At 68.0% G+C, this 108,941-nt stretch carries 118 protein-coding genes and 1 tRNA gene (2 of these 119 running past the window's edge); 64 read left to right on the top strand and 55 right to left on the bottom strand.

Translation table 11 applies throughout. The annotated features are described in order from the left end of the window. The 4 genes from xseA to ACWJI3_RS14885 form a co-directional block, all read right to left on the bottom strand. On the bottom strand, positions 1-1,133 hold the 5' portion of the coding sequence (gene xseA / locus ACWJI3_RS14900; RefSeq protein ID WP_480204059.1) for an exodeoxyribonuclease VII large subunit. Its footprint begins 67 nt before the window's first position; the window shows 1,133 of its 1,200 coding nt (coding positions 1-1,133); the start codon lies at positions 1,131-1,133; the stop codon falls past the left edge of the window. Then, entirely contained in the window at positions 1,123-1,254 is a 132-nt protein-coding gene (locus ACWJI3_RS14895) for a hypothetical protein (RefSeq protein WP_255140774.1), read from the bottom strand. Before ACWJI3_RS14895 ends, xseA begins: the two co-directional genes overlap by 11 nt. Positions 1,255-1,448: 194 nt before the next feature. Further along, a complete protein-coding gene (locus tag ACWJI3_RS14890) occupies positions 1,449-1,595 on the bottom strand; it encodes a chlorophyll a/b-binding protein (protein ID WP_094512408.1) in 147 nt (48 codons plus the stop codon). Then, the gene (locus tag ACWJI3_RS14885; RefSeq protein WP_480204058.1) at positions 1,588-2,079 is read right to left on the bottom strand and encodes a hypothetical protein; all 492 of its coding nucleotides are present in this window, start codon (positions 2,077-2,079) and stop codon (positions 1,588-1,590) included. Before ACWJI3_RS14885 ends, ACWJI3_RS14890 begins: the two co-directional genes overlap by 8 nt. 18 nt (positions 2,080-2,097) lie before the next feature. Between ACWJI3_RS14885 and ACWJI3_RS14880 the strand changes: the two genes are divergently transcribed. Further along, positions 2,098-2,856, top strand: coding sequence for an HAD family hydrolase (locus tag ACWJI3_RS14880; protein WP_233132922.1), 759 nt, complete (start codon positions 2,098-2,100; stop codon positions 2,854-2,856). A gap of 65 nt (positions 2,857-2,921) precedes the next feature. Here ACWJI3_RS14880 and ACWJI3_RS14875 read toward each other — a convergent pair whose 3' ends face one another. From ACWJI3_RS14875 to ACWJI3_RS14860, 4 genes are all read right to left on the bottom strand, one after another. After that, on the bottom strand, positions 2,922-3,950 hold the full coding sequence (locus ACWJI3_RS14875; RefSeq protein WP_480204057.1) for an ATP-dependent helicase C-terminal domain-containing protein: 1,029 nt from the start codon (positions 3,948-3,950) through the stop codon (positions 2,922-2,924). After that, complete coding sequence (locus ACWJI3_RS14870) at positions 3,875-5,509, bottom strand: helicase-related protein (RefSeq protein ID WP_480204056.1); 1,635 nt, start codon at positions 5,507-5,509, stop codon at positions 3,875-3,877. The genes ACWJI3_RS14875 and ACWJI3_RS14870 overlap by 76 nt, the downstream gene beginning before the upstream one ends. Positions 5,510-5,840: 331 nt before the next feature. After that, on the bottom strand, positions 5,841-6,224 hold the full coding sequence (locus tag ACWJI3_RS14865; protein WP_094512782.1) for a hypothetical protein: 384 nt from the start codon (positions 6,222-6,224) through the stop codon (positions 5,841-5,843). 138 nt (positions 6,225-6,362) lie between these two features. Further along, positions 6,363-6,665: a DUF2973 domain-containing protein gene (locus ACWJI3_RS14860; protein ID WP_094512419.1), complete on the bottom strand. Its 303-nt coding sequence runs from the start codon at positions 6,663-6,665 to the stop codon at positions 6,363-6,365. 320 nt (positions 6,666-6,985) lie between these two features. Here ACWJI3_RS14860 and ACWJI3_RS14855 point away from each other — a divergent pair, with 320 nt between their 5' ends. Continuing rightward, on the top strand, positions 6,986-8,125 hold the full coding sequence (locus tag ACWJI3_RS14855; protein WP_233132923.1) for a trypsin-like peptidase domain-containing protein: 1,140 nt from the start codon (positions 6,986-6,988) through the stop codon (positions 8,123-8,125). A 331-nt stretch (positions 8,126-8,456) separates the two neighbouring features. Here the strand turns inward: ACWJI3_RS14855 and ACWJI3_RS14850 are convergent, their stop codons facing one another. The 3 genes from ACWJI3_RS14850 to ACWJI3_RS14840 all read right to left on the bottom strand — a co-directional run bounded on the left by ACWJI3_RS14850 (position 8,457) and on the right by ACWJI3_RS14840 (position 11,190). Further along, the gene (locus tag ACWJI3_RS14850; protein WP_094512427.1) at positions 8,457-8,729 is read right to left on the bottom strand and encodes a hypothetical protein; all 273 of its coding nucleotides are present in this window, start codon (positions 8,727-8,729) and stop codon (positions 8,457-8,459) included. Between the two features lie 129 nt (positions 8,730-8,858). Next, positions 8,859-9,059 (bottom strand): hypothetical protein, encoded by a 201-nt coding sequence (locus ACWJI3_RS14845; RefSeq protein ID WP_094512430.1) that lies wholly within the window; start codon positions 9,057-9,059, stop codon positions 8,859-8,861. Positions 9,060-9,462: 403 nt separating this feature from the next. Next, positions 9,463-11,190: an ABC-F family ATP-binding cassette domain-containing protein gene (locus ACWJI3_RS14840; protein ID WP_480204055.1), complete on the bottom strand. Its 1,728-nt coding sequence runs from the start codon at positions 11,188-11,190 to the stop codon at positions 9,463-9,465. A 116-nt stretch (positions 11,191-11,306) separates the two neighbouring features. On the opposite strand from ACWJI3_RS14840, the gene ACWJI3_RS14835 reads away from it, so the two are divergent. Continuing rightward, positions 11,307-11,540 carry a hypothetical protein gene (locus ACWJI3_RS14835; RefSeq protein WP_094512438.1) on the top strand — a complete coding sequence of 78 codons (234 nt, stop codon included), beginning with the start codon at positions 11,307-11,309 and terminating at the stop codon, positions 11,538-11,540. Positions 11,541-11,654: 114 nt separating this feature from the next. On the opposite strand, the gene ACWJI3_RS14830 is transcribed toward ACWJI3_RS14835, so the two are convergent. The 3 genes from ACWJI3_RS14830 to ACWJI3_RS14820 all read right to left on the bottom strand — a co-directional run bounded on the left by ACWJI3_RS14830 (position 11,655) and on the right by ACWJI3_RS14820 (position 14,425). Next, complete coding sequence (locus ACWJI3_RS14830; RefSeq protein ID WP_094512441.1) at positions 11,655-11,900, bottom strand: hypothetical protein; 246 nt, start codon at positions 11,898-11,900, stop codon at positions 11,655-11,657. 34 nt (positions 11,901-11,934) lie between these two features. Next, positions 11,935-13,998 carry a glycosyltransferase family 2 protein gene (locus ACWJI3_RS14825; RefSeq protein WP_480204054.1) on the bottom strand — a complete coding sequence of 688 codons (2,064 nt, stop codon included), beginning with the start codon at positions 13,996-13,998 and terminating at the stop codon, positions 11,935-11,937. Positions 13,999-14,131: 133 nt separating this feature from the next. Next, positions 14,132-14,425 carry a hypothetical protein gene (locus ACWJI3_RS14820; RefSeq protein ID WP_261346545.1) on the bottom strand — a complete coding sequence of 98 codons (294 nt, stop codon included), beginning with the start codon at positions 14,423-14,425 and terminating at the stop codon, positions 14,132-14,134. A 220-nt stretch (positions 14,426-14,645) separates the two neighbouring features. Here ACWJI3_RS14820 and ACWJI3_RS14815 point away from each other — a divergent pair, with 220 nt between their 5' ends. Continuing rightward, positions 14,646-14,978, top strand: a complete 333-nt coding sequence (locus ACWJI3_RS14815; protein WP_094512444.1) for a ribbon-helix-helix domain-containing protein — start codon at positions 14,646-14,648, stop codon at positions 14,976-14,978. A 72-nt stretch (positions 14,979-15,050) separates the two neighbouring features. Here the strand turns inward: ACWJI3_RS14815 and ACWJI3_RS14810 are convergent, their stop codons facing one another. From ACWJI3_RS14810 to ACWJI3_RS14800, 3 genes are read right to left on the bottom strand one after another with little or no spacing between them, the layout of a single operon-like run. After that, on the bottom strand, positions 15,051-16,208 hold the full coding sequence (locus tag ACWJI3_RS14810) for an anhydro-N-acetylmuramic acid kinase (protein ID WP_480204053.1): 1,158 nt from the start codon (positions 16,206-16,208) through the stop codon (positions 15,051-15,053). Between the two features lie 4 nt (positions 16,209-16,212). Beyond that, positions 16,213-16,917 (bottom strand): potassium channel family protein, encoded by a 705-nt coding sequence (locus ACWJI3_RS14805; protein ID WP_480204074.1) that lies wholly within the window; start codon positions 16,915-16,917, stop codon positions 16,213-16,215. A gap of 43 nt (positions 16,918-16,960) precedes the next feature. Next, positions 16,961-17,143: a hypothetical protein gene (locus ACWJI3_RS14800; RefSeq protein WP_480204052.1), complete on the bottom strand. Its 183-nt coding sequence runs from the start codon at positions 17,141-17,143 to the stop codon at positions 16,961-16,963. Positions 17,144-17,226: 83 nt separating this feature from the next. Between ACWJI3_RS14800 and ACWJI3_RS14795 the strand changes: the two genes are divergently transcribed. After that, positions 17,227-17,394, top strand: a complete 168-nt coding sequence (locus ACWJI3_RS14795) for a hypothetical protein (RefSeq protein ID WP_480204051.1) — start codon at positions 17,227-17,229, stop codon at positions 17,392-17,394. Here the strand turns inward: ACWJI3_RS14795 and ACWJI3_RS14790 are convergent, their stop codons facing one another. Genes ACWJI3_RS14790 through ACWJI3_RS14775 form a run of 4 tightly spaced genes read right to left on the bottom strand, consistent with a single transcriptional unit; the run spans position 17,395 to position 21,691 of the window. Beyond that, a complete protein-coding gene (locus tag ACWJI3_RS14790) occupies positions 17,395-18,030 on the bottom strand; it encodes a peroxiredoxin (protein ID WP_094512461.1) in 636 nt (211 codons plus the stop codon). 44 nt (positions 18,031-18,074) lie between these two features. After that, the gene (hflX, locus tag ACWJI3_RS14785) at positions 18,075-19,712 is read right to left on the bottom strand and encodes a GTPase HflX (protein ID WP_480204050.1); all 1,638 of its coding nucleotides are present in this window, start codon (positions 19,710-19,712) and stop codon (positions 18,075-18,077) included. An 18-nt stretch (positions 19,713-19,730) separates the two neighbouring features. Then, entirely contained in the window at positions 19,731-20,345 is a 615-nt protein-coding gene (locus ACWJI3_RS14780) for an HAD-IA family hydrolase (RefSeq protein ID WP_480204073.1), read from the bottom strand. A 44-nt stretch (positions 20,346-20,389) separates the two neighbouring features. Then, entirely contained in the window at positions 20,390-21,691 is a 1,302-nt protein-coding gene (locus tag ACWJI3_RS14775; RefSeq protein WP_480204049.1) for an NAD(P)/FAD-dependent oxidoreductase, read from the bottom strand. 77 nt (positions 21,692-21,768) lie between these two features. Here ACWJI3_RS14775 and ACWJI3_RS14770 point away from each other — a divergent pair, with 77 nt between their 5' ends. Then, a complete protein-coding gene (locus ACWJI3_RS14770; RefSeq protein WP_233132926.1) occupies positions 21,769-22,518 on the top strand; it encodes a phosphoadenylyl-sulfate reductase in 750 nt (249 codons plus the stop codon). Further along, a complete protein-coding gene (locus ACWJI3_RS14765) occupies positions 22,519-23,349 on the top strand; it encodes a type III pantothenate kinase (protein WP_480204048.1) in 831 nt (276 codons plus the stop codon). On the opposite strand, the gene bcp is transcribed toward ACWJI3_RS14765, so the two are convergent. After that, positions 23,315-23,794 carry a thioredoxin-dependent thiol peroxidase gene (bcp, locus tag ACWJI3_RS14760; protein ID WP_094512786.1) on the bottom strand — a complete coding sequence of 160 codons (480 nt, stop codon included), beginning with the start codon at positions 23,792-23,794 and terminating at the stop codon, positions 23,315-23,317. The two genes, ACWJI3_RS14765 and bcp, sit on opposite strands and share 35 nt — an antisense overlap. 68 nt (positions 23,795-23,862) lie before the next feature. Between bcp and ACWJI3_RS14755 the strand changes: the two genes are divergently transcribed. Both ACWJI3_RS14755 and ACWJI3_RS14750 read left to right on the top strand, forming a co-directional pair. Then, positions 23,863-24,387, top strand: a complete 525-nt coding sequence (locus ACWJI3_RS14755) for a hypothetical protein (protein WP_255140703.1) — start codon at positions 23,863-23,865, stop codon at positions 24,385-24,387. 170 nt (positions 24,388-24,557) lie between these two features. Continuing rightward, a complete protein-coding gene (locus ACWJI3_RS14750) occupies positions 24,558-25,241 on the top strand; it encodes an alpha/beta hydrolase (RefSeq protein WP_233132928.1) in 684 nt (227 codons plus the stop codon). A gap of 17 nt (positions 25,242-25,258) precedes the next feature. On the opposite strand, the gene ACWJI3_RS14745 is transcribed toward ACWJI3_RS14750, so the two are convergent. Continuing rightward, on the bottom strand, positions 25,259-27,526 hold the full coding sequence (locus ACWJI3_RS14745; protein ID WP_480204047.1) for an AAA family ATPase: 2,268 nt from the start codon (positions 27,524-27,526) through the stop codon (positions 25,259-25,261). 113 nt (positions 27,527-27,639) lie between these two features. Here ACWJI3_RS14745 and ACWJI3_RS14740 point away from each other — a divergent pair, with 113 nt between their 5' ends. From ACWJI3_RS14740 to ACWJI3_RS14710, 7 genes are all read left to right on the top strand, one after another. After that, complete coding sequence (locus ACWJI3_RS14740; RefSeq protein WP_094512488.1) at positions 27,640-28,725, top strand: efflux RND transporter periplasmic adaptor subunit; 1,086 nt, start codon at positions 27,640-27,642, stop codon at positions 28,723-28,725. Positions 28,726-28,735: 10 nt separating this feature from the next. Continuing rightward, a complete protein-coding gene (locus tag ACWJI3_RS14735) occupies positions 28,736-32,143 on the top strand; it encodes an efflux RND transporter permease subunit (RefSeq protein WP_480204046.1) in 3,408 nt (1,135 codons plus the stop codon). Next, positions 32,143-32,427 (top strand): hypothetical protein, encoded by a 285-nt coding sequence (locus ACWJI3_RS14730; RefSeq protein WP_094512495.1) that lies wholly within the window; start codon positions 32,143-32,145, stop codon positions 32,425-32,427. Before ACWJI3_RS14735 ends, ACWJI3_RS14730 begins: the two co-directional genes overlap by 1 nt. A 285-nt stretch (positions 32,428-32,712) precedes the next feature. After that, on the top strand, positions 32,713-33,726 hold the full coding sequence (locus ACWJI3_RS14725; protein ID WP_255101005.1) for an efflux RND transporter periplasmic adaptor subunit: 1,014 nt from the start codon (positions 32,713-32,715) through the stop codon (positions 33,724-33,726). Further along, entirely contained in the window at positions 33,723-36,998 is a 3,276-nt protein-coding gene (locus ACWJI3_RS14720; RefSeq protein ID WP_094512504.1) for an efflux RND transporter permease subunit, read from the top strand. Before ACWJI3_RS14725 ends, ACWJI3_RS14720 begins: the two co-directional genes overlap by 4 nt. Before the next feature lies 1 nt (position 36,999). Then, a complete protein-coding gene (locus ACWJI3_RS14715; RefSeq protein WP_094512510.1) occupies positions 37,000-37,296 on the top strand; it encodes a hypothetical protein in 297 nt (98 codons plus the stop codon). Between the two features lie 62 nt (positions 37,297-37,358). Next, positions 37,359-39,089 (top strand): SulP family inorganic anion transporter, encoded by a 1,731-nt coding sequence (locus ACWJI3_RS14710; protein ID WP_480204045.1) that lies wholly within the window; start codon positions 37,359-37,361, stop codon positions 39,087-39,089. A 160-nt stretch (positions 39,090-39,249) separates the two neighbouring features. Here ACWJI3_RS14710 and ACWJI3_RS14705 read toward each other — a convergent pair whose 3' ends face one another. Then, positions 39,250-40,911: an alpha-D-glucose phosphate-specific phosphoglucomutase gene (locus ACWJI3_RS14705; RefSeq protein WP_480204044.1), complete on the bottom strand. Its 1,662-nt coding sequence runs from the start codon at positions 40,909-40,911 to the stop codon at positions 39,250-39,252. Positions 40,912-41,015: 104 nt separating this feature from the next. Here ACWJI3_RS14705 and ACWJI3_RS14700 point away from each other — a divergent pair, with 104 nt between their 5' ends. After that, on the top strand, positions 41,016-41,417 hold the full coding sequence (locus tag ACWJI3_RS14700; protein ID WP_094512516.1) for a hypothetical protein: 402 nt from the start codon (positions 41,016-41,018) through the stop codon (positions 41,415-41,417). Between the two features lie 6 nt (positions 41,418-41,423). Further along, the gene (locus ACWJI3_RS14695; RefSeq protein ID WP_094512518.1) at positions 41,424-41,663 is read left to right on the top strand and encodes a hypothetical protein; all 240 of its coding nucleotides are present in this window, start codon (positions 41,424-41,426) and stop codon (positions 41,661-41,663) included. A gap of 6 nt (positions 41,664-41,669) precedes the next feature. On the opposite strand, the gene ACWJI3_RS14690 is transcribed toward ACWJI3_RS14695, so the two are convergent. The 7 genes from ACWJI3_RS14690 to ACWJI3_RS14660 form a co-directional block, all read right to left on the bottom strand. After that, entirely contained in the window at positions 41,670-42,122 is a 453-nt protein-coding gene (locus tag ACWJI3_RS14690; protein WP_480204043.1) for a hypothetical protein, read from the bottom strand. A gap of 134 nt (positions 42,123-42,256) precedes the next feature. Next, on the bottom strand, positions 42,257-43,492 hold the full coding sequence (locus ACWJI3_RS14685; protein ID WP_480204042.1) for an FAD-dependent oxidoreductase: 1,236 nt from the start codon (positions 43,490-43,492) through the stop codon (positions 42,257-42,259). Between the two features lie 439 nt (positions 43,493-43,931). Beyond that, positions 43,932-45,299, bottom strand: a complete 1,368-nt coding sequence (locus tag ACWJI3_RS14680; protein WP_480204072.1) for a phospholipase D-like domain-containing protein — start codon at positions 45,297-45,299, stop codon at positions 43,932-43,934. Positions 45,300-45,885: 586 nt separating this feature from the next. Further along, positions 45,886-46,047, bottom strand: coding sequence for a hypothetical protein (locus ACWJI3_RS14675; RefSeq protein ID WP_198948281.1), 162 nt, complete (start codon positions 46,045-46,047; stop codon positions 45,886-45,888). A 71-nt stretch (positions 46,048-46,118) separates the two neighbouring features. After that, complete coding sequence (locus ACWJI3_RS14670) at positions 46,119-47,231, bottom strand: DUF4912 domain-containing protein (RefSeq protein WP_094512531.1); 1,113 nt, start codon at positions 47,229-47,231, stop codon at positions 46,119-46,121. Positions 47,232-47,453: 222 nt separating this feature from the next. Beyond that, entirely contained in the window at positions 47,454-48,215 is a 762-nt protein-coding gene (locus ACWJI3_RS14665) for a phycobilisome rod-core linker polypeptide (protein WP_480204041.1), read from the bottom strand. Positions 48,216-48,320: 105 nt separating this feature from the next. Beyond that, the gene (locus ACWJI3_RS14660; protein WP_094512540.1) at positions 48,321-48,950 is read right to left on the bottom strand and encodes a phycobiliprotein lyase; all 630 of its coding nucleotides are present in this window, start codon (positions 48,948-48,950) and stop codon (positions 48,321-48,323) included. Between the two features lie 21 nt (positions 48,951-48,971). Here ACWJI3_RS14660 and ACWJI3_RS14655 point away from each other — a divergent pair, with 21 nt between their 5' ends. Next, entirely contained in the window at positions 48,972-49,904 is a 933-nt protein-coding gene (locus ACWJI3_RS14655) for a DMT family transporter (RefSeq protein ID WP_094512544.1), read from the top strand. Here the strand turns inward: ACWJI3_RS14655 and ACWJI3_RS14650 are convergent. Together ACWJI3_RS14650 and sufR are read right to left on the bottom strand one after the other, a co-directional pair. Then, complete coding sequence (locus ACWJI3_RS14650) at positions 49,852-50,253, bottom strand: hypothetical protein (protein WP_094512548.1); 402 nt, start codon at positions 50,251-50,253, stop codon at positions 49,852-49,854. The genes ACWJI3_RS14655 and ACWJI3_RS14650 overlap by 53 nt on opposite strands. Beyond that, the gene (gene sufR, locus ACWJI3_RS14645; RefSeq protein ID WP_255140716.1) at positions 50,246-50,926 is read right to left on the bottom strand and encodes an iron-sulfur cluster biosynthesis transcriptional regulator SufR; all 681 of its coding nucleotides are present in this window, start codon (positions 50,924-50,926) and stop codon (positions 50,246-50,248) included. Before sufR ends, ACWJI3_RS14650 begins: the two co-directional genes overlap by 8 nt. A 316-nt stretch (positions 50,927-51,242) precedes the next feature. Here sufR and ACWJI3_RS14640 point away from each other — a divergent pair, with 316 nt between their 5' ends. The 5 genes from ACWJI3_RS14640 to ACWJI3_RS14620 all read left to right on the top strand — a co-directional run bounded on the left by ACWJI3_RS14640 (position 51,243) and on the right by ACWJI3_RS14620 (position 56,656). Continuing rightward, the gene (locus ACWJI3_RS14640) at positions 51,243-51,605 is read left to right on the top strand and encodes a ferredoxin-thioredoxin reductase catalytic domain-containing protein (RefSeq protein ID WP_094512789.1); all 363 of its coding nucleotides are present in this window, start codon (positions 51,243-51,245) and stop codon (positions 51,603-51,605) included. Between the two features lie 13 nt (positions 51,606-51,618). Then, entirely contained in the window at positions 51,619-53,061 is a 1,443-nt protein-coding gene (gene sufB / locus ACWJI3_RS14635; RefSeq protein WP_480204040.1) for a Fe-S cluster assembly protein SufB, read from the top strand. Between the two features lie 78 nt (positions 53,062-53,139). Next, positions 53,140-53,946, top strand: coding sequence for a Fe-S cluster assembly ATPase SufC (gene sufC / locus ACWJI3_RS14630; RefSeq protein ID WP_094512561.1), 807 nt, complete (start codon positions 53,140-53,142; stop codon positions 53,944-53,946). Next, positions 53,943-55,277 (top strand): SufB/SufD family protein, encoded by a 1,335-nt coding sequence (locus tag ACWJI3_RS14625; protein ID WP_480204039.1) that lies wholly within the window; start codon positions 53,943-53,945, stop codon positions 55,275-55,277. Before sufC ends, ACWJI3_RS14625 begins: the two co-directional genes overlap by 4 nt. Positions 55,278-55,369: 92 nt before the next feature. Continuing rightward, positions 55,370-56,656: a SufS family cysteine desulfurase gene (locus ACWJI3_RS14620; RefSeq protein ID WP_255140718.1), complete on the top strand. Its 1,287-nt coding sequence runs from the start codon at positions 55,370-55,372 to the stop codon at positions 56,654-56,656. Between the two features lie 14 nt (positions 56,657-56,670). Here the strand turns inward: ACWJI3_RS14620 and ACWJI3_RS14615 are convergent, their stop codons facing one another. After that, on the bottom strand, positions 56,671-57,399 hold the full coding sequence (locus ACWJI3_RS14615) for a class I SAM-dependent methyltransferase (RefSeq protein ID WP_094512567.1): 729 nt from the start codon (positions 57,397-57,399) through the stop codon (positions 56,671-56,673). 189 nt (positions 57,400-57,588) lie between these two features. After that, positions 57,589-57,987, bottom strand: coding sequence for a winged helix-turn-helix transcriptional regulator (locus tag ACWJI3_RS14610; protein ID WP_094512572.1), 399 nt, complete (start codon positions 57,985-57,987; stop codon positions 57,589-57,591). Here ACWJI3_RS14610 and ACWJI3_RS14605 point away from each other — a divergent pair. From ACWJI3_RS14605 to ACWJI3_RS14575, 7 genes are all read left to right on the top strand, one after another. After that, positions 57,986-58,927: an SDR family oxidoreductase gene (locus ACWJI3_RS14605; protein WP_480204038.1), complete on the top strand. Its 942-nt coding sequence runs from the start codon at positions 57,986-57,988 to the stop codon at positions 58,925-58,927. The two genes, ACWJI3_RS14610 and ACWJI3_RS14605, sit on opposite strands and share 2 nt — an antisense overlap. A gap of 238 nt (positions 58,928-59,165) precedes the next feature. Further along, entirely contained in the window at positions 59,166-59,666 is a 501-nt protein-coding gene (locus ACWJI3_RS14600) for a hypothetical protein (protein WP_255101019.1), read from the top strand. 330 nt (positions 59,667-59,996) lie between these two features. Beyond that, positions 59,997-60,446 carry a hypothetical protein gene (locus tag ACWJI3_RS14595; RefSeq protein ID WP_480204037.1) on the top strand — a complete coding sequence of 150 codons (450 nt, stop codon included), beginning with the start codon at positions 59,997-59,999 and terminating at the stop codon, positions 60,444-60,446. A 172-nt stretch (positions 60,447-60,618) separates the two neighbouring features. Next, a complete protein-coding gene (locus ACWJI3_RS14590; protein ID WP_480204036.1) occupies positions 60,619-60,978 on the top strand; it encodes a hypothetical protein in 360 nt (119 codons plus the stop codon). After that, entirely contained in the window at positions 60,930-61,559 is a 630-nt protein-coding gene (locus tag ACWJI3_RS14585) for a DJ-1/PfpI family protein (RefSeq protein WP_255140723.1), read from the top strand. Before ACWJI3_RS14590 ends, ACWJI3_RS14585 begins: the two co-directional genes overlap by 49 nt. Before the next feature lie 500 nt (positions 61,560-62,059). Next, on the top strand, positions 62,060-62,935 hold the full coding sequence (locus ACWJI3_RS14580) for a bile acid:sodium symporter family protein (RefSeq protein WP_480204035.1): 876 nt from the start codon (positions 62,060-62,062) through the stop codon (positions 62,933-62,935). A gap of 283 nt (positions 62,936-63,218) precedes the next feature. Further along, positions 63,219-63,488: an HD-GYP domain-containing protein gene (locus ACWJI3_RS14575; protein ID WP_480204034.1), complete on the top strand. Its 270-nt coding sequence runs from the start codon at positions 63,219-63,221 to the stop codon at positions 63,486-63,488. Positions 63,489-63,561: 73 nt separating this feature from the next. Here ACWJI3_RS14575 and ACWJI3_RS14570 read toward each other — a convergent pair whose 3' ends face one another. Beyond that, positions 63,562-63,933, bottom strand: a complete 372-nt coding sequence (locus tag ACWJI3_RS14570; protein ID WP_094512593.1) for a VOC family protein — start codon at positions 63,931-63,933, stop codon at positions 63,562-63,564. 142 nt (positions 63,934-64,075) lie between these two features. On the opposite strand from ACWJI3_RS14570, the gene mtnA reads away from it, so the two are divergent. Next, a complete protein-coding gene (gene mtnA, locus ACWJI3_RS14565) occupies positions 64,076-65,194 on the top strand; it encodes an S-methyl-5-thioribose-1-phosphate isomerase (RefSeq protein ID WP_480204033.1) in 1,119 nt (372 codons plus the stop codon). 20 nt (positions 65,195-65,214) lie between these two features. Here mtnA and ACWJI3_RS14560 read toward each other — a convergent pair whose 3' ends face one another. Both ACWJI3_RS14560 and ACWJI3_RS14555 read right to left on the bottom strand, forming a co-directional pair. Continuing rightward, entirely contained in the window at positions 65,215-65,634 is a 420-nt protein-coding gene (locus ACWJI3_RS14560) for a cytochrome c oxidase assembly factor Coa1 family protein (RefSeq protein WP_094512598.1), read from the bottom strand. A 24-nt stretch (positions 65,635-65,658) separates the two neighbouring features. After that, on the bottom strand, positions 65,659-66,087 hold the full coding sequence (locus ACWJI3_RS14555; RefSeq protein WP_480204032.1) for a hypothetical protein: 429 nt from the start codon (positions 66,085-66,087) through the stop codon (positions 65,659-65,661). A gap of 126 nt (positions 66,088-66,213) precedes the next feature. Between ACWJI3_RS14555 and ACWJI3_RS14550 the strand changes: the two genes are divergently transcribed. Genes ACWJI3_RS14550 through ACWJI3_RS14530 form a run of 5 tightly spaced genes read left to right on the top strand, consistent with a single transcriptional unit; the run spans position 66,214 to position 69,554 of the window. Then, the gene (locus ACWJI3_RS14550; RefSeq protein ID WP_480204031.1) at positions 66,214-66,822 is read left to right on the top strand and encodes a sulfurtransferase; all 609 of its coding nucleotides are present in this window, start codon (positions 66,214-66,216) and stop codon (positions 66,820-66,822) included. A 3-nt stretch (positions 66,823-66,825) separates the two neighbouring features. After that, positions 66,826-67,269: a rhodanese-like domain-containing protein gene (locus ACWJI3_RS14545; RefSeq protein WP_480204071.1), complete on the top strand. Its 444-nt coding sequence runs from the start codon at positions 66,826-66,828 to the stop codon at positions 67,267-67,269. Between the two features lie 25 nt (positions 67,270-67,294). Continuing rightward, a complete protein-coding gene (locus ACWJI3_RS14540; protein WP_480204030.1) occupies positions 67,295-67,426 on the top strand; it encodes a hypothetical protein in 132 nt (43 codons plus the stop codon). Between the two features lie 26 nt (positions 67,427-67,452). Beyond that, positions 67,453-68,556 carry a YeeE/YedE thiosulfate transporter family protein gene (locus ACWJI3_RS14535; RefSeq protein WP_480204029.1) on the top strand — a complete coding sequence of 368 codons (1,104 nt, stop codon included), beginning with the start codon at positions 67,453-67,455 and terminating at the stop codon, positions 68,554-68,556. A gap of 20 nt (positions 68,557-68,576) precedes the next feature. Continuing rightward, the gene (locus tag ACWJI3_RS14530) at positions 68,577-69,554 is read left to right on the top strand and encodes a class I SAM-dependent methyltransferase (protein ID WP_480204028.1); all 978 of its coding nucleotides are present in this window, start codon (positions 68,577-68,579) and stop codon (positions 69,552-69,554) included. 33 nt (positions 69,555-69,587) lie between these two features. On the opposite strand, the gene ACWJI3_RS14525 is transcribed toward ACWJI3_RS14530, so the two are convergent. After that, positions 69,588-70,592, bottom strand: coding sequence for a zinc-binding alcohol dehydrogenase family protein (locus tag ACWJI3_RS14525; RefSeq protein ID WP_480204027.1), 1,005 nt, complete (start codon positions 70,590-70,592; stop codon positions 69,588-69,590). Between the two features lie 10 nt (positions 70,593-70,602). Continuing rightward, positions 70,603-71,067, bottom strand: coding sequence for a hypothetical protein (locus ACWJI3_RS14520; protein ID WP_480204026.1), 465 nt, complete (start codon positions 71,065-71,067; stop codon positions 70,603-70,605). Between the two features lie 55 nt (positions 71,068-71,122). Between ACWJI3_RS14520 and ACWJI3_RS14515 the strand changes: the two genes are divergently transcribed. After that, positions 71,123-73,267, top strand: coding sequence for a bifunctional aldolase/short-chain dehydrogenase (locus tag ACWJI3_RS14515; RefSeq protein WP_480204025.1), 2,145 nt, complete (start codon positions 71,123-71,125; stop codon positions 73,265-73,267). Positions 73,268-73,324: 57 nt separating this feature from the next. Here ACWJI3_RS14515 and ACWJI3_RS14510 read toward each other — a convergent pair whose 3' ends face one another. Next, a complete protein-coding gene (locus tag ACWJI3_RS14510) occupies positions 73,325-73,888 on the bottom strand; it encodes a hypothetical protein (RefSeq protein WP_255101029.1) in 564 nt (187 codons plus the stop codon). A gap of 31 nt (positions 73,889-73,919) precedes the next feature. On the opposite strand from ACWJI3_RS14510, the gene era reads away from it, so the two are divergent. From era to larB, 6 genes are all read left to right on the top strand, one after another. Beyond that, entirely contained in the window at positions 73,920-74,933 is a 1,014-nt protein-coding gene (era, locus tag ACWJI3_RS14505; protein WP_255101030.1) for a GTPase Era, read from the top strand. A 102-nt stretch (positions 74,934-75,035) separates the two neighbouring features. Continuing rightward, on the top strand, positions 75,036-75,509 hold the full coding sequence (locus ACWJI3_RS14500; RefSeq protein WP_094512613.1) for a phycobiliprotein lyase: 474 nt from the start codon (positions 75,036-75,038) through the stop codon (positions 75,507-75,509). Between the two features lie 14 nt (positions 75,510-75,523). Further along, the gene (gene trmD, locus ACWJI3_RS14495; RefSeq protein WP_480204070.1) at positions 75,524-76,252 is read left to right on the top strand and encodes a tRNA (guanosine(37)-N1)-methyltransferase TrmD; all 729 of its coding nucleotides are present in this window, start codon (positions 75,524-75,526) and stop codon (positions 76,250-76,252) included. Between the two features lie 28 nt (positions 76,253-76,280). Continuing rightward, positions 76,281-76,760 (top strand): 2-C-methyl-D-erythritol 2,4-cyclodiphosphate synthase, encoded by a 480-nt coding sequence (gene ispF / locus ACWJI3_RS14490; protein WP_094512614.1) that lies wholly within the window; start codon positions 76,281-76,283, stop codon positions 76,758-76,760. Then, the gene (locus ACWJI3_RS14485; RefSeq protein ID WP_233132932.1) at positions 76,757-77,236 is read left to right on the top strand and encodes a TIGR03792 family protein; all 480 of its coding nucleotides are present in this window, start codon (positions 76,757-76,759) and stop codon (positions 77,234-77,236) included. Before ispF ends, ACWJI3_RS14485 begins: the two co-directional genes overlap by 4 nt. After that, positions 77,233-78,024, top strand: a complete 792-nt coding sequence (gene larB, locus ACWJI3_RS14480; RefSeq protein WP_480204024.1) for a nickel pincer cofactor biosynthesis protein LarB — start codon at positions 77,233-77,235, stop codon at positions 78,022-78,024. The genes ACWJI3_RS14485 and larB overlap by 4 nt, the downstream gene beginning before the upstream one ends. Positions 78,025-78,166: 142 nt before the next feature. Here the strand turns inward: larB and ACWJI3_RS14475 are convergent, their stop codons facing one another. From ACWJI3_RS14475 to ribF, 4 genes are all read right to left on the bottom strand, one after another. Then, positions 78,167-79,150: a DUF1517 domain-containing protein gene (locus tag ACWJI3_RS14475; RefSeq protein WP_480204023.1), complete on the bottom strand. Its 984-nt coding sequence runs from the start codon at positions 79,148-79,150 to the stop codon at positions 78,167-78,169. Positions 79,151-79,178: 28 nt separating this feature from the next. Continuing rightward, on the bottom strand, positions 79,179-79,388 hold the full coding sequence (thiS, locus tag ACWJI3_RS14470; protein WP_094512617.1) for a sulfur carrier protein ThiS: 210 nt from the start codon (positions 79,386-79,388) through the stop codon (positions 79,179-79,181). 39 nt (positions 79,389-79,427) lie between these two features. Continuing rightward, positions 79,428-80,534: a thiamine phosphate synthase gene (locus ACWJI3_RS14465; protein WP_480204022.1), complete on the bottom strand. Its 1,107-nt coding sequence runs from the start codon at positions 80,532-80,534 to the stop codon at positions 79,428-79,430. A gap of 229 nt (positions 80,535-80,763) precedes the next feature. After that, the gene (gene ribF, locus ACWJI3_RS14460; protein WP_094512619.1) at positions 80,764-81,780 is read right to left on the bottom strand and encodes a riboflavin biosynthesis protein RibF; all 1,017 of its coding nucleotides are present in this window, start codon (positions 81,778-81,780) and stop codon (positions 80,764-80,766) included. Between the two features lie 139 nt (positions 81,781-81,919). Between ribF and ACWJI3_RS14455 the strand changes: the two genes are divergently transcribed. Next, positions 81,920-82,519, top strand: coding sequence for a DUF3611 family protein (locus ACWJI3_RS14455; RefSeq protein ID WP_094512620.1), 600 nt, complete (start codon positions 81,920-81,922; stop codon positions 82,517-82,519). On the opposite strand, the gene surE is transcribed toward ACWJI3_RS14455, so the two are convergent. Further along, entirely contained in the window at positions 82,502-83,329 is an 828-nt protein-coding gene (gene surE, locus ACWJI3_RS14450) for a 5'/3'-nucleotidase SurE (protein WP_094512621.1), read from the bottom strand. The two genes, ACWJI3_RS14455 and surE, sit on opposite strands and share 18 nt — an antisense overlap. A gap of 97 nt (positions 83,330-83,426) precedes the next feature. Between surE and pheS the strand changes: the two genes are divergently transcribed. The 4 genes from pheS to ACWJI3_RS14430 all read left to right on the top strand — a co-directional run bounded on the left by pheS (position 83,427) and on the right by ACWJI3_RS14430 (position 86,753). Beyond that, positions 83,427-84,434 (top strand): phenylalanine--tRNA ligase subunit alpha, encoded by a 1,008-nt coding sequence (gene pheS, locus ACWJI3_RS14445; RefSeq protein ID WP_480204021.1) that lies wholly within the window; start codon positions 83,427-83,429, stop codon positions 84,432-84,434. Between the two features lie 92 nt (positions 84,435-84,526). Beyond that, entirely contained in the window at positions 84,527-85,483 is a 957-nt protein-coding gene (locus ACWJI3_RS14440) for an NAD(+) kinase (protein ID WP_255140732.1), read from the top strand. Next, a complete protein-coding gene (locus ACWJI3_RS14435) occupies positions 85,480-86,148 on the top strand; it encodes a response regulator transcription factor (RefSeq protein ID WP_094512624.1) in 669 nt (222 codons plus the stop codon). Before ACWJI3_RS14440 ends, ACWJI3_RS14435 begins: the two co-directional genes overlap by 4 nt. Further along, positions 86,145-86,753 carry a DUF192 domain-containing protein gene (locus ACWJI3_RS14430; RefSeq protein ID WP_480204020.1) on the top strand — a complete coding sequence of 203 codons (609 nt, stop codon included), beginning with the start codon at positions 86,145-86,147 and terminating at the stop codon, positions 86,751-86,753. Before ACWJI3_RS14435 ends, ACWJI3_RS14430 begins: the two co-directional genes overlap by 4 nt. A gap of 267 nt (positions 86,754-87,020) precedes the next feature. On the opposite strand, the gene cbiE is transcribed toward ACWJI3_RS14430, so the two are convergent. Next, complete coding sequence (gene cbiE, locus ACWJI3_RS14425; RefSeq protein WP_480204069.1) at positions 87,021-88,430, bottom strand: precorrin-6y C5,15-methyltransferase (decarboxylating) subunit CbiE; 1,410 nt, start codon at positions 88,428-88,430, stop codon at positions 87,021-87,023. 53 nt (positions 88,431-88,483) lie between these two features. On the opposite strand from cbiE, the gene ACWJI3_RS14420 reads away from it, so the two are divergent. The 7 genes from ACWJI3_RS14420 (at position 88,484) to ACWJI3_RS14390 (ending at position 95,879) form a co-directional block, all read left to right on the top strand. After that, the gene (locus ACWJI3_RS14420; RefSeq protein WP_094512626.1) at positions 88,484-88,735 is read left to right on the top strand and encodes a hypothetical protein; all 252 of its coding nucleotides are present in this window, start codon (positions 88,484-88,486) and stop codon (positions 88,733-88,735) included. Positions 88,736-88,762: 27 nt separating this feature from the next. Further along, a complete protein-coding gene (locus ACWJI3_RS14415) occupies positions 88,763-91,270 on the top strand; it encodes a GH116 family glycosyl hydrolase (RefSeq protein WP_480204019.1) in 2,508 nt (835 codons plus the stop codon). Further along, positions 91,267-91,785, top strand: coding sequence for a DUF3122 domain-containing protein (locus ACWJI3_RS14410; RefSeq protein ID WP_094512628.1), 519 nt, complete (start codon positions 91,267-91,269; stop codon positions 91,783-91,785). The genes ACWJI3_RS14415 and ACWJI3_RS14410 overlap by 4 nt, the downstream gene beginning before the upstream one ends. A 44-nt stretch (positions 91,786-91,829) precedes the next feature. Continuing rightward, positions 91,830-92,903 carry a bifunctional diaminohydroxyphosphoribosylaminopyrimidine deaminase/5-amino-6-(5-phosphoribosylamino)uracil reductase RibD gene (gene ribD, locus ACWJI3_RS14405; RefSeq protein WP_094512796.1) on the top strand — a complete coding sequence of 358 codons (1,074 nt, stop codon included), beginning with the start codon at positions 91,830-91,832 and terminating at the stop codon, positions 92,901-92,903. 26 nt (positions 92,904-92,929) lie between these two features. Further along, positions 92,930-93,970: a mechanosensitive ion channel family protein gene (locus tag ACWJI3_RS14400; RefSeq protein ID WP_480204018.1), complete on the top strand. Its 1,041-nt coding sequence runs from the start codon at positions 92,930-92,932 to the stop codon at positions 93,968-93,970. Between the two features lie 17 nt (positions 93,971-93,987). Continuing rightward, positions 93,988-95,517 (top strand): peptide ligase PGM1-related protein, encoded by a 1,530-nt coding sequence (locus ACWJI3_RS14395; protein ID WP_480204068.1) that lies wholly within the window; start codon positions 93,988-93,990, stop codon positions 95,515-95,517. Positions 95,518-95,600: 83 nt separating this feature from the next. Continuing rightward, positions 95,601-95,879: a DUF427 domain-containing protein gene (locus ACWJI3_RS14390; RefSeq protein ID WP_094512630.1), complete on the top strand. Its 279-nt coding sequence runs from the start codon at positions 95,601-95,603 to the stop codon at positions 95,877-95,879. Between the two features lie 4 nt (positions 95,880-95,883). Here the strand turns inward: ACWJI3_RS14390 and ACWJI3_RS14385 are convergent, their stop codons facing one another. Beyond that, the gene (locus ACWJI3_RS14385; protein WP_480204017.1) at positions 95,884-96,501 is read right to left on the bottom strand and encodes a DUF3598 family protein; all 618 of its coding nucleotides are present in this window, start codon (positions 96,499-96,501) and stop codon (positions 95,884-95,886) included. A 435-nt stretch (positions 96,502-96,936) separates the two neighbouring features. Between ACWJI3_RS14385 and ACWJI3_RS14380 the strand changes: the two genes are divergently transcribed. Then, positions 96,937-98,064, top strand: a complete 1,128-nt coding sequence (locus ACWJI3_RS14380; RefSeq protein WP_480204016.1) for a fatty acid desaturase — start codon at positions 96,937-96,939, stop codon at positions 98,062-98,064. 222 nt (positions 98,065-98,286) lie between these two features. Here the strand turns inward: ACWJI3_RS14380 and ACWJI3_RS14375 are convergent, their stop codons facing one another. The 3 genes from ACWJI3_RS14375 to ACWJI3_RS14365 all read right to left on the bottom strand — a co-directional run bounded on the left by ACWJI3_RS14375 (position 98,287) and on the right by ACWJI3_RS14365 (position 99,831). Then, entirely contained in the window at positions 98,287-98,526 is a 240-nt protein-coding gene (locus ACWJI3_RS14375; protein ID WP_480204015.1) for a hypothetical protein, read from the bottom strand. A 508-nt stretch (positions 98,527-99,034) separates the two neighbouring features. Then, the gene (locus tag ACWJI3_RS14370) at positions 99,035-99,499 is read right to left on the bottom strand and encodes a DUF427 domain-containing protein (RefSeq protein ID WP_480204014.1); all 465 of its coding nucleotides are present in this window, start codon (positions 99,497-99,499) and stop codon (positions 99,035-99,037) included. Between the two features lie 32 nt (positions 99,500-99,531). Next, positions 99,532-99,831 (bottom strand): hypothetical protein, encoded by a 300-nt coding sequence (locus ACWJI3_RS14365; RefSeq protein ID WP_480204013.1) that lies wholly within the window; start codon positions 99,829-99,831, stop codon positions 99,532-99,534. 261 nt (positions 99,832-100,092) lie between these two features. Between ACWJI3_RS14365 and ACWJI3_RS14360 the strand changes: the two genes are divergently transcribed. Both ACWJI3_RS14360 and ACWJI3_RS14355 read left to right on the top strand, forming a co-directional pair. Further along, complete coding sequence (locus ACWJI3_RS14360) at positions 100,093-100,671, top strand: rhomboid family intramembrane serine protease (protein WP_255101043.1); 579 nt, start codon at positions 100,093-100,095, stop codon at positions 100,669-100,671. 49 nt (positions 100,672-100,720) lie between these two features. Beyond that, entirely contained in the window at positions 100,721-100,990 is a 270-nt protein-coding gene (locus tag ACWJI3_RS14355; RefSeq protein WP_144036995.1) for a hypothetical protein, read from the top strand. Between the two features lie 92 nt (positions 100,991-101,082). Here ACWJI3_RS14355 and ACWJI3_RS14350 read toward each other — a convergent pair whose 3' ends face one another. From ACWJI3_RS14350 to ACWJI3_RS14340, 3 genes are all read right to left on the bottom strand, one after another. Further along, entirely contained in the window at positions 101,083-101,328 is a 246-nt protein-coding gene (locus ACWJI3_RS14350; protein ID WP_255101045.1) for a Nif11-like leader peptide family natural product precursor, read from the bottom strand. A gap of 192 nt (positions 101,329-101,520) precedes the next feature. Then, a complete protein-coding gene (locus tag ACWJI3_RS14345; RefSeq protein ID WP_233132934.1) occupies positions 101,521-102,327 on the bottom strand; it encodes a potassium channel family protein in 807 nt (268 codons plus the stop codon). 74 nt (positions 102,328-102,401) lie between these two features. Then, positions 102,402-103,088 (bottom strand): SOS response-associated peptidase, encoded by a 687-nt coding sequence (locus tag ACWJI3_RS14340; protein WP_480204012.1) that lies wholly within the window; start codon positions 103,086-103,088, stop codon positions 102,402-102,404. A 108-nt stretch (positions 103,089-103,196) separates the two neighbouring features. Here ACWJI3_RS14340 and ftsH point away from each other — a divergent pair, with 108 nt between their 5' ends. From ftsH to ACWJI3_RS14320, 4 genes are all read left to right on the top strand, one after another. Beyond that, positions 103,197-105,095, top strand: coding sequence for an ATP-dependent zinc metalloprotease FtsH (gene ftsH / locus ACWJI3_RS14335; RefSeq protein ID WP_094512639.1), 1,899 nt, complete (start codon positions 103,197-103,199; stop codon positions 105,093-105,095). 106 nt (positions 105,096-105,201) lie between these two features. After that, complete coding sequence (gene argF, locus ACWJI3_RS14330) at positions 105,202-106,185, top strand: ornithine carbamoyltransferase (protein WP_094512640.1); 984 nt, start codon at positions 105,202-105,204, stop codon at positions 106,183-106,185. A gap of 187 nt (positions 106,186-106,372) precedes the next feature. Next, positions 106,373-107,017, top strand: a complete 645-nt coding sequence (lexA, locus tag ACWJI3_RS14325) for a transcriptional repressor LexA (protein ID WP_255101148.1) — start codon at positions 106,373-106,375, stop codon at positions 107,015-107,017. A gap of 85 nt (positions 107,018-107,102) precedes the next feature. Beyond that, a tRNA-Ala gene (locus ACWJI3_RS14320) sits at positions 107,103-107,175 on the top strand. A 64-nt stretch (positions 107,176-107,239) separates the two neighbouring features. Here the strand turns inward: ACWJI3_RS14320 and ACWJI3_RS14315 are convergent. After that, entirely contained in the window at positions 107,240-107,584 is a 345-nt protein-coding gene (locus tag ACWJI3_RS14315) for a hypothetical protein (RefSeq protein ID WP_480204011.1), read from the bottom strand. A 332-nt stretch (positions 107,585-107,916) separates the two neighbouring features. On the opposite strand from ACWJI3_RS14315, the gene ACWJI3_RS14310 reads away from it, so the two are divergent. Continuing rightward, positions 107,917-108,941: the 5' portion of a potassium/proton antiporter gene (locus ACWJI3_RS14310; RefSeq protein ID WP_480204010.1), read on the top strand. 676 nt of this gene lie beyond the right edge of the window; 1,025 of the gene's 1,701 nt are visible here — the first part of the coding sequence; its start codon is at positions 107,917-107,919; its stop codon lies off the right edge, out of view.

Raw genomic sequence — 108,941 nt, 5'->3', positions numbered from 1 at the left:
TGAACGTCCGCAAGCCCATCAGTCCATTCCAGCTGAAGGTTCTGGCCGATGCCCACCTGTCTGAGCGAACGCACGAGCTGACCGTTCTCGCCACGGGCCAGACAGAAGCCCCGACGCAGCAGGCGTTGAGGCGAAAGGGCTTCGCGCAGATTCTCCAATTTCTGAAGCCGCTGGCGACGGTCCTGCAGAACCCGGGCGGGATGGCAACGGTCGCGCTGGGCCGCTAGGGCGAGCAGGTTCTGGCGCTGGCTCTGCAAGCGCCAGCGCAATTCGCCGCCCAGCTGGGACCTGAGCGAGCGCAGGCGCTGGAGGGCACTGGCGCGGTCCGGCAACAGGGCCACCAGCGCAGCGGTGGGTGTGGCGGCCCGATAGTCCGCCACCAGGTCAGCGATGGTGGTGTCGCTTTCATGGCCGAGCCCGGTGATGACGGGGAGCGGGCACGTTGCCAGAGCCTGGGCCAGTCGTTCACCATCGAAGACGGAGAGATCTTCACGGCTCCCCCCACCACGGGCCAGCACCAGCGCCTCAAGGCCGAGGGCGCCGGCGTGCCGGCCCGCAGCGGCAATGGCACGGCAGATCTCGTCCTCCACGCCCCCCTGCACAGGGATCGGCAGGATCACGATCCGTGTGGCCGGCCATCGTTCCCGTGCGGTGCGAAGCATGTCCGCGAGCGCTGCGCTCGGCACGCTGGTGAGTAAGGCAATCGCCTCGGGGAGAGCGGGGAGGGGACGTTTGCGGGCGGCACTGAAGATCCCGGACGGTTCCAGCAGGTCGCGGACCCGCTCAAAACGACGCAGCACACTGCTGAGGCTTGGCCGAACGTCGAGAACCTGTACACAGAGAGTGGCCCGCGCCGGCCAGAAATTCAGCTTCCCCACCACCGTGACGCCGTCCCCATCGCCGGGGCGAAAGCTGAGACGCGGCAACTGGGAAGCCCACACCACACCGGCAATGGAGGCCTCTTCGTCCATCAGCGTGAGCCAGAGGTGACCCTTCTTGAGCTGAGGCCGGGATACCGTGGCTTCGAGCAGGAAGCGTGGCGCGAAGCCCCGCTCGATCAAAGTGCCGATCGCCACGTTGAGTTCGGCGACGCTGAAGCGGGGGAGAACACCGGTGGCGGAGTCAGCGTTCAAGACGGCCGTAGCAGAAACCCCAGTAGAGACTCACGGCGGCGGCCACCAGGAAAATGGATCGGCCGCTGGGGTGATCAAAACGGACCAATCCCGCGGCGCACACCACGAGGGCTGTGCTCAACAGGCGAGATCCATCGCGTCGGTTCTTGACGTAGAACGGAGCCATGCGAGCAACGTCGGCACGGAAGGCCCAGTCTTGCCGATCAGCAGTCGTCGTGGTGGACCAGTGGACAGGCCAACTGTGAAACGTCAAAGGAATAGGCCCCACCACTCCTGAAGAAGCGGCGAGGCCAATGGGACGCTGCAGGCAGGAAATCAGCCCAGGCCGATCTGGGAGAGAATTCCCTGGCCGGTGAGCACTTCGGTGGTCAGGCCGATCACGAAGCCCAGCATGGCCAGGCGGCCATTCCAGGTTTCCGCGAAGTTGACGAAGCCGAAGCGGGGGGAGGTGGAGTCAGCCATGACGCAAGCTCAATGACAGATCAAATTGTAATGAAAGATGGGGATGGCTTGACAGTTGCTGGTCTGTCGTTGGGAGGTTCGGGAATCCGTTCTGGTGATGCTTGCTCCACCGTGTTTCCGAGGGTTCTACCAACTGCCAACGACCAACCGGCAAACAGCCAGCAGTTATTGAGCCAGCAGACAGCCACAGACAACTGCGGCAGAGGCCGCCGACCAGCACTTCGCGAGCCAACCCGCCGCAGTTCAGCCCTCCGCAACCCAGCGCTCGGCAATCCACCCCATTGCGATCGTTCACTCCGCACGCTTCAGCGATCAACGCTCCACCCGTCAACGCCCCACCGATCAACATCCCATCGTTTACCCCGCCATCGATAACCAGCACGCCGGCGGCCAACACTTCGGTGAACATCTCACCAACGACCACCGCGCCATTGGCCATCCCGCCGCTGATGTCCGCGCCATCAGTCGCTGCGCGACCGACCATCCGGCCACGGCCCAGCTGGTGGCTCGACTGCCGCGGGAGCCGCAGCTCGTGCTCGTCACCGATCTCGACGGCACGCTGCTGGAGGGCAGTCCGGCGGCCAAAGGCGCCTTCTACGCCTGGCTGGAGCAGCGCCGCGACCGGGTGCTGCACGTCTTCAGCACCGGCAGGGATCTGGCCTCCGTGGGTCGCTTGCTGCTCCAGGAGACCATCCAGCGGCCACCAGCTCCCCATCTGGTGATCAGTGACGTGGGCGCCACCGTGGCCTGTGGCACCAGCCTGGCGCTACTGCCGGGTCTGGTGGATCCGATCGATCGCCGCTGGCAGGGCTGCGCGGAACGGCTGGCCCCTCTGCTGCGGAACCAGCCCGGGCTCAGCCCCCAGCCGGTGAGCGCCCACCGCCGCCTCGCCTACGACGTGGATCTTGGCAAGCTCGACCCGGGCCTGCCGTCCCGCCTGAGCGACTTGGGGGTGGATTGCCTCATCTCCGCCGACCGCTACCTGGATGTGCTGCCGGCGGGAGTCAACAAGGGCTCGACACTGCAGGCACTGGTGGAGTGGCTGGAGCTGGATCCGAACACAGTGATCACCGCCGGCGACAGCCTCAACGATCTGGCCATGTTCGAGACCGGCCTCAAGGGCGTGATGGTGGGCAATGCAGAACCCGCCCTGCGCCAGGAGCTGCCCCGGCTGCAGCGCACCTATGCGGCGCGCGCTCCTGGCTGTGAGGGTATAGCGGAGGGGTTGAGGCATTTCGGCTTTGCCCACCTGTTCGACTGACACTTCTGGCCAGCCCTTCGACGTCGGCTCGTCGCTGCCACATCTTCGCCGCCGTCATGTTGCGGTTATTTGCGGGCAGCGGGCTTGGCGCGGCTCGTGGGCAGGGCCTGGCGGGGATCCTCCGGCCAGGGATGGCGCGGATAGCGGCCCCGAAGCTCGGCGCGCACCTGCCGGTAGCTGCTGCCCCAGAAGCCGTCGAGGTCCTGGGTGATCTGGACCGGGCGGCCCGCGGGGGAGAGCAGGTGCAGGGTTACGTTCAGGCGCCCCTGGAGCAGCGCCGGCGTGCGGCTGCAACCGAACATCTCCTGCAGCCGCACGGCCAGCACGGGGGGAGAGTGGCCGTAGTCGATCGGTACCAGCCGTCCGGATGGCACCAGCAGCTTGGCAGGCAGGAGCTGGTCCAGGTCGCGGCGGCAATCCCAGGGGATCCCCGACCAGAGCGCTTCCTGCAGATCGAGCGCCTGCAACTCCTGCAGGGAACGCCGGCCGGCGAGTTGATCGCCGAGCCAGGCGCCGAAATCACCACCCAGGGCCGCCTCGCTCCGGTCGGGCCAGGGTGGCCCCAGCTCCCGATGGGCCAGGCAGAGGCGTTGCTGCAACTGCCGGCTGCCGGCGCTCCAGGGCAGGGCGATGAGGCCGTGCTCCCGCAGGCCCGCCATCAGGGCGTCCTGCACCTGATCGAGCGGGGCGTCCTGCCAGGGCCGCCGGCTCAGCACCAGGGCCCCCAGTCGGTGCTCCCGCACGGCCACCACCCGTTGCTCCTGGCCATCCCAGCGAACCGTTGCCACGCTGCTGCCTTCCCGCTGGGCCAACTGCTCCAGGCTGGCCCTCGCCAGGGGGAGGGCCAGCAGAATCCGCGCCTCGCTGCCTCCGGCGTCGGCCCGGGCGATGGCCAGGACCTCGGCGCCCGCCAACGGATCGCCGGGATGGAGCCGGGCGCCGCGACCGTTACGCATCAGAAAGCGGCCCCCGGCTTCCTGACGGGCCAGGGCCACCTGCTCTGGGTAGGCCAAGCCGATCAGCTCGGCCGCCTGCTGGGCTTCAGAGCCACCCGTGCTGGCTCTGAAGCCGCTGGTCGCCAACGGTTGGGCCACGCGCGCCACCCGCCTGCCTGCCGCTGCAGCTGTGCCAGCTGTTGGAGCAGGAGTTGACGGCGAGGGTCAGCGCCTCCTTGCCTCAACCAGTCGAGCCGCCACAGCAGATCCGAGCCGGCTTCCTGTAGCCCGAGCGGATCGCGGGCCTCCAGCAGCACCGCCAGCTCGCAGGCCAACGGCAGCAGGTTGCGCTGCTTGGCGATCAGCAGCATGTGGGCGAGCCGGGGATGCAGGCCTAGCTGGGCCATGGCACGGCCATGGGCCGTGATGCGGCCGTGGACGTCCGTGGCTCCGAGCTGGCCCAGCAGGTCGATCGCCACCAGCAATGGCTGCTGTGGGGGGGGATCCAGCCAGGGCAACGACCCCCCGGCTCCAGCGCCCCACTGCGCCAGTTGCAGGGCCACCGGCAGGGGATCCCGCTCCAGCAGCTCCGGCAGATCGAACGGAGGACGCCGCTGCTGCTCTGCCGGCGACCAGAGCCGCAGACAGCGGCCCGGGCCCAGTCGTCCGGCCCTGCCCTGACGCTGGGTGGCTGAGGCCTGGCTCGCTGGCTGCGTGACCAGCCCATCCATGCCGGTGCCGTGATCGAAGCGGCTGCGACGGCTGAGGCCGCTGTCGATCACCAGACGCACCCCCGCGATCGTGAGCGAGCTCTCGGCGATGGCGCTGGCGAGCACTACCTTGCCCGCCTCGCTGCGTGCCTCCCGCATGGCCGCCGACTGCGCTCCCAGCGGCAAGCCACCGTGCAGGGGGGCAAGTTCCAGCTCCGCCCCCCAGCCAGTGGCCTGGATCGCCCGTTGGCATTGGAGGATTTCCCGCTGCCCGGGCAGAAACACCAGCACGGTTTCGCCTGTGCCGCGGGCTTCCAGCCAATGCTGCTCAAGCCCGCGCACCACCTGCTGCTCCAGGGTCTCCTGCGGCCTCGGGGGCTGGTACGCCAGTTGCACCGGGAAGCTTTTCCCTTCACTGCGGATTACTGCGGCCTCCGGCAGCTGGCGGGCCAGCGGGGTGAGATCCAGCGTGGCCGACATCACCAGCAGGCGCAGCTCCGGCGCCAGCAGTGGCCGGGATTCCAGTAGTAACGCCAGGGCGAGATCCGTGTCCGCTCGGCGCTCGTGAAACTCGTCGAAGATCACACACGACACGCCCGTGAGTGCGGGATCTCCTTGCAGCCGCCGCAGGAACAGCCCATCGGTCAGCACTTCAAGCCGGGTGGCTGCCGAACAGCGCTGCTCAAGCCGCACCCGATAGCCCACCGTGCCGCCCACCGCTTCATCGAGGCTGGCGGCGAGCCGCTGTGCGGCGGCCTTGGCCGCCAGACGCCGGGGCTCCAGCATCAGAACGGTGTGGGGTTCAGCTTGGGGCAGTTGCTCCTGCAGGCGGCGCAGTAGCGCCAGCGGGACACGTGTGGTCTTGCCTGCTCCGGGGGGGGCGTGCAGCAGCACTGTGGATCCGGCCGGCTCAAGCCGCTCCAGGATGTCCGGCAGAACCGCCTCAATCGGCAGGGGGGCCTTGGACGGGCCAGAGGCCGGAGGGAAGCTACGCCCGAGCGGTTGCATGCCGGATCTCAGCGGCAGTCCGACGATGGTCCCCGGCAAAGCAGGCGGGGGGTCAGCCGGAGGTCGCTGCGGGATCAGCCGAGCAGCTTCAGGATCAGAGCCAGCAGGGCGGTGCTGAGCAGCCCGAGGGATGCCAGCAGTCTCACCAGGGGTCCGATGGACAGGGCCAGCGAGGACATAAAGAAAAACGGAAGAAACCGATGCGTCCGTTTTAGCGCCCCTCTGGACCACAGGTGGTGGTCTTAGCCACGTTTCTTTGCCTGTTGATCAGGGGTAGCGCCGCTGCCACGCCGATCGTCAGCAGCTTGCGCACGGCACCGCCGGCCGCCTTTCAACGCACGTGACGGGCGCCATCCACCGGGTGATACGCCTCGCCGGTGGTTTCTTCGTAGACGACTGCCGGCAAGCCGGTTTCAAACATCGTCTGCAGGGCTTCCTTCAGGTAGGGGTTCCAGCCCCCGGTGGTGACCTTGCCGTGCCGCACGGTCCAGTCCCAGGTGCCCTGCAGGTCGCGGGGGATCCTGCCCTCCCGATCGCGGCGTGCCACGAGATCCTGGGATTCCACCAGGCCCACCAGGATCGGATCCTTGCCGTAGGAGGGCGTGAGGCTCAGCTCCAGGCGGATCGGATCCTCCTTTGTGAGCTGGAGGCGAAACCGGGGAGGAAGTTTGAGGCTGCGCAGAACGGCCGCCACGATTCGAGTTCTCTGATCCAACTGTCGGCCTCCGCCGTGATTCGGTTCTACGTTCTGGTTGTACCAGCCCATGGGACCGCAGCAGGCTGATCCGGTGCGCATGTGCGCAAGCCAAGGCTCCGCTCAGAGCGGGTAGCAGTTCATGGCACCTTGGCTGGGCTAAGGGGTTTCCGGAGGAAGAACCGTTTCCTCCGCACCATCACTGAAGCGCACTGTCAACAGATCCTCCTGGGTAAGGCTGCCGTCGGCGTCGAGTAACTCCGGGTGGATGGTGAGACGGCCGGTGCGGTCAGTGCTCTCCGGCTGAGCACTGACCGGGGCGAAGGGGCTGGGAAACGGGAGATCGGCGGGTCGGGAGACCGCTGTGAATCCCTTGGCCATCACCCGGAACGCCTGCCACAGCAGGCCAAGCAGGCAGGCGCCGTAGAGGAGGGGAAACAGGCGGGCGAGAAAGGGGTCCATCGGTGATGGGCAAGCTGCCGTGGCCGTGGAAGGCCATGGCCCATCATCGCCTGCTTGAAGACCCGGGTGCCATGCTCCAGGCCCAGAGGGTGCTGCAGGCGGCGCCAAAGGCGAGAAACACCAGCAGAACGCTGCTTGTGTCCATATTCATTCATAAAAGTTCTTCAACCCTAGGGGCGGAGCGTCTTGCGTGCAGAGATCCTTTGAGCCTGCGCTTTGCCGCACTTCGTCACACCTTCACTGCCGCAGGCGTTCCTCAACGCCAGGCAACACCGTTACGGTCGGAATCACGTCCCGTTCCTGTTCTGATCGCCATGTCCATGAGGCGTTTGTCTCTCCGCCAGCTGCCTTATCTGCTCCCCCTTGCCGTTCTGCTGGCCTCCCCGGTGCTCACCCGGCCCGCTCCTGCGCCGGCCCAGGCTCAGCCAGGCGGTGCGCCTGGGCTCTCCCGGCAGTCGTTCGTCGCGGACGCTGTCCGCAGCGCCGGGCCAGCGGTGGTGACGATCGACACGGAGCGCACGGTGGTGAGCGGTGGCGGCTCAGGGCTGCCGCGCGGCCTGATGGCTGATCCCTTTTTCCGCCAGTTCTTCAACCTGCCCCAGGCTCAGCAGCCGTCCCAGCGCACCGAGCGGGGTCAGGGCAGCGGTGTGATCTTCCAGGCCGATGGCCTGCTTCTGACCAACGCTCACGTGGTGGAGAACAGCGACCGGGTGTATGTGGGCCTCAAGGATGGGCGCCGGGTGGAAGGGAAAGTGGTGGGGCTTGACCGGCTCACCGATCTCGCCTTGGTGCGTTTGCTGAGCCCAGGGCCGTGGCCGGTGGCCAGGCTCGGGAACTCTGATGCGCTGCAGGTGGGCGACTGGGCGATTGCAGTGGGCAATCCCTTCGGTCTCGATAACACCGTGACCATGGGGATCATCAGTAACCTCAACCGCAACGTGAGCAAGCTGGGCATCACCGACAAGCGGCTGGATCTGATCCAGACCGATGCCGCCATCAATCCCGGCAATTCCGGCGGGCCCTTGCTCAATGCCGATGGTGAAGTGGTGGGGATCAACACCCTGGTGCGCTCCGGCCCCGGCGCCGGCCTTGGTTTTGCGATTCCGATCAACCGCGCCCGCAGCATCGCGAATCAGCTGCTGGCCACCGGCCGAGTGGACCACCCGATGATCGGCGTCGGCCTCGACAACGTGCCCGGCACAAATCCAGGCAGCGCCCCGCGCGGTGCCCTCGTGCGCTCGGTGCTGCCGGGCAGCCCTGCCGCATCAGCGGGTCTGCGGCCCGGCGATGTGATCGTGGCGGTCGAGGGGCGTCCGCTGCCCGGCCCCGCCCAGATGATCGCCGCCGTGGAAAGCAATGGTGTGGGCCGGCCCATGGCGTTGCGCATCATCCGGAACGGCGCTGACATCGACCTTCAGGTCACCCCGACCGCCATGGTGGGCCAGGGCCAGCGGCGCTGATCGATCTCCGGTGCCCAGCGATCCGGGCCACTGAGCAGCTCGCAGAAACGAACGGTGATCAGCAGGGCCACAAAAACGAGCACTGCTGCAGAACCCGGCGAGAGGAACCACGAAGCGAAAGGTCAGAGAAAAGCCATTGGGTCGTCAGACCCAATGGCTTGCTCGTTGGCGTTCAGGCTTGAGTCAAACGGGCTTGGGCCCGTCCTCCTTGGGACAATCGGCCGTGCGCCAATCGGCATTGCGATCGGATCTTTTGAACCATGCAGCCGCTGGTTGAGCGCTGCCGGCCGGAGGGGCTGGCAGCGCTGGGGCGACAGTTCAGAGGCCACCGTCAGAGCACATCCGGGCCAGCCACGGAAAACTCCTGATTCACTTTGAGAGCCGTGGGCTGGCTCTGCCCCGGAGGGTCGCTGAGGCGGCTCGGCGGACTGCCGAGCTGCTGGCGCATCATCCACTCGGTAGCGGCCCGCTGGGTTTGCCAGGCCTGGAGCAACTGTTTGGCCAGACCGCGCAGCGACTGGGCGTCTCCGGTGGAGTCGATGACGCGGGTCATGCGCTCCAACTCAAATTGCTGGCCAAGGGTGAGGGCGAGCGGTTCGGACATTCCTGGCATCGCGGCGGATCAATGAGCCGCCCCAATGCTACGAAGTGTTTCGAGGTCGCTCGTATCGATCGCCACAGAGTTAGGGGGATCGTGTCAGGGTCCCACCATGGCGGGTCTCGCGCCCAGGGATCAGTGGTGCATCCGCAGCTGCTCTACACACTCGGTGATGCAGGCACCATCATCCAGTGAGCAAGTGGTGATGCATTCGAAGTAAGACTCGACAGAGTCTCCTGCGGCATCTCGCCCGAGGGCAGCATCCATGGCGATCATGCCGCCGTCAAGGGCGTCGGCGCCAAAGGAGGAGGAGGAGGTCAGACGGGGATCGCTCATTGGTCCTGCGGCGTGGGATACGGTCAGGATATGCAGATCAATAGGAGGGGTCCAGGAAAATGAGTTTTCCTGCCTAAGCCTTCATGAAGTTTTCTGTGGTATTTGCTGCTTAGAGCGGGCTCTCAGGCGCTTCTCCTGCCTCAGGTCCAGGTGATGCATCCGGACGTAAGCGGGTGTGGAGTGGCGGGACGCGGGCCTGGCCATGGTTGGAGCCCCGCTCAAGAAGCCTGGGCACAACTGTCCCGGCACAGCTGAAGCCCTGCTCCGACAGCGGGTGATCAGGCGTTGGGGGCCGGTGGGATGCACCGATTGGTCCGGTTGCTTTCGGTTGGTACCCCTGCTTCCTGGTGGCCAACCGTCTGGGGTTGGCGCTGTGGCTTGCCTTGGCTGCGGGCGGCCGCGCTCAGTCCTGGCGGGTCTTGCGCGAGGCCGCTTTGGCCTGCTGCTTTTCCTTGTTGGCGGCCGTTCTGGCGCGACGGGCCTGGACCTCCTGCTCCAGCCGCTCGGCTTCGGCCTCTTCGCGCTTTTTCTCCAGGTAGTAGGCGTAATCCCCCCGGTAGAGCACCAGCTCGCCATCGCGCAGCTCCACGATGCGGTTGGCCACCTGGGCGATGAAATAGCGGTCGTGGGAGACGATCAGCGCCGCCCCGTCGTACTCCTGCAGTGCCTGCTCGAGCATCTGCTTGGCGGGGATGTCGAGGTGGTTGGTGGGCTCGTCAAGGATCAGCAGGTTGCAGGGAGTGAGCAGCATCAACGCCAGAGCCAGCCGCGCCTTTTCGCCGCCGCTGAGCTGCCCCACCTGTTTGAACACCGCATCGTTGCTGAAGCAGAAGCTGCCCAGCAGGGAGCGCACCTGGGTCTGGGTCCAGTCGGGCACCGCCTCGAACAGGGTGTCGATCACGGTTTTCTCCAGATCGAGTGCCTCGGCCTGGTTCTGCTCGAAGTAACCCGGCACCACGTTGTGATCGCCAAGGCGGGCGATGCCCTCGTCGACCGGCTCCAGACCCATCACCAGGCGCAGCAGCGTCGATTTTCCGGCGCCGTTGGGGCCGACAAAGGCGATCCGATCGCCCCGCTCCACTTCGAGCCCTGCGCCGAGAAACAGGATCCGGTCGCCGTAGCTGTGGCTCATGTCTTCGATCAGCGCCACCTGCCGGCCGGAGCGGGGCGCCGGCGGGAACTGGAAGCTGGGGCCGGACACCCCTTCCAGCGGAGCTTCGATCCGCTCCACCTTCTCCAGCAGCTTTTCGCGGCTCTTGGCCTGGGTGCTGCGGGTGGCGCTGGCGCGGAAGCGGTCGATGTAGGCCTGCTGGCCCGCCAGTTCCTTCTGCTGCCGTTCGAAGGCGGCCTGGGTGGCTTCCCTCTCCAGTGCCTTCTGCTCAAGGTGCTGGCTGTAGTTGCCCAGGTAGGTGCGGGAGATGCCGCGCTCGGTTTCCACGATCTGGTTGCAGATCCTGTCGAGGAAGGTGCGGTCGTGACTGACCACAACGATCGGCACGGGCTGGGCCACCAGGTAACCCTCCAGCCACTGGATCGTTTCCACATCCAGGTGGTTGGTGGGTTCGTCGAGCAGCAGCAGATCGGGATCCTGCAGCAGGACCTTGCCGAGCGCGATCCGCATCTGCCAGCCGCCGGAGTAGTCGCCCACCGGCAGGTCGGCGGATTCGGGGGTGAAGCCGATCGTGGGCAGGAGCTTGTCGATGCGGGCGTCGAGTTCGTAGCCGTGCAGGGCTTCGAAGCGGCTGTGCAGCCGCCCCAGTTCGTGGATCAGATCGTCGAGGTGATCGGGGTCGGTGCTGGCCTGCTCGCTCGCCATTTCATGCTCCACCCGGTGCTGCCGGATCAGCACCTCGGCGGCCTCCCCGAACGCCTGGAAGAGCTCCTCCCGCACGGTACGGCTGGGATCCACATCGAATTCCTGCTTGAGGTACACGATGCGGGGATTCCCCTGGCGCACCACCTGGCCGCTGCTGGGTTCCTCAAGCCCGGCGATCAGCCGCAGCTGGGTGGATTTGCCGGCACCGTTCACCCCCACCAGACCGATACGGTCGCCTGGCTTCACTTCCCAGGTGACGTCGCGCAGCACTTCGCCGGTGGGGTAAAGCTTTGAGACGCGTTCCAGACGAAGCACAGCGTGGAGGTTATTGGGAGTTGTGTCCCATCATCACGCCTGTGCCCGCCTGGAACCGTATCGGCACACTGGAGGGAGGAGAAAGGCGCCGCGATGATGACCCACCGGCTGGAGCCATGGTGAAACGACTGGAGCAAGTGGCGGCGCTGGTGGTGGCCGCCGGTCTGGCACTGGTGAGCTACTGGCTGTTCTTCAGCTGGTCGCAGGGTGGCCGCTCCGATCGCTTGGCTCCGCGCAGCCTGACGCCCATGCCGGAAGGAACGGGAACCGAGCTGGCGCGCCCCCAAGGAACAGCCGCGCCGTTAGCAGGGGGCAACCTGCCGCTGCCAGCGGACCGCACACACCCCTGAGCTGGCGCACCTCCCTCTTCATCAGACGTGCGCCAAGGGGCTTGCGCAGAGCCACGCCGGCCGGGTTACGTAGAGCTCGCAGGCCTGGCCTGAGCAGGTAGCTGCGCACCTCGATCAGAGCCCGCCGCGCGCCTTGACCAGCCACTGCCGCGTGCCTTCATCGTGGCTGGCCAGATGCTCCTTCACCTGCTCAGCGGTGACGGGCAGATTCCATTGCGCGCCCAGTTCCACGATCCGCTGCAAGGTGCCCTTCGGGTCTTGCAGCGCCTGGCGGAACAGCAACTGGGTGAGCTCGTGGTCTTGCTGGATGCGGGCGTACAGCTCGGCAACGGGGGTTGGAGCAGCGCTGGAATCTGTCATGGAAACGGATGGGAGCCGTTGATCTGGTTCGACGTTATGGGTGGCTGGTGAGTGGGGCGAGAGATTGTGTGGTGTTGATGGACTTCGGCACCAGGCTGCGGCGGAAGGGGCGTGCCTCCCGCGGGGCCCGCAGCAGCTGGGAGAACAGCACCGCCAGCGCCTTCCACTCCGGCGGAGCCTGACGCTGTGGCCAGCTGCCCGGGGTGCAGTACAGAAACTGAATGAGCGCGTTGTGGCTGTCCCAGCTGAGCGCCTCCCAGGCCAGTGCCACGTTCCGTTCGCGCTTGGCCAGGCAGCTGGCCGGCAGGGGCGCCGGCAGGCCAGGCAGCTGCAGGGTGGCCTCGCTGAACGGCGGCAGGTCGGCGGTGAGGCGGCCTTCCAACCCCCGCTCGCTGATGGCTTCGAGCTGGAGCGTGCAGGTGATCCCCTCCGCCCGCAGCTGGACCGGCAGGTGGAGCGCCAGCCAGGGGGTGGGATCGAGACAGGGGGGATCGATGCAGCAGCGCAACGCCACCAGCAGGGCAAAGGTGTTGAGGCCGCCCCAGAACAGCCCCACCCAGTGGGTGGTGGGAGCCAGCGGGCCCGCCTGCAGCTGCAGCAGCACGGCGCCGAGGTTGGCGAGGTTGACCACCAGCAGCACGAGCAGCGGCAACATCAACGACCAGGCGCCTCCGCCGTGCTGGCGCAGGCGGTGCTTGGGCGTGATCGTGAAGCCTCCGCCCGGCATCACCAGGCTGCGCAGCACGGTGATCGCCAGTGGCACCGCCAACAGCCAGCTCATCAGCTCCGGCAGCAGGGCATGGCGGGAGCCGCGGGTGAGCCAGCCCACCAGGGCCAGTTGGCTGCAGAGCACGGGCAGGGCGTAAACGAGAAACTGCTCGAGCGTCATGCGGATCGGCAGGATGCCGAGCAGCCCCACAGACAACGGCATCAGCAGCAGGATCAGCCGGGGCAGGTTGTTGAACCAGTGCAGCAGCCCCTCGCTGTAGGAGAAGCGCTGCTGGGCCGAGAGCCCCCGCAGCCGCAGCGGATTGGCGTTCAGGCGCAGGGTCTGCAGGGTGCCGGTGCACCAGCGCAAGCGCTGCTGGACGAAATCGGCCATCGTTTCCGCCGCCAGACCGGCGCTGAGCTTCTCCGGCAGGTACACGAGGCGATGGCCGCGGGCGGTGAGCTCCAGGCCGGCCACGAAATCCTCGGAGAGCGCCCCCGGGTTGAACCCACCGATGGCCGCCAGCGCTGAACGCCGCACCACGAAGGAGGTGCCGGCACAGACGACGGCGGCATTGCCATCCCGCACCGGCTGGATCCAGCGGTAGAAGCTCTCCTCATCGGGCAGCAGCCAGCGCTCCATCGCCAGGTTGCGCATCAACGGATCGGCGTTGATGAAGGTCTGGGGGGTTTGCACCAGCGCCACATCCGCCTCCAGAAAGAAGCCGAGCGTGCGCTCGAGAAAGTGGGTCTGCGGGATGAAGTCGGCATCGAACACCGCCACCAGTTCCGCATGGCTGTGGCTGAGACCGAAATTCAGATTGCCCGCCTTGGCGCCGCGGCGATCGAGGCGGCTGAGGTAAGTGCAACCGAGGCGGTTGGCGAGCTCTTCCACCTCAGCGCGGCCGCTGTCGTCGAGCACGAACACGCGCTTGTGGGGATAACGCATCGCCGTCACGCCCACCAGACAGCGCCGCAACACCGCCAGCGGCTCGCCGCAGGTGGGAATCAGCACATCCACCGGCGGCTGCCAGGTTCCGATGCGGAAACAGGCTTCGAGTCGATCGGCCTGCCGCTCCCGTGGCGGAATCGCGCGCCAGCTGAGCAGGATCTGCATCATGCCGGTGCCCAGCAGGAAGGCTTCGCAGCCCAGCAGCACCAGGGAGAGGGTGAGCGCCAGCGCTGATGAGGTGTTGAGGCTGAAGCCCACCCGCCACACCAGGTAACGCAGCACCAGAAACAGCAGCAGCGCCACCGCCAATCGGCGCGCCGCCAGCGGACGCAGGGCTTCAGGCCGGTGGGTGAGCCAGCGGGCCGCCGCCAGCACCAACAGCACCGGCAGCAGGGCGGGGGCCAGCGAGGCCGAAGGAATCAGAGGGAAGGCGTCCAAGGTGGGGTCGGCGTTCCCTGAATACCGTCCCAACACCTTGCCGGATGCATTCCTGCGCCGTGGAAATCGCCGGCCGGGCCTGTGACAGGGTGCGTCTGAGCGTTGCTTGGCCAGCGGGAACGGGGCGCTCGCTTCAGGCCGCGCAGGGCGAGTCGAGCTCCTCCTGTTCGGACGCTGAGGCATCTTCCATGGTGCGGGCGTCGAGGCAGAGCACCTTGCGCAGTTGGGCGTAGTTGGAGGCCTGGGATTTGTGGCCCTCCTGGGCTGCGGCGAACTCCGCGCGCTGAAGAACGTGGTGCAGATGGGTGAGCAGATACGTGCTGATCACGGCGGACACGAGCACGTCACTTTTCTCGGCGCCACGGCCCGATCGATCGCTGCGGCCGGCGGCGCGGGCTGCAGTGCTGGCGGCAGCCTGGGCTGGCAGTTTGCTGGCGGCGCGCCTGGCGGGTTTCGAGGCTGCCACCTGGCTTGCCTTGGTGTCGCCGGGGGTGGTGGGTCCGTCCGTGGCCCGGGTCACAGCTTTCGTCATGGCTTTGGTCATGGCTTGGGGGCGGCGCATGCGCAGAGCTCCACAAGCATACGGCTGGATACTATCCCTGTGCACCTCTGTACACTCGTGTGTAGAGCAAGCGCACCCTGGGGCCGTGGCCACCCGTCAGACCTCCGCCAGCGGCCGCCCCAAGTCACCTCGCATTCAGGTGGTGCTGCCTGAAGAACTCTGTGAACGGCTCGCCGCGGTGGCGGAGGCGGAGTCGCGCACGGTCAGCAACATGGCCAAGGTGCTCATCCAGCAGGGCCTGGATCGTCTCGATCAGCCGCCGCCCGAGCTGCCGCCGGAACGGCCGCGCGATGCCCGCAGTCAGCGCCAGTTGCGCACCGATCAGTTCCGCCAAGCCCTGGAGCGGCAGCAACGCAATGGACCAGGTCGTCTGCGGGGGGCGCCGCGGCGCCTACGGCTCTACCGGCCAGCGAGCTGAACGGCTTTCTGGTCCGCCGGTTGACCGCGGCTTGGGCTGGCCGGTTCCTGCGGCGGCGGCAGTCGCGGGCGCTCAGGTGGTGGGAGTTGCGCGCACGCCCAGCACTGCGCTGCGGGAGGCCCCGGTGACGGAAGGCAGGGAACCGGGATGGCGGTGGTGGTGCCACCAGGCCAGCAGCGCGAAACCCAGCGCTTCCCGCTGGGCCGGCTCCACCCCCAGCTCCGACAGGGGCCTCACCATCACGCCGCGGCAGCGCTGGCGGAGCTCACGCACCAGCGTGCCGTTGTGGGCGCCGCCGCCGGCCAGTACCAGCTCCACTGGCCGGGTGCCCCGCTCCAGGTCCTGAGCGACAACCGCCGCACTGAAGGCGGTGAGGGTGGCAAGTGCATCTGCCTGCTGGGTGGCAAGTCCTGAGTTCCCGGGTTCGGCTGCCAGGGCGAGTTCCTGCAGGCGGCAGCGCAGATCCTCCTGGCCGAACAGTTCGCGGCCGGTGGACTTCGGCGGTGGCAAGTGGAAATAGTCGTCCTGCAGCCAACGGGCGATCAAGGCGTTCTGCACCTTGCCGCGGGCAGCCCAGGCGCCATCGCGGTCGTAGCCGAGGCGGCCATCGCTGAACTGCGCCACCGCAAGGTCGATCAGGGTGTTGGCCGGGCCGCAGTCCCAGCCCGTCACCGGGGCCTGCCGCTCCGGGCCACTGGCCGGCGGCAGCAAGGTGAGATTGGCGATGCCACCGAGGTTGAGCACCGCCCGCCAGCCGCCGATGCGTGGCAGCAACGCGGCATCGGCGGCTGGCACCAGTGGCGCGCCATGCCCGCCGAGTGCCAGGTCATGGGCGCGCAGATCAAACACCACCGGCGTGTGCAACAGCTGGGCCAGCAGGGGGCCCTGCAGGAGTTGCCAGCTGGCACCGCGACCTTCGGGTGTGGGCGGGCGATGCCAGAGGGTCTGGCCATGGCAGCCCACCAGCTCCGCCTCGCCGGCAGGATCGCAGCTGCGGGCGGCGCGCGCCTGTTCGACGGTGACCGCCTCCGCCAGATCCAATAGCGCGGCGGCGGTGTGTGGCTCCCCCTGACCCACCGCCACCAACTGGGAGCGCAGCTGCTCGGGGTAGGGGGTCGAGGTGCTGTGCAAGACACGCCAACGGGGATGGTCGCGAGGACCTTCAAAGCTGGCCAGCACGGCGTCGATGCCATCGGCGCTTGTGCCGCTCATCAGGCCCAGAACCTTCATCGGCTCAATGGGAGGGGAGGGCCTCGAGCGCCTCGCTGCTGCCCATCACCACCAGCAGTTCGTCCTCGTTGAGCACGTGGGAGGCCGGCGGGTTCACGGTGAGGTGGTTCTGGGGACCGGCCGCCAGCACGCTGACGTCGTGGTTCTTGCGCAGGTTCAGATCGCGCAACGAGCGACCCACGAACGCCGACGGCACCTTGATCTCCTCGATGCTGTTGCGGTCGTCGAGACGCAGCCGCTCCAGCAAGTTGGGCCGCACCAACTCCATGCCGAGCCGGGTGCCCTGCATCTTCGAGGGGAACACCACCCGATCGGCGCCGACCCGCCGGAGCATCTTTTCGTGCAGATCGCTGGTGGCCCGCGCGATCACCTGGCGCACGCGGCTGCCGGGAGCATCCTTGACGATCAAGGTGGCGGTGATGCTCGCCTCGATCGGCTCACTGATCGCCACCACCACCGTGCCCACATCAAGGACGCCAGCTGCGCGCAGCGCTTCCTCATCGGTGCAGTCCACGACCCGCGCCTCGATGGCCGGGTCCACCTGGCGCATTTCATCGATCGCCCGCTGGGAGTTGTCGATGGCCAGCACCTCCGCATCGAAGCGGAGCAACTCCTTGCAGACGGCACTGCCGAAGCGGCCCACGCCGATCACGGCGAAGCTTCTCGATACCGTGTCGCTGCCACCTTGCCACTGCCACCACTGGGTCATGAGCGGTGCAATGGCAGGGGACACAGGGAAAGGCGCATGACGATCAGAGGGGGAGCTCTTCGCGGGGATAGCCCTCACGATTGTGGGTCCTGCTGGGGTAGAGGGAGGAGAGCAGCAGCAGAATCCCCACCCGGCCCACAAGCATGCCCACCATCAGCACCAACTGCCCCCAGCGGTTGAACTGGGCGGTGACGCCCACATTGAGCCTCACGGCGTCGAAGGCCAAGCACCGGGGCCTGGCCACCACGCACAGCACGAAGCAGGGCGAATGTGGTGGTTGTGGTGCCGACACCGATGATCGACAGCTGCATGACCGTGATCACCGAGGTGACGGTGAACAACCCTTCCCACCAGCACACGTCGTCGTTGGAGCAGAACGGGCTGGCCATCACCACGGTGCTCAGTGCGATCACCAGCATCCCTGTCACCAGGGTGAACTGCGGAACGATGAGACGTGCTGCCAGCCCGATCGTGTGATCACGTGTTGGGCTGGGGGGTCATGCGCAGGTAGGGCTTGACCTCAGTGACGCCTTTGGGGAACTTGGCCCGGGCGTCTTCGGTGGAGATCGAGGGAACCACGACGCAGTCGTCGCCCTGCTGCCAGTTCACCGGTGTGGCCACCTGGTGGTGATCGGTGAGCTGCAGGGAATCGATCACCCGGAGGATTTCATGGAAGTTCCGGCCCGTGCTGGCGGGATAGGTGATCTGCAGACGCAGTTTCTTGCTGGGATCGATGATGAACACCGAACGCACGGTGAGGTTGTTCAGCGCCTTCGGGTGGATCATCCCGTACAGATCGCTCACTGATTTGTCCGCATCCGCCAGGATCGGATAATCAACGATCGTGCACTGGGTTTCATTGATGTCGCCGATCCAGCCTTTGTGGCTCTCGGCGGAATCAACGCTCAGGGCAATCGTCTTGACATTGCGCTTCTCCCACTCCGGGCGCAGGCGGGCCACTTCACCCAGCTCCGTGGTGCACACGGGGGTGTAGTCAGCCGGGTGGGAAAACAGCACGACCCAGCTGTCGCCGGCGAAGTCGTAGAGGTTGATCGGACCCAGCTGGGAATCCTGGGTGAAATCGGGGACGGTGTCACCGAGTTGAAGAGGCATGGCAGGGGGGATGAGACATGGTTGATCGTGCCATAGCCCTGCGGTCAGCTGACCCGGGTGATCATCCAGTTACGCAGTCCCTCCAGGCCGAAGTTTGCGGTCGCTGACACAAACAGCATGGTGGGGTGCAAGGTGCGGGCCAGCTCCAGCGCCTGCGCGTCGCAGCGGTCGATCTGGTTGCCCACCATCTGACGCGGCGCGGTGCTGCCGAGGGTGTCGAGCAGGGCGTTCACCGCTTCGAGCTGCTGCGGCCAGGCCGGGTCCGAAAGATCGACCACCACCAGCAGCTGATCAGCGTCGAGGGTTTCCTCCAGCGTCGAGCGGAACGCCTCCACCAGGGGCGGCGGGAGGGCGCGGATGAAGCCGACCGTGTCAGTGATCAACAGCCGCACCAGCCCCCCTTGCCCATCCGGCAGGTCAAGCCGCCGCGTGGTGGGATCGAGGGTGGCGAACAGCTTGTTCTCGGCCAGCACCTCCTCCCCCGCCACCGGGCGGGTGAGGGCATTGAGCAGGGAGCTCTTGCCGGCATTGGTGTAGCCCACCAGGGCCAGCCGCCTGACGCCCTGGCGTCCCTCGCGCAGGCGCGCCCGGTGCTCCCCCAGCCGCTGCACCTCCCGCTGCAGGCGGTCGAGGCGTCGGGCAATGGCCCGCCGGTCTTTTTCCAGCTGGGTTTCCCCCGGGCCCCGGGTGCCGATGCCACCCCCCTGACGCGAGAGGCTCTGGCCGCGGCCGCTGAGCCGCGGCAGCCGGTAGCGCAGCTGGGCCAGTTCCACCTGCAGACGCCCGGCGCCGCTGGCGGCCCGCTGGGCAAAGATGTCGAGAATCAGTTCGGTGCGGTCGCTGATCGGCAGGTCCAGCAGCCGCTCCAGGTTGCGGGCCTGCACCGGCGTCAGGTCCCGATCGGTCACCACCAGGGTGGCTCCCAGTCGGCGGGCCTCCAGGGCCGCCTCGCGCAGTTTCCCTTCCCCCCAGAGCGTCTGGGGCGCCGCCTGCTGGCGCTTCTGCTGGATCAAGCCCACCGGCAGCGCGCCGGCGCTGCGCACCAGCCCTTCGAGCTCGGCGATGTCGCGCTGGCTGGCGGCACCGTCCTCACCGATCAGGGCCAGCAACAGCACCCGTTCGGGCCCAGCCTGGGGCGCCGGCCCCGGGGCGTCGTTGTCGGCCTCCGCGGGCAACGGCGAGTCAGCGGCCTCGCAGAGCTCGGCCAGGTCGGCCTCTCGGTACAGGGCCCAGGGGCGCCCCTCCTCCTGGCTGATGGTGTAGGACGCTGCCGCCCAGCGCCCCCCCGCGGCGGCCTTGTCGGGGTAGCGCAGCCACACCAGCGGCTCCAGATCGAGCCCCACCAGCGCTTCGCTGGCCAGCGGCTCCAGGCCGGGCTTGCGGCCCACGCAGGTGATCAGGCGCAGGTCGCTCCCCTGGCGCCGCTCGCTGCCGGGCAGTCGCTCGATCAGCCGGCCCGATTGCTCCAGTGGCCCCACCCACAGCAGGCGGGTGAGGCCGCGGCCGTCCACCACCAGGCTCAGCGGCAGCTCCAGCTCACGGGCCTCGGCGGCCAGCCGTTGCAGGCAGAGCAGTTCCGCGCCTCCCCCTTCCGGGTGCCGGCGGTGAGACAGCCGCTCCAGGCGGCGTTTCTGGGCGGGGCGCAGACCGCTGACACGCCCCAGCAGCACAGCTTGTTTCAACGGCGCGGGTGCATCGGGTCAGGGGCGTTGGATCCGCAGGCAACGCACACCGGTGGCAGCCGCCCCTTCAGCATCCTCGGGGCTGTCCCCCACATGCCACACCTCAGCGGCCTCAAGGCCGAGGGCCGTCAGCGCCAGCCGGAAGGGCAGGGGATCGGGTTTGGCGGCCCCGGCCGCGCTGGACACGATCACCGCCTGAAGATGTTCCGCCAGGCCCAGCCCGCTGAGCAGCCCGTTCAGACGTCCGTCGAAATTGCTCACCACCGCCAGCCGGAGGCCCACGGCCGCCCAGTGTTCAAGCGCGGGAGCCACCCCGGGGAGCACCCGCCACAAAGCAGGATCAGCAAAGCGGAGATACAGCTCCTCCTGCAGGGCGCCGGGGGCGGGCGCGCTGCTGCCAGCGCCCTGCAGGGCAGCATCGATGCGTGCGCCCCACCACTGCCGCTCGGCCCGTTCCAGTTCCTGCTGTTGCAGACCCGGAAAGGCCAGGGGCGGGGCCTGGCGCAGCACGGCCGGAAAGGCCTGGTCGATCGCGGCAGCGCTCACCGTGATTCCATGCCCGGCGGCGGCGGCGGCATAGGTGGTGCCCACCGATTCCCGCAGGCCGATCAGGGTGCCCATCGCATCGAGCAGCAGCCCCTTCGGGGCCGGCCAGGCGTCCGTGGCAGCGGCGGCGATCAGGGTCGGGGGGGCGGCGTGCGGGCGGGTTCGCCGGCGCCGAACAGGGGGCGGCCCAGGTCGGAAAGCCAGCCGGCGGCCACGCGCAGCTGGTGGGGGAGCCCCGGCAGACGGCCCAGGTAGGTGAGCTGGCGGAGGCGGTAGGCGGCGGATCCGGCCAGGGTGAGGCCCAGCCCGGTGAGGCTGGCCTCGCCGATGCCAAGGCTGATCATCTCGCCGAGATCGTTCCAACGGAATGGGCTGGTGGGTTCGCCGGCCAGGCTGCGAATCAGGTTGTCGGCCAGCACGTCGGCCTGCTGGAAGGCCACCTGGGCCGTGCCGGCCAGGGGCTCACCATCGGCATCGGCCGCATGGGCCACATCGCCGAGGGCAAACAGGTGGGGATGGTGCACCAACGACAGATCGGGGTGGCAAAGCAGACGGCCGCGGCGGTCGGTGGCCGCGGTGGGCGTGATCGCCGGCGCCGCCGCTGTCACCCCGGCGGTCCAGACCACGCCATCGACGCTGAGATGCTCCGTGTTGGCGGCGCCCCCGCCCGCCGGTTCGTGTCGCAGCGTGACCCCGCCCGCCTCCACGGCTTCCACCCGGGTGTGGGTGCGCAGGCGCACATCGCGGCGCAGCAGGGCGGCGCGGGCCTGCTCCCGGTTGAAGGCTCGCGCCTCAGGCAACAGCTCGGCGCCCTGCTCCACCAGTTCCAGCACGGCGTGGCCCTGCAGCAGGTCGGCAAGCTTGCAGGCCAGCTCCACTCCGCTGGCCCCGGCCCCAACGATCGCCAGACGCTGCAGGGGGCGCTGCTGCGCCTGGAGTTGATGTACCAGCGCCTGAAGGCGCTCCACATCCGCCAGGCAGCGGAACTGCAGGGCGTGGTCGTGCACGCCGGGGATGCCGAAATCATTGCTGCGGCTACCGGTGGCCACCACCAGCCGGGAGTAGGGAAGGCAGCGGCCCTGCGCGGTGGTGACGGTGCCGCTGGCGGCGTCGATGCTCACCACCCGGTCGCGCAGCCAGGCGATGCCGCGGCTGGCCAGCAGGCTGGCGTAGGGCGGCGCCACCTCCCAGGCACGCAGCTCATCGGAGAGCAGCTCGTAGAGGAGCGGCAGAAAAACGAACCGCTCGTTCGGCTCCACCAGCACCACAGGCGGTGGGTCACGCCGGGCAGCCAGGGCCAGCGCCGTGTAGAGGCCACCGAAGCCGCCCCCGACGATCACCACCGGATGGGGGGGCTCCCACGAGGACGTGGTGCCCGCACCGGCTTCGGCTGGATTGGGGAAGGGGGTGCGGTCCCCGCTGGTCTCCGCCATGGGTACGGCGTCTCGGTTGTGGCGTTGGCTACCCGAACCCTAACCAGAGCGTTTCATCACAGGAGATGATGGCGTTCATGGCCGCCACCATCTCCCCCACCCTTCCCACCGACCGCCAGGGCCTGCCACTCGACGCCGAGGCCGCAGGGGCGGTACTGGAAAGCCTCACTCCCCCGCATCAGCTGCGCTGGGGAACGGACACCTTCGGGGATCGCTTCGCCGTGATCACCAGCTTTGGCATTCAGTCTGCGGTGCTGTTGCACATGGCCGCCGCCCACGATCCCGCTCTGCCGGTGATCTGGGTCGACACGGGCTATCTCCCCCCCGAGACCTACCGCTATGCAGAGCAGCTCACGGATCTGCTGTCGCTCAATCTGCACGTGGCCCAAGCCGAGCTCAGCCCAGCCCGTATGGAGGCGCTGCATGGCCGGCTGTGGGCCACAGGCGATGCCGATGATCTGGATCTGTACCACCGCCTCCGCAAGGTGGAACCACTCGATCGCGCGTTCGACACGATCGGCGTGGCCTGCTGGGCCAGCGGGGTGCGTGGCGTACAGACTGACCACCGCGCCTCAATGCTGCCGCTCCAACCGGTGCGGGGCCGCTGGTCGCTTCGACCGCTGCTGAACTGGACCAACCGGGACGTCTACTACTACCTGCAGAACAACGGCCTCCCCCAGCACCCACTCTTCGAACAGGGGTACTCCACTGTGGGCGACTGGCACTCCAGCGGCCCCGACGACGGTAGTGGCCGCGCCACCCGCTTCGGTGGCCTGCATCAGGAATGCGGCATCCATCTCTCCGGTGTGATGGGCGAGGGCATCTAGGTGGTGGGGCTCGCCGGCGGCACTCCGGGCCGCGCTGCGAGCCTGGTGCTGCTGATCGGCAACACTCACTGGCACTGGGGGCGGCGCGAACCGGCCTCGGAGCCTGATGAACTGGCAGGCCTCCGCTGCTGGAGCACGCGGCCGCCCCAGCGCCTGGAGCCAGCAGACCGCGACCTGCTGGTGGCCTGGGCCGCCGTGGGCCCCTTGCCGCCGGAGCTGGCCTTGCCGCTGCGGCACAGGTGCACGCTTGATGCCGTGCCCCTGCTGGGCATGCCGGCCTGGCTTGGCATCGATCGGGCTCTGGCGGGCTGGGGAGCCTGGCAGCGTCAGCAGGCGCGTCTGGCGCCTCAAGGGCGCCTGGGGGGTGGTGGCCAAAGCGATGGCCCCAGTGGCGCGGTGCTGGTAGCAGATGCCGGCACGGCGCTGAGCCTCACCCGGGTGGCCGGAAGCGGCGCCTTCGCGGGCGGAAGGCTGCTGGCTGGCGCCGGTCTGCAGCTGGCGGCGCTGGCCGGGGCCACGGCCCTGCTGCCGCAACAGCGACTGCCGGATCCGGGCATGCCCCTCGACCTCTGGCCCAGCGTCACTGGAGCTGCCATGGCCAGCGGTTGCCTGTGGGGGTTGGCCCATGCGATCGCCGGGGCCTGCCGGCAACACGATCCGGAGCCGCCGGCGGGCCTGTGGCTCACCGGCGGCGATGGCCCCCGGCTGGCCCCGCTGCTGCAGGAGCTGGGTCAGCCGTTCGACCTCGTGCCCGACCTGGCGCTGGAGGCACTGGACGCGCTGAGCGCTGCCCGGCTCAGGCGGCTGGGGCGCTCAGGCCCAGATCGATGAGCACCTGCTCCGCCATTTCCTCGGCTTTCACCTTGCGGTAGATCTTCTCGAGGGTGCCATCGGGGGCCACCACGAAGCTGTGGCGCATCATCCCCATGTATTCCTTGCCCATGAACTTCTTCAGTCCATAGCTCTCGTAGGCGGTGGCCACCGGACAGGGTTCCGCATCCGTGAGCAGGGTGAAGGGGAGCTCGTATTTGCTGATGAACTTGCCGTGGCTGGCGGCCCCGTCCTTGCTGATGCCCAGCACCTTGATGCCATGGGCTTCGAACTGGCTCCACAGATCGCGGAAGCCGCAGGCTTCCTTGGTGCAGCCCGGGGTGTCATCCTTCGGATAGAAGTAGATCACCACGCGCTGGCCCTTCAGGGCGGAGAGCTGCACCGGATGGCCTTCCTGATCCGGCAGGGTGAACTCGGGCGCGGGATCACCGATCTCAAGGGTCATGAAGCTGTCCAAAGCTGGGCTGGCTGGAGCCTAGGGGCGGCTAGGGTCCGCCCACTTCCTGGCCGCTCATGGCCCCCGTCGTGCGCCTTGGTCTGATCGGAATCCTGGTGGCGCTCGGCCTGGCCGGCCTCACCCAGATGCGCCTGCACCCCCCCCTGGCCAGCCGTACTGATGCGGACACGGCGGGGCTGTTGGCGCGGCTGGAGACCCAGGAAGCCCTGCTCGGGCAGCGCCAACAGGTGTCGCTCTTGCTGAACCGTTTCGTGGGCGCGGAGATCACCCGCTACTTCTGGGGCGGCTTCACCCCTTACCTCGATGTGCTCGGCATCGAGATTCCCGCCACCATGACGGCCGATGTGGTCTTCAACCAGGACCGGGTTCAGCTGGTGCTCACCCCGACCGGTGGCGATGAGATCTACCTTGCCCGGGTGGAGGCGGTCGAGAATGCCCCCCGCGGTGCCGTCTGCCGTGGATCCCGGCCGGCGCCTGATCCCGAGGCCTTCCCCAGCCAGGACAACCGGCTCCTGTGTCCCGCCGGCTGGGTGGCCCTACCGGCCGTTCGCCCCGCCACCGCAGGGGCGGTGCGGTCTTGAACCCCTGGTGAGCGGCCTGCCGGTCATGCCCCACGCTGATGAGGTTCCGCTGCAGAGGCGCCGCATCCCTAGCACCTGACGCGCTTGGGTCTTCATGTTCGACCGATGACGAGTTGTTGGCAGATGCAACCGGGCTGATTAGGTTCGGATTGTTGTTCCAGAACTGATCCGTGCTGAAGCGTCTTGCCGCTGGCCTCCTGATGGGGTCGGCTCTCGTGGCCTCCACCCTGCCGGCCTCCGCCGCTGTTGATAACGACCTCCCCGTGCGCTGGAACACCGGCGGTGCCGTTTGGTCCACCCCCATGGGCGCTTTCGGCACCTTCCTTGAAACCGGCGAAATCACCGACCGTGGCTTGGCTGGTGGCCTCAATCTTTCCGGCTGGACGGCCGCCGAAGTGCGCGACGGTCTCTCCAAGTCGTACAGCGTCGACCTGGTCGGCGTCACCCGTTTCCTCTATTCCGATGAGGGCGTGAAGTTCCTCAAGAATCAGAGCCGCAGCTATTTCCCTTACTGGACGATGAGCACCTACGCCGTGCAGGGTCTGCGCAGCGCGATCATCGCCGATGCCAAGGACGGCCAGATTTCCTCGGCCGGAATCATGGCGGCGCTGCCGGTGGATTACCGCCTGGCTGATACCTGCGGCACCTACGACGGCAAGCAGAACATCTGCGCCGAAGGCAAGTGCAAGGAAGGTTCCGCCCAGTGCACCTCCCTGCTGTCCTGGTACGTCTTCCTGCCGGCCTGCATCCAGGCCAACCAGATGGGCGATCCCGTGGCCAAGGTTCAAAACTTCCAGGCTCCTGTGGTTGCCCCTGCCGCCGCCGACCCCATGCCCATCCGCGGCCTCTGGTGAACCCTCGCGGTTCAGCCTTACCGCCCCGGGATTCCCGGGGCTTTTTTCATGGCCACCAGCAGGGTGTGCTGCAAGGCCTGTGCCAGCTCTGCCCCTTCCAGATCGGCGCTGAGCTGCTCCAGCCGCCCGGTGGAGCTGCCGCCGAGGGCGGCGCTCAGCTGGCGCCCATAGCTCGCCCCCTCGCCGAACCAGCGCTGACGCAAACCGGCGGAGAGCGTCACGCTGAGCGGTTCGCGCCACTGTTCCGCTGCCACGCGCCAGCCCCGCGCCTCAAGGCCCTGTTGCAGGGCGTCCGCGCCGGGGCCGTTGGCCAGTTCGCCGCTCTCCCAGGCAGCCGCCTGCTGCAGGAGGGTGGCCAGCTCCCGGGGCATGGATCGCTGCCGTTGCCGCACCAGCTCAGTGAGGGCTCCTGCTGGACCGATCAGCGGCAGGCTCTGCAGCAACCGGATCTGGGCCTGGGGCGCCGCCAGCTCGTCGATGCGATCCAGCCAGGCCGCCAGGCCTGACGGCCCCAGCTCCTGAAAAGGAGAGCGGCCCACGATCCACTCGAAGCGCTCCCCCGGCTCCAGAGTCGCGATCAGCGCCTCGGGCTGATCACTGGGAACGCACAGCAGCCGCGGGCGTCGCAGCTGATCCAGCACCTGCAGCTGGGCCTCCAGCCGGCCCCGTTCCGCCTCTGCCGCCACCGTGATCACCACGCCTCCTTCCGGCGTGGCGTCGAGCGGATCCAGGCTCCACAGCAGCGAGCGCGCATTCAATACCAGGCAGCGGTTCTGCCGCTGCCACCGCACCCCCTGCCAGAAGCGCTGCCGCAGCCGCTCGAGCCGCTGGCCCTCACTGCCGATCTGGCGCCGTAGCCAACGTTGCAGAGCCGGATCCTCGGGGCCAGTGGTGAGCAGGATCCCCTGCTCGAGATCGGCTTCGGCCGCGGCCGCCAGCTGGGCAGCCCGACGCCGCTGCAGGCCCGCTCCGAGCCCTCCCTCCCAGCCCAGGGCACCCGGCTTCCAGAACACCTCCCCCTGCAGGGCACCGGGCAGATATTGCTGGGCCACCCAGTGCTCCGCGTAGGCGTGGGGGTAGCGGTAGCCCACCCCGTCGCCGAAGGCCTTGCCATCGCGGTTGGCATCCCGCAGGTGGGAGGGCACCTCCTGGCGGCTGGTGGCACGCACGCTCTTGAGCGCATCGAAGAACCCCAGCACGCTGTTGCTCTTTTCGGTGGAGGCCAGGTAGAGCGCCGCCTGGGCCAGGGGGTAGAGCCCTTCGGGCAGGCCCACCCGCTCGAAGGCGGCGGCGCAGGCCTCCACCACCACAACGGCCTGCGGGTCCGCCAGCCCCACGTCCTCACCGGCGGCGATCAGCATGCGGCGGAAGATGAAGCGGGGGTTTTCGCCTGCCTCCACCATGCGGGCCAGCCAGAACAGGGCGGCATCGGGATCGGAGCCCCGCAGTGACTTGATGAAGGCACTGATCGTGTCGAAGTGGGCATCGCCCTGCTTGTCGTAGAGCACGGCCCGCTGCTGAATCGACTCTTCGGCGATCGCCAGATCGATGCGGATCACCCCATCGGCGCCGGGGTCTGTGGTTTCCACCGCCAGTTCCAGGGCATTGAGCAGGCTGCGGGCATCGCCGCCGGCCACATCCAGCAGGTGGGCGCTGGCGTCGGCCTCGATCTGGATCGGCCGCCCGCCATAGCCATGCTCCACATCCGCCAGCGCCCTCTCCAGTAAGCGGCGCAGATCCCCAGGCTCGAGCGGTTGCAGGCGGAACAGGCGGGAGCGGCTCACCAGCGCCTTGTTCACCTCGAAGAACGGGTTTTCCGTGGTGGCGCCGATCAGGGTGATCGTGCCGTTCTCGACCCAGGGCAACAGGGCGTCCTGCTGGGCAGCGTTGAAGCGGTGCACCTCATCGATGAACAGGAAGCTGCGCAGACCGTGCCGACCCAGCCGTTCACGCGCGGCCTCCACCTCGGCCCGCAGCTCCTTCACCCCCGCCAGCACCGCGTTCAGGCTGGCGAAGTGGGAGCGGGTGGTCCCGGCGATGATGCGGGCGAGTGTGGTCTTCCCCACACCAGGTGGCCCGTGCAGGATCAGGTTGCCCACCCGGTCGGCGGCGATGGCGCGGCGCAGCAGGCGCCCCGGGCCGAGGATCGCCTCCTGGCCGACGAAGTCATCAAGCCTGCGCGGCCGCATGCGGTCGGCCAGCGGGGCGATCTGCTGGCGCTGGCGCGCAGCTTCGAAGTCGAACAGATCGGTCACAACCTTCTGGTTCGCCGCAATCCTCGGCATGCTGACCCGGTGGGTGACAATCCTGCGACCCACCCCGGCGCAGTGCATTGACGCGTGGGTCCTTCAGAATCCCCCCAACCAGAGCCTGCTGCGTGATTCTTCCTCTCCGCTCCATGTCAGTTGGAACGGGTGTGTCTCTGGCGGCCGCCCTGCTGGCACTCTCGGGTTGTGGAAGCGGCCCGCCAGCGCCGCAGCAGCGCCAGGTGCAGGTGTCCACCCAGCCGGTGGCGCTGGGTCGCTTCAGCAACGATGTCGACACGATCAGCACCCTGGAGGCGATTGAGGAGGTGCAGCTGGCCGCCCAGACCGCCGGCCGCATCGAGCGCCTGTTCGTGCGTCAGGGCGATGTGGTGCGCCAGGGCCAGCTTCTGCTCGTGCTCGACCAGGCCCAGGTGCGCGCCGATGTGGCCAGCCTGATCGCGCAGCGCGACAAGGACCGGCTCAATTACGAGCGCTTTGAGTTCCTGGTGCGCCAGGGTGCCGCCAGCGCACTGCAGCGTGATCAGCTGCGCGCCGAATACATCCAGTCGCGCGAGGCGGTGGTGGCCCGACAGGCCGACCTTGCCTTCAACAACCTCACCGCGCCGATCGGGGGGGTGATCAGTGACCTGCAGGTGAAGCAGGGCGATGTGATCGCCGCCGGCGCGCCCTTCACCAAGGTGGTGCGCAACGACCGGCTGATGGCCCGCATCGATGTGCCGGGGGCCTTCAGCGACCGGGTGCGGCCCGGCCTGCCGGTGGTGCTCCAGGAGCCGCTGGGCGATCGGGTGCTGGCCAGGGGCGTGGTGGGATCGGTGGACCCGGCCGTCACCCCCGGCACCCAGGCGTTGCTGCTGAAGGCGGAGTTCCCCAATCCCAATGGCGCTTTGCGCACCGGTCTGCGGCTGCGCACCCGCGTGCAGCTGGCGGCCGGCGATGTGCCCTCCGTGCCGTTCGTGGCGGTCACCCAATCGTCGGGTCAGAGCTTTGTGTTCGCAGTGGGAACCCTGCAGGATCTGGAGCGCAACCCCGGCAGGGCCGACCTGGAGGCGCTGCGCAAGTTGCCACCGGGCACCAGCTTCGCCTTGCAGGTGCCGGTGCAGCTCGGTGAGCTGCAGAACAACCGCTATCCGGTGCTCAAGGGCGTGGATCTCAACGATCGGGTGATCACAACCAACCTGCTCACCCTGCGTCACGGCACACCCGTGACGGTGAAGTAGGGAGCCGCCGATGTCTGCTTCCGACAATTTCATCACGCGGCCGGTTCTGACCACCGTCTGCAGCCTCCTGATCGTGATCGGCGGATTGATTGCGATTCCGCTGCTGCCGATCGAGAACCTCCCTGATATTGCTCCGCCCACCGTCACGGTTAATTCCAGTTACAACGGCGCCGATGCGGTGTCGGTGGAGGAGGGGGTCACCAATGTGCTGGAGCAGCAGATCAACGGGGTGGAGAACATGGAGTTCATCACCTCCTCCAGCTCCGCTTCTGGGGCCAGTTCCATCACCGTGTCGTTTGCCAGTGGCACCGACGGTGACATCAACCAGGTGAATGTGCAGAACCGGGTGTCTCAAGCCCAGCCCCAGTTGCCCGAAGAAGTGAGGCAGTCGGGGGTCTTGGTGAACAAAGCCTCCAACTCCATTCTGCTCGTTTATAACTTCGGCAGCGAGGATGCCGCCAATGCCTACAGCACGGAATTCATCAGTGGTCTGCTTGACCAGAACCTGATCGATGAGCTCAAACGGGTGCGTGGGGTGGGCAACATTGCCTACGCCGGTAACCGCAAGCTCGCCTTCCGTCTCTGGCTCGACCCCGACCGGCTCGCGGCCAACAAGCTGAGCTCGGCCGATGTGGTGAACGCGTTGCGCAGCCAGAGCCGTCTGGTGCCGGCCGGCCAGGTGGGCGGCGAGCCTTCACCGGAGGGCCAGCTGTTCACCTTCACCGTGCAACTGCAGGGCCGCCTGCGCAGCACCCAGGAATTCAGCAACCTGATTCTGCGCACCACCGATCAGGGCGGCCTGGTGCGTCTGCGAGATGTGGGCCGGGTGGAGCTGGGGGCGGAAAGCTACGACGCCAATGCCACTGACCTCAGGGCGACACCTTCTGTGGGCCTGCTGGTTTATCAGCTGGGCGGCAGCAATGCTCTGGAGGTGTCAGAGGCGGTGGAGAACGTGATCGAGAACTTCCGGCTCACGATTCCGCCGGGAATGAAGATCGAGAAGATCTACGACACCACCGATTTCATCAACGCGTCCATCAGAGGCGTCACCAACTCGCTGCGGGATGCGGTGGTGCTGGTGGTGCTGATCCTGTTCCTGTTTCTCCAGAACTGGAAAGCCACGCTCGTGCCCGGCATTGCCATTCCTGTGGCGCTGGTGGGTACCTTCCTGTTTGTGAAGGTGGCGGGCTTCTCGCTCAATCAGCTCACCCTGTTCGGCCTGGTGCTGGCCACAGGCCTGGTGGTGGATGACGCGATCACCGTGATCGAAGACACCTCCACCAAAAAGGGGCAGGGCATGACCGCCCTGGAGGCCGCCAAGAGCACGATGAACGAGCTGTTCGGTGCCGTGATTGCCACGTCGCTCGTGCTGTTTGCGGTGTTCCTCCCGGTGCTCTTCTTCCCGGGGGCCACCGGCACGATCTACCAGCAGTTCGCCGCCACGATCATCTTCTCGGTGGCGATCTCCACCTTCAATGCGCTCACCTTTTCCCCCATGCTCTCGGCCCTGCTGCTGGCCAGGGAGGGGGATCCGCCAGGCCGCCGGGCTTACACGATCGCCGGCGGATCCATCGGCTTCATCTACGGCCTGCTGGTGAGTGGCCGCGGCGCTCTGCTGGTGATCGGTGTAGTAGTCGCGGGCCTGCTGCTGGGCTATCTGCTGAGTCTGATCACCCGGCTGCCACTTCGTCTGCCCATCACGATCGGCGCTGCCGTGGTGGGGCTGCTGATGGCCCGGGTGGAAGCGCCGATCACGGTGCTGGTGTTCACCGCGATCGGCGTGCTGGTGGGTTTCTTCCTCGGCCCGATCTTCAAGGGCTTCAACCGGGTCTACGCCTCCGGAGAAGCGTGGTACCAGCGGGCCCTGGGCTGGGTGCTCAGCCGCCGCGCCCTGATCATGGGAGTGCTGGTGGGGGGCGTGGTGCTGACGGGAGTGGCCTTCACCTCGATCCCCTCCGGCTTCGTGCCGATCGAAGACCAGGGCTATGCGATCGGTTTTGTGCAGGCCCCCGATGGCAGCTCGTCTCAGACCACCAGCAAGATCAATGATCAGGTGGCGGAGATCCTTCGCACCGAAAAAGACATCAGTACCGCTTTGCTCATCAGTGGCTTCAGCCTGGATGGCAATGCCCCCAACAAGGGCCTGTTCTTCTTCGGTACCAAGAACTGGGACGTACGTCCCAACCCCGATCAGGCCATGGAGGCGATCGTGGAGAGGCTGAACCGCAAGCTTTCGGTGATCAGTGGCGCTCGGATTTTCGTGGTGGAGCCCCCCGCGATCCCCGGCTACGGCACCTCCGGTGGTTTCGAGTTCCAGATGCTCGACCAGAGCGCCGGCGCCCTCACCCTGCCCGATTTCTTCGCCAGAGCCCAACAGCTGATCGCCAAGGCCACCGCCACCGGTGATTTTGGCCGGGTGTTCACCCAGTTCAACCCTGAATCTCCGCAGTTGGAGGTGAGTGTCAACCGCGATCAGCTGGCGGCTCTCCAGGTGGATTACGGCCAGGCGATGCAGGCCTTCAGCTTCTATTTCGGTGGTGCCTACATCAACGACACCTTCCAGGAGGGCAAGATCCGGCGTGTCTATGTGCAGTCGGATGAGGCTTTCCGGGCCACGCCGCAGCAGCTCACCTCGCTGTTCGTCAACAATCTCAAGGGTGAACCCGTTCCGTTGGCAGAGGTGTTCACGGTGGAACCTGCCACCGGCCCTTCGGTGATCCCTCACTTCAACCTGTTCCGCTCGATCAAGGTGGAAGGCAGCCCGGCGCCGGGGCGCAGCTCCGGCCAGGCGATCACGGGCATTCAGGACCTGTTCAAGCAGATGGAGGTCAACGGGCTCGGCTTCGACTGGACCGGCCTCTCGCGCGAGGAGATCAAGGCCGGAGCGCTGGCTGTGGTGATCTTCGCTCTCGGCATCCTGGTGGTGTACCTGGTGTTGGCCGCCCAATATGAGAGCTACACCGATCCGATCATCATCCTGATGACCGTGCCCACCGCCATGCTCGGCGCTCTGGCGTTTCTGGCGGCGCGCGGCGAGGTGCTCAACATCTATGCCCAGGTAGGCCTGGTGATGCTGATCGGCCTGGCGGCCAAGAACGGCATCCTGATCGTGGATCTGGCCAACCAGCGCATGGCTGAGGGGGCCACGGCGATGGCGGCGGCGCGGGACGCGGCGGAATCCCGCCTGCGGCCGATCCTGATGACGGCCATCTCGTCTCTGTTTGGCTTTCTCCCCCTGGTGCTGGCCAATGGTGCCGGCGCCCGCAGCCAGGCCTCACTCGGCACCGTGGTGTTCGGTGGCCTCACGGTGGCCACGGTGTTGTCTCTGTTCGTGGTGCCTGTGTTTTACGTGGTGCTGAAGGGATTCGGCTCCGCTGAGGCTTCCAAGCCTGACCAGTTGCCCTCCGCTGCTCCCTGATGGCCTGTCCTCCCGAGCCCCTGCAAGGCCGCCGCATCGTTCTCGCCGGACTTGTGGGGGCCGTGCTCGGTCTTTCCGTCAGCCTCTTTCTTCAGGCCATCGTTGCCCATACACCGGTCACGGTGAGCTCCAGTGCTTTGGTGTGGTTCCGCATCCTGTTGGCCTCCTTCGGCAGCCTGGGTGGCATGGCGATTGAAACCGTGCGACAGCTGCAGGTCACTAACCCGGATCCCGCCTACCACAGGAAGGTTTACCGAACGGGCCGAAGCCGCGAACGGATCTGATCCTTCCGATCGGCACAGTGGGCATCGGTGCCACAAGGTTTACGCGGGTCTGTGATAAGCAATCGCTTTCCCTATCGCATCCCCACGCAACCCATCAACACGCAACGGAGTGGCGATGGGTGTAGACACCACAGCCGTTGTGCGCCAGCCTGGGGCGAACGCATGACCAGGCAGTTGCGGCCACCCACCACCGTTCTGGCGGCATCCTCTCTTCTCTCGCTGGTTGCTCTCATTGGCTGTGCGCCGGCCAAGCTTCCCGAGCAGCCCCCGGCGGCCGTCAGGCTGGTGAATCCACGCACTTCCGTCTTCACCGACTCCGCCGATTACCAGAGCACGCTGGAGGCTATCCGCGAGGTCAAGCTCGCTCCAGAGATCGATGGCCGCATCGTGGCGATGCCGATGCAGGAGGGCCAGGCGGTGCGAAAGGGAGAGTTGCTCTTCCGGCTCGACCAGGTGCAGCAGGAGGCCACCACCAATTCGGATCGGGCGGAAGCCCGGAAGGACCTGGTGAACGCCGAGCGTTATATTTTTCTCAACGAGCAGGGTGCCGTAACCACCAAGGAACGTGATTTTTATGTCACCCAGGCTCTGGTGAGCCGTGATCGGCTGCTGTCCTCGAAAGCCACCCTGGGTTACAAGAACGTCACGGCTCCGATCACCGGTCAGGTGGGCAGCATCAACGCCAAGCTTGGTGATGTCGTTCGTGCCGGCGGTGTCGTCACCAGCGTGGTCGACAACTCCCGCCTGTGGGTGCGCCTCGATGTGCCGGGCACCGATGCCGCCCGCGTGAAGGTGGGGATGCCCGTGGTGCTGAGCGCGCCCGATCGCCCCGAGCTCACGGCCCGCGGCGCCGTGAGTTTTGTGGCCCCGTCCCTCGACAAGGAGCGCCAGACCCTGCTGGTGAAGGCCACCTTCGCCAACGACGACGGCGTCCTGCGCAACAGCCAGCGGGTGAACGCCAGGTTGATCTTCTCGCAGGGCAACGCGTTGTCGATTCCCGAGCAGGCGGTGCTGCTCCAGGCCGGCAAGACCTTTGTGTTCCTGGCTGTGAGCCCCGAGGAGGCACGGCAGCGGCTGGGCCGGCCGATTGAGCCACCGCCACCCGCCGGTGCCCTGGTGGCGGTGCAGGTGCCCGTCACCCTGGGCACGCTGCAGGGCGGGATGTTCCCGGTGGCTTCGGGCCTGCAGAGCACCGATTCGGTGATCCTGGGCAACCTGGCCCAGTTGCGCAGTGGCCTGGCTGTGCGCGCCGCCGCTGCAGCGGCGCCTGCTTCCGCCCCCCCGGCGGCCCGTCAATGAGCCTTTCGGACACCTTCATCCGCCGCCCCGTGCTCAGCACGGTGTGCAGTGTGCTCATCCTGCTGGCAGGCGTGATCGCCCTGCCCCTGCTGCCGATCGAGAACCTGCCGGACATCGCTCCGCCCACGATTCAGGTGAACGCCAACCTGCCCGGGGCCGATGCGCTCACGGTGGAAAGCGCCGTGACCGGGCCGCTTGAGGAGCAGATCAACGGGGCGCCGGGGATGGATTACATCACCTCCACCAGCACCGGGGAGGGCAGCAGCCAGATCAACGTCTACTTCAAGCCGGGCACGAACGCGGACATCGATCAGGTGAACGTGCTGAACCGCGTTCAGACCGCCACCCCGCAATTACCGCCCCAGGTGAATGCTCAAGGGGTCACGGTTCAGCAGACCTCCGGCAGCTACCTCCTCGTTTACAACCTCACGTCCACAGCAGGCCAGTTCGACGGCACCTTCTTGAACGGGCTCCTGCAACTGAATCTTGTGTATCCGCTCACGCGCGCGGATGGTGTCGGCCAGGTGAACATCTTCGGGGCCAGTGATCCCGCCTTCCGCCTCTGGGTGGATCCACTACGGCTGGCCCGTTTCAACCTTTCCATCACCGATGTGGTGAATGCGCTGAAATCTCAGAACGTGGTGGTGATCGCTGGCAGCGTGGGCGGCCCGCCCTCACTGCCCACAAACCGCTCCACCTTCCCGATTCTGGTGAACGGCAATCTGGAGACAGTTGGTGACTTCGAAAAACTCATTCTCTCCAAGGGCCCCGACGGTGGATTGATTCGTCTGGGGGATGTGGGCCGCGCAGAATACGCCTTTCAGAACTTCAATCAGGCCGCCATCAATGCCATCAGCGGCTACCCATCGGTGGGCTTCGGGGTGATCCAGTTGCCTGGCAGCAATGCGATTACTACAGCGGATGCAGTGGATGAGGTGCTCACCCAGTTCCGCAACTCCCTGCCGCCAGGTGTGGTGCTGGAGAAGGTGTTTGACCAGACCGACTTCATCAATGCCTCGATCGAAGGGGCCCTCGATGCCCTGCGCGATGCGGTGGTGCTGGTGCTGCTGATCATCTTCCTGTTTCTGCAGGATTGGAAGGCCACGGCCGTGCCGGCCCTCGCCCTGCCGATCGCCCTGCTGGGGGCGATGGTGTTCGTGAAGGCGTTCGGCTTTTCGATCAACGAACTCACGCTCCTGGGCATCATCCTGGCCACCGGCCTGGTGGTGGATGACGCGATCGTGGTGGTGGAGGCCGTGTCGGCGCGCATCGAAGCCGGCGACCCACCGTTTGTGGCGGCCTCCAATGCCATGAAGGAACTCACTGGCGCCATCCTGGCCACCGCCCTGGTGCTGCTGGCCGTGTTCGTGCCTGTGGCCTTCTTCCCGGGCGCCACCGGCGTGATTTACCGGCAGTTCGCGCTCACGATCGTCTTCTCGATCATCGTGTCCACCTTCAATGCGATCACCGGCAAGCCACTGCAATCGGCGTTGCTGCTCGGTGGCGGCAAAACCGAACCCAGAGGCTGGCGTTGGACGGCGATCGGCGGGGCCTTCGGTGCGTTGTACGGCACCCTGGCCGGCGGCTGGCTGCTGGCTGTGGTGCTGGGCCTGGTAGGGGCCGTGGTGGGCACCTTCCTGATGCCCATCTTCACGGCCTTCAACAAGGTGTTCGACCAGGTGGCCCGTGGCTATGCCGCCCTGCTTCAACAGGTGATCCGGCTTAGGCGGCTGGTGCTGGCGGCGTTGCTGGGCGGGGTGCTGCTCACCGGCGCCGCCTTCGTGCTCATTCCCACCGGTTTCGTTCCCACCGAAGACCAGGGCTATGGCCTTGGCATCATCCAGTTGCCGGCCCAGTCGTCGATCGAGGCCACCATGGCGGTGGCGGATGAGGCCCGCAGGATCATCGCCAAGGAGCCGGATGTGGTGTCCGGAGAACTGGTGGGTGGGGCCGGATTCAACGGCGGCTCGTTGAACCAGGGCATCTTCTTCTTCGGCTTCAAGCCGATCGAGGAACGCACCAGCCCAGAGCAATCGGCGAATGCCATCATCGGGCGGATGAACCAGGCCTTCGCCAAGATTCCCGGGGCGATTGTGCTCGCTCAGGCGCCCGCGGCCGTGCCTGGCTTCGGCGCCCAGGGGGGGCTCTCCTTCCAGTTCAACGACCTCAGCAATGGCGGCTACAGCCCCACCGAACTGGCCGGCCTCGCCAAGCAACTGATCGCCAAGGCCAGGGGCACCGGCACCTTCGGCAACCTCTACACCCAGTTCGTCAGTGATGCGCCGGTGTGGCGCCTCGACGTGGACCGCGACCGCATGGCCTCGCTCGACATCGACTTCAGTGCCGCCATGGAGGCCCTGGGTACCCTCACGGGCGGCAGCTTCGTGAACCAGACCTACGAGCAGCAGCAATACCGGCAGGTGTATGTCCAGGCCGATGCGAGCCACCGCACCATGATCCAGGACCTCAACAATCTCTATGTGAGCAACCGCTCCGGTGGGCTGGTGCCTCTTTCCAACGTGGTGAAGGCCCGCCTCGACAGCGCCCCGCCGATCATCAGCCACTTCGATCTCTATCGCACCGTGCTGATTCAGGGGGTGGAGGCCGCCGGCAAGAGCAGTGGCCAGGCGATCGATACGATCGCGGCGGTGTTCCGCCGGCTCAATTTCGCCAACATCGGCTCAGCCTGGTCGGCGTTGACCCGATCGGAGGTGCAGGCCGGCGCCCTGGCCATCCTGGTGTTCGCGCTGGGGATCGTGGTGGTGTACCTGGTGCTCTCCGCTCAGTACGGCAGCTACATCGATCCGCTGATCATCCTGATGACGGTGCCCCTGGCCATGCTCGGGGCGCTGATGTTCCTGGTGTTGCGCGGCCAGGTGAACAACGTGTACGCCCAGGTGGGCCTGGTGACATTGATCGGCCTGGCGGCCAAGAACGGCATCCTGATCGTGGATCTGGCCAACCAGCGCATGGAGCAGGGCATGAGCTCCGCCGAAGCGGCCATGGCGGCCGCCTGCTCACGCCTGCGCCCGATCCTGATGACGGCCATGGCGGCATTGGCCGGTTTCTTCCCCCTACTGGTGGCCAGCGGTGCCGGCGCCCTCAGCCAGCAGTCGCTGGGGGCCGTGATCTTCGGTGGCTTGCTGGTGGCCACGGTGCTCAGCCTGTTTGTGGTGCCCTCCTTCTATGTGCTGATGAAGCAGCTGGAAGCCTCCTGGTTCCCCGCCAGCCAGGCCACCGAACCGGTGCTGCCGTCAGGCCCGGCCGCCTGAGATGCCCCTGCCCCGCCCTGCCGGCTACCGTCCGCGCCGCCAGTTGCGGGTGGATCGCCGCCGCATCGCCCTGGCCGGATGTCTTTATGCCCTCGCCGTGCTGGTGCTGCTGGTGTTGGCCCACCACGCCTCGCGTACCCCTGGTGAACTTCTGCCGACCATCCACCCCCGCTTCTGGGCTCTGGTGATCGGCATGGCGGGCTTCTGCGGCGCCTGGGGAGAAACGCTGCGGCAGATCAGCCTCACCCGCCGCGGCCAACCTGGCGCGCCGCTGGACGAACGCGGAGACGACTTCTGAGGGCCGGCCGCGAGCCCCACAACCGGCCCGCCCCGCACACGGACGGTCCGCACGTGCTGGGTGTGGCGCTGCTGAGGGGCGTGCTGCCGGTCCGCCGCTCCGGCCTCGCCGACGACCTGCTCGCCGGGCTCACCCTGGCGGCTCTGGCCATTCCCGAGGTGATGGGCTACACCCGCATCTCGCACACCCCTGTGGTGACCGGGCTTTACACCCTGCTGATCCCGGTGCTGGCCTTTGCCGTGTTCGGCTCCTCCCGCCAGCTGGTGGTGGCGGCCGATTCCGCCACCGCCGCGATCCTGGCGGCCACGCTCAGCGCGGTGGCGGCGCCAGGTTCCAGCGCCTATGTGCAGCTCACCTCCGCGGTAGCCCTGCTGGTGGGGGCCATGCTTGTGCTCGCCACCTGGCTGCGGCTGGGCTTTCTTGCAGACTTCCTCTCCCGCAGTGCCCTGATCGGCCTGCTCACTGGGATCGGCCTGCAGGTGGCCGCCGGCGAGCTCAGCGGCCTGCTGGGTCTGGAGAAGCAAGGGGACGGATCGTTCGCGCAGATCCTCTCGGTGCTGCAGCGGCTGGGGCAGGCCAGCGGCGTGTCCCTGCTGCTGGCGGTGCTGGTGCTGGTGGTGATCGCTGGCTGCAAGCGCTGGTCGCCGCGGCTGCCCGGGGCCCTGATCGCGGTGGTGGCCACGATCGTGGCCAGTGCCGCGTTCGATTTCCAGCACCACGGCCTGGAGGTGGTGGGCGCGGTTCCCCATGGCCTGCCGCAGCTGGCCTGGCCCACGCTGCAGGCCGCCCAGCTCAATCAGGCCCTCACCACCGCCGCTTCCTGCTTTGTGGTGATTCTTGCCCAGAGTGCTGCCACGGCCCGGGCCTATGCCCAGCGGCATCACGAACGTGTGGATCAGAATGGCGATCTGATCGGCCTGGCCATCGCCAACCTGGGCGCGGCGCTCTCCGGGACGTTCGTGGTCAACGGCAGCCCCACGAAGACGGAAATGCTGGATGCCGCCGGCGGCCGCAGCCAGGTGGCGCACTTCACCATGGCCGCGGTGGTGCTGGCGGTGCTGGCTTTTTTCACCGATCCGCTCGGCTTTCTCCCGGCTGTGGTGTTGTCGACGATCGTGTTTGTGATCGGCCTGAAGTTGATCGATCTTCGTGGCCTGCGTGAGCTCTACCGGTTGCAGCGCAGCGAGTTCGTGATTGCCATCCTCACCGCCCTCTGTGTGGCGCTGCTGGGGGTGATGCAGGGGATTCTGCTGGCAGTGGGCCTGTCGTTGATCGATCAGGTGCGGCACACCTACAGGCCCCGAACGCGCCTGTGGGCCCATGACGCCGACCGGGGCTGGCACACAGTGCCGGTGGCGGCGGGGGTGTTTGCGGCGCCGGGCATCGTGGCCTATCGCTTCGAGGCCAATCTGTTTTATGCCAACGCCAGCGCCTTCATGGAGGAGGTGCTGAACCTGATCACACTCAATGGCCCGGACCTCAAGGGGCTGGTGATCGATGCCTCCGGTATCGATGCGGTGGATTATTCAGCCGCCAAGACATTGATGGATCTCCAGGCCGAGTTCCAGCGCCGTCAGTTGTTTCCGGTGTTCGTGGTGAGCGCTGACGAGCTGTTGGCCAAACTGTCGCGCTATGGCTTCACCCCCCACGGCAAGCCCTATCGCACCGTCAAGAAGGCGATCCGGGCGCTGTCGGCGCAGCTTGCCCAGCAGGATGCCACCAGCTCGGCGGCGACCAGACCGACGACGGCAGCGCTTGACCCCGCGGACGATGCTGCCGCCCCGGCGGATTGAGTTGGGGACGATGCCAAGCCGGAAGAAGGCCCAGTCCCAGTTTTAGGTCCAGGCACTGAACCAGATACAGGCGTAATCCCTGCCCTAGGCACAGAACTAGGTCCAGGCCCAGTTCCCGGCCAAGGCCCAGAACCAGGCCCGCGCCGGATCGAACCGCCGATCAGGTGATCACCGTGGGCCGATCCATGCCGGTGCGGCTGCGGATCTCGGCCAGGCCATCGGCGGCGCTGATCAGATCGGCGAGGGCCGCCTGGGGATCCTGGGCCAGGTTGCCGCCGGAGGGCACGAAGCTCTCGAGGTAAAGGCGCAGAGTGGCGCCCTGGGTGCCGGTGCCGGAGAGGCGGAACACCACCCGGCTGCCGTCGTCGAGCAGCAGGCGCAGACCCTGCCCCCGCGTTGTCGATTGATCCACCGGATCGTCGTAGCTGAAGTCGTCGGCGGTGGCGATTGAGCGACCGGCAAAGCCGGTGCCCTTCAAGGAGGGCAGCAGGGCATGAAGGCGGTCGTAGAGGCCGTGGGCGCGGTCGCTGGCGATGGCTTCGTAATCGTGGCGGGAGTAGTAGTGGCGGCCGAAGCGGGCCCAGTGACTGGCCATCACCTCGGCCACCGAGCAGCGGCGCCGGGCCAGGATCTGCAGCCAGAACAGCACCGCCCACAGCCCGTCTTTTTCGCGGATGTGGTTGCTGCCGGTGCCGAAGCTTTCCTCGCCGCAGAGGGTGATCCGGCCGGCATCCAGCAGGTTGCCGAAGAACTTCCAGCCCGTGGGCGTTTCGTAGCAGGGGAGCCCCAGCTGGGCGGCCACCACATCCACCGCAGCGCTCGTGGGCATCGAGCGGGCCACGCCCGCCAGGCCGCCGCCATACCCCGGTGCCAACGTCGCGTTGGCGGTGAGCACCGCCAGGCTGTCGCTGGGGTTCACGAAACAGCGGCGGCCCAGGATCATGTTGCGATCGCCATCGCCATCGCAGGCGGCGCCGAAGCTGTAGGCATCGCCCTTCAGCAGCAGATCCGCCAGCTCATGGGCGTAGGTGAGGTTGGGGTCGGGGTGCCCGCCGCCGAAATCCTCGAGGGGGATGCCGTTGCGCACCGTGCCTGCGGGTGCCCCCAGCAGCCCTTCGAACAAGCGGCGGGCGTAGGGGCCGGTGACGGCGTGCATGGCATCGAAGGCCACCGGGAAGTCACCCGCCAGCAGGTCGGCGATCGCGTCGAAGTCGAACAGGCTCTCCAGCAGCGTCAGATAGTCGTCCACGCCGTCGATCACCTCCACCTGCAACCCGCCGATGTGGTGGGTGCCGGGCGCCTCCAATGGCAAGGGGCTGCCCTCCACGATCCGGTAGCCGTCGAGGGTCTGGGTGACGGCGTAGATGGCGTCAGTGATCGATTCCGGCGCCGGACCACCGTTCGCCCCGTTCACCTTCACACCGAAGTCGCCGTCGGGACCGCCGGAGTTGTGGCTGGCCGAGAGGATGATGCCGCCGATCGCCGCGTGCCTGCGGATCAGGTGGGAGGCGGCGGGGGTCGAGAGGATGCCGTCGGTGGTGGTGATCAGCCGGGCCAGGCCGTGGGCGGCGCCCATGCGGCAGATCACATCGATGGCCTGGCGGTTGCCGTAACGGCCATCGCCTCCGAGGATCAAGGTGCCGCCCTCCACGCCAGGAAGCACCCGGAACACAGCTTCCACGAAGCTTTCCAGGTAGTGGGCCTGCTGGAACTGCCTGGTGCTTTTACGCAGCCCGGAGGTGCCCGGTTTCTGGTCGGTGAACGGGCTGGCCAGCGTCACGCGGCAGGAGGCAACAGAGCCTGCGGAAGCGCTGCTCGTCATCGGGCCAACTGTGTGGGGGTCCAACGTAACCCTGCCTCCTGTGAGGCAGATCCGGGCGACCTCGGTAGCGTGCGCAAGGACACCCCCCTTCGCTTTTCCGGCCCGTGACCCTGTTCACTCCCGTCCTGCGTCGTCCGCGGGGCCGATACGCCCTGGTGACGTCCCTGCTGGCCGCCGTCGCCCTGGTGGGAGCGCCTTCCCTCCCGGCCCGTGGCGGTGTTCCTGCGGCTGCTCCATCGCCTGCCCTCGCCCAGGCGATCAACCGCACCCGGGAGGCCGCCCAAGCGGTGCTCGATCAATCGGGCACGGAGCATTGCCTGCGCGGCAAGCTCACCAACGCACTCCTGGGGCTCTCCGCCAGTTGCGCCGGTGCCGCCTCGCCGCTCTGTGAGCTGGCTGATCGCGTGGTGGTCACCACCGGCTGGTCGGTGACGTTCATGGAAACGACAGCGCGTCAGCTGCTGGCGCTGGCAGCCCCGCCTGCAGGCCCTCACACCCAACCCTGACCGCCGATGGACATCGAACGCACCGGCGGCAAGCCCCTGACCGCGGAGCAGCAGGCCCTGCTGGATCTCTTCCGCGCCAAGGTGGACGAGGTGATCAAGTACCGCGGTCTCTCCGAATCCGACGTGAAGCGTCTGGTCAAGGAGGTGCGGGCCCATCCTGATTGCGGTCCTGAAATCCTCGCCACGGTGTTCGCCGAGCTGAGCGAACGGATGCCCGGTTCCCGCCTCAGCTACGACTGGGACTGACCCGCGTCAGGAGCCACCGGCGCCGGCGGGCCGCCCGCTGCCGGCTCCAGGCCCACCAGCGGCGGGCGGACGGCGGGGGCCATCGTCCTGCTTCCTGGTGCTGGCGGCGCTGGGTTGCTGGCAGCGCTTGAGCAGTTGTTCACCCGCCCGGTCGAGGTCGTCGCGGCGCTGGAAGCTGTTGGTGGCGGCCGGCTCGGCCTGCTGCACGATGCTCCACACCGTGTCCTTGCAGAATGAGGTCAGCAGGGGGTTGTCCATCAGCGGATCCGCGAGGCTGCGGGCGCGGCTGCAGGGTTCGGCACCGTTCTCGCGGGAGCAGGCGAAGGTGGCCAACTGAATCGTGCGCAACTCCGCCGTGGTGGGAAACGCCGGCGGCTTGGGCCTGGCCGCGGCGACGGGGTTGGCCCCCGTCAGGGCTCCAGCCGCCAGCCAACCACCCAGCAGCCAGCCGGCGCCCACAGGTCCAGTCCATGGCGGGAGCCTTCGGGAGATGGCGGAGCGCCAGATGGGGAGGCGGTGCCGGGACATGGGGCGCGGAGGGGTAGCCCGCTCATCATGACCGCAGCGGCCGTGATGCTGGGGTAACGCCGTGGTCACACGCGCAGTCGCACCGGCAGGAAGCCGTCGCGGAGCGGTGCCTGGCGCCGCACCCAAAGCGCCTTCACCAGGGGGCCGGCCAGGGGCGCCAGTGGCGCGAGCAGAGAGCGCAGCTCCGGCCGCCGCCGCAACAGATCGCCCTGGGCCGCCTCGGCCTGCTGGGCCCGCTGCGCCAGCTGGATCTCCACCTGCCGCTCCTGCTGAATCCGGGGCAGCACCGCATCGATGGCCTGCGTGCCGGCGCCCTGCTGCAGCGGCGGCACCAGCCAGTTGGCCGCCACGATCGCGTCGCGGAGCGCCATGTTGATGCCCTGCGCCCGCACCGGGCTCATCGGGTGGGCGGCATCTCCGAGCAGCAGCAGGCCGGGCTCCTGCCAGCGCGGGCAGCAGCCCACCTGCACCGACAGCGCCTCCGGACCCCGGATCGCAGCAGCATGGCCCCGAACGTGGGCGGCCAGCCAGTCGGGCGCCAGGGAGGCGAAGGCCTCTGCCCACTCCAGCGACGTGCGCGTGATCCGCTCGCCAGGGCCCACCAGCCAGCCCAGCTGCAGCTCGCCGCCTTCTGCGGCGGGAAAGACGCTGCAGCCGCCGCCGGGGCCGAGCAGCACCATGAAGCGGTTGTCGGCGCTGCAGCGCGGCTGGGCGGGCAGCCGGAACCAGAGCACGTCGATCGGGCTGGGAGCGCTGACGATCGGCAGGCCGGCCGCGCGCCGCAGGCCCGAGCTGCGGCCATCGCAGGCGATCACCAGATCGGCGGCCAGCACCCGATCGCCGGAGAGCCGCACCCCATCGACGCGCCCCTGTCGGCGCACGAGGCCCTGCACGGTTTCCCCCGGCCTCCAGCTGAAGCTCTCGTTCCGGCAGGCCCGCTGCACCAGCGCCTCCAGCAGGGCCTGCTGGGGCACGAGCGTGCACGGTCTTGTGCTGCCCAGTGGCTCGGCGGCGTCGAACAGCTCGCGCCCGTTGATCCAGAACGACCACCCCGCCAGCGCCCGTTGGGGCAGACCGGCCAGTAGGGGCTCCAGACCCATCTGGGCGAGCGCCTCCAGCCCGCAGGGCATCAGCCCTTGGCCGCGGAACTGGCGATCGAAGCGGCGGGTCGCCTCCACCAGCGTGACCCTCAGGCCCCGCTCCGCCAGCAGCAGGCCAAGGGAGGCACCGGCAGGGCCGGCGCCCACGATCACAACATCGCTGCGGGAAGGCGCGGCAGCGGCGGAGGAGGCGACGGGCAAGGGGTGGAGCGGCCGGGTGGCGGTCGGTGGGGCGCAGGGCTGCCCAGACCCATGGTGGGACCCACGTGGATGAATTGCGTGGGTGGGGTGCACGGCATTGGTGCGCACCCTGTTCGTATAGAGAGAGGCTGGATCCGCTTTCCGTGATGCAGATGGTGGGCCTTTCTGCCGTCACGGCCGCTTATCTCCACGACCTTTCGGAGCGTCTGGCCTGGAAGCTTTCCGGCTGAGAACGGCGTGATCAGCCCGGCGCTACTCGTTGTGTCAGTGGCCTGTTGCCATTGGCATTAGACCTTTCCCGCCGCCATCAGCATTGACAGGCGTCTGTTGCAGTGCGCGCTAACTCCTCGTTCACAACCTGCCAACAGCCTGAAGACTCCAGCGTTGGCATGGCTGTAGCGCTGCTACGGATCCGGCGCTGGGATGGCTTCATGCCGCATCAACTGCGCTGCTCACCGATGCCGCAGCGTTGCCTGCTTTGCTGAAGCTTGCGCTGCAGTCGTGGCGTCAGCCCCAGCTCGGCCCCTTGCCACAGTTGATCCATTTCGCGGTTGAAGTGGGCGGCCAGCTGCGGTGAGCGGATGATCATCAGGGTTTCGTCATTGCCATGGGCCGCTGATGGACTCCAGTTGAAAGAGCCGGTGATCACGCTGCGGTCATCGATCACCGCCACCTTGTGGTGCAGCTTGTCGCCCCGGGCCAGCCGCGGCGTACCTACCCCAGCGAGGGGATGGGTCAGGGGCGCGTTGCCCGCTTCCCGTTTGCAGCGGTGATCGGCCATGGCCAGGCCCAGCAGGTCGAGCACCTCCGAGAAGGTGCGGGTGGCGAAGCCTGGATCTGCCAGCACCCGGATCCGTACCCCCTGCTGGTGCAGTTGGGCGATGCGATTGGCCAGATTCTGGGCAGAGAACACGAACAGATTGAGATCGAGGCGCTGCTGCGCCTTGGCCAGTTCCGTCTCGATCAGGGCGAGGCCGTTGCGGGGATCGCGACGCCGGTGTGGTGCGAACAGCACTTCCACCTTGGTGGGGCCCACCATCACCTGCTGGAGGTCCCCGTTGTCCTTGCCGATGCCGAAGCGGCTGTTCGGCAAGCCGCCAGGGCCATCGCCCCAGAGACGGGAAAACTCGTGGTTGAACACAGTCGCCAGGGGTCGGCTGTCGATCCGCAGCAGGTGGTTGGCATTGCCCCGGGTGCGCCCATCATTGAGGTCGCCGTGAATGCAGGAGGGGGTGAAATTCGCCGAGCCGGTCACCACCCAGCGGCCATCCACCACGAGAAACTTGTGGTGCATCAGACCGCTGCCGGCGCTGCCATCGGCGGTGTCATCGAGCAGGGGCACACCGCCGCGCCGCAGCAGCGCCACCGCATCCCCCTGTTGCCGTTCCTCCAGGCTGAGCACCCCGTCACGGTTGCTGTCCGCCAGTGCCTTCAACTGGTGGTGCCGGCTGCGCTGGCGGCTGTCGAGATCCACCGGGTGCTCTTCGCTCCACGGCCGGCTGTAGGTGTTCTCCAGCACCACCTTGACACTGACCCCGGCATGCTGTTTGGCCACCAGCGCCCTCGACACCTCCGGCAGGCTGAGCTCCTGCACCGCCACGAGGATCTCCCGTTGGGCGCGAGCGATCGTATCGAGCAGCATCTGCTCGAGGTTGTCGCCATTGCGCTTCAGGCCACTGACCGGGCTGCGGTAGTGGCGGTCAACCCTGTGGTTGAACGCCACCTCCATGCCCGGCGGCAAAGACAGATCGGAGGGAGGCTGCCCGGTGATGCGCGCGGCGCCGCCGCAACCGGCCAGGCTGAGCATCAACCCGCCCAGGGCGAACACGGTGACTCCGGACCTCCGCCGCGTCCTTGCGAGGTTCGGCAACTCCCCAGCAGCGGGTGGTCGCCGGCACGGCGAAGGGACGCGAAGGAGCACGTGCGCTGGCACTGGCTTGGGCACGGGCGGACGGCGTGAACTCAGCTGAGCGTTCCCAGCCTGCCGCTATTCGGTACGGACAAAAGCGCTCTGCTGCAACCGCCGGCCGAAGGCCTCGGGAATGCAAGAGAGCGCTGGATAGAGACAATGAGAGCAACAAACCCTCGGCACAGCTCATGATCAGCGCCGTGCAGACAGGAGAATGCGACCAGGAGATGGCGGACAGTGGTCTGGGTTTAGCCGCTTGCACGTGGCAGTTGGAAGCTGACAGCCTGTAATCACAGGCTCAAGATGAAACTCCTCCGGTGTTCAAGAGCAACACGTGAGGGAGTGGATCGCCCCTGGTCAAGGGGGGTGAGATCCTCATCAGGCTGTGATTACCGCCAGCAGGTGATCAACTGAACAGTATTCTGGGATCCTGATGAGTTCATGGTCAACTTCAGCTCCTCAACACCGGGCGCAACGGGCAAGCTCAGTGGTGGCCAGGCATCTCGGCAGTGCGCAGCATGGCCACAAACCACACGCAGCTGGCGGCCACTGCTACGCCCACACCGGTGCTCACCCCGAAACGCACCATCAGCACGGGCACCACGAGGGGCAGTACCACCGCTCCCACCAGCGGGGTGAAGGCCACGAAAGCCTTCAGAGCCGCGCGTGAGTCAGAGTGAGCCGCAGTAGCGGCCGAATCCTCGCTGGGCGGTGGGGTCAGAACCATTCGGCCACGGCCTGGCTGGCCGGGTTGCTGTTGTCTTCGGGGGTGAAGCGCTCAAACTGCAGGGTGATGTTGCGCTTTTGCTCGCCATCGGCGGCAACCGCCTGGATGGGATAGAGCTGCTGGCCGTCGCGGAACGGAACCTGCACCCGGAAGGTGCCTTCGGCGGAGAGCGGCACCACCTCAGAGCCGATCGTGAGCTGGGCGGAAGGATCTGTGGCGCCGTAGACAATCAGCTCAGCATCAGCCACGAGCCAGAAGGAGCGCTGGCGGGGAGCCACTCCACCCACGCCGGATTCATTACGGCCACTGGCCCAGGCACCGACGCCGGAGTCGCTGAGCGCGCGCCGCTGATGATCCGCCCCTGAATCCTCCACTTCGTGGAAGGCTTCAGAGCCGCGACCGAAGTGTTTCCAGCGCACGGTGGCCGTTTGATAGAGCCGTTCGTGCAGGCCGTTGTCGGCATAGTCGGCGGGAGCGGGCAGGCTGCCCGGTGCAGGTGCCACATCAAGGGAAAAGGGCACGAACTGATCAAGGATCTGCTCGCTCGGATGAAGGGCGGGAACGCGTGCCACCGAGGAGAAGGCCAGGGAGATCCAGCCGCCGCCGATCTTGCGATAGCCCAGCTCAAGCCTGTAGTCGCGGTCGCTCAGGGGCACCGGCAGGTACCACTCCGAGGCATGGCTGTCGACGGGAACTTCCTGCAGCGTGTGGGGATGGGCGGCGCCCTCGCTCAGACCGGTGACGTCGGCGACCCGCAGGCAGAGCTGGCTGGCACCCACATTGAGGGCCTGGCGCCGATCAGCTTCGGCGATTTCCCAGAACACGTAGGCCCATTGGGGATCGCGCGGCAGGAACACCACCCGGGTCTGGGCGGTGGGACGGGGGGCCGGCTCGAAGCTGGCTTCCAGATCCGCCAGGGTGGCGGGTGAGGCGGGTTCACCGCTGGCCCCACCGGAGGCAGCGGCTTCACTGAAGCCAGTGCTCGCGGCCTGGGCCGACGGCTGGCGGGTGGTGATTTCGGTGACCAGCTCGTCTTTGGATTTACGGCTGTACAGGCTCACACCCAGATCACTGGCGATCTGGCGGAGTTGCCTGAGCGTCATACGAGCGAGGGCATTGAGGGCCTGGGTCACCTGATCTCCAGCTTTTGTTTGGGATCAGTCTGGGGGTAGATCCCCGGTTTTGACGTGGTTCCCCTCCGCTGCGTCAGCAAGCTCTGACGGCCCCTGTGTCCTCCCGGCGGCGTTGGACACAAAAAAACGGCGGGGGACCGCCGTTTGCTGCTCTGGGAGCCAGGAGACGGGGCACAGGGCCCCGCCGGTTTGTCAGCGTCCGACGCTGCGATAAGGAACCTTGGAGAGGTAATCCATGCCGGCGTTGCCGGAGGACGCAGCCCCCACACGCAGGGCGGGCAGCGTGCGCACCCAGGGGAGGTAATCCTCGGGATAGCCACCACGGCGCTGACGCGCGCGCTCGGGCAGGGAGCGCTTGGTGCCGGTGTAGATGATCTGGGGGAAGCCCAGGATGCCCCGGTGGTAGGCGTCGTAACGGGGGGTGGTGATGTTGAAGGGGGTTTCACCCACCTCGCGGGAGCCGACCACCCGGTTGCGATGGTATGGAACCGTGTCGTAGCCGAAGTTCTCGAGGTATTCAACGCTGTCGAGAATCTTGTCGACAGCACCGGCCACGCCCTTGGTCATGATGACGGCGGACCAGGCGATTTCCTCAGCTTTGCCATACACCTGGCGGCCCAGCAGCTTCTCCACAAGGTGGCGGGCCACCCGGTAGTTGTTATTGAGGTTGTAGAAGCTGCGCGTGAAGGTGTCAGACAGGCAGAGTGCGCGGATGAAATCACGCACGGTGATCTGACCGTCGCGCAGTTGCGACTCGAGAATCGTGTCGCGGTCAACCTTGAACGCGTGGAAGAAAATCTGGCGGTAAGCCGACTCGATCACGAAGTTCTGGTCTTCACGGTCGATCGCCTTGTCGAGCGCGACAGCCTTCGGGTCCTCGTCGGAACCCACGCGGAAGGCCTTCACCCGGGAGTTCTGGGTGGTGGGCGCGTACTTCAGAAGCGGAATTGCCACACGAGCATCGTCATCCGTCGCTGTGGATCGTAGAAGTGAGGCCCCGCGGACCCCGTCAGCGAAGGGGCAGGGCTCACAGTCCGTAACGTTTGCGACATCGGCGGCTCACCAGCCGAAAGCGGACAGCCTCTCGTTTCCATCGCCGGTTACGGCCCCCACCGACGCTGCTTCCCCCCCGGCGGCCTCGCTGCCTGGGGCGTTGTCGTCGCGGCAGCGGGTTTCCATGCAGAAGGATGCGGTGTTCGAAAGCCCCTCCACCGTGCTGGTGCGCAGGCGCAGATCCGGGTTGGGGAACCAGAAGCGCTCCAGGGAGCTCATCGTTTCGTAGGCGGTGGTGAGCAGCAGGCCGTCGCGCTCATCCATGCAGAACCGCCCGGCCACCGGGGCTGTTTCGGCGTAGCCGCGGTCGCGCAGCAGCAGGCCCTCGCGCCCGTGGGCATCGGTGGGGATCAGGCCGAACACCGACTCCCCCTGGTGCTCCTCTCCGGCCTTATCCCAATCCATCGAACCGCTCCAGCGCACCTGGCAGCCCCCGACCAGCGCGCCGGGATCCTGGCCATGCAGCTCGGCGATCGCCACCAGGCGGGGATCGTCGGCGCTCACGTCCACCACCTGGATCAGCGAGCCGCCCCCCTCGGCGCGTCGATGCAACAGGTGGTGGCTGGTGCGCTGGGAACGCCAGCGGCCGCAACTCAGCCGGAAAAAGCTGATGGCATCGGCGATCGGAACGGTCACGGCGGTTGGACGGCTACAGCGATGATCGCAATCCGTCCACCTCGACTGTTGCCGGTGGCCATCACGGGAGTTCTGGCCGCCCTCGCCGCCGCTTTCTGCTGGACAGCCTCCAGCAGCCTCTGGCGGCAGCTGCCCACCTCGCTGAGCGCTGCCCAGCTCAACCTGGTGAAGAACCTGCTGGCGGTGGCGACGCTGCTGCCGCTCGTGCTGCTGAGTCCCTGGCGCGTCGCGCCCCTGCCGCTGGCGTTGCTGGTGCTGAGCGGTGTGGTGGGGATTGCCCTGGGCGACAGCCTGTATCTGGCGGCCCTGCGCCGGCTCGGCACCCGCCGCACCCTCACCCTCGATGCCGGCGGCCCGGCTGTGGCAATGCTTGGCGGGGTGGTGTTCCTGGCAGAGGTGCCCACGTTGGTGCAGTGGCTGGGGGTGGGGCTGATCTGTCTGTCGGTACTGCTGGTGGCGCGACAGGCCCCTGCCACCCCACTGGTGCCGCAGCGGGATCGGCTTGGCCTGGCCCTGGCGCTGGCGGCGCTGCTGTGCGGCAGCACGGGCGCCCTGCTGGCCCGCGCCGCGCTGCGGGCCTCGGCCCTGACTCCCCTGGAATCGGCCACCCTGCGTCTGGCGGCCGCAGCCGTGGTGATGCTGCCGCTGCTGTGGCGGTTGCCGCTCCCTGGCCAGCGGCCCCGGCTGGGCTGGCGGCGCTGGCCGCTGGTGCTGCTGGCCACGCTGCTGGGCACCAGCGCGGGCATCGTGCTGCAGCAGACCGCCCTGCAGCACCTGCCGGGCGGTCTGGCCGTGGCGCTGCTGGCCACGGCGCCTGTGATGGCGCTGCCATTGGCGGGGCTGGAAGGCGACACGCCTGGCTGGCGGGGCCTGGTGGCCGCCGTGCTGGCTTTGGCCGGGGTCAGCCTGGTGACGGGGGCGCTGGGGAACCTGGCTGCGGCGATGACGCGGTGACGCGGGCGCGGGCCAGACCATCGACCCAGGTGATCAGGTCGTCGAGCTGCAGCGAAAGCGGCGCGCGGCCCAGGGCCCCGGCGAGGGCGTCGAGCTGGCAGGCGGCGCGATCGAGTTCCGTCAGGAAAGCCTGACGAAAGCCGGGATCACCTGCCACTACTGGATGGTTGTTGACCCAGCGCTCCCGCTCCGGCTGGCTGGGCAGGGCGCCGTCGCGGCGGCCGGCGATCTCCTGAAGGCTGCGCAGGCTGTGGGCCAGCAGCCGCAGGTGGTGGCGTTCGAGCGCGGGGAGCAGGTTGGCTTCGAGCAGGGCCAGGTCGTCGTGGCTGAGTGGGCCTGCCTCAGCCATCACCGGGGGTGTCGCTGGAGCTGGTGGGGGCGGCCGGGGGGCGTGGGGTGAGCCGGAAGCCGCAGGAGTGGCCGCCCTCCAACCGCCAGTGGACGCGCTCCACGGTGCAATCGGGGAAGGTGTGGCGGATCTGCTGGAGCTCCTGGTCGCAGATCAGCGGGAACTGGTCGGCGATGCGGGAGACGGAGCAGTGGAATTCGCTCATGCACCAGGAAAGCCCGTCGCCGTCGCGGCGGCATTCGGTCATGTAGCCCTCGCGGCGACGCAGCTCCACCAGCCGCTGCACCCGCTCGGTGAGGCTGCCTTCGCCGATCAGGCGTCGATCGACGCTGGCCTTGGCGACCGCCTGCTGCTTCAGCAGAGTCTGGATGGCATCGCGGGGCATGCTCGCCGCCATCGACTGCAGCAGGCCGATGGCGAAGTTCTCGCCACTGTCGGGAAAGCTATCGTGGCCCTGGCGGGTGAGGCGCCAGTGATTGCTGGGACGGCCTGGACCTTCGGGCGTAGGGCTGGCTTCAAGCACGCCTTCTTCTTCGAGGCTGCGCAGATGGCGACGCATCGCCTGAACCGACACCGAGAGTGCTTCGGCGAGCTGGGCCGCTGTGGCCTCACCGAGACGCATCAGCAGCGTGAGCACCGCCTCGCGGGTGGGGGCCTGGGTGGTGGAAGGCATGGAAAAGCAGGCCGGTCTGGCGAGACGCAACCTTCCTCACACCTTGCCACGCTCCGCTGGCGACTGGGGGAGAGTGACCGGTGATGCGCGCGGATCACCGGCCGGCGGTCTCGCTGTCCTAGGCTCAGGTGATTAACGAAACTTCCTGGTTTCGTAATTCGCGTAGCTCTTTCCCGCCACTAGATCGCCTCTGGTTGATCGCTTCCGGCGAGCGGGTCTCTTCTTCTTCTCGAAGGGGGCCGGCCACGCGAAACCCTTGCCGCGATCCCCGCTTCAGGCCAGCCACCAGCCTTTCGCCCGCTTTCCCGCCGAGCCCATGCCCGAATCCGTTTCCGCCCCCTCCGCCCCCACCAGCGAAAGCCTGGAGGTGATCCGGAAGTTTGCCGAAACCTACGCCCAGCGCACCGGCACCTACTTCTGCAGCGATCCCGGCGTCACCGCCGTGGTCCTGGAAGGCCTCGCCCGCCACAAAGACCAGCTGGGCGGCGCCCTCTGCCCCTGCCGCCACTACGAAGACAAGCAGGCGGAAGTGTCCCAGGCGTTCTGGAACTGCCCTTGCGTGCCGATGCGGGAACGCAAGGAGTGCCACTGCATGCTCTTCCTCACCGAAGACAATCCCTTCCGCGGCGACCAGCAGACGATCAGCACCGAAGAGATTCTTTCCCATACAGCCGGCTGAGGAGGCCTCCGTCATGTCCACAGCGCCTACCGTTGGTGATCTGGTCAGCCAGCCGTACAAGTACGGCTTCGTTACCGACATCGAAACCGAGAAGATTGCCAAGGGCCTCAGCGAGGACGTGGTGCGGCTGATCTCGGCCAAGAAGAACGAGCCCGCCTTCCTGCTGGATTTCCGCCTGCGGGCCTACCGGCAGTGGCTGCGCATGACTGAGCCCGATTGGGCAGCCCTTGGCCATGCCCCGATCGATTATCAGGAGCTGATCTACTACGCGGCGCCCAAGCAGCAGGAAAAGAAGGCCAGTCTTGATGAGGTGGATCCCAAGCTGCTGGAAACCTTCGACAAGCTCGGTATTCCGCTGAGCGAGCAGAAGCGGCTCAGCAATGTGGCTGTGGATGCGGTGTTCGACAGCGTGTCGATCGCCACCACCTACCGGGAGAAGCTGGCCGAGCACGGCGTGATCTTCTGCTCGATCAGTGAGGCGGTGAAAGACCATCCCGAACTGATCGCCCGTTATCTCGGCACGGTGGTTCCCAGCAACGACAACTTCTTCGCTGCTCTCAATTCGGCGGTGTTCAGCGACGGCTCCTTCGTGTTCATCCCGAAGGGGGTGGAGTGCCCGATGGAGCTCTCCACCTATTTCCGCATCAACTCCGGTGACACCGGCCAGTTCGAGCGCACCCTGATCGTGGCGGAGGAAGGCGCATCGGTCAGCTATCTGGAGGGCTGCACCGCCCCGATGTTCGACACCAACCAACTGCACGCCGCCGTTGTGGAGCTGGTGGCCCTCGATGATGCCTCGATCAAGTATTCCACCGTTCAGAACTGGTATGCCGGCGATGAGCACGGCAAGGGTGGCATCTACAACTTCGTTACCAAGCGGGGACAGTGCCGCGGCGATCGCAGCCACATCAGCTGGACCCAGGTGGAAACCGGCTCAGCGATCACCTGGAAGTATCCCAGCTGTGTTCTGCAGGGGGCTGATTCAGTGGGCGAGTTCTACTCCGTAGCCCTCACCAACAACCGCCAGCAGGCCGACACCGGCACCAAGATGATCCATCTGGGCCCCCGCAGCCGCTCCACGATCGTGAGCAAGGGCATCAGTGCCGGTCAGTCGTCGAACAGCTACCGGGGGCTGGTGCAGATCGGCCCCAAGGCCGTGGGCGCCAAGAACTACAGCCAGTGCGATTCAATGCTGATCGGCGACCAGGCCGCCGCCAACACCTACCCCTACATCCGCTCCCAGCAGCCGGATGCCGCGGTCGAGCATGAGGCGAGCACCTGTCGCATCTCTGCCGATCAGCTGTTCTATCTGCAGAGCCGCGGCATCGGTTTCGAAGCGGCGGTGTCGATGATGGTGAGTGGCTTCTGCCGCGATGTGTTCAACCAGCTGCCGATGGAGTTTGCCGCCGAAGCCGACAAACTGCTGGCCCTGAAGCTCGAAGGCTCCGTGGGCTGATCGCCGCCACTCAGCTCCGCCGCCTCTCTGGCGGCCCCGCTCCCTCTCCCCACCCCGTTCTCCCCTGCCCCCCTGCCCGTGATTCGCCCCGACGCTGATCTTCTGCTTGAAATCGTGGATCTCCATGCGCGCGTGGAGGACCAGCCGATCCTCAAGGGTGTGAACCTCACGGTGCGTGCCGGCGAGATCCATGCGGTGATGGGCCGGAACGGCAGCGGCAAGAGCACGCTGTCCAAGGTGCTGGCCGGCCACCCTGCCTACACCGTCACCGGTGGCAGCGTGCGGTACCGGGGTGCTGATCTGCTTGATCTGGAGCCGGAGCAGCGCTCCCGCATCGGTCTGTTCCTCGGTTTTCAATACCCCGTAGAGATCCCCGGGGTCAGCAATCTCGAGTTCCTGCGGGTGTCCACCAACGCCCGTCGCAGTGAGCTGGGCAAAGAAGAACTGGACACCTTCGCCTTTGAAGATGTGGTGCGCGAGCGGCTGGAGGTGGTGAAGATGGACCCCGCCTTCCTGGAGCGCAGTGTGAACGAAGGCTTCTCCGGTGGCGAGAAGAAGCGCAATGAAATCCTGCAGATGGCGCTGCTGGAGCCGTCGGTGGCGATCCTCGATGAAACCGATTCCGGCCTCGACATCGACGCCCTGCGCATCGTTGCCGCCGGCGTCAATCAGCTCTCCACCCCGGAGAACGCCACGCTGCTGATCACCCACTACCAGCGCCTGCTGGATGTGATCATCCCCGACTACGTGCATGTGATGGCGGCCGGGCGGATCCTGCGTACCGGCGGTAAGGAACTGGCGTTCGAACTGGAAGAGCGCGGTTACGACTGGGTCGACGCCGAACTGGCATCCGAGCAGCGCAGCGTTGCCGAGGTGGCCGGATGATGGCGTCCCTTTCCGACACTGACGCCGCCGCCCAGGGCGTGGCCACCGCCCCCTGGACCCAGCGCTTCCTCGACGCGCTCGATGCGCCGGTAGGCGAGCTGGAAACCGTGCAGTGGCGCGGCCGCGAAGCCCTGGCCCGTCAGCCGCTGCCCTCCCGCCGCGACGAAGACTGGCGCTTCACCGACCTGGCTCCCCTCCTGGCGGTGTTCGACGGCACCGCCACCACAGCCGGCAGCTCCGGCGGCACTGACAGCCCTGCCGCTGCCAGCGCCCTGCCCCCACCGGCGCCGGACACGGTGCGGCTGCTGCTGGATGGCCGCAGTGATCCCCTGGCCGGCCAGAGCCTGCCTGCCGGCCTGTCGCTGCTGGGCGAAGGCGAATGGCCGCTGGCCCTGGGCCACACCCTGGCGGCCACCGGCTGCCAGGCCCACTGGCCGGTGGAACTGAACCAGGCCACCGCCACCCGTTGCCTGGCGTTGCGCGTCAGCGGCACGGTGGCTTCCACGCTGGAGCTGGTGAGTGTGGCGGGCGCGAATCGTTCTGGCGCAGCTGAACCCGGCACTCACCCCATCGGGCAGCGCCTCACCCCGGTGCGGGTGCTGCTGCTGCTCGAGGAGAAGGCGAGCCTGAATGTGCTCCAGGTGCAGCTGGGCGATGGCCCATGCCTGAGCAGCCTGGTGTGTGAGGCCCGGCTGGGACGTGGCTCCACTTTGCGCCACGGTCTGCTGGCGTTCGGTACGGGCGAGGCCTGTTTCCTGGGCCATCTGGCGGTGGAGCAGGAGATCGAAAGCCGTCTGGAATCGGTGTGGGCCAGCCGCGGCTGGGCGCTGGCGCGCTTCGAGCCGCGGGTGAGCCAGGCCGAGGGCGGTGCCTTCACCAGCCTCAAGGCCCTGCAGCTGGCTGAAGAGCACCAGCGCGTGGACACCCACAGCCGGGTGGTGTTCGAAGGGCCCGACGGGCAGTTGGAGCAACTCCACAAGGCGATCGCCGACGGCCACGGCCGCAGCGTGTTCAACGGCGCCGTGAAGGTGCCGCGGCTGGCCCAGCGCACCAATGCCGCCCAGTTGAGCCGCAACCTGCTGCTCTCCAACCAGGCCCGCATCGACACCAAGCCCGAGCTCGAGATCGTTGCCGACGACGTGCGCTGCGCCCATGGCGCCACGGTGAGCCGTCTGCAGCAGAACGAACTCTTCTATCTGCAGAGCCGGGGCATCAGTGCCGCCGTGGCCGCGGGGCTGCTCAAGCGGGGCTTCTGCCAGGAGGTGCTACGCGATCTGCCGCCGGCGGCGGCAGGGTGGGAGCCCCTCAAGCGTCTGCTCGCGGAGGCCTGACCCCGATGCCCGTCACCGTTCCCTCGCTGACCACAGCCACCACGGAGCCCAACGGTGCTCCGGGCACCGAGCCGAATGGTGCTTCAGGCGCGATGGCCTCTGGGGTTGCCGCTGCGGCGACTGGGACCGCCCCGGGCGAGAACCTGGCGGCGCTCACCCGGCCCGATTTTCCGCTGCTCGCCCAGCAGGCCTGCCTGGGGCAACCGCTGATTTATCTCGATCACGCCGCCACCAGCCAGAAGCCGCGGCAGGTGCTGGAGGCGTTGCAGGGCTACTACTCCCACGACAATGCCAACGTGCACCGCGGCGCCCACCAGCTGAGCGCCCGGGCCACCGATGCGTTTGAAGGCGCTCGCGACAAGACCGCCCGCTTCATCGCTGCGGCCACCCCCAGGGAGATCGTGTTCACCCGCAATGCCAGCGAGGCGATCAATCTGGTGGCCCGCAGCTGGGGGGATGCATTCCTGCGGCCCGGCGACGAAATCCTGCTCACGGTGATGGAGCACCACAGCAATCTGGTCCCCTGGCAGCTGCTGGCGGCCCGCACCGGAGCCGTGCTGCGCCACGCAGGCCTCACCGACACCGGCGAGCTCGACATGGAGGATTTCAGCCGTCTGCTCAATGAACGCACGCGGCTGGTGAGCGTGGTGCAGATCAGCAACACGCTCGGTTGCCTCAATCCGATCGCGGCGATCGCCCAGCTCACGCACCAGGCCGGTGCTCTGCTGCTGGTGGATGCCTGCCAGAGCCTGCCGCACCTGCCGGTGAACGTGGCCGCGCTGGGCGCTGATTTCCTGGTGGGCTCTTCGCACAAGCTCTGCGGCCCTACCGGCATGGGCTTCCTCTGGGCCCGCGAGGCGCTACTGGAGGCGATGCCGCCATTTCTGGGCGGCGGCGAGATGATCCAGGATGTGGGCCTCGACGTCAGCACCTGGGCGGAGCTGCCCCATAAGTTTGAAGCCGGCACCCCGGCGATCGGTGAAGCGGTGGGGATGGGCGCCGCGCTCGATTACCTCAATGCCATTGGTCTGGAGCGTATCCACGCCTGGGAGCAGGGGCTCACCCGCCACCTGTTCCAGCGGCTGCAGGCGATCGAAGGGCTCACGGTCCTCGGCCCCACGCCGGAGCAGCAACCCGATCGCGGCGCCCTGGCCGCCTTCACGGTGGAGGGCCTGCATGCCAACGACCTCTCGGCCCTGCTGGATGCCGGTGGCATCTGCATCCGCAGCGGCCACCACTGCACCCAGCCGTTGCATCGCCACTACGGCCTGTCGGCCACGGCGCGCGCCAGCCTGGCCTTCACCACCACCTTCGAAGAAATCGACCGCTTCGCCGACGAACTGCAGAGCAGCGTGGAGTTTCTGAAGGAGCACGGCTGACCACCGGCCGCCGGTCAGCAGGGGGTGAGCAGGGCCAGGGCTTCGGCGCGGTGGCTTCCACGCCAGAGCCACTGCCATCGCCAGCCGCACGCTTCTGCCGTGTGCTGGATCGCGGTCGCGTCGGCGGGGTGATCAAAGCGGCTGAGGTGATCCATCACCCGCTGCCGTTCTTCGGCTGCGAGCGCCTGCCAGCCGTCCGAGATGCGCTGCACGTAACGGGCCACATAGGCCTCGCGGCTTTCGCCCGGTTCACGGAACACATCGGCCCAGAGGAGGAGGCCGGTGGGTGCGAGGCGTGCGCGGCAGGCCGCCAGAAACCGGGCCTTCTCCGGCGTGGTGAGGTGATGCACCGCGAAGGAGGTGTGGATCAGATCCACCGGTGCGGCGGCGCTGGCGCCGGGGTCGTCGCCGGCCGGCTCCAGCGCCCAGGAGAGCAGATCCTGCTCACGCCAGGCGCAGGGATAGGGCACCCCCTGCAGCTGGGCGGCGGCCAGGGGCAGTACGGGAGCGGCAAGATCAATCCCGAGGTACGACCCCAGCGGCAGCCGCCGCAGCAGCGGCGCCAGCAGGGCCAGATCGCCACAGCCCAGATCCACCATCCGGGGCAGCGGCGACCCTGATGGCCGCTGGGCCAGCCAGCCTTCGATCGCCGCTGTGGTGGCTGCCGAGAGCGCCTTGTGCTCCATCAGGTCGTGGTCAACCACGCGGCGGTAGGTGCTCCACTGGCGCTCGAAAAGGTCCATGGCTCAGGACTGGGCTGCCGGTGAGGCCTCCCGCAGCTTGTGGAGGGAGCGTAGGTGGCTGGTGTGGAACGCCGTGCGGATGGCTCGAAGGATCTGGTGACTGGAAGGATCTGGTGGCTTGAAAGATCTGAGGACGTGAACGTTGCTGGTTCGGCGCAGATCATCAGGGCCGCTTTCCATTGAGGCTCTTCAGGGCGTGGACACGTGTGTTCTGGCCTCCAACACCCGTGGCAGATTCACTTCAATCCAGTTGGCCAAGGTGGCGACATGCTCGGCCACTTCTTCTCCCAAGGGCGTGAGGCTGTACTCCACGAATGGAGGCACCACCGGATAGGACACGCGCAGGACAAAGCCATCGTCTGCGAGAGCTTGGAGGCTCTGGGCCAGCATTTTCTCGCTGACGCCACCGATTTTGCGTCTGAGCTCACTGAACCGATGCGTACCCTGGCGCAGGGATAGCAGGCAGAGCACTCCCCAGCGGCTGCATACGTGCTTGAGGATGTCGCGCGAGGGGCAGGGTTGGGCGAAGAGATCGCCTTTGTCGAGCCGCTGGCTCAGCGTGTCGGGCTGGGCAGGGAAGACGCTCATGCACTTACCTTTTGGTTGGTACTTGCGATTTGTTAGTGTCTCACATTACGGTGACCTTGCCGACCAAAAGGAACGAGCTGACTTCATGATTGTTGTGACGGGCGCCTCGGGGCAACTTGGGCAGTTGGTTGTGCGTGAGCTGTTGCAATCGGTTCCGGCCAGTGCGTTGGTGGCCGCGGTTCGTAACCCTCAGAGCGTTGCTGGCTTCGCCAGCCTTGGTGTACAGGTTCGGCAGATGGATTACGCCCAGCCCTCCACTCTGGACGCCGCATTTTCCGGTGCCGACAAAGTGTTGTTGATCTCCGGCAGTGAGGTTGGAAGCCGCGTGCCGCAGCATGCCAACGTGATCCATGCCTGCAAAGCTGTGGGTGTAAAGCTGCTGGCGTATACCAGCCTTCTGCACGCTGATGTGAGCCCGCTTCCGCTGGCGGCAGAACATCACCAGACGGAAATCCTCCTGCAAGACGCTGGAGTTCCCCACGTTGTCTTGCGGCATGGCTGGTACACCGAGAACTATCTCGCCAGCATTCCGGCCGCCCTTGGCTACGGTGTCGTGATGGGCTGCGCGGGTGAAGGCCGAATTGCTTCGGCAACGCGCGCTGATTACGCAGCTGCCGATGCTGCTGTGTTGCTGGCCGATGATCAGGCTGGCAAGGTGTATGAATTGGCAGGTGATGAGGCTTACACGTTGACGGAGTTTGCGGACGAGCTCAGCCGGCAGGCTCACAAGCCGGTCTGCTATCAGAACATGTCTCAGGCTGACTACAGCCAAGCGCTGGAAGGTGCCGGCTTCCCGCCGCCCTTTGCCATGATGCTGGCGGAGTCAGACACTGGCGCTGCTCAGGGTGGATTGTATGACGACAGCAGAACCTTGAGCAGACTGATCGGCCGTCCGACGACTCCACTCAGCACATCGATTCAAGCAACACTTCTCGCCTGACCAGCGACTCAAGTGTAGACATCAGGCCTCTGCTCCTGGCGGCTAGCCTTCGGTTGTTCAGTGATGAACGAACAGTGCCGTCAGTGGAGGCATGGGCTTTACGCTGCGCTCTTGACCCGTGCAGCCGTGATCTCTGTGTGCTGCTTCACGCTTGCATGGCATTCAGGCACGCGCCGTCGACCCCGACGGGAGTGAATCGCGTAGCTAGCATCCAGAGACTGTGTCAACCCTCTTTCCCGTGCCCGCACTGGAACCCGTTTCTGAAGACGAGGCCCGTTCAATCATCCTGGAGTGGGGACGTCTGCACGATCTGCAGGTGGGGTTGTCTGCGTTCCTGCCTGTCATTGCCACGGATGGCTTCTACATGCGTTTTGGTGATAAGCAATGGGTTGGTTACGCGGATTTTGAAGCCCATCAGATCGCGAAGAGAAGATTCTTCGATGAGATTCACGATTACACCTCCATCCATGTGGCGGTTCAGGAGCCTTTCACCATGGCCAGGACGGTGATGCTGTGGACCTATCGCCATCGCCCTGAGAACAGTCCAACCAGCCAGCTCCTGAAGGCCCGCATTGAGCACACCTGGGAGTTTCGCCGTTGCCCTACGTCTGGACGTGCCTTCATGCAAGGGCATGTTGTTGATCGTTTCGAATACATCGATGGGTTTAGGCCCGTCTCCGCTGAACAAGCGGCTCAGGGCGAAGACCCGCATCTTGATCCCCGTTGGACAACCCGCTGATGGGCTGCCACGCCCGAGCTGGCGATGTGAGTGGTGTGGACTTGCAGGCTGATGGCTCTGGCCGGCGCTGCTTCAGGCTTCTTTTGAGCCACTCGTTTCGCAATCACCTTCAATTCGGTGAACCCTGGGTGTCATCGGTGAGGTCATTGGTGAGGTCAATTCAGGGGCTTTTCGGACGACGTCAGGCGGAAGGCTTGAGGCGATTGTTTGGATCTCGCTTCGGGGCAGGCGAGGGCCATGGTTCAGGTCATTTCTGGATTCAGGCTTGGAGTTTTTTTGGCGTTGTCGCGGTGCGATGCCTGACTGCCGGCTCTAGGTGGTGACCTGCCGATGACCCGCTTCATCCACATCACATCTGCGAAGTTCTCCATTCTTCCAGGAGAAGCTGATCAGATCATCAACGAAGGCACCTATGGGAAGGCCCTGGCGGAGTATCTCACTGACAGACTGTGGGAACTTGGATACCTTGCTCCATTCTTCTGTTGTGAAGACTGGGGGTGGTGGGTGGAGTTGGCCGGCTACCCCTTCACCTTTGGTGTGTGTGTTTATGGGCGTGCCTGTGCTGATGGCAGCCTGGAGCTCTACCTCGGCGATGGGGCTACTCCCACAAGCCGGTGGAGTTGGCGTCGCTTTCGCTTCGTTAACACCGGTGCCGATGAAGCTGCCGAAACATTGCACAACGACCTGGTGGCTATCCTCTGCGCCGATCCCGATGTGCACGTGCATGCCACCGATCTGGATTCACCATTTTCCAATGAGGTTCTGATGCCACCCTGTTGACGGATCCGTGTGGCTTCTCGCTTCCACCGGTTCTTGTCTTTTTGGCATTCCGCAATGACCCTGAGCCTGGCCATCTCTGTTCCAGGCCCTGAGCCTCAGCGCTGCTGTCGTGATCGCCATGATTCAGCATGGAGACTGGCATGGATGAGGGGTTGCTGAAGGGTTCGCGCAGATGGCGATCGCGTTGATTGGGTACCACTTCCCTGACAGCAGAGAGGAGGATATTGGCTTGCTTGTTGCAGGCTGGTTGCTCGCTGTCTTTCTTGCAAGCGTTGGGGCCAGCCTCTATAACAAGACTGTTGCTAAGTCCTCGATGGGAATGCAGGCACACGTCTCGGTCGGCGACATTGACGATGATGAAGAGGAGCGTCCTTTGTCGTCCAGGCCGGAGCGCTTGCCGCCGGCTGGCTTCACGAGGGGCGTCCGTGTGGGTATGCCCTTGCTCCCAGCTTCAGGCCCAGACCTTCACCTGCAGGTTTCTCCATGGACATCGGCCTTCTTGTGTTTCCTCAGGTTGAAGAGCTCGATGTGATCGGCCCATGGGAGATGTTCTCGCTCTGGAAGCAGCATGACGGTGGCCCCAGCAGCTGCCTCACCGTGGCGGAGCGGCTGGAGCCGGTGGTCTGCGCCAATGGCCTGTCGATCAATCCGCATGTGTCCTTCGAGGCGTGCCCAGCACTCGATGTCTTGCTGGTACCGGGCGGCCAGGGAACCCGCGTAGAAGTGTTCAACACTTGCCTGCTGGAGTTCGTGGCGGAGCAGGCCCGCTCTTGTCAGGCGGTGTTGTCCGTATGCACCGGTGCTTTTCTGCTGCAGGCGGCGGGGCTGCTCGCCGGCAAGCGAGCCACCACTCACTGGGCCTCGCTGGATCGTTTGCGTGCCTTTGGCGATGTGGAGGTGGTGGAGGAGCGATTCACCCGGGATGGAATGATCTGGTGTTCTGCGGGTGTTTCTGCTGGTATTGATCTCACGCTGCGCTTCATTGCTGAGGTGGCGGGTGAGGAGGTGGCCGGCAAGGTGCAGTTCGATGCCGAGTACTTCCCATCGGGTGTTGTTTATGGCCATGCCCACAGTGATGATCAAGCTCCGGATTATCTCCGGAAAACTGACTGACTGGCTGCTTCTCGTCAAACCAGCTCTGTTCCCTGGAACCATTCCCGTCGTGCTAGGTGCAGGTGGCCATGCCATTCCTATTGAGCTTCATCCTTCGCAGATGGGAGGTTCGTAACATCTTGAGTAGCCTCCTTGCGGTTGGCCACGGGGTCGCCCCCGGTTGGCTGCGGCTCGGTCAAAGGTTGGTCACCTGTTGGCTGGAGGATGGCCACGGGGAGGCCAGGGGGTATCGCCCCTGGGCACACTCAGGACGTCCTGACACAGGATTGGCTCCTGGTTTTGACCTCAGATGAGGTTTCTGGCTTTGGTCTCCTGATGCGCTTTCATGAGCTCCCTTCAGGGTGATCGCCAGAGCTTGCTCACTGCCTGCGGCCTCTTGTCTGGATCGCTAAAGCACCCCAGGCCCGCGCCTCAGGTCCGGCTTGTACGTGAGCCCGGTGAGGGCTTGGATTAGGGTCTAGGCCGGCTGACTTCTTTCCTCTCTTGACCAGCAGCGGCTGATGCAGAGCACCATCTTCACGGCGGTTCTGCTGCCGCTTGCGTTGGCGATCGTGATGCTGGGCATGGGGCTCAGCCTGGTGGCTGAGGATTTTCAGCGCATCACACGTGATCCCAAGGCTGTGGCCATCGGTACGTTGTGCCAGCTCCTGGTGTTGCCGCTGATCGGCGTTCTTGTGGCCCTGGTGGTGCCCATGCAGCCGACGATTGCGGTGGGTCTGATTGTGTTGACGCTCTGTCCTGGTGGCCCCTCCTCCAACCTGCTCACCTATCTGGCGCGGGGTGATGTGGCGTTGTCGGTCACTCTCACGGCCGTGAGCAGCATCCTCACCGTGTTCACGATTCCGCTGTTCACCAACCTGGCACTGCAGCATTTTCTCAACGCGCAGGCGGCGATTTCCCTGCCGATTGGATCCACCATGCTGCAGATCTTCCTGATCACCCTCTTGCCTACAGCGATCGGCATGATCATTCGCCGGCGCTTCCCCAGAACGGCGCGACGTCTCGAGCCGCACATGAGCCGCCTGGCGGCGGGGCTGCTGGCGCTCATCATTGTGCTGTTGCTCGCACGGGAGGGCACCAGGCTGCCGGGCTTCCTGGCGCAGGTGGGCCTCGCTGTGCTGATGCTCAACCTGCTGGCGATGCTGGCGGGTTTCTTCGCTGGCCGTCTGTTTCGTCTGCCCCCAGCTCAGCGGATCTGCTTGGCGATCGAGGTGGGCCTCCAGAACGGCACGCTGGCGATCGCCATCACCGCCGGCCTGCTCAACAGCCCGGAGATGGCGATACCAGCCGCCGTCTACAGCCTGTTGATGTATGTCACCGGTTTCGGCGCCATTGTCTATGGCCGTCGCAGCAGCGCAGCACGCGCTGCCCGCTGAATGAATGGCTTGCTGCAGGAAGGTTTCGTGCACGAATGGCATGCTGAAACAATGGTCCGCTCAGTGACCATCCCGCGAGGGGTATGCACTTGGAAAGGCTCCCAGCTCCTTCCCGCCACCAGATGCTCCTGCCTCTACGCCTTCATCAGTGCTGTATCCGCAACGCATAAGCAGGTCATCCGCTCTGCATCAACTGAATACCTCCCAGCTCACCACGCGATGAACATCGGCGGCACCTGTAGTTCCCCTGGCCGGGCGGATTGACGAGCCTGGCCGCTTAGGTGTGCAGTGCCACTTGGAACACCACGAGCACATCAACGGAAGTGGATGCCCTGACGCCCTGCCCGGCAATCAATTGTTGATGGAAGACAGGATCCTGGCTGTGGCCGACGTGGTTGAGACGATGTGTTTCCACCGGTCCTACCGTGCAGGCTTGGGCCTCACTGCCGCTCTCGAGGAGATCACCCACCACCGCGGTATTCTCTACGACCCGGAGGTGGCGGATGCCTGCCTGGTGTTGTTCAACGACAAGGGATACCGCTGCCCGAGCTGAAGGCTGCGTTCCAACGCCGACAACCGCCAGAACAGGAGGCCTTCATTCCGCCGCCTGACCCTGGTGGCTTCGGCTAACGCAGCGAATGCAGCCCGATTGGGTTGCCCTCCGTGTCGATGACCACGGAGATGAAGCCGAAGTTGCCGATCGCCATCTTCGGCCGGCACACCGTGCCGCCAGCGGGCACCACGCGGCTTTCCTCCACCGCGCAATCGTCGCAATTGAAATACACCATCGTGCCGCCTTTCCCCGGTTCGCACCCCGCCATCTTCATCAATGCCCCACCGGCGCCCACCTGCCCGTCATCCATCGGGAAGCACCAGTAGGCCATCTCTGGGTTGGAGAAGTCCTGGAATTCCACCTGGAACACGGCCGTATAGAACGCTTTGGCCCGCTCGATGTCGTGCACGTTCAGCTCAAACCAGGTGACCGGATTCGACGCCATGGCCTGGAGGGATGGGTTTCGCCGATTTTAGGTTGGTTTTCTGATCATTTCCTGCCGTGGTGTTCTGGCTCACGTCCCCGCCCGGCGCCGCTGGGCAGCAGGGCGAAACAATGGGGCCGATGCCCGCACCCCCCGCACCCCCATGAACATCGACGGCAGGCCCTGGCGCACCATCTGGCTGGAGGAGGGCGGCCGCTCGGTCGGTGTGATCGACCAGACCCTGCTGCCGCACCGCTTCCTGACCCGCTCGCTCACCAGCGTCGAGGAGGCGGCCGAGGCGATCGTCACCATGGTGGTGCGGGGGGCTCCCCTGATCGGCGTCACCGGGGCCTACGGGCTGATGCTGGCCCTGCAGGCCGACCCCTCCGATGCGTCCCTGGCGGCGGCCTTCGAGCGCCTCGACGCCACCCGCCCCACCGCCATCAACCTGCGCTGGGCCCTGGAGCGGGTGCGGGCCCAGGTGCTGCCCCTGGCGGCGGAGCAGCGCGCCGAGGCGGCCAAGGCCGAGGCGGCCGCCATCGCCGAGGAGGACGTGGCCATGTGCGAGGCGATCGGCGACCACGGCCTGCGCCTGTTCCAGGAGATCGCCGCCAGCCGCCCCGAGGAGCGCCGCGGCCAGCCCCTGAACGTGCTCACCCACTGCAATGCCGGCTGGCTGGCCACGGTCGACTGGGGCACGGCCCTGGCGCCGATCTACAAGGCGCACCGCTCCGGCCTGCCGATCCACGTGTGGGTTGACGAGACCCGCCCCCGCAACCAGGGGGCCAGCCTGACGGCCTTCGAGCTGGGCCGGGAGGGGGTGCCCCACACCGTGATCGTCGACAACGCCGGCGGGCACCTGATGCAGCACGGCCAGGTGGACGCGGTGATCGTCGGCACCGACCGCACCACCCGCTGCGGCGATGTCTGCAACAAGATCGGCACCTACCTCAAGGCCCTGGCCGCCCACGACAACGGCGTGCCCTTCTACGTGGCCCTGCCTGCCTCCACCATCGACTGGTCGATCGCCGACGGGGTGGCCGAGATCCCGATCGAGGCCCGTTCCCCCCTGGAGGTGACCCGCATCGCCGGCAAGCCCGCCGCAGGGGAGCCCACCAGCGTGCAGCTGGTGCCCGACGGCAGCGACGGCTTCAACCCCGCCTTCGATGTCACCCCCGCCCGCCTGGTGACGGCCCTGATCACCGAGCGGGGCGTGGCGCCGGCCAGCGAGGCGGGCCTCCAGGCCCTCTATGCCGCCCCGGTGGCGGTGGCCGCGGGTTGAGCCGCTGCCCGTCGCTCGATTCAGAGCGAGGGCCGCAGCAGGCTGATGGGTTCACCGGCGCCGTCCGGTCGGACCGTCAGGGTGGAGTAGGTCCAGGTGCCGGCGCTCTGGCGGGCCTCCACGTACAGGGTGCCGTTGCCCCTGGACCCCTGCAGGGGAATGGCCAGGTTGGCCTGGCCCGTGCCACCGGAAAGATTGACGCTGCCGGACACCAGCAAGCCCCCATTGATCGGGGCGCCCAGCCGACTGATCACCACCGGATCCTTCTGGGCCTTGGCCAGGGCCTGCTGGTAGGGCGTGGTCGATTTGATCAGCCCGAACACGAGGCCGACGATCAGAGCGATGAAGCCGGCAAGCCCGGCCACCCCCGTGAGGCAGCCGGCCGGCACCAGCCATTTCCAGTTGCGGGCCCACCAGTTGGGGGCTGGCTTGCTGTCCATGGGGCCACTCTGGTCCTTGACCCCTCAGAGCCCTTCGAAGCGGACGTTGAGGTTCAGCTGGTTGGGGCCGAGGGCGGTGGCCTGAAGCACCAGCGCGGCCGCCTTGCCCTCGGCGGTGCCATCCACCTTGGTTCCAGCCGGCGGATCCAGCACCAGGTTGAAGCCCCACGGGCCCACCACGGTGTTGATCTTGCGCTCGCTGTAGCCCTGCTTGGCCAGGGAGGCCTTCACCTTGGCGAGCAGCTCCTCCGGCTTGCCGGGCAGCTGGGTGTTGAGGCTGGTCTGGCCGATGGCGTTCGCGGCGAACAGGCTGGCGGCCGGCTTGGGCAGCGGCAGTGACAGGCCCTTGAGCAGGGATCCGGCCGGGGTGGCCAGGGCGGCTCCGCCGACCAGGGCGCCGGCTCCCACCAGCAGGGAGGTGGAGAAGGCCAGCAGACGGGGACGCCAGTGCATGGCTTGTTTGCAAGGTCGCAGGGACGTTACCCCGATTCGTCGGGATACACCCAGACGTGGTTGAACACACAGGGCCCCAGCGGGGTTATCAATTAAACATCGGTATATCGGTCGCCTTTGCGTTCAATGTTCCCGCAGACCTCCCGCCCAACCCGGCGCCTGCTGCTCTCGGTCGCGGCCGGGACCGCCACCGCTGCAGCACTAGTTGCCACCGGCTTCGCCCTCGGCGACGCGCCGATCACCCGGGCCATCTCCGCCGCTCCGGCCCAGGCCAGCACCGGTGTGACCACCCTGGCGCCGGGGGGCACCAGCTTCCAGGTGTTCTCTCCCGAGGAGGCCGCCGCCGCCGCCCGCTCGGGGCGCTGGAAGGTCCTCGACGTGCGCCCGGTGCCGCCGCTCTCCTACATCGGCGGCCACGTGCCCGGGGCGGTGCATCTCTTGGAGCAGGCCTTCCGCGGACCCAACGGCCGCCTGCCCTTCCAGATCTGGAGCCCCGCCAAACTGGCCAGCCTGCTGAGCCAGGCCGGCATCTCCAACCGGGATTCGGTGCTCGTCTATTCCGACGGTAACGATGTGCTGGGCACCTCCCTGGTCTCCTACATCCTCGAGAAGAGCGGCGTGCGCCAGGTGGCCAGCGTCGATGGCGGCCTGAGCGGCTTCAAGGCAGCTGGGCAGAGCACCACCAAGTCCTTCCCCAGCTTCCAGGCCGGGACCTTCCGGCCCACCACGGTTTAGGGCCTGGCCATCAGCCTCAGCGAACTGGAGCCCCTGATCGGCCGCAGCGACGTGGTGATCATCGACCCACGCCCCAAGGCCCAGTTCGAAGGCACGGACCAGACCTTCATCCGCAACGGCCACATCCCAGGAGCGAAGAACATCCCCTGGCAGACATTCACCGAAGCCAACAACTCCGACGAGGCGAAGAAGAACGCCCACAAGCTCCGCTCCCTCGACGAGATCCGGGCCCTCCTGGTGAGCCGCGGCATCACTCCCGACAAGGAGGTGATCGTCTCCTGCAGCACCGGCAGGGAAGCCAGCCTCCAGTTCCTCACCTTGAAGCATCTGCTCAAGTACCCGCGAGTGCGGATCTACGAGGGCTCCTGGACCGAGTACAGCGCCTCCAATCTGCCGATTTCCGTGGGGCCTGAGGGCAGCCCACCCCAGCAGGTGAGCCTCCGCTGAGCCCCTCTCCCCCCCCGCCATGGCCATGACCATCTTCCGTGTCCGCTTCTGGGCGCTGGCCAGCCTGCTGCTGCTGTTGCTCGCCCCGGCCGCCGCCCTGGCCTGCGACACCGGCGGTGACAGCTCGGCCCCCGCCGCCAAGACGAAGAAGCGTTGAAACGGCCGCTTCCCCCAGCGCTGGCCGTGGCCCCGGCCATCGCCATCGGGGTGGCCCTGGCGTTACGGCAACCGACCTCCGCCCTCGTCTGGGGGCTGGGCTGCGGCCTCGGCCATGCCCTGGTCCGCTCCGGCTTCGGTTTCGCCTCCGGCTATCGCCGGCTGATCGAGCGGCGGGATCCCCACCCGGTCTTCGCCCAGCTGCTGCTGGCGGCGCTGCTGGTGATCGCCATGGCCCTGGTGCTCACCGCTGAGCCCCTGACCGGCCTGCAGCCGAAGCTGCTGGCCACCCCCCTCTCCCTGCCCTTCCTGGCCGGAGCCTTACTGTTCGGCATCGGCATGGAGCGGGCCCGGGCCTGCGGCTGCGGCACCCTGGCGGCCACCTCCCGCGGCGGCGGCGGCGTGCTGGCCGCCCTGATCGGCCTGATCGTCGGCGCCTTCCTCGGCACCCTGCACGCCCCGCAGCTGGCGGCCCTGCCCCTGCCGCGCCTCCCGTCCCCGGTCGGCCTGGAGCTCTTCGGCCTGCTAGGCGCCCTGACCCTGCAGCTCGCCTTCATGGCCCTGATCGCCGTGCTGCTGACGCGCTGGAGCGGCCAGGTCCCCTGGCGCTCACCCAGCCGCCGGCTCTACGGCGGCGCCATCGCCGTCGCCCTGCTGGCCACGGGCCTGCTGCTGGTGACGGCCGAGCCCTGGAAGGTGCTCTGGGGCCTGGCCCTCAGTGGCGCCCACGCCGCCCAGGCCCTGGGCTGGGATCCAGGCAGCAGCCTGTTCTGGTCAAGTCCCCGGGGCCAGGCCCTGCTGGCGGGGCCGGAGGCCTGGCTGTTCAACGAGGCCTTGCTCGTGGATCTGGGCCTGCTCTACGGAGCCATCGCCACCGCCCTGGCCGAGGGCCGTTTCCGCTGGCGCGGTGAGCGGTCCGAGCCCCTGCCGGACCTGGCCCGGCGTGGCTTCGGCGGCCTGCTGATGGGCTACGGCGGGGTGCTCGCGTCGGGGTGCAACGTCAATGCCTTCCTGGGCGGGGTGATGAGCTTTAGTCTGCACGGCTGGATCTGGCTGGCGGTGGCCCTGGCGGGCTTCGCGGCCTCGCTGCGGTTGCGCCCGGCGCCGGGGGCCGCAACGCCGTCAGACTGAGTCGCCGCCCCTTCGCCGCCATGGCCCAGGCCCAGCCCGCCGCTCCGGCCCTGACCGCCGCCGCCCCGCCCCCCAACTGGGTGGCTTCGCGCCATCCCCTCGGCTGGCTGATCGACCGGCTGCTGGCGGTCGAGCCCCTGCGCCGGCTGCTGTTCCTGCAGGCCCGCCAGCTGATCATCCGCACCGCCGAGCGCCGCGGCATCGCCTGGCGGGCCCGGCGCGAGGAGCTCGTGCGGCAGGCCGAGCCGCTGCTGGCCAGCAGCACGGATGCGGCCACCGCCACGCCGGCCTACTACCGGGCCCGCTTCCACGCTTACCAGGAGGGCAACCTCTGCTGGCAGGCGGCCGGTGAGGCGGAGCAGGCCACCGATGCCATGGCCCTGCGGGTGTGGCCGGGGGAAACCCTGGAGCCCCAGGACGCCCAGCGGCGGCTGCGGGACGCGATCTTCGCCGCGATCGAGCCGAGCCTCACCGGCCCGGTGCGCAGTGCCCTCGACATCGGCTGCTCGGTGGGCGTCGGCACCCTGGCCCTCAAGGACTGGCTGGAGCGACGTGAGGGCACAGGCGTCGCCGTCGACGGCCTCGACCTCTCCCCCCAGATGCTGGCGGTGGCCAGGGTCCGCGACCCCGGCGGCCGCATCCGCCGCTGGCACCACGCCGCCGCCGAAGCCACCGGCCTGCCGGCGGCCAGCGTCGACCTGATCACCCTCCAGTTCGTCTGCCACGAGCTGCCCGCAGGCGCCACCCAGGCGGTGCTGCGGGAGGCGGCCCGCCTGCTGCGGCCCGGCGGGGTGGTGGCCCTGGTGGATCAGGACCCGGATTCGGCCGTGATCCGCCGCCTGCCGGCGCCGATCGCCACCCTGCTCAAGAGCACCGAGCCCTACCTGGCGGACTACTTCAGCCTCGATCTGCCCAGGACCCTGGAGCAGGCCGGCTTCCGCGACGTGCGCCGGGAGGCCTGCGACCCCCGCCACCGGGTGCTGGTGGCCGTGCGCTGAGGCCTCCCCGAGTGCGGCGGGCGCCCATGGCACTCAGCCCCAGCCGCTGAGTGCGATCTTGCCGATCGTGCTCCCGGAGGCCAGCTGGGCATGGGCAAGCTCCAGGTTGGTGGCGTTGATGGGGCTGAGGGTGCGGCCCAGGGTGGGGCGCACCACGCCGGCCTCGAAGAGCTCGGCGAGGTGATCCAGGATCTCCCCCTGCCGCCCCATGTCGGCGGTCTGGAACTGGGAGCGGCTGAACATGAACTCCCAGGCGAAGGTCACGCTCTTGGCCTTGAGCAGGTTGAGGTCGAGGGGGTGGCGGTTGCCCACGATCGCCACGATCGAGCCCAGCGGGGCGATGAGCTCGGCCATCACCTCCCAGTAGGCGTCGGTGTCGCTGAAGTTGGCGATGTGATCCACCGCCTCGAAGCCCAGGGCGGCCAGCTGGGGAGCCAGGGGCCGGAGGTGGTCGACGACGTGGTCGGCCCCCAGCTCCTGCACCCAGGCGGCGCTCTCGGGGCGTGAGGCACTGGCGATCACCACCACCCCGGCCCGGCGGGCCAGCTGGATGGTGATCGAGCCCACCCCGCCGGCGCCGCCGAGGATCAGCAGGCTGGGGCCACCCCCGCCCCCGGCCGTACCACCGTCGGGCGGATCGAGCCCGAGCCGCTCGAACAGTGATTCCCAGGCCGTCAGCCCCGTCAGCGGAATGCTGGCTGCCTCGGCCCAGGAGAGCCGGGCCGGTTTGCGCCCCACCAGCCGCTCGTCCACCAGCACGGCTTCGGCGTTGCAGCCGGCCCGTCCCGCATCACCGGCGAACATCACCGGATCCCCCGCCTGGAAGCGGCTCACCCGCTCCCCGGTCGCCGCCACCACCCCGGCGGCATCCCAGCCCAGCTGTCTCGGGGGATCCCCCGCGCCCACGGCCGCCCGCAGCTTGGTGTCGATCGGGTTCACCGCCACCGCCTCGATCCGCACCAGCAGGTCGTGGGGGCCGGGCACGGGCTCCGGCAGCTCCGTGTCCACCAGGGCAGGGGTGGCGAGAATCGCTCTCATGGCGGCGGGGTCAGTAGCGGCAGTAGCCCACCTCCCCCTTCAGGGGCGGTTTGCAGGGGAAGCGCAGCGGCACGAAGATCCGGTTGCCGTTGGCGTCGTTGGTGAGCGAGATGTTGCCCTGCACGTAGAGCTCCCGGCGCCAGAGGCCCCCCAGCCGGTCGCGCAGCAGGTCGCTGCCGCTGGGGTCCTTGCCCTTGCTGGACACCTCCCGGTAGGTCATCGACAGGCCGTCCTTCCAGCGGATCTTCAGGCCGCCGGGGATCTGCTCATCCACGCAGGCCAGGGGCTTGCCGTTGTACTCGCAGTCCTTCCAGCCGTCGCGGGGAATCTGGGGCGGGTTCGGCTGCTGGGCCGGGCCGGGCGCCGCCAGGGCCAGCAGCACCAGTGGCACCACCGGCAGCAACGCCGCTGCCGCCCACCCCCTGCCTTTCTGCTGCGGGGTGAGCGGGGGCCTGCGGCGGCATTGGGACGACACGGGCAGGCCCTGCAGGGTGGCTCCCCGTAGTCTCCCCCAAGCTCCTTCCCGTCCCATGGCCGTGCTCAACCGCTGGTCCGACGCCGATGCGCAGGCGGCTGTGGCTCACTACGGCGCCCGGGGCGTGAGCGAGGCGCTGGCCCTGCGCACCTACTCCGCCCGCCTGCTGGGCGCCGACCCGGAACTGGTGCTGCACGGCGGCGGCAACACCTCGCTGAAAACGAGCGTCACCGACCTGCTCGGCGACACCATCTCCGTGCTGTGCGTCAAGGGCAGCGGCTGGGATCTGGCCACGATCGAGCCGCCGGGTCACCCGGCCGTGCAGCTGGAGCCGCTGCTGCGGCTGCGCGCGCTGCCGTCCCTCAGCGACGAGGACATGGTGGCGGCCCAGCGGCGCCACCTGATCGATCCGGCGGCGCCCAACCCCTCGGTGGAGGCCCTGCTGCATGCCTTCCTGCCCCACGCCTTCATCGATCACACCCATGCGGTGGCGCTGCTGGCGCTGGCCGATCAGCCCGACGCCGAGGCGGTGTGCCGCCGGGTCTATGGCGAACGGGTGGCGATCGTTCCCTACGTAATGCCCGGCTTCGCGCTGGCCAAGGCCGCCGCCGAGGCCTATGAGGCGGCCGCGGAGGCCGCCGCCGCCCGCGGCCAGGAGCTGGAGGGGATGGTGCTGCTCCAGCACGGGCTGTTTTCCTTCGGGGCCACGGCCAAGCAGAGCTACGAGCGGATGATTGCGCTGGTGGAGGAGGCCGAGCGCGCCCTCAGCCACAGCGAGCGCCTGTTTCTGCCATGCGCCCTGCCGAGCCGCCCGGCACCTGCGGCGGCGTTGCTGCCGCTGGTGCGTGGGGCCCTGAGCCGGGCCGCCGAGCGTCAGGGCTGTGCGCGCCGCTGGCTGCTGGATCTGCGGCAGACCACCACCGCCCTGGCGGTGGCCAACGACCAGCGCCTTGGCGACTGGGCCGGGCGGGGGGTCGCCACCCCCGACCATGTGATCCGCACCAAGGCCCAACCGTTGGTGCTGCCGCCGGCGCCACCCGCGCAGGGCGCCGAGGCCGGGCCGGCCCTGCAGGCCTGGGCGGCGCAGCTGGAGGCGGCGATGCAGGCCTACGTGGACGACTACCAGGCCTATGTGCAGCGCCAGAACAGCCGCGTGGGCGGCCACAAGACGCCGCTCGATCCCCTGCCGCGCGTGATCGCCATCCCCGGCCTGGGCCTGGTGGGGGTGGGCGCCAGCGCGTCAGCGGCCGCCGTCACCGCCGACATCGCCGAGGCCTGGGCCCAGACCCTGCTGGCCGCCGAGGCGCTGGGCCGCTTTCAGCCCGTCGGTGAGGACGACACCTTCGACATGGAGTACTGGAGCCTGGAGCAGGCCAAGCTCGGCAAGGGCAAGGAGCTGCCCCTGGCCCGGCACGTGGTGCTGGTTACCGGTGCAGCGGGCGGCATCGGCGCGGCGATCGCCCGGTCCTTCGCCGCCGCCGGCGCTGAGGTGGCCGTGCTCGATCGGGACGCCGAGGGGGCTGCCGCCGTGGCCGCCAGCTGCGGCAAGCGGGCGCTGGCGCTCAATGCCGATGTCACCGCACCGGCGCAGGTGCGCGCGGCCATCGATCAGCTGGTGACCCGCTTCGGTGGCCTCGATCTGGTGGTGTCCAATGCCGGCGCCGCCTGGACCGGCCCGATCGCCACTCTTGAAGACGCCGACCTGCGTGCCAGCTTCGAGCTCAACCTTTTCGCCCACCAGCACGTGGCCCAGGCCGCTGTCGCCGTGTTCCGCGCCCAGGACGGCGCAGGCCTCACCTCAGCTGCTCCCGATCCCTCCCCGCTGGGCGGCCAGCTGCTGTTCAACGTCTCCAAGCAGGCCCTCAATCCCGGCCCGAACTTCGGTGCCTACGGCATCGCCAAAGCGGCCCTGCTGGCGCTGATGCGCCAATACGCGCTCGAGGGGGGTACGGAGCGCATCCGTGCCAATGCCATCAATGCTGATCGCATCCGCTCCGGCCTGCTCGACGACGCCATGATCCGCGCGCGCTCCGTCGCCCGCGGCGTCAGCGAGGCCGCCTACATGGGCGGCAACCTGCTGGGCCAGGAAGTGACCGCCGCCGATGTGGCCGAGGCCTTCGTGGCCCTGGCCCGCCTGGATCGCACCACCGGCGCCGTGCTCACCGTCGACGGCGGCAATGTGGCGGCGATGGTGCGGTGAGGGATCAAGCTCACCAACCAACTGCCGGCCCATGCGCTTGCAAGCAGCCATTCCCTCTCAAGCGGGCTCTGCCACTTCCTTGATCGCCGCCGCGATCGCGGCACGCTGCTCGGCGTCGTAGCCCCAGCGCTCCAGGAAAGCCACGTCGTTACCACGGCCTGCCGTGGCCTCCAGCAGCGTTTCCAGCCGCTCCTTCACAGCCCTGGGGTCCAGCAGGCGCAGCAACTCCACACACCGCTGGTGCACCCGCTCGGAACTGGCCTGCATGGCCCCATCGTCCTGGCGCTGATGGTGCAAGGCCATCGCCCTGCTCATCGCCAGGTTGCGGGCGGTGAGATCCACCACACCGGCGCCTGCCTGGCGTAACTGCCACACCAGGCCATCGGGCAGGCGGTCCATCAGGGGGGAATCGCCGGCCAGCGCCACCACGAAGAACCCCCGGGCGCCATCGCGGCTCTGCACCAGCTCCCCCACCCGATCCGCCAGCACTTCGTCGCTCAGCTCGCCGTTCTCCCACAAGCCCAGCCACTGGGCCGTGATCTCCATGGCCTGCGGAAAGCTGGGAACAGCAGCGGGGCTTCCGGCTCCCGCACCGAGTGAAGCCGGGGTGGAGGCAGACATCGACGGCCCTTGGGATGACACTGTTGAAGGTATGCATTCTCCGCTCCTACCGGCGAGCCACCCGCCCGACTTCCGCTCCGGGTTCGTGGCCCTGGTGGGCCGGCCCAACGTCGGCAAATCGACGCTGCTCAACCAGCTGGTGGGGGAGAAGGTGGCGATCACCTCCCCCGTGGCCCAGACCACCCGCAACCGTCTACGGGCGATCCTCACCACTCCCGCCGCCCAGCTGGTGCTGCTGGACACTCCCGGCATCCACAAGCCCCATCACCTGCTGGGGGAACGGCTGGTGCGCAGCGCCCGCTCCGCCATCGGCGACGTGGACGTGGTGCTGCTGTTGGTGGACGGCAGCCAGCCGGCCGGCCGCGGCGACGGCTTCATCGTGGAGCTGCTGCGCCAGAGCCGCAGGCCTGTGCTGGTGGCCCTGAACAAATGGGACCTGGTGGATCCGGCGGAAGCCACCGCCCTGCAACGCAGCTATGACGCCCTGCTGAACGACCGAGGAACCACCGGCTTCCGCGGCGACGAGCCCGGTGGTGCCCCTGCTGACGCCACCAGCGGCGCAGGCGCCCGTGAAGCCCTCGCCCCCTTCGCCGAGCTCTTCCCGTGCAGCGCCACCAGTGGCGAGGGCTGCGAGGCGCTGGTGGCGGCCCTCACGGCACGGCTGCCGCTGGGCCCGGCGCTCTACCCGGCCGACACCATCAGCGACCAGCCGGAGCAGTTGCTGCTCGCCGAACTGATCCGCGAGCAGGTGTTGACCCTCACCCGCGAGGAGGTGCCCCACTCGGTGGCGGTCCAGGTGGAGCGGATCGTGGAAGACGGCAAGCGAACGGCCGTGCTCGCCACGGTGGTGGTGGAGCGCTCCAGCCAGAAAGGCATCCTGATCGGCAAGGGCGGAACCATGCTGCGGGACATCGGCAGCGGCGCCCGCGTCCAGATGCAGAAGGTGTTCGACGGGCCCGTGTACCTCGAGCTGTTCGTGAAGGTGGTGCCGAACTGGCGCCGCAACCCGGCGCGGCTGGCGGAGCTGGGCTACCGGGAGGAGTGAAGGCTGGCCGCGCGAGCCGCCCGGCAGTGCGCTGGCCCCTGCCGTTGCCGCTGGGCCCTGAGCCGTGCTTCAGGATGGGCGCACCGCCCGCCCACTGCCGCCATGACCGGCCCGAGCCCAGCGTTCCCACCGGCGGATCTGCCCGCCTTCCTGCAGCTCTGCGCCGGCCGCTGGATGGGTCTGCGCAGCACGCTGGCCGGCAGCGCCAGCAGCAACCCAGACGACGGCGCCGCTCCCTTGAGCGAGCGGGGGGAGGTGGAGGTGACCCTGCTGGAGGCAGGTGCCGCAGGCGATCTGGGCGGCCTGCAGGTGAATGCCCCGGAGGGCATCCGTAGCACGCTCGGCTTTGACGGTGACGGCGGCCTGCGGGGCGTCGACGGAACGATCGGTCGCTGGCAACTCTGGCCTGACGGAAGCCTGGAACTGGAACTTCAGCGCCGTGAGGGCCTGGTGCGGGAACGGATCTGGTTCACCAAGCCCAACCTGCGCCTGCGCAGCAGCGTGGAGCACCGCGCCGATGGCAGTGCCGCGGTGGCCAGTTTCTGCAGCGAGATTCGCCGCGTGAGCGCCTCCTGAGCACCGTGAGCGGCCTGCGGATCGATGTCGTGACGCTGGTGCCGGAGGCCTTCGAGCCCCTGCGCAGGCTCGGGGTGATCGGCCGCTCGTTCGCCGCCGGTCGGGCCAGCCTGCACACCCACAACCCCCGCGATTTCGCCACCGACCGCTACCGCAAGGTGGACGATGTGCCCTACGGCGGTGGTGCGGGCATGGTGCTCAAACCCGAGCCGGTCTTCGCCGCCTTCGAGGCGATCCCGCAACTGGAGCGCCGCACGGTGTTGCTGATGAGCCCGCAGGGCCAGCCTCTGCGGCAGGCCCACCTGCGCCACTGGGCCACCAGCTGCGACCAGCTGGTGCTGCTCTGCGGCCACTACGAGGGCTTCGACGAACGCATCCGCAGCCTGGCCGATGCGGAGGTGTCGATCGGCGACTTCGTGCTCACTGGCGGGGAGCTGCCGGCGATGACCGTGATCAATGGGGTGGTGCGGCTGCTGCCCGGCACGGTGGGCACCGCCGCCTCGCTCGACGACGAAAGCCACAGCGCCCTGCTGCTGGAGCATCCCCAGTACACCCGCCCGGCCAGCTTTCGCGGCATGGAGGTGCCCCAGGTGCTGCGCAACGGCCACCACGCGGTGATCGCCAGCTGGCGCCACGCGCAGCAACTGCAGCGCACCCGCGAGCGCCGCCCCGATCTCTACCAGCGCTGGCTGGAGCAGGGAGGCGGCGCGCAGGACGCGTCCGCGCCGGGAGAATGCCCATGATGGCTCCGCTTCGCCTCACGGCTTCGGCATGCAGCTGCGCATAGGCAACGGCTACGACATCCACCGGCTGGTAAGCGGACGGCCCCTGATCCTCGGGGGCATCCGGCTCGACCATCCGCTCGGCCTCGATGGCCACAGCGACGCCGACGTGCTGGTGCACGCGCTGATGGATGCCCTGCTGGGCGCCCTCAGCCTCGGCGACATCGGCCGCCATTTCCCGCCGGAGGACGCGCGCTGGAAAGGCGCCGACAGCCTGCTGCTGCTTGAGCGGGTGATGGAGCTGGTGCGCGAGCAGGGCTGGCAGGTGGTGAACGTGGATGCGGTGGTGGTGGCGGAGCAGCCCAAGCTCAAGCCCCACATCGAGGCCATGCGCGCCGCCATCGCCGCACGGCTGGCGGTGGAGCCGGAACAGGTGGGGGTGAAAGCCACCACCAACGAAGGTCTGGGGCCTACCGGCCGTCAGGAGGGCATCGCCTGCCATGCCGTCGCCCTGCTGCAGAAACCATGAAGGGTTGGTGGCTGGCGCTCTGCCTGGGGCTGGCCCTGCTGGTGGCGCCTGGGCTACAACCGGGCATGGCTCTTGCCGCGCCGGGCGCTGCCGGCTCAGGCCTGGAAGCTGGCGCAGACGTGGCAGCCAGGGCCGACGTGGGCGCCGGAGCTGGAGCCATCGAGCTCTTGCGGTTGCGGGTGCCGGCAGAGCAGCGCAACTGCTGGTTGCAGGCTGAAGCGGTGGGGTGGGGGCCCTGGTTGGAGCGGCAGCAGGGTTTCGCGGGCCGGGAGCTGTTCTGGAACGCCCGCGACACGGAAGGCGTGCTGCTGATCCGCTGGCGGCGGGCGTCCGACTGGCATGGCCTTGCAGAAACCAGCCTGGCGGAGCCCCAGCAACGCTTCGAGGCGGAGGCACGCCGCTGTCTGGCTCTGCCCACCACCGCAGACAACCCCTTTGCGCTGCTGGGCAGCGCCGAACTGCTGCCGCAACCATGAACACCTTCGGCACCGGGCCGATCCCTCCTCACAACGACCCCGAGATCGCGTCTCAGCACAACCCGGGGCCCGGCCTGATTGCTGGGGTGGCCGAGCTCGATCTGGAGCGTCCGCTGCGGCTGGGGATGACGGAAGCGATCTGGGGCCAGGACAAGAGCGCCGCACAGATCGCCGCCATCCTGCTGCGGCTGGCCCAGACCGCCCAGACCGTTCTGGTGACGCGCGTGAGCGACGAGAAGGCTGCCGCTGTTGCCGTTCTCTGCCGAGAGGCGCTGCCGCCGCTACCGGCAGAGCGGGCTCTGGCCTATCACCCGATCGCCCGCTGCCTGACGCTCGGCCTGCAGGAGGGCAGCAGCGAGCCGCCCGTGGCTGCCACGCCGTCGGTGGCGGTGGTGTGCGCCGGCAGCAGCGATCTGGCCGTGGCCCAGGAGGCGGGCCTGGCCCTGCGCTGCCACGGCATTGCCCACGACCTGGTGGTGGACGTGGGCGTGGCGGGACTGCAGCGCCTACTCGGCAAGCTGGAGCGGCTGCGGCGTGCCCGCGTGTTGATCGTGTGCGCCGGCATGGAAGGGGCCCTGCCCACCGTGGTGGCCGGGCTGTTGCCCCAGCCGGTGATCGCCGTGCCGGTGTCGGTGGGCTACGGCGTGAGTGCCGGCGGCATGGCAGCGCTGCATGGCATGCTCGCCAGCTGCGCGCCAGGGCTTGCCGTGGTGAACATCGACAACGGCTACGGCGCCGCCATGGCGGCTCTGCGCATCCTCAACGCAAATGAACAGGGCGATCACTGAGCGGGTTGCCAGCTCAAGCAGTTGAAGCGGCTGTGGCCGATAGCCGGTTCAACTGATGGGATCGAGCGGCTGCAGCCGTTGCTTGGCCTTTGCAGGGGTTGAACGGCTATGGCTGTGTGGCGCGTGCAGCCGTGGCTGAGGCTCAGAGGTGCTGCAGCTGTGGGTAGGCGGTAAGCAGTTCCTCGGTGCTGAGCACTTCGCCCTCGCCTTCGGGCTGCCAGATCACTTCGAGGGCCAGCAGATCAGTGGAGCTCACAGCTCCCAGCACGCCAAGCGCGTTGCGGAGGTCGTCGGCAGTGCTGGCGGATTTGATCGGGATGCGGCCGCGGCTGGCCACCAGCAGGGTGATGGCGATGAAATCGCTGGTGGCATCGGCGTTGCCCACCGGCGCGGCGGCATCATGGAAGCGCTTGCCGCCCACATTGGAGGTGACCTCGCGGCGCAGCTTGCTGCGCTCTGTCATCGAGAGGCGGTTGAAGGTGGTTTCGGCGCTGGGAAAGGGCACCTGACCCACTTCCACGTTGGCGTACACCCAGAGATCGGGGTTGCGCAGCAACGAGAGGGTGGTTTCCTGCAGCACCCGCTGCAGGCCGGCGCTGCTGCCGGTGTCCGCCTGTGCCGCCAGGCGGCGCAGATCGCTCTGCAGATCGCGGGCCGTGGCGAGCAGGCCCATCTGCAGCTGAGCCACTGCCACGGGGCCGTCAGCGCGGGGAGCGACCATCGCCCCGCCGCCATTGCCGCCGGTCAGCGCGCCGCCACCTCCACCGCGCAGGGTGTTGGCGATCACGCCCACGATCGCCATCAGGACCAGGAAGCCGAACAAGCCGCCGCCGCCGAAGCCGAAGATCGGGATCAGGAAGGGGAAGCCGATGCCGCCGCCGAAGCCGCCACCGCCGCCCCGGTAGCCGCCACCCCCGAAGCTCCCGCCACCACCGCCGCTGAAGTTACGCGGCATGGAGGGGGCGGAACGGAAACTGCCGCCGCCGATGCGGCCACCGCTGGCTGCCTGGCTCGGCTGCGGCGCAGCGAACATCACCAGGGTGCTGAGCAGGAACGGCAGCACCAGCCAGGCCGACAGGCGCAGGCGCCCCGCGCTGGCACGGCCGGTGGCTTGGGGAGAGGACACGTCAGTTGCCGCTGCGAATGGCTCGAATCTAGGAACCACCCCCCACGATGGTGACGACTTCCAGAACGTCGCCATCGTTGAGGGGCTGCTCCGGCCAATGCCGCCGGGCCAGCACCGTGCCGTTGAACTCGACCACCACCAGGCGGGGCTCGTAGCCGAAGTGCTTCAGCGCCTCCTGCAGGCTGAGACCTGCCTGGCACTGGCGGGCCTCACCGTTGAGTTTCAGAGAGAGGGTCACGGCAGCGGAAGGGCGAAGAGGTGGTGGAGGCGACGGAGTTCAGGGCAGGGGTGGTGAGGGAAGTGGTGCTGAGTGAAGTGGTGGCAGGGCGGCCAGCAGCTCGCGGCTGGCCGCCGCCGGATCGGCGGCCTCCATGATCGCGCGCACCACCGCCACCCCCCGGGCGCCGGCCGCCAGGACCGGCGCGAGCGTGGCGGCCTCGATGCCGCCGATCGCGAAGAAGGGCAGCGGGCTCTCCGCCGCGGCCTCATTGAGATAGGCGAACCCCACCGGCGCGCGGCCGGGCTTGGTGGGCGTGGCATGCACGGGCCCCACCCCCACGTAGTCACAGCCATCGGTCACGGCCTGGCGCAGCTGCTCGATGCAGTGGGTGCTGCGGCCGATCAAGCGCTCCGGCCCGAGCAGGCGACGGGCGATCGCCGGCGGCAGATCCCCCTGGCCCAGGTGCACGCCATCGGCGTCCACCGCCAGGGCCAGATCCACCCGGTCGTTCACCAGGAACAGGGCACCATGGCGGGCGCAGAGCCGGCGCAGGGCGGTGGCTTCGGCGAAGCGCTGGCTGTCGTCGGCCTGCTTGGCCCGGTACTGCACCAGACGGACCCCCGCCTCCAGGGCAGCCGCCACCGTGGTTTCGAGCGCTTCAAGGGTCTGGCAGGGGCTGGTGATCAGATACAGCCGGCAGGAGGCCAGCTGCTGCCGCCTGTGGCCCAGGCCCGCCGTGGCCTGCAGCACGGCCACTTCCAGGTCGTAGGCGAGATAGCGCAGCGCTGAGGCCTCCGCCGCCAGCTCCGGATCGCTGCTGCGGCCGAATTCCTCGAGCACCCGCAGGGCTTCCTGCACCCGGGCGGCATTGGCCCCCAGCACTGCCGCGGAGCCAAGCCGCTGCTGCTGGGCCGGATGGGCCAGGCCCGCCGCCGGATCGGTGGCGCTGTGGCGCGCCTGCTTATAGATGTCCTGATGGCGCCGGCCGAGACGCTGGCGCATGTCCTTGCTGCGGGCCACCAGGTCGTCGCGGCCGAGGCCGAAGCGGCACCAGTCTTCGATCACCCGCAGCCCCTCCCGGGCCCGGTCGAGGTTGGCGTCCAGCAGGCGCAGCACGGCCGGCTCCGCCAGCTGTGGACCGGAGGCAGAGAAAGGAACGTCCATCGGAGGAGGGGAAGGGTTGAGGCAGGCAACGGTGAGGCCGCGTGGCGGCGGGCCAGTGAAGCAATGAGACGGCGTGGAGGTGAGCCAGCCAGGTGGCAGGCGGGCGGACCGCGCCGCGATGGCGCGGCGGGAATGTGGGGACGGGACGGAATGGGCTCGTTAGGGTGGAGGACCATTCCCAGAGCCCATGAATTCCGGCGGCGGCGACAGCCCGATGTGGGTGCTGGTTTCAGGGATTCTGCTGCTGGGCGGCATCGCGGCCTTCATCAGCTGGGGCCTCACGAACGCCTATCCCGCCGCCTGAGCTGGCCACCGCCGCTTCAAGCATGCGCTCGGGCATCAAGGCGCGGGCCTGCTCGGCATCCCGGCCGATCTGGGCCTTGAGGTCCTCCAGGCTCTCGAACCGCTGCTGGCAACGCAGCAAGGCCAGCGGCTGCACCTCCAGCACGCGCCCCTCCAGCTCGATCTGGCGATCCAGCAGGTGTACCTCCACCGCCGAGGGCGCCAGTGGGTCCACCGTGGGCTGCGGCCCCAGATTCATCACCGCCGCCATAGGGCCGCCACCCTGGGTCCAGGCCAGGGCGGCATACACCCCCTCCAGCGGCAGGAACTTGCGCCCGTCCACCGCCAGGTTGGCCGTGGGCCAGCCGAGCGTGCGGCCCAGCCGGCGCCCACGCCCCACAGTGCCGCTGAACCGGTAGGGACGCTCCAGCAGCCGCCCGGCCTCATCGATCCGGCCAGCGGCCAGGGCCCTGCGGATGCGGCTGCTGCTCACCCGCTCGCTGCCATCCCACAGCATCGGCAGCACCGACACCTTCAGGCCGTGCTGGGCGCCGATCGCGACGAGGGCAGCCGCATCACCGCAGCGGTTCACGCCGAAGCGGAAATTCTCTCCCACTGCCACCTCACGGCACTGCAGCGCCCCCACCAGAACCCGTTCGACGAACTCCTGCGGTGTGAAGCAGGCGAGCTCGCGGGTGAAGGACACCATCACCAGCTGGCGGATGCCGAAGGGTTGAAGCAGCGAGAGCTGCTCGCTGGGCAGATCGAGGCGCAGGCGGGGCTCGCCATGCAGCAGCTCGCGGGGATGGGGCCAGAAGCTCACCACCGTGGGCACCAGGCCAGCGGTGGGGGCGGCAGCGATCGAGGCAATGACCCGTTGGTGACCCTGGTGCAGGCCGTCGAAGCTCCCAAGGGCGACGGCGGTGGGGGTCAGGGCATCCTGGGGAGATCGCAGCGGTATCAACTGTCCAGACGGTTCCCGCGGGGGTCCATCCTTCCACGCGGCGCCGGGCGCTGTGGCCCGGCGGTCAGGGCCTCGCAGCACGGGTGGCCGGCCATGCCAAGTTTGTTGCCATTCGCCCTTCCCCACGCAAGCGCCGCCGATGGCCGATCGCCTCGATCTCCAGCTGGTTTCCGCGGCGGTGCGTCGCATGGCCTGGATCCGTTTCTGGACCCAGGTGGTGCTCTCCGTGGTGGTGGTGGGGGTGCTGATCTTCAACAACATCGGCACCCGGCTGATGGCCAACACCCAGCGGGCCCTGGGGCTGGGCCCCGGGCTGTCGCTCACGACGCTGTCGTTTTTCGTGCTGCTCTGGAGCCTCTGGCAGGGCTGGCTGATGGTGCGCTGCGGCCGCGCCCTGGCCAGCCCGGTGCGGCCCAGCCGCGGCGAAACCGGCCGGCTGATCAAGCGCAGCGTGCTGGGCGATCTGCTTGGCCTCACCCTGGCGGCGGTGGGCTACCAGGCCCTGGCCGGCAGCCTGTTCGTGCAGGCCTCCATGCAGGTGCCCGGCTTCTTCGGCGCCCAGATCACGACCCCCGGCGGCGCCGGCGGCAACGTGATGGGTCTGCCGATCACCTCGATCGAGATGCTCTCGGTGCTGAGCAACACCCAGGTGCTGTTCGCCCATCTGGTGGGCCTGCTGCTCAGCCTGTGGCTGCTGCAGCGGGTCTACAGGCCGCTGCCGTCAGAGCGGCCCGGCTGAAAGGGACCCCCGCACCAGCAGGGGATCGAGTGCCGCCAGCTGCGACAGCGCCCCGCGCCAGAACAGTTCTGGCTGCAGCGGCGTGAGCGCCGCACCACCGCTGTGCACCTGCTCCACATCCGTGGGCCAGTCGCGCGGGCCGGCGGTGGCCGCCTCCAGATCGTTGACCACCTCACCAGCGAGCCAGTAATAGGTGCGGCCGCGGGGATCGGTGCGGCAATCGAACTGATCCACGTAGCGGCGCACCGCCGGGCGGCACCAGCGCACCGGGCCGATCGCAGCGGCGGGCTGGGCCGGCACGTTCAGGTTCAGCAGCAGGCCTTCGGGCCAGCCACCGGCGAGCATCTGCTCGGCCACCTCCAGCGCCAGCCCGGCCGCCGGGCCGAACTCGCGCCAGTCGAAGCAGGCGCTGCTCACCGCCAGCGCCTTGAGGCCCTCCAGGGTGCCCTCCATCGCCGCCGACACCGTGCCGGAATAAAAGACATCGCTGCCCAGGTTGGGGCCGTGGTTGATGCCGGAGAGCACCAGATCGGGCGGTTCCGCCAACAGGCGGCCCAGGGCCAGCTTCACGCAATCGGAAGGGGTGCCGCTGCAGGCCCAGGCCACCACCCCTTCGGCGAACAGGGCATCGGCCCGTTCCGCCCGCAGCGGGGTCTGCAGCGTGAGGCCGTGGCCGGTGGCGGAGCGTTCCTGGTCGGGGCAGACCACCGTGACCCGATGCCCCCGGGCGGCGGCGGCATTCGCCAGGGTGCGGATGCCCTCGGCGAACACCCCGTCGTCGTTGCTGATCAGGATGCGGAGGGGATGCATCGGCGCGAGCACAGCGGCGGCAGAGGTGGAGGGATCCAGCCTGGCGGCAACCTAGGCGGCCCGGATCCGTACAGTCGAGCCGCTACGCCACCCCTCCGTGAGCGCCACGATCACCCTCCAGCAGCTCACCGATCAACTCGATGCCCTTGAGGCAGAAGCGGCCGCCGAGGTGCGGGCAGCTCCCGCCGCCGCCGACCTGGAGCAGTTGCGGGTGGCGCTGCTGGGCAAGAAGGGGCGGCTTTCGGCGGTGCTCGGCGCCATGGGCAAGCTCTCGGCCGAGGAGCGGCCGCTGGTGGGACAACGGGCCAACCGGCTCAAGGAGCAACTGCAGGCCCTGCTGGGCGAGCGGCTGGAGGCGCTGCGCGAGGCCGCCATGGCCGAGAAGTTGCGCGGCGAAAGCCTCGATGTGACCGCACCGAGCCGCTACGTGCCCGCCGGCCACCGCCATCCACTGATCACCACCACCGAGGAGATCGTCGACATCTTCGCCGGTCTCGGCTACCGGGTGGAGGAAGGCCCGGAGGTGGAGACCGACCACTACAACTTCACCGCGCTCAACATCCCGCCCCACCACCCAGCGCGGGACATGCAGGACACCTTTTATCTGACGACCAGCACCCTGCTGCGCACCCACACCTCACCGGTGCAGATCCGCCATCTGGAGCAGAACCCACCGCCGGTGCGGATCGTGGCGCCGGGGCGCGTGTACCGACGGGATGCAGTGGATGCCACCCATTCGCCGGTGTTTCACCAGGTGGAAGTGCTGGCGATCGACGAAGGGCTGGATTTCAGCCACCTGCGCGGCACGGTCACCACCTTTCTGCAGGCCTTCTTCGGCGACCTGCCGGTGCGGTTCCGCGCCAGCTACTTCCCCTTCACCGAACCCTCCGCCGAGGTGGACGTGCAGTGGCGCGGCCGCTGGCTGGAGGTGATGGGCTGCGGGATGGTTGATCCGGCGGTGCTGGAGGGGCTGGGACTGGACCCCGAGCGCTGGAGTGGCTTCGCCGCCGGACTGGGGGTGGAGCGCTTCTGCATGGTGCGCCACGGCATCGATGACATCCGCCGCCTCTACACCAGCGATCTGCGCTTCCTCGAACAGTTCTGACCCTGCGGAGCGCCCGCCAGGATCCCCACACCAGCACCACCACTGAGAGCCGGACCCCCCTCATAAACTCTCGAAACCCCTGCGCGCGATCGGTGCCCTGCGTCGGACTGATCGTCAACGACGGCAAGGCTGTGGCCGTCCGCACCGCCGATGCGATCGAGGCGCGCTTCATCGCCGCCGGCAACAGCGTGGTGCGGGTGAGCAGTTCCGGCGGCATGGTGGGCTTCGCCAACCCCGACACGCACCTGCGCAGTCTCGGCTACGCCGCCTGCGTGCCGTCCAGTTTTCATGGGGCAATGCAACTGGCGGTGGTGCTCGGCGGGGATGGCACCGTGCTCTCCGCCGCCCGCCAGACGGCCCCGATCGGGGTGCCGATCCTGACGATCAACACCGGCCACATGGGCTTCCTGGCCGAGGCCTACCTCAACGAGCTCGATGCCGCCATCGACCAGCTGCTGCAGGGCAACTGGACGGTGGAGGAGCGCACCATGCTGGTGGTGAGTGTGATGCGGGGGGAGCATCGCCGCTGGGAGGTGCTCTGCCTCAACGAAATGGCCCTGCACCGGGAGCCGCTCACCAGCATGTGCCACTTCGAGATCGCCATCGGCCGTCACGTGCCGGTGGACATCTCGGCCGACGGGGTGATTCTCTCGACCCCCACGGGCTCCACCGCCTATGCCCTCTCCGCCGGCGGTCCGGTGATCACCCCCGACTGCCCGGTGCTGCAGCTCACCCCGATCGCGCCCCATTCATTGGCGTCCCGCGCCCTGGTCTTCAGCGACCGGGAGCCGGTGACCGTGTTCCCCGCCACGCCCGAGCGGCTGATGATGGTGGTGGACGGCAGTGCCGGCTGCTACGTGTGGCCGGAAGACCGGGTGCTGATCCGCCGCAGTGAACATACGGCCCGCTTCGTGCGGCTGCACGACCACGAGTTCTTCCAGGTGCTGCGCAACAAGCTGGGCTGGGGCCTGCCCCATGTGGCCAAACCCGACAGCCATGAGCACGGCGGCGGCGGCCCGCGCCCGGAGACCGGGGATGAGCGGGCGTGAGCCAGCCGTTGATCCTGCTGATCGGCCCGGAGGCCGAAGCGATGGCGCCGCGGCTGGAAGCCTCCGGTTACCGCACCGCCCTGGCGGGCTCCTTGCCCGAGCCCGCCGCCGCGGTGCTGCTGTCGGGGGAGATCGGCGCTCTCAGCATTCCTGCCCTGCGGCTCACGATGGAGCAGGTGCCCCTGCTGCTCGACATCGTCGAGGACAGCGTGGAGGGCCGCTCCGAGTGCCTCAGCGCCGGTGCCAATGATTTCTGGCTGTCGTCGGCCGGTGCCAGCGATCTGTTGACGCGGCTGCGGCTGATCCTGCAGCGGCGCGTGCAACCCCTGCCGATCAAGGCCGTGCTGGAGGTGGCTGATCTGCGGCTCGACCCCACCCTCAAACGCGTCCAGCGCGGCAACCGCGTGCTCACCCTCACGGGCCGTGAATACCGGCTGCTGGTGCTGCTGGTGCGCCAGGCGGGCGAGGTGCTGAGCCGCGAGCAGATCCTGCGAGAAGCCTGGGACGACCAGACCGAAGCTGCCAGCAACGTGGTGGAGGTGTATGTGCGCTACCTGCGCCAGAAGCTCGAGGAAGGGGGTGAGCGCCGCTTGATCCATACGGTGCGGGGGCGGGGCTACTGCCTCTGCGATCGTCAGCTTCCCAGCGGCAAGCCGGCGCCATGACACCCACCCCCCTGCGCTCCAGCGGTCAGAGGCCCGCAGCCTTGCCGGCCCTCAGTGGTCCCGTACGAGTAGTCGGGCGGGGGGACTTGCTCCGGGTAGTGGGGCTGGGCGTGCTGGCGGCGGTGGTCGGGCCGGTTGGGGCCATAGGGGCCGCTGCGGCCGGCGCGGCCTCCACTGCGCAGGGGCCCCCGCAGTTTCTGCCGCTGGAAGCGGAATGGTGTCTGGAGCATCCCGCCAGGCCTGCTGGCTGCATTCAGCTGGAGGTGCCGCGCAGCGTGCGCCAGATGGCCCTGGGGTTAATGGAGCGGCCCCCGCTCGGCCCGTTGCGGGGCATGTGGTTTCGCTTTGATCCGCCCACACCGGTGAGCTTCTGGATGCACCGTGTTCCCCAGCCACTCGACCTGATCTACCTGCGCCAGGGGCGGGTGATCGCCATCGATCCAGCCGTGCCGCCCTGTCCACGCCTGCCATGCCCCAGCTACGGGCCGGCGGAACCCGCCGATGGGGTGGTGGAGCTCCAGGCTCACGAAGCCCAGCGGCTCGGGATCGTGGTGGGCAGCCCGGCACCCCTGCGCTGGCTCCCCGGCCGGGGAGCTGGCCGCTGATCGGTGCGTGGCCAACCACAGACGGAAAACAGGAAGCACTGATCTCTGAGCACCGATTCTCTGAGCACGGAGCGCTTCGTCGCTGAACGGTGAGCGCTGAACAGTGCGTACCGAGCGCTAAGCACAGAGCGTCTGAATCAGGGAAAGCTGGGGCAAGCAGCTCAGCGGATGCGCAGGATTGGATTGGCGGAAGTGGGCCCGTTGCCGCTGACAGCCCTACCGACCGCCCTTGCCTGGAGCCGCCGCCTGCAGGCCGTACCGCCGCGCTCAGGCCCCGGCCACTGAGCGGCGCCCTTTCAGCACCAGCACCGGGTTGAGCGGCGCCAGGCGGGTGCCGTCGGCCAGGGGCGCACCCCGCCAGGCCTGGTGCTGGCTCACGCCCACCGCCAGCTGGCCCCGCTCCAGGACTGGCCGCAGCTCCGCCAGCGCCTCCACGGTGGCCAGCGGAATCACCACCACACCGCCGGGACGCAGGCGTTGCAGCACGGCCGCCAGCAGTGCGGCGCGGCCGCGGCCGCCACCGCCGATCAGCACGCGGTCGGGGTCGGGCAGGGGGGAGGGGTGCTCGCCAGGGGCGCAGGCCGCCAGCGCCTCCAGCTCCAGCACCCCGGCGGGCCGCACCCCCAGCCGCTCGGCATTGGCCTGGATCAGCGCCGCGGAGCCGCCGCGCCGCTCCACCGTCCACAGCTGCAACTGGGGCCGCAGGCGCAGGGCCTCCAGGCCGATCGAGCCCACACCGGCCCCCAGATCCCAGAGCACGCCCTGAGCCGGCAGCTCCAGGTCGGCCAGCAGCTGGATCCGCACCTCCCGCTTGGTCATCAGGCCGGGCCGATCGGGATGCTGCAGCCAGAGGCCGTCGTCGAGGCCGAACAGGGGCAGGCCGGCCGGATCGGGAGCGGCCGGGGGCTCGGCGATCAGCAGCACCAGGTGCAGTGGATCGAGATCACTGGGCAGGGGTGCGGTGGGGGCCAGCCGCATCAGCCGCTCCTGCGGATGTCCCAGCCGCTCGGCCAGCCACAGGCTGTAGGCGGCCTCCAGGCCGCTGGCCCGCAGGAGGTGGCGCACCTCCTCGGCACCGCCACGGGAGGGGTCGGTGAGCACCGCCAGCGCCGCGGGGCGCTGCTGCAGCCGCTGGGCCAGGGGTTCCGTTTCGCGGCCATGCAGGCTCACCCAGCCGGCGTCCTGCCAGGGGCGGCCCAGGCGCGCGAAGGCCAGCTGCAGGCTGGTGGGCGCCGGATGGAAGTGCAGGCGCTCCGGCGGAATGTGCTGCAGCAGCAACCGGCCGATGCCGAACCAGAGCGGATCGCCGCTGGCCAGCAGCACCACCGACTCGCCAGCGGCAAGGGCCTGCTGCAGGGCCGCGAGCAGCGGCTCGGGCTTGTCGCTGGCCAGCAGACGCGGGGGCTTCCAGGCAAGGGCGGGGCGGGTGGTGGCTTCGATGGCCTCACTGGGCTCGACGGCCTCGGCAGTTTCAGTGGCCGCAGCCGCCTGCGTCGCCCAGGCGGCCAGCCGGGCCTCAAGGCCGGGATGCAGCCGGGACGGTGCCGCCAGCAGGGACGCCCCCCGCACCAGCTCCAGCGCCGCCGCGGACAGGGAGGCGAGGCCGCCCGCGTCAGTGCCGATCACCTGCAACGGCGGGCCTTGCTGCCGCCGGCCGGCCTGCGGGTCGCTGCTCATGCCGGCAGGGCGGCGAGGGAATCCGGCCATGATGACCGCCCCCCCGTTCCGCCATGGCCGAGCCGCCCGATGCCGCGATCCGCAGCCGTCGCCAGCGGATCCACGAACTGGTGCTGGCCCTGCTGGCGCAGCAGGGGGATCTGGAGCTGCTCGACGGCGATGGGGCCGCCCTCAGCGGCAACCCGGGCGAAGCCGGCCAGTGGCTGGAGCGCAACCGGCGGGTGGTGGCCCGCTACCAGGCCCTGGTGCGCTCGGCCGTCACCCTCGACGCCCTGATCGACCAGGACAGCAACGGCCAGCTCTGACAAGCTGGCCCCACCTTGTGCAGCACCATGGCGCGCTTCGGCTTCTCCGCTCTCCAGACGCTGCTGGGACGCGGGGGCGGCAAGGAGGGGTGGCAGGCGCCGCCGGCCAGCTGGCAGCGGCCCTTCGGCCTGGGCTGGGACTCGCCCTATACGGTGCGCTACGCCAGCAACCTGGACGACGGCCCCTGGCACGGCATGCCGCTGGGCGGCTTCGGCGCCGGCTGCATCGGCCGCAGCTCCGCCGGCCATGTGAATCTCTGGCACCTCGATGGCGGTGAGCACTGGTTCGGCACCCTGCCCGACTGCCAGTTCGCCCTGTTCGAAAGCGACGGCACCACACCGCTGGCCATGGCGCTGGCCACGGCGCCGGAGCAGGACGACTCCCGGCCGGGCTCCGGCGAGAACCCCCTGCCTGCCTGGCAGTGGTACCCGGCCAGCAGCGCCGAGCAGCAGACCGGCACCTACGCCGCCCGCTACCCGCTCAGCTGGTTCCAGCACAGCGGCGTGTTCCGTGCCGGTGTCTGCTGCGAAGCCTTCAGCCCGATCCTGCCGGGCGACTACGCGCGCAGCAGCTACCCGGTGGCCGTGTTCCGCTGGCAGCTCAGCAATCCCACCGAAGCGCCGCTGGACCTCTCGCTGCTGGTGAGCTGGCGCAACACCACCGGCTGGTTCACCAACACCGATCCCAGCGCTGCCGTCACCTTCCGTGATGACGGCAGCCCCGAGCACAGCTACGTGCCGGCGATCGGCCATGGCGCCGGCCAGCGCAACCGCCAGGTCAACCAGCCCGGCCTGAAGGGGGTGCTGCTGGAGGGGCCGATCAGCACGCCGATCGCCGAAGGGGAAGGCCAGTGGTGCGTGGCGGTGCCCGACGACCTGCCCGGCGTGGAGGTGCTGCGCTGCAGCCGCTGGGATCCCACCGGCAGCGGCGCCGAGATCTGGGCCCCGTTCGCCCGCGACGGCTCCATTCCCGCCAGTGACAACGACCGCCGCAGCAGCGCCGGCGAGCAGGCCAGTGCGGCCATCGCCCTGCGGCTGCGGCTGGAGCCAGGGGCCACGATCGAGCTGCCGGTGGTGATCAGCTGGGACCTGCCGGTGACCGCCTTCGCCAGCGGCCAGCAGGCGCTGCGCCGCTACACCGATGTGTTCGGTGGGAGTGGCACCAATGCCACGGCGATCGCCGCCGAGGCCCTGCGCGACTGGCCCCAGTGGCGCGAGGCGATCGAGGCTTGGCAGCAGCCGGTGCTGGAGCGCAGCGACCTGCCCGAGCCGATCCGCATGGCGCTGTTCAACGAGCTCTACGACCTCGCCAGCGGCGGCAGCCTCTGGACCGCCGCCACAACCGCCGACCCGGTGGGCCGCTTCGGGGTGCTCGAGTGCCTGGATTACGCCTGGTACGAAAGCCTCGACGTGCGCCTCTACGGCTCCCTCGCCCTGCTGCAGCTGTGGCCCGAGCTCGACAAGGCGGTGCTGCGCAGCTTCGCGAGGGCCATCCCCGCCGCCGACGCCACGCCACGACCGATCGGTTGGTACTTCACCCAGGGCAAGGGGCGGGTGGAGGCGGCCCGCAAGCTGGCGGGGGCCACGCCCCACGATCTGGGCGCTCCGAACGAGCGGCCCTTTGATGCCACCAACTACACCGCCTACCAGGACTGCAACCTCTGGAAGGACCTGGCCAGTGATTTCGTGCTGCAGGTGTGGCGCACCTTCCAGCTGGCGCCCACCGGCAGTGACCTGCGCTTCCTGGCCGACTGCTGGCCCGCCGCGGTGCAGGCCCTGCAGTACCTCAAGACCTTCGACATCAACGACGACGGCCTGCCCGACAACGGCGGCGCCCCGGACCAGACCTTCGACGACTGGGCCCTGAAGGGGGTGAGCACCTATTGCGGCGCCCTCTGGATCGCGGCCCTGGAGGCGGCCCTGGCGATGGGGCAGCGGCTGCAGCTGGATCTGGGACTCGACACCAGCGCGGAGCAGCGGCAGTTCAGCGACTGGCTGGAGCAGTCGCGGGCGAACTTCGACCGGCTGCTCTGGAACGGCGAGTACTACCGCATCGATGCCGGCAGCGGCACGCCGGTGGTGATGGCCGATCAGCTCTGCGGCGACTTCTACGCCCGCCTGCTGAACCTGCCGCCGGTGGTGAGCGACGCCAACGCGCTGTCCTCGCTCACGGCGATCCGCGAGGCCTGCTTCGAGCGCTTCGAGGGCGGCAAGCTCGGGGTGGCCAATGGCCTGCGCCGCGACGGCACGCCGCTCGACCCCAACGTCACCCACCCATTGGAAGTGTGGACCGGCATCAACTTCGGCCTGGCCGCCTACTACCGGCTCATGGGCCAGACCGGCACCGCTCTGGCGATCACCGGCGCCGTGGTGCAGCAGGTGTACGACGGGGGCCTGCAGTTCCGCACCCCCGAAGCCCTCACCGCCGCAGGCACCTTCCGCGCCTGCCACTATCTACGGGCGATGGCGATCTGGGCTCTGTGGGCCACACACACCCAGTGGCAACCGATTCCGGGCAGTGCCCGTCAGCCATGAGCAGCGGCTTGCCGTCCAGGGCGCTCACCCTCGCGCTCTCCCTGCTGCTGGCCCTGGGCGCACTGGCTGGCCTGATCGGCCTGGCGCCACCAGCCTTCGCCCAGATTCACAGCCACCCCGACGAAAACGGCACGCCGGTGGTGCGCAGCCTCGAGAGCCTGCGGGATCTCGACGACCAGAGCTGGCAGCTGGTGGGCTACCGGCAGGGGCCACCCGGCGGCCCGCTGCGCCTGCGCATCGTGGGCTATCCGGGCAAGTTGCGCCTCGATCACCCCACCCCGCTGGCGGTGCGCTCCGGGGTGTTCCAGTGGGAGCTCGCCGATCTCACCCTCGCCAATCCCCAGCTCACAGCCGATGCCCGGGCGGCCGCGGCCGAATTCGATCTGGCGCCGCTGCTGGCCGACCTTGACCGCGACCGGCCGCTGCGTCTGCGGCTGCGCGGCGGGTTCACCGATCTGCTGGTTCCTCCCTACGTGGTGGCTGAATGGCGGCAGCTGCCGGACGCGCCCCTTTGAGCGCTGCGCCGGCTGACTCCGGCCACCGCCCCTGGCTGGCCTGGATGGACCGGGCGCTGCAACTGGCCGCCCTCGGCCGGGGCCGCACCAGCCCGAACCCGATGGTGGGCGCCGTGGTGCTCAGCGCCGACGGCACCCTGGTGGGGGAGGGCTTCCATGCCGCCGCCGGGCAGCCGCATGCGGAGGTGGGGGCGCTGGCCCAGGCCGGGGCACGAGCCCGGGGGGGCACCCTGCTGGTGACCCTGGAGCCGTGCTGCCACCACGGCCGCACGCCACCGTGCAGCGAGGCCGTGATCGCCGCCGGCATCCGCCGGGTGGTGGTGGCGATGGAGGATCCCGATTCGCGCGTGGCGGGCGGTGGCCTCGCCCGGCTGCGGCAGGCGGGGGTGGAGGTGATCGGCGGGGTGCGTCAGGCGCAGGCCCTGGAACTCAATCGCGCCTTCGTGCACAGGGTGCTCAACGGCAGGCCGCTGGGCCTGCTCAAGTGGGGCATGAGCCTCGACGGGCGCACCGCCCTGCCCAGCGGGCAGAGCCAGTGGATCACCGGCCCCGCCGCCCGCGACTGGGTGCACCGTCTGCGGGCCCGCTGCGATGCCGTGATCGTGGGCGGCGGCACCGTGCGGGCCGACAACCCGTTGCTCACCAGCCGCGGCCGGCGCCAGCCCGAACCGCTGCGGGTGGTGCTCAGCCGCCAGCTGGAGCTGCCCGGCCTGCCAATGCAGCTCTGGAACCAGGCGCAGGCCCGCACCCTGGTGGCCCACGGTCCGGAGGCGCCGCCGCAGCGCCGTGACGCACTGGCGGCGCTCGGCGTGGAAACGCTGGAGCTGAGCGCCTGCGAACCACGGCCGCTGCTGGAGGCCCTGGCCGGACATGGCTGCAACCAGGTGCTGTGGGAATGCGGGCCCGACCTGGCGGCGGCCGCCCTGCGCCAGGGTTGCGTGCAACGGCTGGCGGCCGTGATCGCGCCGCGGCTGCTTGGTGGGGCGGCCGCCCGCACGCCGCTGGGTGATCTGGAGCTGGCGGATCTGGCCGAGGCCCGGCTGTGGACGGGCCAACAGCTGAGCCGCTGCGGGCCTGATCTGCTCTGGGAGCTGGTGGCGCCGGAGCCTGATCCGTAGGGTGTCGGGCAGCCACCACGGCCGCCATGCCGGTGCCTGCCCTGCTGCCCCCCCGCTTCCCGATACCGATCGCCGGCCTGCTGCTGGCGGTGGCGGTGTGGGTGGCCTTGCAGCTGATCGGCACACGCCTGCGGCGGGATTCCCTGGCCCGGGCCCTGCTGATGCGCAGCCGGCTCAGCCTCTGCCTGACGATCCTGCTGGCCAGCGTGGGCTGGTGGGTGGCCACGCTGATCGGCACCGAGCTGCTGCCGCTGCCGCGCGGCGGGCTGGAGGTGCGCGACGGGCTGATCGTGATCGGCCTGGTCTGGACGGTGCTGCGCTGCAAGGGGGAGCTGCTGCGCCGGGTGGACACCTACTCCAAGCAGGTGTTCCCGAACCTGCCCGAGCGCGACCGCCTGTTCCTGTTCGACCTGGCCGACAAGCTGATCGCGATTCTGGTGGCGGTGATCGTCACCCTGGAGCTGCTGCGGCTGCTCGGCACCCCCACGGCGTTGCTCGCCACCGCCGGCGGCTTCGGGGCGGCGGCCCTCGGCTTCGGCGCCAAGACGATCGTGGAGAACGCCCTCAGCGGCATCAGCCTTTACATCAACCGCCCCTTCGTGGTGGGGGATTTCATCCGCATCCCCTCCGAAGAGCTGACCGGCACCGTGGTTCAGATCGGCTGGTTCTACACCCAGCTGCGCGATCCCGAGCGGCAACCGGTGTTCATTCCCAATGGCCTTTTCACCACCCAGCCGGTGATCAACATCGCCCGCATCGATAACCGCAGGATCTGGATCGATTTCGGCGTGCGCTACGAGGATCGCCCTGTGCTGGAGGCGATCATCAACGCCCTGCAGCACCAGCTGGCCGCCGATCCCGCCATCGATCACGACAAGACCCTGGCGGTGCACTTCGTGGGCTACGGCGAGTCCAGCCTGCAGTTGCGGCTGCTCTGCCACGCCAGCGATGGCGACATGGCCACTGCCTGGGACCTGCAGCAACGGCTGCTGCTGCAGATCGGCCGGGTGGTGGAGGAGCACGGTGCCCAGATGCCAGCTCCGCTCCACTCCCTGCTCAAGACTTGAGCCGCTGCCCCCTCACCATGCCGCTCACCTTCGAGGAACTCCAACAGCAGCTGCGGCCCGCCTGGGGGGCACTGGATGTGGGCGCCAGCGATGGCCTCGATCCCGAGGGCTGCGATCTGCTGGTGGTGCCGTCGTTGAGCCTGGATCAGAACCAGATCGACCTGGTGGCCGGCGCTCACCACTACGAGGAGCGGCAGCTGTTCTCGCTGATCAGCCTGCGGCATCCGGCTGTGCAGGCCGTATACCTCACCAGCAAGCTGCTGCCCGATCTGGTGGTGGATGCGGTGCTGGAGCTGCTGCCGGGGGTGCCCGCCTCCCACGCCCGGCGCCGGTTGCAGCTGTTCGACACCGACGACGCCTCGCCGCGGCCCCTCACCCAGAAACTGCTGGAGCGGCCCGCCCTGCTGCAGCGCATCCGCGAGCGGCTGCGGCCAGGCCGCAGCTTCATGACCTGCTTCAACGTGACGCCACTGGAGAAGGAACTCTCGGTGCGGTTGCAGGTACCGCTGCTGGGCACCGATCCCGGCCTGGGGCGCTGGGGCAGCAAGGCGGGCAGCCGCGAGCTGTTCCGCCGCTGCGGGGTGCCCCATCCGGCCGGCAGCGCGCTGGTGCACGATCTCGACGCCCTCAGCGAAGCCACCGCTGCCCTGTGGGAGGCCCATCCGGATCTGGAGCGGGTGGTGGTGAAGCTGAACGAAGGCTTCAGTGGCGAAGGCAACGCCCCGCTGGAACTGGGGCCGCTGCAGCTGGCGGAACGCAGTGGCGGCGAACGGCGCCGGCTGCTGCGTCAGGTGCTGGAGGTGCTGCCGATGCCGCCGCCCCAGTGGCAGCAGTTGCTGGTGGAGCAGGGGGCCCTGGTGGAGGCCTGGCTGCAGGGGGGAGAGGCGCTCAGCTCACCCAGCGTGCAGGGCACGATCCACCCGGGCGGGCAGGTGGAGATGCTCTCCACCCACGAGCAGATCCTCGGCGGTCCGAACGGGCAGACCTATCAGGGCTGCCGCTTCCCCGCCGACGCCGCCTACCGGGAGGCGCTGCTGCGCCATGGGCGGGCGGTGGGGGAAGCGCTGGCGCAGGAGGGCGCGCTGGAGCGCTTCGCGGTGGATTTCATCGCCCGCCGCTTCGCTGAGCAGTGGGATGTGCAGGCGATCGAGGTGAACCTGCGCAAAGGGGGCACCACCCATCCGTTCATGGCCCTGCGCTACGCCACCAATGGCCGGATCGATCCGGTCAGTGGCGTGTTCCATTCGCCTACGGGCCAGGAGCTCTGCTATGTGGCCACCGACAACCTTTGCGATGCCCGCCTGCGCGGTCTGTTGCCGATCGACCTGATCGACATCGTGGCCGTGGCTGGGCTGCACTTCGATCCCGCGGAGCTGCGCGGCAGCCTGTTCCACCTGCTGGGTTGCCTGTCCCAGTACGGCAAGCTCGGCATGACTTGCATCGGCCATGACGCCGCCGAAGCCAGTCGCCTCTACCAGGCCACAGCCGAGCGGTTGATGCAGGGCGCGCAGGCGCTGCGGCGGGAGCCTCACCCCGGCACACGCTGAGGTGGCCACATCAGCGGCAGCCTGGCCCGGCGCGACAACCCTCTGCGAAAGGCCCGAAAATGGAGGGCCCCTGTGCCTTTTCCATGGAAGCCCGCTGGAACGACTGCGTGATCGCCTCCAGTGACGACATCGTCAAGCTCGAAGGCAATGCCTACTTCCCGCCGCAGGCCCTGCGGCCGGAATGCTTCCGCCCCTCCACGCACCGCAGCGTCTGTGGCTGGAAGGGGGAAGCCCACTACTACGACGTGGTGGTGGGAGACCAGGTGAACGTCAATGCCGCCTGGTTCTACCCGTCGCCCAAGCCAGCCGCGGAGGAGATCGCCGGACGGGTGGCCTTCTGGAAAGGCGTCAGCGTGGCCTGAACGCTCAAGCCAACGCGGCCAGCTGCGACAGCGGCAGCCCGTGGGGTCCGTAGGCCCGCTGCAGGTGGTGGACCAGCCCTGGCTCCGGCGTCCAGCGCAGTTCCGTGATCAGCGGTTCACCCGGCAGGCGCGGGTTGGTGGTTTCCAGCTGCAGGTTCGCCTCCAGCTGCCAAAGCTCCCGGCTGCCGCCGGCGGGCTGGCGACGTACCCGATGGGGCGCTGCCGGCGCCGCCTCCTGGAGGCCGGGGCGGGCTTCCACCACCAGCACCACGGCTTCGAGGCGCTCGGCGCCGTGCCGCACCACCACCCGCCGGCGCCGCTCGCCGTGCACGAGGCAGAGCTCGGTGAGACAGCTCCAGGGGCCCACCTTGTCGGGGCCGAGGCTCCAGTGCCCCTGCGGGGAGATTTCCATCTCGGCGGGAGGCTCCTGAAACCGCATCGTGGCCACCCGGCCGGTGTGGCGGTAGGTGAGGGCGGCCTCCACGTTGCCGTCCACCTCCCGCACCTCCAGTCCGGTGGGAAAGCGCTCAGCTTCGATCCCAGCCCCATCCAGCCGGATGAAGGTGCCCTCCCACAGCCCGGCGCTGGTATCGAGAAGGATCTGGCGCGGCGATCGGGGCATGGGGCGCTGGTAAGACCGCCCATGCTGGCAAGCGTGGCACTGGCCGCGCGAGCGGAGGCACTGAATGGGCTGCGCCATGGTGCGGCCGGAGCCCGGGCAGGGACAGGGGCCTTGGCAAGGACCGAGCCTTGGCCAAGGCTTGTGGCTGGGTCATCGCCGGTGGCTTCGTTCTGCAGCAGGCCTGCCTACCATCGGGGAATCATCGTGATTCCGAGGCCCGCGCCTGAGCCTTCAATTGCTGCTGACCTGCAGCCCCCTTCTCCGTCCACTCACGGCTTCGGCGGCAGCCGCCCCCCAACGATGATCCCGTCCGTCACCACTTCCACCCAACCTGGCACCAACTCGCCGGGCCCGACGTCACGCGCTGCGGCTGCGCAGAGCAGGCCTTCAGTTGCCGCCCAGCCGCAAGCAGTCCAGGCCCTGCCATCCCGCCGCGTGCGCCGCTCCGATTTCATCCTCACCCCCTATTGCCGCAGCGACGACCGCATCGCTGCCTGGCAGCTGGTCAACACCGTGGTGCCCTACCTGTTGCTGTGGGCGCTGGTGATGCGGCTGCTGGCAGCCGGTCACCCTTGGCTGTGCGCCCCGCTGCTGGTGGTGATGGTGCTGTTCTCCGGGCGGTGCTTTTCGCTGATGCACGATTGCGGCCACCGCTCGCTGTTCCGCACCGCCTGGATGAACCGGGGCGCGGGCTTCCTGCTGGGTGTGATCAATGCCATTCCGCAGCATCCCTGGTCGGAAGGGCACGCCTATCACCACCGCCACAACGGCAACTGGGAGCTCTACCGAGGCCCATCGGCGCTGATTTCGGTAGACGAATTCCTCAACCTCTCAGCCGGCCAGCAGCGTTTTTACCAGTTTCTGCGTCACCCGCTGATGCTGTTTCCCGGTGGCTTCTTCTATCTGGTGATCAAGCCCCGCGTGGCCCTGTTGCTGGGCAGTGTGGATGCGCTGCGCCATGCGGCGCGCACGTGGCGCCAGAACCCACGCACGCCCTTCAACAAACTGCTCAGCACCCACACCTCAAAGCACTGGTATTCCACTTCCCAGTTTGTTGATCTGCTTCTGAACAACATCTGCGTGATCAGCGGCTGGGTGCTGCTCTCCCATTGGCTGGGGGCCGGACGTTTCTGGAGTGTGTATTCGATCGTGATGGCTTGCTCGGCGGCGCTGTTCATCTGCATCTTCTTCGTGCAGCACAACTTTGAAACCTCCTATGCCCATCGCACCGAGGGCTGGAGTGGCTTAGCCGGCGCTCTCGATGGCACGAGCCTTTTGTTGTTGCCGCCGATCCTGAACTGGTTCACCGCCGACATCGGCTTCCACAACATCCATCACCTCTGCGAAACGATCCCGAACTACCGCCTGCGGGCCTGCCACGAACGCAACGCAGAGCTCCTGAAACACGCCCAGGTTCTGCACATCCGCGACATACCGGATTGCTTCAAGTTCGTCCTGTGGGATCGCAACCGCGATCGCCTGCAGTCGGTGGCGGCCGCCCTTGCGGAAGCGTTGGCCGGCGCCGCCGGGCCACAGGCTCCTGTGGTTGAGGCGCGGGCCTGAGGGGGCACCTCCCTCAGGGGCAGGGTGTCAGCCCGAATGACGGCGTCGGCCTCAACCCCCGGGCCGGGCTTCAGAAAATGATTGGTTCAGGAACCCGGCGCTCTCAGGCTGACGTCATTGCTTGGGCGCCATTCGCGTTGATTGATCTAGGCACCAGGGTGTGGCTCCTTGATGCCTCTGGACGCCGATAACGGCGCCCGTTTCGGAGGATCTGCTCGGTGCTCAGCGCTCGCCGAGCAGCTCAGCCCAGCTGAGTGGCTGGTGGGCGCGCTCCTTGCTGCGACGCGCTTTCGAGGCCATGGAAGCCAGGCCGGCGAAGTGGCTGGCGCGATCAATGCAGCAGAACAGGGCGCTGGTGGCGGCCGGGGCCGGCAGCACCTGGCGGCGGGCCGATCGGGTGGTACGCGTCGCCGGGCTGGTGGTGGTGGGCAAGGTGGTGATGGTCATGGAAACAGTGGGCATGAAAAAACGGGTCAAGGAAAACGGGTCAAGAACGTTGGATGAAGTGAAAAAGCGGGGCATGGAAACGCCCAGGAACAAGGAGCAAGCACGGCACGGACCCAGAAAGCCCGGGCTTGACGCAGAAACACCGGATCCGGCCACGAGGCGCCGTTGGATCCAGTCACCGAACAAGCCGCCTCACGCGCTGCGTGAGAAAGGGCCATCAAGGTGGAAGGCCGGAGCCGGATTGACCACGAGCAGAGGAAGACCGGAATCCCGGAAAGCCATCCAGCTCTTGCCTGGCGCTGAAGCGATGCAGCCAGGCGATGAAACAGGTGGGTTGAGCCAGCTTGGAGGAAGCCGCTGAAACAAACCGTTGATTGAATCGGCCCCTCGCGGAGCTTCGGCCGACACTTCACCGTACACCCTCAAGGGAATTCCACGATGCTGCGGATCGGATCGGCTGCTAGTGGGGGGGGTCCGGGCAGATCAGATCCACTCCGATCAGATCAACTCTGATGAGATCCACTCAGATCAGCTCCGGATGCTGTGGATCTCCCTTGAACGGGCCGCACACCTGCGAGGTGATCCAGCCACCGTAGAAGCCTCCGGGTTGCGGCGTCACCCGCTCACCATCAAGGAAACAGGCGTCCATCAGGGCCGGATAGAAGCTGAACCAGCCGGCCAGCTCACGGAACGCCGGCGTGGGGTCTGTGTAGGTCCAGCCGGCACGGCGCAGGCGCCGCTCGTCCAACACCACATCCACATAGGTGGCCAGCCCCTTCCACTCGCAGAAGCTGCGGCCCGGCACAGCCTCAAGCAGCTCCAGCTGCACGGCCTCCGGTGGTAGGTAGACCGTGGGGGGATGGAAGGTTTCCTTCACCAGCAGGGAGCGGTGGCTGTCGGCGAGCCGCCTGCCCAGGGCCTGCACTTCCACATGGGCTGCGCTCGCCACGAGGGCGGGGGGACGGGGATAGTCAGCGACGCGCTCCATGGTCCTGGCTGTGCTGCCGTCAGTGTGATGGCTCAGAACTTGCCCCGCAGCAGCAGCAGCGCGCCGAGGAAGAGCGGCACGTTGATCACCGCCGCGATCACCAGCACGGCACTGGCCCAGCCTGGCTGGTGAATGGCGGCGGCAGCCAGCAGGAAGCTGCCGTCCACCACTACCAGCGAGCCCATCCAGGCGAGCGGAAACCGAATCGACCCCTGACGCTGCTGGGGCTCGGCGCCCATTGGAGGGGGCGTGAGCGGGGACAAAGGTGGAGATGGGGATGGAGCCAGCGGATCCTTGAGCGAGGGGTTGTTGGAGGAAGAAGGAGCGGCCATGACGTTCCGGGGAAACTCCCAACTTCGAGAAAAACAATGGCAACGCTGGTCAGGTCTGGGAAGCCCGCCCAGCCAGCCAGCGAACGGGCTGGGGGCTCTCAGGCAGCCGGCCCGCCCCAGGCGCCCCCTACCCGATAGCGTCGGACGCGCCAAGGAGCGTTGGCTAACGATGCCGCTTCCAATCCTGCCGGGGCTGCAGCCGGCCCCAGGCCATCTCTCCGCTCATGCCTTCGCCCGCCGTTTCTCCCGCGGCTGCCGCTGATGGCGAACGGCTCCGGTGTGATGGTCAAACTGCAGCAGACCTTCTGGCTGCCGCTGTTGGTGGTGGCGGTGCCCTGGGGCCAGGAGCTGATCGACCAGATCTTCTTCGGCGGCCAGTGGAACCTGCCGATGCAGCCCGGTGGCTCGTTTATGGGCGTGCTCACGGCGCCGTTCAGCCACGGCGGCTTCGGCCACCTGATCGGCAACACCCTCTGGTTCCTGCCGCTGTCCTGGCTGGTGCTGCTAAAGAGCTGGCGCGACTACCTGGCGGTGTGGCTCGGGGTGTACGCCACCGCCATTCCGGTGTGGCTGCTCTGGCCCAATGGCAGCCATGGCCTTTCAGGGGTGGTGTTCGGCCTGCTGGGCTATCTGCTGGTGATCGGTTTTCTGGAGAAGCGCCCGCTGGTGCTGGCCCTGTCGCTGTTCAGCCTGGTGAGCTACGGCGGCCTGCTGCCCAGCCTGATCCCCTTCTTCTCCCCACCGGGAGTGAGCTGGATCGGCCATGCGTCCGGATTCGCAGGCGGCATACTGGCGGCTGGGGCGATCTACCGGGAGCCCGCACCAGGACCGAGGCTTTAGGGCCTGTCCTTCGCAAGGCCCTTTCCCCTTCGACTCTGCGCTTGTTCTGATGTCCTGCCCCCGCTGCGGCAGTTGGAGTGTGCGAAGGGACCGCAGCCTGGCCGGACGCATGGTGTGCGGTAACTGCAGCCTGCCGCTGGGCCCGAACGCCAGTCGCGGCGGTGCTCCCCGCTCCGGTCTGCCACGCCTGGGCGGGCTCTCCCGGCTGCGGTCATGGCGCTGGACGCTGCCGCTCGGCCTGCTGCTGGTGAGCGCCTACCTGGCCCAGGTGAGCGCCGATCGCCCCCAGGAGTGGCCACCCGCCACTCAGGTCCGCTGACCGTTCGTTGAGCCGCTTAGCCGCCCCAACCCGGCGCAGCCGCGAACTGCGTGGGTGCCCTGCGCCGGCAGCTCTGCTTGAAGGCCTGCCGCTCAGCCAGGGATGAAGCTGCGCAGGCGGCGGGCATCGGCGCCAGCCCGCTGCTGCAGCTCGGCGGCGCTGCACTGCGACTCATCCCGCTCGCGCGCGGCGAGCACGTCGCGCTCCTCCACCGTGTAGCCCTCCTGGGAAGCCAGGGCGAGGAACGCCTCCAGCTCCAGCGGTTCAGCCAAGCGCGCCTGCAGAGCCGGAGTGCGGCGGGCGTGAGCCAGGAAGGCATCGAGTTGGGCGAGGCTCACGGTGTCCGGGCGGATCGGCTCTGTCCTAACGGATCGCTGCCATAAAGAACTCAGTCGAACGAGGCACTCGGGCCTCCGGCAACCGGCCAACCGGGAACCTTCGGTGCGATGGCGGGCGGTCAACCTGCAGGTGGGCGTCCGGCAGAAGGGCGTCCGGCGAAGGGCCAACTGGCGAGCGGCCAGCGTCAACCCTCAGGGCGATGGCGGACGACCGGCCTTGAGCTGCCTGAGCGCTTCCGCCACCTCCTGCGCCTCGGCGGAATTGGAGCGGTTGATCAGCAAGCCCAGCACCAGGGCCATGTAGGTGGGGCCGATCACGCAGAAGCTGATCGTGAGCATCTGCGCCTGCGGGGTCTGGGGGGCGATGTCCCCGAAGCCCACGGTGGTGAGGCAGACGAAGGCGAAATAGTTGAGCCGCACGAAATCGAGCTGCCAGATGAGCTTCTGCATCTCGGCCGAGGTGATCGGCCCGAGCAGCTGCGTCGAGGCATCCAGCGCCGTGAAGCTGCCGGGCACGATCGTCTCGAGGATCGTCATCAACAGCCCGGCGGTGAGGCCGAGCAGCAGATAGCCGGCCACGGCACCCATCAGCACCCGCCGCTCCACCGTGGGCTCCAGTGCCAGCAGCGCCAGCAGCCGCAGCACGCTCCAGGTGATGAATACCGTGACCATCACCAGCAGCGGCAGCCCGCTGCGCTGCGCGCCGGCGGGGGCAAACGACCACAGCCCCTGCACCATCAGGACCGAGAGGCCCAGCAGGCGGTAAAGGAGATTGCCGAGACAGGGCCGTCCCGCGAGCCGGATCGGTCCGCCCATGGCGACCACGAGCAGCAGCAGGGTGAGCCCGTAGCCGAGGGCGCCGAGCGGGCGCCATTCCATCGGCAGGGCGAAGCTCGCCATCACCAGCACGGTGAGCAGCAGCAGGGCGGGGTAGAAGCGCAGGCGACGTTCCAGGCGCAGCAGCGCGCTGGGGTCATGCCGGAAGGCCGGAGCGAACAAGGGCGCGACCGCAGCGGGCCACCCATTGTGTCGACGGCAGCACCGAAACCAGCAGCAGCAGCCCCGGCCAGCGCTCAGCCGAACAGATCCAGCTGCGCTGCCGCTCTGCCGGTCTCCCTGGTGTCCGTGGTGTCAGTCCCGAGCGGATCCGCCTGCCAGGCCTCCGGCTCCCAGCCGCGCAGCAGCGGCTCCAGGGCCCGCAGCCCCGCGCCATCGCTGGGCGCCAGCCACGCTTCCTCCAGGCCGTCGGGAAGGATCACCGGCATGCGGTCGTGGATCGGCGCCATCAGCGCATTGGGGGAGGTGGTGAGCACGCAGCAGCTCTCCACCTCGCTGCCGTCAGGGCCGATCCAGCGGTCCCACACTCCCGCCAGCCAGAACAGCTGCTGATCGCGGCGGTGGATCCGCCAGGGCCGGCGCCGTCCCTTCGGGCCGCTCCATTCGTAGAACGCGTCGGCGGGCAACAGGCAGCGGCGGTGGCGCCAGGCGCCACGGAAGGAGGCTTTCTCCGCCACCGTTTCGGCGCGGGCGTTGATCGGCCGCGGTGCCCCGAGCGGGTCCTTGGCCCATTCCGGCAGCAGGCCCCAGAGCAGCAGGGCGGCGCCGATTACGCCGTGCTCCTGGCGCAGGGCCAGCACCGGCTCGCCCGGGCGCACCTCGGGCCGGGCGGCGTGATGGGCCGCCAGATCCGCCGGCAGGCGACCGCCGAGCCGCGGCAGCAGGCGGTCGAGATCGCTGGTGAGGGAGTAGCGGCCACACATGGCGTTACACGTTCAGGCGGGTCAGGTCACGTTCGGTTGTCACCCCCCGGTGCAGGGGCCGCTGCCTCAAGAGGGCCGCTTAGCTTGGCTCCACTGCATCTTCAGGCGATGGCCCTCCGTCAGGACGAGAACAAGCCGAACCGCCGTTTCAGCATCATCAATCTGGTGCTGATCGGCTTCGGCGTGTTGCTGCTGTTCAGCAACTTCCTGCCGAACCCGGCCACCCAGGTGCCGCGCGTCCCCTATTCCCTGTTCATCGACCAGGTCAATGACGGCAATGTCAAACGTGCCTTCATCACCCAGGATCAGATCCGCTACGAGCTGAGCAACGCCCCTGAGGGATCGCCGTCGGTGCTGGCCACCACGCCGATCTTCGACATGGACCTGCCCCAGCGCCTGGAGCAGAAAGGGGTGGAATTCGCCGCTGCGCCACCGAAGCGCCCCAGCTTCTTCACCACCCTGTTGAGCTGGGTGGTGCCGCCATTGATCTTCATCGTAGTGCTGCAGTTTTTCGCCCGCCGTTCGATGGGCGGTGGCGGTGCCCAGGGCGCGCTCAGCTTCACAAAATCCAAGGCCCGCGTTTACGTGCCTGATGAGGAATCCCGCGTCACCTTCGCGGATGTGGCCGGCGTGGATGAAGCCAAGGCCGAGCTCTCCGAGATCGTCGACTTCCTCAAGACCCCTGAGCGCTATGTGGAGATCGGCGCCCGCATCCCCAAAGGCGTGCTGCTGGTGGGCCCTCCTGGCACCGGCAAAACCCTCCTGGCCAAGGCAGTGGCGGGTGAATCCGGCGTGCCGTTCTTCATCATCTCCGGCTCGGAATTCGTGGAGCTGTTCGTGGGTGCCGGTGCCGCCCGCGTGCGTGATCTGTTCGAGCAGGCCAAACAGAAGGCGCCCTGCATCATCTTCATCGACGAACTCGATGCCATCGGCAAGAGCCGGGGCGGCTCGATGGGCGTGGTGGGCGGCAACGACGAACGGGAGCAGACCCTCAACCAGTTGCTCACCGAAATGGATGGCTTCACCTCCAAGGACAAGCCGGTGATCGTGGTGGGAGCCACCAACCAACCGGAAACCCTCGATGCCGCCCTGCTGCGTCCTGGCCGCTTCGACCGCCAGGTGCTGGTCGACCGCCCCGACCTCTCCGGCCGCAAGACGATCCTGGAGATCTACGCCGACAAGGTGAAACTCGCCCCTGGCGTCGATCTCGACAAGATCGCCCAGGCCACCAGCGGCTTCGCCGGTGCCGACCTGGCCAACCTGGTGAATGAAGCGGCCCTGCTGGCGGCACGGGTCAAGCGCACCTCGGTGGAACAGGGCGACCTCAACGAAGCGATCGAACGGGTGGTGGCGGGCCTCGAGAAGCGCAGCCGCGTCCTGCAGGACGACGAGAAGCGGGTGGTGGCCTACCACGAAGTGGGCCACGCGATCGTGGGGCACCTGATGCCCGGCGGCGCCAAGGTGGCCAAGATCTCGATCGTGCCGCGCGGCATGTCGGCACTCGGCTACACCCTGCAGCTGCCGCAGGAAGAGCGCTTCCTCAATTCCAAGGAAGACCTCGAAGGCCAGATCGCCACCCTGCTGGGCGGTCGTTCCGCCGAAGAGGTGGTGTTCGGTGAAATCACCACCGGCGCGGCCAACGACCTGCAGCGGGCTACCGATATCGCCGAGCAGATGGTGGGCACCTACGGCATGAGCGACACGCTCGGCCCCCTGGCCTACGACAAGCAGGGCGGCAACCGCTTCCTCGGCAACGGCAGCAACCCCCGCCGGGTGGTGAGCGATTCCACGGCGGTGGCGATCGACCGCGAGGTGCGCAGCCTGGTGGACCGGGCCCATGAACGGGCGCTGGCGATCCTCAAGGGGAACCGCGGCCTGCTGGAGGACATCGCCGCCAAGATCCTCGAGAAAGAGGTGATCGAAGGCGACGAGCTCAAGCAGCTGCTCTCCTCCAGCGTGATGCCTGAGGACGCCGCCTTCGCCGAGCCGGTGCCGGTTCCCGCCTGAGCCCGGCCAGTAGCCGCACCAGCACCGGCGCGTCCACCACCAGCGGGATCTCCCCCCTTGACGTCAGGGGGGTTGATCTCGCATAAGTGTTGTTTGCCGTGGGCCGATGGCGTTCTCCTTCGCCGCCCTGAACCCGCTCCAAGGCCACGACCTGCTCTCCTCAGCCGATCTCAACGGGGACCAGACGCTGGAGCTGCTGCGGCTGGCGGCGGCGCTCAAGCGCGGTGAGCAACGCATCGATCTCGGCGGCAAAGTGCTGGGGCTGATCTTCCAGAAGGCCTCCACCCGCACGCGGGTGAGTTTTTCAGTGGCGATGGCCCGCCTCGGCGGCCAGACCCTCGACCTCAACCCGGCCGTCACCCAGGTGGGGCGCGGCGAACCGATCGCCGACACCGCCCGCGTGCTGAGCCGCTACGTGGACGTCCTGGCCATCCGCACCTTTGCCCAGAGCGAGCTGGAGGAGTACGCGCACTGGGCCTCGATTCCGGTGATCAATGCCCTCACCGATCTGGAGCACCCCTGCCAGGCCCTCGCCGACTACCTGACCCTGCAGGAGGCCTTCTGCGGCAGTGGCTCCAGCAGCCGTGCGGCGGCGGATGGCCTTGCCGGCCTCACATTGGCCTACGTGGGCGATGGCAACAATGTGGCTCACTCGCTGTTGCTCTGCGGCGCCTTACTGGGGGTGAATGTGAGGATCGGCTGCCCGCCGGGCTTCGAGCCGTCGGCGCAGGTGCTCGACCACGCCCGCCAGCTGGCGGGCAGCCGCAGCAGCATTGAGGTGAGCCACGATCCGGTGGCGGTGGTACGCGGCGCCCATGGCCTCTACACCGATGTGTGGGCCTCGATGGGGCAGGAGCAGGAGCAGCGCCAGCGCGAGCAGGCCTTCGCCGGCTTCTGCCTTGATGAAAACCTGCTGGCGGAAGCCGATCCGCGCGCGATCGTGCTCCACTGCCTGCCGGCCCACCGGGGCGAGGAGATCAGCGCCGGTGTGATCGAAGGCAGCGCCAGCCGCGTGTTCGACCAGGCGGAGAACCGCCTGCACGTGCAGCAGGCCCTGCTGGCGGCTCTCCTGGGGGGCGTGGCGGGCTGAACCGGGCCGGCGAACCGCAGTCAAAACCAGGCCAGGGACTGGACAAGTGCGCCGATCGATGGCACAAATGTACTGACCGGCAACTGTGACCTTGCCCATGGTGCCCCGCTCTGCCCCGTCCCGTTCTGGCCCATCGCGATCTGCACCATCGCGCTCCAACCCCTCGCGCGCCCCGTTCGGCGCCCCGCTGCCGCTGGCCCCTGCCGGCTCCGGCGGCGAGAACGGCCCCCAGGGCGAGCTCACCAGCGCCCAGCAGGAACTGTTCGACTGGCTCGCCGGCTACATCGGTGAACACCGCCACAGCCCCTCGATCCGCCAGATGATGGAGGCCATGGGGCTGCGCTCCCCGGCGCCGATCCAGAGCCGCCTGCGGCACCTGCAGCAGAAAGGCTGGATCACCTGGCAGGAGGGCCAGGCACGCACCCTGCAGCTGCTGGGCGGCCAGCGTCCGGGGATTCCGGTGCTGGGATCGGTGGCGGCGGGCGGGCTGGTGGAGCCCTTCCACGACAACGAGGAGCGGCTCGACCTGCAGCCCGTGCTCGACACCCGCGGCCTGTTCGCCCTCACCGTGAACGGCGACAGCATGGTGGACGCCCACATCGACCACGGCGATGTGGTGCTGATGGAGCCGGTGGCCGACCCGGCCCGGCTGAAGCCGGGCACGATCGTGGCGGCGCTTGTGCCAGGCAGCGGCACTACCCTCAAGCACTTTCAGCGGGTGGGGCACCAGGTGCGGCTGGAGGCCGCCAACCCTGCCTATGACCCGATCGTGCTGGACGCCGATCAGGTCACGGTGCAGGGCCGGCTGGTGGCCGTCTGGCGCCAGGTGTGAGGCCGCTGCCGGGGGCCAGTCAGCCTGCGGTGTAAGCTTTTCGAGGCAAAACGGCGGGGCTTTCGAGCATCGGCGTGAGCCCAATGGGGCCATAGCTCAGCTGGTAGAGCACCTGCATGGCATGCAGGGGGTCAGCGGTTCGAGTCCGCTTGGCTCCATTCACTTTCTGGATCACCGCCAGACACCCTTGTTGCAGAAATGGGCGCACATCTGCTCCCCATCTCAGCACCATTTTTTTGTGCGCAGAATCCACGGGTGGGTGACCAGATCGTCCTCCTTTCGAGCGGTCGAAAGCCAGCGATCGAAACCCAGCGATCGGAACCCATTGCAGCCGGGGGCTGACGACACCCACCAATTCGGACAGCAGCCAACAGGGGTGAGACCACCAGGGCGGGGCGCCACTACCCCTGCCATGACCGCACACCGATCGCTGGTAGCTCCCCAATCAGCCTGCGGCGCCTGATGTGTCAGCGCCTCGTCGATGCCGTGCCGCTCCAGACCCTTGCGGAGGGAACCGGGCAGTGCTGCCGAGAAGCCTGCCGGCTCACGCCTGAGCAGCTCGTCCATGCGGTTGTGGTTGCGTAAGGCGGCGCTGGACCTGGGCTGGACCCGGGTTGGACGAGGGCCTGGGATCGGCGGCAGCCGCGCAGCGGTCTGCATTGAGGTGCTCTCCATTGACGAAGGTGTGGTGACGAAGGTGTGGGGGATCGCAGGTGCCTCATCGGCCTGGAGGGTTCCCCTGGCAGTGGCTCGCCCAGCTGGGGTTTGAGCAAGCTGGTGGGTAAACACGAGGGACAGGTGCGTCCATCCCCCCATCCCCTCCTCCATCACCTCGCCCAAGGCTCGGCCATGCATCTGGACCGTCAGGGACCCATGCCGCTGTTGCAGGAGATCAGCGCGTGATCAACGTCTCCATGCTGCTGGTGGGCGTGCTGCTGCTGGTGGGCATCGGCTCCAGCAAATTCTCCGCCCGCCTCGGTGTGCCGGTGCTGGTGCTGTTTCTCGGCGTGGGCATGCTGGCGGGTTCGGAGGGCCTCGGGCGCATCCCCTTCGAGGACTACGCCCTGGCCAGCAACGCCGGCAGCGCGGCGCTGGCTTTGATCCTGTTCGACGGCGGCCTGCGCACGTCCCTGAGCGCGGTGCGATCCGTCTGGCGCCCGGCGCTGGCGCTCTCCACCGTGGGGGTGCTGATCACCTCGCTGCTCACGGGCCTGACAGCCGCCTGGGTGCTGCAACTGCCGTTGCTGCAGGGGCTGCTGCTGGGAAGCATCGTCGGCTCCACGGATGCGGCGGCGGTGTTTTCGGTGCTGCGCACCAGCGGGCTGAAGTTGCCAGAGCGCCTCACCGACACTCTTGAAGTGGAAAGCGGGTCGAACGACCCGATGGCCATCTTCCTCACTGTTGGGCTGATCAGCCTGATCACCGGCAGCAGCGATTCCTTCCAGGGTCTGGTGGGGTTGTTTTTCAGCCAGTTCGGCGTGGGCAGCCTGGTGGGCATCGCCGTGGGCCGGCTGGCGGCCTGGGCGGTGAACCGGATCCATCTCCATTACCCGGGCCTCTATCCGCTGCTGGCACTGGCCTTTGGGCTGGTGGCCTTCGGGTTGGCGGCGGTGCTGGGGGGCAGCGGCTTTCTGGCGGTGTACGTCGCCGGCATCGTGCTCGGCAACAGTTCGATCGTGTTCCGGCGCGGCATCTTCTCCTTTCACGATGCGCTGGCCTGGCTGGGCCAGATCGTGCTGTTCGTGATGCTCGGCCTGCTCAGCTTTCCCAGTCGGCTGCTGGCCGTTGCCGGCGAGGGGCTGCTGATCGCCCTGGTGCTGATCCTGTTGGCGCGACCCGTGGCGGTGGTGGTGTCCCTGCTGCCGTTCCGTTTTCGACGGCGCGAGCTCACCTTTCTTTCCTGGGTGGGCCTGAAGGGGGCGGT

This window comes from Marcopretia estuarina LEGE 06307, assembly GCF_056633115.1.
The sequence above is the reverse complement of the archived record's forward strand: the minus strand, read 5'-3'. Positions and strand labels throughout refer to the sequence as shown.

Coding starts and splice junctions, on each gene's coding strand:
- ACWJI3_RS14890 (WP_094512408.1), bottom strand. CDS start 1,595: ATGGCTGACTCCACCTCCCCCCGCTTCGGCTTCGTCAACTTCGCGGAA.
- ACWJI3_RS14885 (WP_480204058.1), bottom strand. CDS start 2,079: ATGGTCGGTCGCGCAGCGACTGATGGCGCGGACATCAGCGGCGGGATG.
- ACWJI3_RS14870 (WP_480204056.1), bottom strand. CDS start 5,509: ATGCAACCGCTCGGGCGTAGCTTCCCTCCGGCCTCTGGCCCGTCCAAG.
- ACWJI3_RS14860 (WP_094512419.1), bottom strand. CDS start 6,665: ATGGACCCCTTTCTCGCCCGCCTGTTTCCCCTCCTCTACGGCGCCTGC.
- ACWJI3_RS14855 (WP_233132923.1), top strand. CDS start 6,986: ATGAGGCGTTTGTCTCTCCGCCAGCTGCCTTATCTGCTCCCCCTTGCC.
- ACWJI3_RS14850 (WP_094512427.1), bottom strand. CDS start 8,729: ATGTCCGAACCGCTCGCCCTCACCCTTGGCCAGCAATTTGAGTTGGAG.
- ACWJI3_RS14845 (WP_094512430.1), bottom strand. CDS start 9,059: ATGAGCGATCCCCGTCTGACCTCCTCCTCCTCCTTTGGCGCCGACGCC.
- ACWJI3_RS14835 (WP_094512438.1), top strand. CDS start 11,307: ATGGTGAAACGACTGGAGCAAGTGGCGGCGCTGGTGGTGGCCGCCGGT.
- ACWJI3_RS14830 (WP_094512441.1), bottom strand. CDS start 11,900: ATGACAGATTCCAGCGCTGCTCCAACCCCCGTTGCCGAGCTGTACGCC.
- ACWJI3_RS14810 (WP_480204053.1), bottom strand. CDS start 16,208: ATGAAGGTTCTGGGCCTGATGAGCGGCACAAGCGCCGATGGCATCGAC.
- ACWJI3_RS14805 (WP_480204074.1), bottom strand. CDS start 16,917: ATGACCCAGTGGTGGCAGTGGCAAGGTGGCAGCGACACGGTATCGAGA.
- ACWJI3_RS14795 (WP_480204051.1), top strand. CDS start 17,227: ATGACCGTGATCACCGAGGTGACGGTGAACAACCCTTCCCACCAGCAC.
- ACWJI3_RS14790 (WP_094512461.1), bottom strand. CDS start 18,030: ATGCCTCTTCAACTCGGTGACACCGTCCCCGATTTCACCCAGGATTCC.
- ACWJI3_RS14775 (WP_480204049.1), bottom strand. CDS start 21,691: ATGGCGGAGACCAGCGGGGACCGCACCCCCTTCCCCAATCCAGCCGAA.
- ACWJI3_RS14770 (WP_233132926.1), top strand. CDS start 21,769: ATGGCCGCCACCATCTCCCCCACCCTTCCCACCGACCGCCAGGGCCTG.
- bcp (WP_094512786.1), bottom strand. CDS start 23,794: ATGACCCTTGAGATCGGTGATCCCGCGCCCGAGTTCACCCTGCCGGAT.
- ACWJI3_RS14755 (WP_255140703.1), top strand. CDS start 23,863: ATGGCCCCCGTCGTGCGCCTTGGTCTGATCGGAATCCTGGTGGCGCTC.
- ACWJI3_RS14745 (WP_480204047.1), bottom strand. CDS start 27,526: ATGCCGAGGATTGCGGCGAACCAGAAGGTTGTGACCGATCTGTTCGAC.
- ACWJI3_RS14740 (WP_094512488.1), top strand. CDS start 27,640: ATGTCAGTTGGAACGGGTGTGTCTCTGGCGGCCGCCCTGCTGGCACTC.
- ACWJI3_RS14735 (WP_480204046.1), top strand. CDS start 28,736: ATGTCTGCTTCCGACAATTTCATCACGCGGCCGGTTCTGACCACCGTC.
- ACWJI3_RS14730 (WP_094512495.1), top strand. CDS start 32,143: ATGGCCTGTCCTCCCGAGCCCCTGCAAGGCCGCCGCATCGTTCTCGCC.
- ACWJI3_RS14720 (WP_094512504.1), top strand. CDS start 33,723: ATGAGCCTTTCGGACACCTTCATCCGCCGCCCCGTGCTCAGCACGGTG.
- ACWJI3_RS14715 (WP_094512510.1), top strand. CDS start 37,000: ATGCCCCTGCCCCGCCCTGCCGGCTACCGTCCGCGCCGCCAGTTGCGG.
- ACWJI3_RS14705 (WP_480204044.1), bottom strand. CDS start 40,911: ATGACGAGCAGCGCTTCCGCAGGCTCTGTTGCCTCCTGCCGCGTGACG.
- ACWJI3_RS14695 (WP_094512518.1), top strand. CDS start 41,424: ATGGACATCGAACGCACCGGCGGCAAGCCCCTGACCGCGGAGCAGCAG.
- ACWJI3_RS14680 (WP_480204072.1), bottom strand. CDS start 45,299: ATGCTCAGCCTGGCCGGTTGCGGCGGCGCCGCGCGCATCACCGGGCAG.
- ACWJI3_RS14670 (WP_094512531.1), bottom strand. CDS start 47,231: ATGACGCTCAGGCAACTCCGCCAGATCGCCAGTGATCTGGGTGTGAGC.
- ACWJI3_RS14655 (WP_094512544.1), top strand. CDS start 48,972: ATGATCGCAATCCGTCCACCTCGACTGTTGCCGGTGGCCATCACGGGA.
- ACWJI3_RS14650 (WP_094512548.1), bottom strand. CDS start 50,253: ATGGCTGAGGCAGGCCCACTCAGCCACGACGACCTGGCCCTGCTCGAA.
- sufR (WP_255140716.1), bottom strand. CDS start 50,926: ATGCCTTCCACCACCCAGGCCCCCACCCGCGAGGCGGTGCTCACGCTG.
- ACWJI3_RS14640 (WP_094512789.1), top strand. CDS start 51,243: ATGCCCGAATCCGTTTCCGCCCCCTCCGCCCCCACCAGCGAAAGCCTG.
- sufB (WP_480204040.1), top strand. CDS start 51,619: ATGTCCACAGCGCCTACCGTTGGTGATCTGGTCAGCCAGCCGTACAAG.
- ACWJI3_RS14625 (WP_480204039.1), top strand. CDS start 53,943: ATGATGGCGTCCCTTTCCGACACTGACGCCGCCGCCCAGGGCGTGGCC.
- ACWJI3_RS14620 (WP_255140718.1), top strand. CDS start 55,370: ATGGCCTCTGGGGTTGCCGCTGCGGCGACTGGGACCGCCCCGGGCGAG.
- ACWJI3_RS14615 (WP_094512567.1), bottom strand. CDS start 57,399: ATGGACCTTTTCGAGCGCCAGTGGAGCACCTACCGCCGCGTGGTTGAC.
- ACWJI3_RS14605 (WP_480204038.1), top strand. CDS start 57,986: ATGCACTTACCTTTTGGTTGGTACTTGCGATTTGTTAGTGTCTCACAT.
- ACWJI3_RS14610 (WP_094512572.1), bottom strand. CDS start 57,987: ATGAGCGTCTTCCCTGCCCAGCCCGACACGCTGAGCCAGCGGCTCGAC.
- ACWJI3_RS14595 (WP_480204037.1), top strand. CDS start 59,997: ATGACCCGCTTCATCCACATCACATCTGCGAAGTTCTCCATTCTTCCA.
- ACWJI3_RS14590 (WP_480204036.1), top strand. CDS start 60,619: ATGGCGATCGCGTTGATTGGGTACCACTTCCCTGACAGCAGAGAGGAG.
- ACWJI3_RS14585 (WP_255140723.1), top strand. CDS start 60,930: ATGGACATCGGCCTTCTTGTGTTTCCTCAGGTTGAAGAGCTCGATGTG.
- ACWJI3_RS14580 (WP_480204035.1), top strand. CDS start 62,060: ATGCAGAGCACCATCTTCACGGCGGTTCTGCTGCCGCTTGCGTTGGCG.
- ACWJI3_RS14570 (WP_094512593.1), bottom strand. CDS start 63,933: ATGGCGTCGAATCCGGTCACCTGGTTTGAGCTGAACGTGCACGACATC.
- mtnA (WP_480204033.1), top strand. CDS start 64,076: ATGAACATCGACGGCAGGCCCTGGCGCACCATCTGGCTGGAGGAGGGC.
- ACWJI3_RS14560 (WP_094512598.1), bottom strand. CDS start 65,634: ATGGACAGCAAGCCAGCCCCCAACTGGTGGGCCCGCAACTGGAAATGG.
- ACWJI3_RS14555 (WP_480204032.1), bottom strand. CDS start 66,087: ATGCACTGGCGTCCCCGTCTGCTGGCCTTCTCCACCTCCCTGCTGGTG.
- ACWJI3_RS14550 (WP_480204031.1), top strand. CDS start 66,214: ATGTTCCCGCAGACCTCCCGCCCAACCCGGCGCCTGCTGCTCTCGGTC.
- ACWJI3_RS14540 (WP_480204030.1), top strand. CDS start 67,295: ATGACCATCTTCCGTGTCCGCTTCTGGGCGCTGGCCAGCCTGCTGCTG.
- ACWJI3_RS14530 (WP_480204028.1), top strand. CDS start 68,577: ATGGCCCAGGCCCAGCCCGCCGCTCCGGCCCTGACCGCCGCCGCCCCG.
- ACWJI3_RS14525 (WP_480204027.1), bottom strand. CDS start 70,592: ATGAGAGCGATTCTCGCCACCCCTGCCCTGGTGGACACGGAGCTGCCG.
- ACWJI3_RS14515 (WP_480204025.1), top strand. CDS start 71,123: ATGGCCGTGCTCAACCGCTGGTCCGACGCCGATGCGCAGGCGGCTGTG.
- ACWJI3_RS14510 (WP_255101029.1), bottom strand. CDS start 73,888: ATGTCTGCCTCCACCCCGGCTTCACTCGGTGCGGGAGCCGGAAGCCCC.
- era (WP_255101030.1), top strand. CDS start 73,920: ATGCATTCTCCGCTCCTACCGGCGAGCCACCCGCCCGACTTCCGCTCC.
- ACWJI3_RS14500 (WP_094512613.1), top strand. CDS start 75,036: ATGACCGGCCCGAGCCCAGCGTTCCCACCGGCGGATCTGCCCGCCTTC.
- ispF (WP_094512614.1), top strand. CDS start 76,281: ATGCAGCTGCGCATAGGCAACGGCTACGACATCCACCGGCTGGTAAGC.
- ACWJI3_RS14485 (WP_233132932.1), top strand. CDS start 76,757: ATGAAGGGTTGGTGGCTGGCGCTCTGCCTGGGGCTGGCCCTGCTGGTG.
- larB (WP_480204024.1), top strand. CDS start 77,233: ATGAACACCTTCGGCACCGGGCCGATCCCTCCTCACAACGACCCCGAG.
- ACWJI3_RS14465 (WP_480204022.1), bottom strand. CDS start 80,534: ATGGACGTTCCTTTCTCTGCCTCCGGTCCACAGCTGGCGGAGCCGGCC.
- ACWJI3_RS14455 (WP_094512620.1), top strand. CDS start 81,920: ATGGCCGATCGCCTCGATCTCCAGCTGGTTTCCGCGGCGGTGCGTCGC.
- surE (WP_094512621.1), bottom strand. CDS start 83,329: ATGCATCCCCTCCGCATCCTGATCAGCAACGACGACGGGGTGTTCGCC.
- ACWJI3_RS14430 (WP_480204020.1), top strand. CDS start 86,145: ATGACACCCACCCCCCTGCGCTCCAGCGGTCAGAGGCCCGCAGCCTTG.
- cbiE (WP_480204069.1), bottom strand. CDS start 88,430: ATGAGCAGCGACCCGCAGGCCGGCCGGCGGCAGCAAGGCCCGCCGTTG.
- ACWJI3_RS14420 (WP_094512626.1), top strand. CDS start 88,484: ATGGCCGAGCCGCCCGATGCCGCGATCCGCAGCCGTCGCCAGCGGATC.
- ACWJI3_RS14415 (WP_480204019.1), top strand. CDS start 88,763: ATGGCGCGCTTCGGCTTCTCCGCTCTCCAGACGCTGCTGGGACGCGGG.
- ACWJI3_RS14410 (WP_094512628.1), top strand. CDS start 91,267: ATGAGCAGCGGCTTGCCGTCCAGGGCGCTCACCCTCGCGCTCTCCCTG.
- ribD (WP_094512796.1), top strand. CDS start 91,830: ATGGACCGGGCGCTGCAACTGGCCGCCCTCGGCCGGGGCCGCACCAGC.
- ACWJI3_RS14400 (WP_480204018.1), top strand. CDS start 92,930: ATGCCGGTGCCTGCCCTGCTGCCCCCCCGCTTCCCGATACCGATCGCC.
- ACWJI3_RS14395 (WP_480204068.1), top strand. CDS start 93,988: ATGCCGCTCACCTTCGAGGAACTCCAACAGCAGCTGCGGCCCGCCTGG.
- ACWJI3_RS14390 (WP_094512630.1), top strand. CDS start 95,601: ATGGAAGCCCGCTGGAACGACTGCGTGATCGCCTCCAGTGACGACATC.
- ACWJI3_RS14385 (WP_480204017.1), bottom strand. CDS start 96,501: ATGCCCCGATCGCCGCGCCAGATCCTTCTCGATACCAGCGCCGGGCTG.
- ACWJI3_RS14375 (WP_480204015.1), bottom strand. CDS start 98,526: ATGCCCACTGTTTCCATGACCATCACCACCTTGCCCACCACCACCAGC.
- ACWJI3_RS14370 (WP_480204014.1), bottom strand. CDS start 99,499: ATGGAGCGCGTCGCTGACTATCCCCGTCCCCCCGCCCTCGTGGCGAGC.
- ACWJI3_RS14365 (WP_480204013.1), bottom strand. CDS start 99,831: ATGGCCGCTCCTTCTTCCTCCAACAACCCCTCGCTCAAGGATCCGCTG.
- ACWJI3_RS14360 (WP_255101043.1), top strand. CDS start 100,093: ATGGCGAACGGCTCCGGTGTGATGGTCAAACTGCAGCAGACCTTCTGG.
- ACWJI3_RS14355 (WP_144036995.1), top strand. CDS start 100,721: ATGTCCTGCCCCCGCTGCGGCAGTTGGAGTGTGCGAAGGGACCGCAGC.
- ACWJI3_RS14340 (WP_480204012.1), bottom strand. CDS start 103,088: ATGTGTGGCCGCTACTCCCTCACCAGCGATCTCGACCGCCTGCTGCCG.
- ftsH (WP_094512639.1), top strand. CDS start 103,197: ATGGCCCTCCGTCAGGACGAGAACAAGCCGAACCGCCGTTTCAGCATC.
- argF (WP_094512640.1), top strand. CDS start 105,202: ATGGCGTTCTCCTTCGCCGCCCTGAACCCGCTCCAAGGCCACGACCTG.
- ACWJI3_RS14315 (WP_480204011.1), bottom strand. CDS start 107,584: ATGGACGAGCTGCTCAGGCGTGAGCCGGCAGGCTTCTCGGCAGCACTG.